This window comes from Robbsia andropogonis (assembly GCF_034047095.1).
Classification (GTDB): Bacteria; Pseudomonadota; Gammaproteobacteria; order Burkholderiales; family Burkholderiaceae; genus Robbsia; species Robbsia andropogonis.
Map to the genome: position 1 here is coordinate 1613899 of NZ_CP139170.1, position 115343 is coordinate 1729241.

At 59.2% G+C, this 115343-nt stretch carries 108 protein-coding genes, 1 tRNA gene and 2 pseudogenes (1 of these 111 running past the window's edge); 56 read left to right on the forward strand and 55 right to left on the reverse strand.

The window, feature by feature from the left end; all coding sequences use genetic code 11:
- The first annotated feature begins 14 nt into the window (after window positions 1–14).
- Window positions 15–821 (forward strand): 3-hydroxybutyrate dehydrogenase, encoded by an 807-nt coding sequence (locus SJQ66_RS20615; protein WP_036007907.1) that lies wholly within the window; start codon window positions 15–17, stop codon window positions 819–821.
- 218 nt (window positions 822–1039) lie between these two features.
- Here the strand turns inward: SJQ66_RS20615 and SJQ66_RS20620 are convergent, their stop codons facing one another.
- Window positions 1040–2239 (reverse strand): amino acid aminotransferase, encoded by a 1200-nt coding sequence (locus SJQ66_RS20620; RefSeq protein WP_024902230.1) that lies wholly within the window; start codon window positions 2237–2239, stop codon window positions 1040–1042.
- A gap of 301 nt (window positions 2240–2540) precedes the next feature.
- Between SJQ66_RS20620 and uvrB the strand changes: the two genes are divergently transcribed.
- The 6 genes from uvrB to opgC all read left to right on the forward strand — a co-directional run bounded on the left by uvrB (window position 2541) and on the right by opgC (window position 10009).
- Window positions 2541–4622 carry an excinuclease ABC subunit UvrB gene (uvrB, locus tag SJQ66_RS20625; protein WP_320535241.1) on the forward strand — a complete coding sequence of 694 codons (2082 nt, stop codon included), beginning with the start codon at window positions 2541–2543 and terminating at the stop codon, window positions 4620–4622.
- Window positions 4623–4953: 331 nt separating this feature from the next.
- The gene (locus tag SJQ66_RS20630) at window positions 4954–5496 is read left to right on the forward strand and encodes an iron transporter (RefSeq protein WP_024902232.1); all 543 of its coding nucleotides are present in this window, start codon (window positions 4954–4956) and stop codon (window positions 5494–5496) included.
- 207 nt (window positions 5497–5703) lie between these two features.
- Window positions 5704–6027, forward strand: coding sequence for a cupredoxin domain-containing protein (locus SJQ66_RS20635; RefSeq protein ID WP_024902233.1), 324 nt, complete (start codon window positions 5704–5706; stop codon window positions 6025–6027).
- A 193-nt stretch (window positions 6028–6220) separates the two neighbouring features.
- Entirely contained in the window at window positions 6221–7057 is an 837-nt protein-coding gene (locus tag SJQ66_RS20640; RefSeq protein ID WP_024902234.1) for an FTR1 family iron permease, read from the forward strand.
- The gene (locus SJQ66_RS20645; protein WP_320535242.1) at window positions 7054–8541 is read left to right on the forward strand and encodes a 4Fe-4S binding protein; all 1488 of its coding nucleotides are present in this window, start codon (window positions 7054–7056) and stop codon (window positions 8539–8541) included. Before SJQ66_RS20640 ends, SJQ66_RS20645 begins: the two co-directional genes overlap by 4 nt.
- A 301-nt stretch (window positions 8542–8842) precedes the next feature.
- A complete protein-coding gene (gene opgC / locus SJQ66_RS20650; protein ID WP_024902236.1) occupies window positions 8843–10009 on the forward strand; it encodes an OpgC domain-containing protein in 1167 nt (388 codons plus the stop codon).
- Window positions 10010–10273: 264 nt separating this feature from the next.
- Here the strand turns inward: opgC and SJQ66_RS29765 are convergent, their stop codons facing one another.
- From SJQ66_RS29765 to SJQ66_RS20695, 9 genes are all read right to left on the reverse strand, one after another.
- The gene (locus SJQ66_RS29765; protein ID WP_390173987.1) at window positions 10274–10540 is read right to left on the reverse strand and encodes a hemin uptake protein HemP; all 267 of its coding nucleotides are present in this window, start codon (window positions 10538–10540) and stop codon (window positions 10274–10276) included.
- Between the two features lie 295 nt (window positions 10541–10835).
- Entirely contained in the window at window positions 10836–11333 is a 498-nt protein-coding gene (locus tag SJQ66_RS20660) for an SRPBCC family protein (RefSeq protein ID WP_024902238.1), read from the reverse strand.
- 222 nt (window positions 11334–11555) lie between these two features.
- Window positions 11556–11978, reverse strand: coding sequence for an ExbD/TolR family protein (locus SJQ66_RS20665; protein ID WP_046152873.1), 423 nt, complete (start codon window positions 11976–11978; stop codon window positions 11556–11558).
- Between the two features lie 78 nt (window positions 11979–12056).
- Complete coding sequence (locus tag SJQ66_RS20670) at window positions 12057–12773, reverse strand: MotA/TolQ/ExbB proton channel family protein (RefSeq protein ID WP_024902240.1); 717 nt, start codon at window positions 12771–12773, stop codon at window positions 12057–12059.
- Between the two features lie 83 nt (window positions 12774–12856).
- Window positions 12857–13576 carry an energy transducer TonB gene (locus SJQ66_RS20675; RefSeq protein WP_052738279.1) on the reverse strand — a complete coding sequence of 240 codons (720 nt, stop codon included), beginning with the start codon at window positions 13574–13576 and terminating at the stop codon, window positions 12857–12859.
- Window positions 13577–13955: 379 nt separating this feature from the next.
- Window positions 13956–14192 (reverse strand): (2Fe-2S)-binding protein, encoded by a 237-nt coding sequence (locus SJQ66_RS20680; protein ID WP_024902242.1) that lies wholly within the window; start codon window positions 14190–14192, stop codon window positions 13956–13958.
- Between the two features lie 98 nt (window positions 14193–14290).
- Window positions 14291–15274, reverse strand: coding sequence for a glutamate racemase (gene murI / locus SJQ66_RS20685; RefSeq protein ID WP_407691554.1), 984 nt, complete (start codon window positions 15272–15274; stop codon window positions 14291–14293).
- 20 nt (window positions 15275–15294) lie between these two features.
- Window positions 15295–15774 carry a bacterioferritin gene (bfr, locus tag SJQ66_RS20690; protein WP_024902244.1) on the reverse strand — a complete coding sequence of 160 codons (480 nt, stop codon included), beginning with the start codon at window positions 15772–15774 and terminating at the stop codon, window positions 15295–15297.
- A gap of 322 nt (window positions 15775–16096) precedes the next feature.
- Complete coding sequence (locus SJQ66_RS20695) at window positions 16097–17620, reverse strand: fumarate hydratase (protein ID WP_253462891.1); 1524 nt, start codon at window positions 17618–17620, stop codon at window positions 16097–16099.
- Between the two features lie 230 nt (window positions 17621–17850).
- On the opposite strand from SJQ66_RS20695, the gene acs reads away from it, so the two are divergent.
- From acs to SJQ66_RS20710, 3 genes are read left to right on the forward strand one after another with little or no spacing between them, the layout of a single operon-like run.
- Window positions 17851–19833 (forward strand): acetate--CoA ligase, encoded by a 1983-nt coding sequence (acs, locus tag SJQ66_RS20700; protein ID WP_253462893.1) that lies wholly within the window; start codon window positions 17851–17853, stop codon window positions 19831–19833.
- Complete coding sequence (locus tag SJQ66_RS20705) at window positions 19790–20275, forward strand: DUF4212 domain-containing protein (protein WP_253556523.1); 486 nt, start codon at window positions 19790–19792, stop codon at window positions 20273–20275. Before acs ends, SJQ66_RS20705 begins: the two co-directional genes overlap by 44 nt.
- Window positions 20275–22449: a VC_2705 family sodium/solute symporter gene (locus SJQ66_RS20710; RefSeq protein WP_024902248.1), complete on the forward strand. Its 2175-nt coding sequence runs from the start codon at window positions 20275–20277 to the stop codon at window positions 22447–22449. Before SJQ66_RS20705 ends, SJQ66_RS20710 begins: the two co-directional genes overlap by 1 nt.
- 35 nt (window positions 22450–22484) lie before the next feature.
- On the opposite strand, the gene SJQ66_RS20715 is transcribed toward SJQ66_RS20710, so the two are convergent.
- The 7 genes from SJQ66_RS20715 to SJQ66_RS20745 form a co-directional block, all read right to left on the reverse strand.
- Complete coding sequence (locus tag SJQ66_RS20715; RefSeq protein WP_253462897.1) at window positions 22485–24257, reverse strand: 3'-5' exonuclease family protein; 1773 nt, start codon at window positions 24255–24257, stop codon at window positions 22485–22487.
- Complete coding sequence (locus SJQ66_RS20720; protein ID WP_024902251.1) at window positions 24254–24766, reverse strand: DUF6232 family protein; 513 nt, start codon at window positions 24764–24766, stop codon at window positions 24254–24256. Before SJQ66_RS20720 ends, SJQ66_RS20715 begins: the two co-directional genes overlap by 4 nt.
- Window positions 24767–24886: 120 nt before the next feature.
- Window positions 24887–26440, reverse strand: a complete 1554-nt coding sequence (locus tag SJQ66_RS20725; protein ID WP_024902252.1) for a Rieske 2Fe-2S domain-containing protein — start codon at window positions 26438–26440, stop codon at window positions 24887–24889.
- A gap of 126 nt (window positions 26441–26566) precedes the next feature.
- Window positions 26567–26998: a hypothetical protein gene (locus tag SJQ66_RS20730; protein ID WP_024902253.1), complete on the reverse strand. Its 432-nt coding sequence runs from the start codon at window positions 26996–26998 to the stop codon at window positions 26567–26569.
- A 67-nt stretch (window positions 26999–27065) separates the two neighbouring features.
- Window positions 27066–27230: a hypothetical protein gene (locus SJQ66_RS20735; RefSeq protein ID WP_157684926.1), complete on the reverse strand. Its 165-nt coding sequence runs from the start codon at window positions 27228–27230 to the stop codon at window positions 27066–27068.
- 91 nt (window positions 27231–27321) lie between these two features.
- Window positions 27322–28380, reverse strand: a complete 1059-nt coding sequence (locus SJQ66_RS20740) for an AI-2E family transporter (RefSeq protein ID WP_024902254.1) — start codon at window positions 28378–28380, stop codon at window positions 27322–27324.
- A gap of 271 nt (window positions 28381–28651) precedes the next feature.
- Complete coding sequence (locus tag SJQ66_RS20745; RefSeq protein WP_046152902.1) at window positions 28652–29332, reverse strand: response regulator transcription factor; 681 nt, start codon at window positions 29330–29332, stop codon at window positions 28652–28654.
- A gap of 344 nt (window positions 29333–29676) precedes the next feature.
- Between SJQ66_RS20745 and SJQ66_RS20750 the strand changes: the two genes are divergently transcribed.
- From SJQ66_RS20750 to SJQ66_RS20775, 6 genes are all read left to right on the forward strand, one after another.
- Window positions 29677–30852 carry an ABC transporter substrate-binding protein gene (locus SJQ66_RS20750; protein WP_081764789.1) on the forward strand — a complete coding sequence of 392 codons (1176 nt, stop codon included), beginning with the start codon at window positions 29677–29679 and terminating at the stop codon, window positions 30850–30852.
- A gap of 6 nt (window positions 30853–30858) precedes the next feature.
- Window positions 30859–31896, forward strand: a complete 1038-nt coding sequence (locus SJQ66_RS20755) for a branched-chain amino acid ABC transporter permease (RefSeq protein ID WP_036007952.1) — start codon at window positions 30859–30861, stop codon at window positions 31894–31896.
- Between the two features lie 11 nt (window positions 31897–31907).
- Window positions 31908–33857, forward strand: a complete 1950-nt coding sequence (locus SJQ66_RS20760) for a branched-chain amino acid ABC transporter ATP-binding protein/permease (protein ID WP_081764794.1) — start codon at window positions 31908–31910, stop codon at window positions 33855–33857.
- A 62-nt stretch (window positions 33858–33919) separates the two neighbouring features.
- Window positions 33920–34711: an ABC transporter ATP-binding protein gene (locus tag SJQ66_RS20765; protein WP_390173988.1), complete on the forward strand. Its 792-nt coding sequence runs from the start codon at window positions 33920–33922 to the stop codon at window positions 34709–34711.
- On the forward strand, window positions 34708–35847 hold the full coding sequence (locus SJQ66_RS20770; RefSeq protein ID WP_024902258.1) for a ketopantoate reductase family protein: 1140 nt from the start codon (window positions 34708–34710) through the stop codon (window positions 35845–35847). Before SJQ66_RS20765 ends, SJQ66_RS20770 begins: the two co-directional genes overlap by 4 nt.
- Window positions 35848–35944: 97 nt before the next feature.
- Window positions 35945–36724 carry a class II aldolase/adducin family protein gene (locus SJQ66_RS20775; protein WP_024902259.1) on the forward strand — a complete coding sequence of 260 codons (780 nt, stop codon included), beginning with the start codon at window positions 35945–35947 and terminating at the stop codon, window positions 36722–36724.
- Window positions 36725–36776: 52 nt separating this feature from the next.
- Here SJQ66_RS20775 and SJQ66_RS20780 read toward each other — a convergent pair whose 3' ends face one another.
- Window positions 36777–38261 carry a PAS domain S-box protein gene (locus SJQ66_RS20780; RefSeq protein WP_024902260.1) on the reverse strand — a complete coding sequence of 495 codons (1485 nt, stop codon included), beginning with the start codon at window positions 38259–38261 and terminating at the stop codon, window positions 36777–36779.
- Between the two features lie 405 nt (window positions 38262–38666).
- On the opposite strand from SJQ66_RS20780, the gene SJQ66_RS20785 reads away from it, so the two are divergent.
- From SJQ66_RS20785 to SJQ66_RS20800, 4 genes are all read left to right on the forward strand, one after another.
- Window positions 38667–39809 (forward strand): acyl-CoA dehydrogenase family protein, encoded by a 1143-nt coding sequence (locus SJQ66_RS20785; protein ID WP_036008006.1) that lies wholly within the window; start codon window positions 38667–38669, stop codon window positions 39807–39809.
- Window positions 39810–39836: 27 nt separating this feature from the next.
- The gene (locus SJQ66_RS20790) at window positions 39837–40202 is read left to right on the forward strand and encodes a hypothetical protein (RefSeq protein ID WP_024902262.1); all 366 of its coding nucleotides are present in this window, start codon (window positions 39837–39839) and stop codon (window positions 40200–40202) included.
- A gap of 9 nt (window positions 40203–40211) precedes the next feature.
- Complete coding sequence (locus tag SJQ66_RS20795; protein WP_046152866.1) at window positions 40212–40967, forward strand: SDR family NAD(P)-dependent oxidoreductase; 756 nt, start codon at window positions 40212–40214, stop codon at window positions 40965–40967.
- Between the two features lie 352 nt (window positions 40968–41319).
- Window positions 41320–41835 (forward strand): flavin reductase, encoded by a 516-nt coding sequence (locus SJQ66_RS20800; RefSeq protein WP_024902264.1) that lies wholly within the window; start codon window positions 41320–41322, stop codon window positions 41833–41835.
- 92 nt (window positions 41836–41927) lie between these two features.
- Here the strand turns inward: SJQ66_RS20800 and SJQ66_RS20805 are convergent, their stop codons facing one another.
- The 5 genes from SJQ66_RS20805 to SJQ66_RS20825 are packed head-to-tail and all read right to left on the reverse strand — an operon-like array spanning window position 41928 to window position 46462.
- Window positions 41928–43064, reverse strand: a complete 1137-nt coding sequence (locus SJQ66_RS20805; protein ID WP_024902265.1) for an amidase — start codon at window positions 43062–43064, stop codon at window positions 41928–41930.
- A 55-nt stretch (window positions 43065–43119) separates the two neighbouring features.
- The gene (locus SJQ66_RS20810) at window positions 43120–43515 is read right to left on the reverse strand and encodes a tautomerase family protein (protein ID WP_024902266.1); all 396 of its coding nucleotides are present in this window, start codon (window positions 43513–43515) and stop codon (window positions 43120–43122) included.
- A 7-nt stretch (window positions 43516–43522) separates the two neighbouring features.
- The gene (locus SJQ66_RS20815) at window positions 43523–44038 is read right to left on the reverse strand and encodes an aromatic-ring-hydroxylating dioxygenase subunit beta (RefSeq protein ID WP_024902267.1); all 516 of its coding nucleotides are present in this window, start codon (window positions 44036–44038) and stop codon (window positions 43523–43525) included.
- Window positions 44038–45381, reverse strand: a complete 1344-nt coding sequence (locus SJQ66_RS20820; protein WP_024902268.1) for an aromatic ring-hydroxylating oxygenase subunit alpha — start codon at window positions 45379–45381, stop codon at window positions 44038–44040. Before SJQ66_RS20820 ends, SJQ66_RS20815 begins: the two co-directional genes overlap by 1 nt.
- 52 nt (window positions 45382–45433) lie before the next feature.
- Window positions 45434–46462, reverse strand: a complete 1029-nt coding sequence (locus SJQ66_RS20825; RefSeq protein WP_081764790.1) for a PDR/VanB family oxidoreductase — start codon at window positions 46460–46462, stop codon at window positions 45434–45436.
- A 222-nt stretch (window positions 46463–46684) separates the two neighbouring features.
- Here SJQ66_RS20825 and SJQ66_RS20830 point away from each other — a divergent pair, with 222 nt between their 5' ends.
- A complete protein-coding gene (locus SJQ66_RS20830) occupies window positions 46685–47674 on the forward strand; it encodes a LysR family transcriptional regulator (RefSeq protein ID WP_320535243.1) in 990 nt (329 codons plus the stop codon).
- A 273-nt stretch (window positions 47675–47947) separates the two neighbouring features.
- Window positions 47948–48724, forward strand: a complete 777-nt coding sequence (locus SJQ66_RS20835) for a class II aldolase/adducin family protein (protein WP_024902271.1) — start codon at window positions 47948–47950, stop codon at window positions 48722–48724.
- 68 nt (window positions 48725–48792) lie between these two features.
- Here the strand turns inward: SJQ66_RS20835 and SJQ66_RS20840 are convergent, their stop codons facing one another.
- Entirely contained in the window at window positions 48793–49734 is a 942-nt protein-coding gene (locus tag SJQ66_RS20840) for a LysR family transcriptional regulator (protein WP_024902272.1), read from the reverse strand.
- 168 nt (window positions 49735–49902) lie between these two features.
- On the opposite strand from SJQ66_RS20840, the gene SJQ66_RS20845 reads away from it, so the two are divergent.
- On the forward strand, window positions 49903–51081 hold the full coding sequence (locus SJQ66_RS20845; protein WP_046152900.1) for an acyl-CoA dehydrogenase family protein: 1179 nt from the start codon (window positions 49903–49905) through the stop codon (window positions 51079–51081).
- A 31-nt stretch (window positions 51082–51112) separates the two neighbouring features.
- On the opposite strand, the gene SJQ66_RS20850 is transcribed toward SJQ66_RS20845, so the two are convergent.
- Window positions 51113–51580, reverse strand: coding sequence for a DUF4188 domain-containing protein (locus tag SJQ66_RS20850; protein ID WP_024902274.1), 468 nt, complete (start codon window positions 51578–51580; stop codon window positions 51113–51115).
- A gap of 292 nt (window positions 51581–51872) precedes the next feature.
- Here SJQ66_RS20850 and SJQ66_RS20855 point away from each other — a divergent pair, with 292 nt between their 5' ends.
- A complete protein-coding gene (locus SJQ66_RS20855) occupies window positions 51873–52565 on the forward strand; it encodes a TetR/AcrR family transcriptional regulator (protein ID WP_024902275.1) in 693 nt (230 codons plus the stop codon).
- A gap of 121 nt (window positions 52566–52686) precedes the next feature.
- Here SJQ66_RS20855 and SJQ66_RS20860 read toward each other — a convergent pair whose 3' ends face one another.
- On the reverse strand, window positions 52687–54033 hold the full coding sequence (locus tag SJQ66_RS20860) for an MFS transporter (RefSeq protein ID WP_024902276.1): 1347 nt from the start codon (window positions 54031–54033) through the stop codon (window positions 52687–52689).
- Window positions 54034–54161: 128 nt separating this feature from the next.
- Window positions 54162–54896: an EthD family reductase gene (locus SJQ66_RS20865; protein ID WP_320535244.1), complete on the reverse strand. Its 735-nt coding sequence runs from the start codon at window positions 54894–54896 to the stop codon at window positions 54162–54164.
- A gap of 250 nt (window positions 54897–55146) precedes the next feature.
- Here SJQ66_RS20865 and SJQ66_RS20870 point away from each other — a divergent pair, with 250 nt between their 5' ends.
- From SJQ66_RS20870 to SJQ66_RS20910, 9 genes are all read left to right on the forward strand, one after another.
- Window positions 55147–56037: an HpcH/HpaI aldolase family protein gene (locus SJQ66_RS20870; RefSeq protein WP_253462913.1), complete on the forward strand. Its 891-nt coding sequence runs from the start codon at window positions 55147–55149 to the stop codon at window positions 56035–56037.
- The gene (locus tag SJQ66_RS20875) at window positions 56034–57575 is read left to right on the forward strand and encodes an FAD-binding oxidoreductase (protein ID WP_024902279.1); all 1542 of its coding nucleotides are present in this window, start codon (window positions 56034–56036) and stop codon (window positions 57573–57575) included. Before SJQ66_RS20870 ends, SJQ66_RS20875 begins: the two co-directional genes overlap by 4 nt.
- Window positions 57569–58588 carry an ABC transporter permease gene (locus tag SJQ66_RS20880; protein WP_036007960.1) on the forward strand — a complete coding sequence of 340 codons (1020 nt, stop codon included), beginning with the start codon at window positions 57569–57571 and terminating at the stop codon, window positions 58586–58588. The genes SJQ66_RS20875 and SJQ66_RS20880 overlap by 7 nt, the downstream gene beginning before the upstream one ends.
- Before the next feature lie 15 nt (window positions 58589–58603).
- The gene (locus SJQ66_RS20885; protein ID WP_320535245.1) at window positions 58604–58915 is read left to right on the forward strand and encodes a hypothetical protein; all 312 of its coding nucleotides are present in this window, start codon (window positions 58604–58606) and stop codon (window positions 58913–58915) included.
- On the forward strand, window positions 58863–59666 hold the full coding sequence (locus SJQ66_RS20890) for an ABC transporter permease (RefSeq protein ID WP_320535246.1): 804 nt from the start codon (window positions 58863–58865) through the stop codon (window positions 59664–59666). Before SJQ66_RS20885 ends, SJQ66_RS20890 begins: the two co-directional genes overlap by 53 nt.
- Window positions 59663–61579, forward strand: coding sequence for a dipeptide ABC transporter ATP-binding protein (locus tag SJQ66_RS20895; RefSeq protein ID WP_024902282.1), 1917 nt, complete (start codon window positions 59663–59665; stop codon window positions 61577–61579). Before SJQ66_RS20890 ends, SJQ66_RS20895 begins: the two co-directional genes overlap by 4 nt.
- Window positions 61580–61658: 79 nt before the next feature.
- On the forward strand, window positions 61659–62381 hold the full coding sequence (locus tag SJQ66_RS20900) for a GntR family transcriptional regulator (RefSeq protein WP_024902283.1): 723 nt from the start codon (window positions 61659–61661) through the stop codon (window positions 62379–62381).
- Between the two features lie 562 nt (window positions 62382–62943).
- Entirely contained in the window at window positions 62944–64089 is a 1146-nt protein-coding gene (locus SJQ66_RS20905; RefSeq protein ID WP_320535247.1) for a porin, read from the forward strand.
- A 118-nt stretch (window positions 64090–64207) separates the two neighbouring features.
- The gene (locus tag SJQ66_RS20910; RefSeq protein ID WP_320535248.1) at window positions 64208–65758 is read left to right on the forward strand and encodes an ABC transporter substrate-binding protein; all 1551 of its coding nucleotides are present in this window, start codon (window positions 64208–64210) and stop codon (window positions 65756–65758) included.
- Between the two features lie 134 nt (window positions 65759–65892).
- Here the strand turns inward: SJQ66_RS20910 and SJQ66_RS20915 are convergent, their stop codons facing one another.
- The 6 genes from SJQ66_RS20915 to SJQ66_RS20940 form a co-directional block, all read right to left on the reverse strand.
- Window positions 65893–67155 (reverse strand): amidase family protein, encoded by a 1263-nt coding sequence (locus SJQ66_RS20915; protein WP_024902287.1) that lies wholly within the window; start codon window positions 67153–67155, stop codon window positions 65893–65895.
- A 187-nt stretch (window positions 67156–67342) separates the two neighbouring features.
- On the reverse strand, window positions 67343–68569 hold the full coding sequence (locus tag SJQ66_RS20920) for a porin (RefSeq protein ID WP_320535249.1): 1227 nt from the start codon (window positions 68567–68569) through the stop codon (window positions 67343–67345).
- 147 nt (window positions 68570–68716) lie between these two features.
- Window positions 68717–69889: a pyridoxal phosphate-dependent aminotransferase gene (locus SJQ66_RS20925; RefSeq protein ID WP_320535250.1), complete on the reverse strand. Its 1173-nt coding sequence runs from the start codon at window positions 69887–69889 to the stop codon at window positions 68717–68719.
- 129 nt (window positions 69890–70018) lie between these two features.
- Complete coding sequence (locus SJQ66_RS20930; RefSeq protein ID WP_320535251.1) at window positions 70019–71245, reverse strand: aminotransferase class V-fold PLP-dependent enzyme; 1227 nt, start codon at window positions 71243–71245, stop codon at window positions 70019–70021.
- A 10-nt stretch (window positions 71246–71255) separates the two neighbouring features.
- On the reverse strand, window positions 71256–72608 hold the full coding sequence (locus SJQ66_RS20935; protein ID WP_320535252.1) for an MFS transporter: 1353 nt from the start codon (window positions 72606–72608) through the stop codon (window positions 71256–71258).
- A 90-nt stretch (window positions 72609–72698) separates the two neighbouring features.
- Complete coding sequence (locus SJQ66_RS20940; protein ID WP_320535253.1) at window positions 72699–74123, reverse strand: M20 family metallopeptidase; 1425 nt, start codon at window positions 74121–74123, stop codon at window positions 72699–72701.
- A gap of 148 nt (window positions 74124–74271) precedes the next feature.
- Here SJQ66_RS20940 and SJQ66_RS20945 point away from each other — a divergent pair, with 148 nt between their 5' ends.
- On the forward strand, window positions 74272–75246 hold the full coding sequence (locus tag SJQ66_RS20945; RefSeq protein WP_320535254.1) for a LysR family transcriptional regulator: 975 nt from the start codon (window positions 74272–74274) through the stop codon (window positions 75244–75246).
- A gap of 3 nt (window positions 75247–75249) precedes the next feature.
- Here SJQ66_RS20945 and SJQ66_RS20950 read toward each other — a convergent pair whose 3' ends face one another.
- The 3 genes from SJQ66_RS20950 to SJQ66_RS20960 form a co-directional block, all read right to left on the reverse strand.
- A complete protein-coding gene (locus SJQ66_RS20950) occupies window positions 75250–76197 on the reverse strand; it encodes a ketopantoate reductase family protein (protein WP_046152860.1) in 948 nt (315 codons plus the stop codon).
- A complete protein-coding gene (locus SJQ66_RS20955) occupies window positions 76194–76781 on the reverse strand; it encodes a nuclear transport factor 2 family protein (RefSeq protein ID WP_036008045.1) in 588 nt (195 codons plus the stop codon). The genes SJQ66_RS20950 and SJQ66_RS20955 overlap by 4 nt, the downstream gene beginning before the upstream one ends.
- 167 nt (window positions 76782–76948) lie before the next feature.
- Window positions 76949–77890: a LysR family transcriptional regulator gene (locus SJQ66_RS20960; protein ID WP_320535255.1), complete on the reverse strand. Its 942-nt coding sequence runs from the start codon at window positions 77888–77890 to the stop codon at window positions 76949–76951.
- Between the two features lie 207 nt (window positions 77891–78097).
- On the opposite strand from SJQ66_RS20960, the gene SJQ66_RS20965 reads away from it, so the two are divergent.
- From SJQ66_RS20965 to SJQ66_RS20990, 6 genes and pseudogenes are all read left to right on the forward strand, one after another.
- The gene (locus SJQ66_RS20965; protein ID WP_046152894.1) at window positions 78098–79675 is read left to right on the forward strand and encodes an ATP-dependent acyl-CoA ligase; all 1578 of its coding nucleotides are present in this window, start codon (window positions 78098–78100) and stop codon (window positions 79673–79675) included.
- A gap of 65 nt (window positions 79676–79740) precedes the next feature.
- A complete protein-coding gene (locus tag SJQ66_RS20970; RefSeq protein ID WP_320535256.1) occupies window positions 79741–80907 on the forward strand; it encodes a thiolase family protein in 1167 nt (388 codons plus the stop codon).
- Window positions 80904–80963: pseudogene (locus SJQ66_RS20975) on the forward strand (hypothetical protein); the annotation flags it as partial. The gene SJQ66_RS20970 and the pseudogene SJQ66_RS20975, both read left to right, overlap by 4 nt.
- A gap of 60 nt (window positions 80964–81023) precedes the next feature.
- Window positions 81024–81305, forward strand: a complete 282-nt coding sequence (locus SJQ66_RS20980; protein WP_051504235.1) for a hypothetical protein — start codon at window positions 81024–81026, stop codon at window positions 81303–81305.
- Window positions 81295–82047 carry an SDR family NAD(P)-dependent oxidoreductase gene (locus SJQ66_RS20985; protein WP_320535257.1) on the forward strand — a complete coding sequence of 251 codons (753 nt, stop codon included), beginning with the start codon at window positions 81295–81297 and terminating at the stop codon, window positions 82045–82047. Before SJQ66_RS20980 ends, SJQ66_RS20985 begins: the two co-directional genes overlap by 11 nt.
- Before the next feature lie 70 nt (window positions 82048–82117).
- Complete coding sequence (locus SJQ66_RS20990; RefSeq protein WP_024902300.1) at window positions 82118–83356, forward strand: dienelactone hydrolase family protein; 1239 nt, start codon at window positions 82118–82120, stop codon at window positions 83354–83356.
- Window positions 83357–83392: 36 nt separating this feature from the next.
- Here the strand turns inward: SJQ66_RS20990 and andR are convergent, their stop codons facing one another.
- Window positions 83393–84382, reverse strand: a complete 990-nt coding sequence (gene andR / locus SJQ66_RS20995) for an anthranilate 1,2-dioxygenase regulatory protein AndR (protein WP_024902301.1) — start codon at window positions 84380–84382, stop codon at window positions 83393–83395.
- A gap of 220 nt (window positions 84383–84602) precedes the next feature.
- Between andR and andAc the strand changes: the two genes are divergently transcribed.
- The 5 genes from andAc to SJQ66_RS21020 all read left to right on the forward strand — a co-directional run bounded on the left by andAc (window position 84603) and on the right by SJQ66_RS21020 (window position 89242).
- Window positions 84603–85880, forward strand: coding sequence for an anthranilate 1,2-dioxygenase large subunit AndAc (gene andAc / locus SJQ66_RS21000; RefSeq protein ID WP_051504252.1), 1278 nt, complete (start codon window positions 84603–84605; stop codon window positions 85878–85880).
- 54 nt (window positions 85881–85934) lie between these two features.
- Window positions 85935–86408, forward strand: coding sequence for an anthranilate 1,2-dioxygenase small subunit AndAd (gene andAd, locus SJQ66_RS21005; RefSeq protein ID WP_096335526.1), 474 nt, complete (start codon window positions 85935–85937; stop codon window positions 86406–86408).
- 8 nt (window positions 86409–86416) lie between these two features.
- Entirely contained in the window at window positions 86417–86740 is a 324-nt protein-coding gene (gene andAb, locus SJQ66_RS21010) for an anthranilate 1,2-dioxygenase ferredoxin subunit AndAb (protein ID WP_024902304.1), read from the forward strand.
- The gene (gene andAa / locus SJQ66_RS21015; RefSeq protein WP_024902305.1) at window positions 86730–87968 is read left to right on the forward strand and encodes an anthranilate 1,2-dioxygenase system ferredoxin--NAD(+) reductase; all 1239 of its coding nucleotides are present in this window, start codon (window positions 86730–86732) and stop codon (window positions 87966–87968) included. The genes andAb and andAa overlap by 11 nt, the downstream gene beginning before the upstream one ends.
- 203 nt (window positions 87969–88171) lie before the next feature.
- A complete protein-coding gene (locus SJQ66_RS21020) occupies window positions 88172–89242 on the forward strand; it encodes an NAD(P)H-dependent flavin oxidoreductase (protein WP_320535258.1) in 1071 nt (356 codons plus the stop codon).
- A 98-nt stretch (window positions 89243–89340) separates the two neighbouring features.
- Here SJQ66_RS21020 and SJQ66_RS21025 read toward each other — a convergent pair whose 3' ends face one another.
- The 6 genes from SJQ66_RS21025 to SJQ66_RS21050 all read right to left on the reverse strand — a co-directional run bounded on the left by SJQ66_RS21025 (window position 89341) and on the right by SJQ66_RS21050 (window position 93854).
- On the reverse strand, window positions 89341–89889 hold the full coding sequence (locus tag SJQ66_RS21025; RefSeq protein WP_024902307.1) for a M48 metallopeptidase family protein: 549 nt from the start codon (window positions 89887–89889) through the stop codon (window positions 89341–89343).
- Window positions 89890–90019: 130 nt separating this feature from the next.
- On the reverse strand, window positions 90020–90820 hold the full coding sequence (locus SJQ66_RS21030) for an amino acid ABC transporter ATP-binding protein (protein ID WP_024902308.1): 801 nt from the start codon (window positions 90818–90820) through the stop codon (window positions 90020–90022).
- The gene (locus SJQ66_RS21035) at window positions 90801–91454 is read right to left on the reverse strand and encodes an amino acid ABC transporter permease (protein ID WP_024902309.1); all 654 of its coding nucleotides are present in this window, start codon (window positions 91452–91454) and stop codon (window positions 90801–90803) included. The genes SJQ66_RS21030 and SJQ66_RS21035 overlap by 20 nt, the downstream gene beginning before the upstream one ends.
- Complete coding sequence (locus tag SJQ66_RS21040; protein WP_024902310.1) at window positions 91451–92149, reverse strand: amino acid ABC transporter permease; 699 nt, start codon at window positions 92147–92149, stop codon at window positions 91451–91453. The genes SJQ66_RS21035 and SJQ66_RS21040 overlap by 4 nt, the downstream gene beginning before the upstream one ends.
- 124 nt (window positions 92150–92273) lie before the next feature.
- Window positions 92274–93071 carry a transporter substrate-binding domain-containing protein gene (locus SJQ66_RS21045; protein ID WP_024902311.1) on the reverse strand — a complete coding sequence of 266 codons (798 nt, stop codon included), beginning with the start codon at window positions 93069–93071 and terminating at the stop codon, window positions 92274–92276.
- Window positions 93072–93500: 429 nt separating this feature from the next.
- The gene (locus SJQ66_RS21050) at window positions 93501–93854 is read right to left on the reverse strand and encodes a hypothetical protein (RefSeq protein WP_157685772.1); all 354 of its coding nucleotides are present in this window, start codon (window positions 93852–93854) and stop codon (window positions 93501–93503) included.
- Between the two features lie 496 nt (window positions 93855–94350).
- Here SJQ66_RS21050 and SJQ66_RS21055 point away from each other — a divergent pair, with 496 nt between their 5' ends.
- From SJQ66_RS21055 to SJQ66_RS21090, 8 genes are all read left to right on the forward strand, one after another.
- Entirely contained in the window at window positions 94351–95430 is a 1080-nt protein-coding gene (locus SJQ66_RS21055; protein ID WP_162199063.1) for a LacI family DNA-binding transcriptional regulator, read from the forward strand.
- A gap of 2 nt (window positions 95431–95432) precedes the next feature.
- A complete protein-coding gene (locus SJQ66_RS21060) occupies window positions 95433–95816 on the forward strand; it encodes a tautomerase family protein (RefSeq protein WP_024902314.1) in 384 nt (127 codons plus the stop codon).
- A gap of 126 nt (window positions 95817–95942) precedes the next feature.
- Complete coding sequence (locus SJQ66_RS21065) at window positions 95943–97085, forward strand: acyl-CoA dehydrogenase family protein (RefSeq protein ID WP_320535259.1); 1143 nt, start codon at window positions 95943–95945, stop codon at window positions 97083–97085.
- A 40-nt stretch (window positions 97086–97125) separates the two neighbouring features.
- Window positions 97126–98721, forward strand: coding sequence for an acyl CoA:acetate/3-ketoacid CoA transferase (locus SJQ66_RS21070; RefSeq protein WP_320535260.1), 1596 nt, complete (start codon window positions 97126–97128; stop codon window positions 98719–98721).
- Between the two features lie 58 nt (window positions 98722–98779).
- Window positions 98780–99250 (forward strand): MaoC family dehydratase, encoded by a 471-nt coding sequence (locus tag SJQ66_RS21075; protein ID WP_024902317.1) that lies wholly within the window; start codon window positions 98780–98782, stop codon window positions 99248–99250.
- A gap of 202 nt (window positions 99251–99452) precedes the next feature.
- Complete coding sequence (locus SJQ66_RS21080) at window positions 99453–100286, forward strand: ABC transporter substrate-binding protein (protein ID WP_320535261.1); 834 nt, start codon at window positions 99453–99455, stop codon at window positions 100284–100286.
- 95 nt (window positions 100287–100381) lie between these two features.
- Entirely contained in the window at window positions 100382–101059 is a 678-nt protein-coding gene (locus SJQ66_RS21085) for an amino acid ABC transporter permease (protein WP_036008058.1), read from the forward strand.
- Between the two features lie 132 nt (window positions 101060–101191).
- Window positions 101192–101281, forward strand: a tRNA-Ser gene (locus SJQ66_RS21090).
- Between the two features lie 118 nt (window positions 101282–101399).
- Here the strand turns inward: SJQ66_RS21090 and SJQ66_RS21095 are convergent.
- Window positions 101400–101888 carry a hypothetical protein gene (locus SJQ66_RS21095; protein WP_320535262.1) on the reverse strand — a complete coding sequence of 163 codons (489 nt, stop codon included), beginning with the start codon at window positions 101886–101888 and terminating at the stop codon, window positions 101400–101402.
- A 166-nt stretch (window positions 101889–102054) separates the two neighbouring features.
- Window positions 102055–102545: pseudogene (locus tag SJQ66_RS21100) on the reverse strand (lysozyme).
- A gap of 71 nt (window positions 102546–102616) precedes the next feature.
- Between SJQ66_RS21100 and SJQ66_RS21105 the strand changes: the two are divergent.
- The 3 genes from SJQ66_RS21105 to SJQ66_RS21115 all read left to right on the forward strand — a co-directional run bounded on the left by SJQ66_RS21105 (window position 102617) and on the right by SJQ66_RS21115 (window position 104224).
- Window positions 102617–102832, forward strand: a complete 216-nt coding sequence (locus SJQ66_RS21105; protein WP_320535264.1) for a hypothetical protein — start codon at window positions 102617–102619, stop codon at window positions 102830–102832.
- A 52-nt stretch (window positions 102833–102884) separates the two neighbouring features.
- Window positions 102885–103127 carry a hypothetical protein gene (locus SJQ66_RS21110; RefSeq protein ID WP_320535265.1) on the forward strand — a complete coding sequence of 81 codons (243 nt, stop codon included), beginning with the start codon at window positions 102885–102887 and terminating at the stop codon, window positions 103125–103127.
- 113 nt (window positions 103128–103240) lie between these two features.
- Window positions 103241–104224 carry a DUF3644 domain-containing protein gene (locus SJQ66_RS21115; protein ID WP_320535356.1) on the forward strand — a complete coding sequence of 328 codons (984 nt, stop codon included), beginning with the start codon at window positions 103241–103243 and terminating at the stop codon, window positions 104222–104224.
- Window positions 104225–104251: 27 nt separating this feature from the next.
- Here the strand turns inward: SJQ66_RS21115 and lysC are convergent, their stop codons facing one another.
- From lysC to SJQ66_RS21165, 10 genes are all read right to left on the reverse strand, one after another.
- Window positions 104252–104494 (reverse strand): Rz1-like lysis system protein LysC, encoded by a 243-nt coding sequence (gene lysC / locus SJQ66_RS21120; RefSeq protein ID WP_320535266.1) that lies wholly within the window; start codon window positions 104492–104494, stop codon window positions 104252–104254.
- Window positions 104478–104801, reverse strand: a complete 324-nt coding sequence (locus tag SJQ66_RS21125; RefSeq protein WP_320535267.1) for a hypothetical protein — start codon at window positions 104799–104801, stop codon at window positions 104478–104480. The genes lysC and SJQ66_RS21125 overlap by 17 nt, the downstream gene beginning before the upstream one ends.
- Window positions 104801–105073 (reverse strand): hypothetical protein, encoded by a 273-nt coding sequence (locus tag SJQ66_RS21130; protein WP_320535268.1) that lies wholly within the window; start codon window positions 105071–105073, stop codon window positions 104801–104803. Before SJQ66_RS21130 ends, SJQ66_RS21125 begins: the two co-directional genes overlap by 1 nt.
- 1383 nt (window positions 105074–106456) lie before the next feature.
- Window positions 106457–109984, reverse strand: a complete 3528-nt coding sequence (locus tag SJQ66_RS21135; protein ID WP_320535269.1) for a TipJ family phage tail tip protein — start codon at window positions 109982–109984, stop codon at window positions 106457–106459.
- Window positions 109985–110551, reverse strand: a complete 567-nt coding sequence (locus SJQ66_RS21140) for a tail assembly protein (protein WP_320535270.1) — start codon at window positions 110549–110551, stop codon at window positions 109985–109987.
- Window positions 110538–111284 (reverse strand): C40 family peptidase, encoded by a 747-nt coding sequence (locus tag SJQ66_RS21145; protein WP_407691566.1) that lies wholly within the window; start codon window positions 111282–111284, stop codon window positions 110538–110540. The genes SJQ66_RS21140 and SJQ66_RS21145 overlap by 14 nt, the downstream gene beginning before the upstream one ends.
- Window positions 111284–111976 (reverse strand): phage minor tail protein L, encoded by a 693-nt coding sequence (locus SJQ66_RS21150; protein ID WP_320535272.1) that lies wholly within the window; start codon window positions 111974–111976, stop codon window positions 111284–111286. The genes SJQ66_RS21145 and SJQ66_RS21150 overlap by 1 nt, the downstream gene beginning before the upstream one ends.
- A 37-nt stretch (window positions 111977–112013) precedes the next feature.
- Window positions 112014–113078: a hypothetical protein gene (locus tag SJQ66_RS21155; RefSeq protein ID WP_320535273.1), complete on the reverse strand. Its 1065-nt coding sequence runs from the start codon at window positions 113076–113078 to the stop codon at window positions 112014–112016.
- Window positions 113075–113416: a phage tail protein gene (locus SJQ66_RS21160; protein WP_320535274.1), complete on the reverse strand. Its 342-nt coding sequence runs from the start codon at window positions 113414–113416 to the stop codon at window positions 113075–113077. The genes SJQ66_RS21155 and SJQ66_RS21160 overlap by 4 nt, the downstream gene beginning before the upstream one ends.
- Before the next feature lie 9 nt (window positions 113417–113425).
- Window positions 113426–115343, reverse strand: the 3' portion of a protein-coding gene (locus SJQ66_RS21165) for a phage tail length tape measure family protein (protein ID WP_320535275.1). The gene runs 968 nt beyond the window's last position; 1918 of the gene's 2886 nt are visible here — the last part of the coding sequence; its start codon lies off the right edge, out of view — the gene reads right to left on this strand; it ends in the stop codon at window positions 113426–113428.

Below are 115343 nucleotides of genomic sequence, written 5' to 3' on the forward strand. Positions count from 1 at the left end.
TCGCGCCGCAGCCCATGCCCGAACGGGAAAGCGGGAATGGCGCGCTGGCCGGCAAGGTCGCCGTGGTGACCGGTGCGGCCAGTGGCATTGGGCGGGCTATTGCGGAAGGGTTGTCGCGCGCCGGCGCGATGGTCGCCGTCGCCGACCTTGATCTGACAAAAGCGACCGAGGCTGCCGCGCAAATCTGTGAGCGCGGGGGCAAGGCGGTGGGGATCGCGATGGACGTGTCCGATGAAGAAGCGGTAGATCGAGGTTTTGATGAGCTTGCGGCAGCGTTCGGGGCGGTGGATATCCTCGTTTCAAACGCTGGCATCCAGATCGTCGATGGGCTCGACACCTTGCCCTATGCGGATTGGAAAAAGGTGCTTGCAATCCATCTGGATGGGGCTTTCCTGACGACCCGCGCCGCGTTGCGCCAAATGTATCGGGCGAACCGGGGGGGAACGGTGATTTATATGGGATCAGCGCATTCGCATCTGGCATCGCCATTGAAGGCGCCGTATGTCACGGCAAAGCACGGGCTGCTGGGGTTGGCGCGCACGCTTGCAAAAGAGGGCGCGAAGCACGGCGTACGGTCACATGTGGTCTGCCCTGGGTTCGTGCGGACGCCTCTGGTGGAAAAGCAGATTCCCGAGCAGGCAAAAGCCCTAGGTATTTCCGAAGAGGCGGTGGTACGGGATGTGATGCTGGCGGGGACCGTCGACGCGACGTTCACTACGTTGGAGGATGTGGCGCAGACGGTGCTGTTCCTTTGCACTTTCCCTAGCGCGGCGCTGACCGGCCAATCGATCATGGTCAGCCACGGCTGGTATATGCAATAAGGCCGGAAAAAAGATTCGCGGCACCACGCGCCGCCGTCTCTAGAGATATCTTTTAGTCGGTGCGTCGTGCATGGATCGGCCACGGTCACCGTCTTTGTCCCGCACCTGCACGTCTTGCACCGGACGTCAGCGTCGCTTCCGGGCACTTCGTACTGCGAATCGCATCTTGATAACCGGAGGGGCGAAGCGCATCCCTACGGTGCAAGACAAAAAATGGCTTACGATACGACCTTCGCGATCGCATTCGCGACGGCGTCGATGTTACGCGTGTTCAGCGCAGCCACACAGATACGTCCGGTAGACACCGCGTAGATGCCGAATTCCTCGCGCAACTGATCGACTTGCGCACTGGTCAGGCCCGAGTATGAGAACATGCCGCGTTGCGCCGCGATGAAGGAGAAATCGCGTGATGTGCCGGAAGCCTTCAGTTTGGCTACCAGCGAGGTGCGCATCGTGCGAATGCGCTCGCGCATGTCGCCCAGCTCCTCTTCCCACTTTGCGCGCAGCGCCGTATTGCTCAGGACCGCCGCGACGATCGCGCTGCCGTGCGTCGGTGGGTTCGAATAGTTGGTACGGATCACGCGCTTCAATTGCGATAACACGCGTTTTGTTTCGTCGGCGTTTTGCGTGACGATGGACAATGCGCCCACGCGTTCGCCGTACAGCGAGAATGATTTCGAGAACGAGCTGGAAATAAAGGCGGAGAGGCCGGCATCGGCAAACAGTCGAACCGAGACGGCATCGGCGTCGATGCCGTCGCCAAATCCTTGATAGGCCATGTCCAGGAACGGCACCAGACCACGCGCCGCGACCACGTCGACGATTTGCTTCCACTGGTCCGGCGTCAGGTCGGCGCCGGTTGGGTTGTGGCAGCAGGCGTGCAGCACGACGATTGTGCCGGCTGGGTAGGATGTGAATGCTTCGATCAGCTTGTCGAATGCCACGCCGCGCGTTTGCGCGTCGTAGTACGGATAGTTGACCACATCGAAACCTGCCCCCTCGAACAGCGCCCGGTGGTTTTCCCAGCTCGGATCGCTGATGGCCACCTTGGCATCGGGATTCAGGCGCTTCAGGAAGTCCGCGCCGATTTTCAGCGCGCCAGTACCGCCGAGTGCCTGGGCCGTGATTACACGGTTTGCGCCGATCAGCGGTGAATCCGCGCCGAACAACAAGGTTTGCACTGCCTGGTCGTAAGCCGCAAGGCCCTCGATCGGCAGGTAGCTACGTGCCGGCGCGGCTTCCAGACGCGCTTTTTCCGCCTCGGCGACGGCGCGCAGCAACGGTACCTTGCCGTCGTCGTTGGTATAGACGCCGATACCCAGATTCGCCTTGGTCGCGCGCGCGTCCGAGGCAAACGCTTCGTTCAGGCCAAGAATGGGGTCGCGGGGCGCGAGTTCGACAGCGGAAAACAACGTCATGGCAGGGTCTCGTGAATCGGACGAAAGGAAAGAAATCTCAGGTTTGCGCATGGGTGGGACAGGCTATCGGAGCGATATCAGCGAATGAGCGCAGTGATAAAGGGCGCGAATAGCAGAGTTCCACAACGCGACACGCATAAAACAAGTGAATTACCGGTTTCGAAAGCTTTTTGTAATGCAATCCAGGATTGAGGATAATCGCGACAAATCCAACGCCTTGGGACCCTCGTGCTCAGGAAGGTCTAAAATAGGATGTTTACTGGGCGATAGTCAGGTCGTCCGGACCCGATATCTTAAGCCAATGACTGAACTGCGGGAAGTCTCGAACGCCTCGGATGTGCTTGATCCGTCGAAATTCATCGAATTTCCGGATTCGCCATATCAGCTCTATCAGCCGTACCCGCCGGCCGGCGATCAGCCGACTGCCATCCAGACCTTGGTCGAGGGCGTGGAGGATGGTCTGTCATATCAGACACTATTGGGGGTCACCGGGTCGGGCAAGACGTTCACCATGGCCAATGTAATTGCCCGGCTAGGGAGACCCGCCATCGTCTTCGCGCCCAACAAGACGTTGGCAGCGCAATTGTATTCGGAGTTCAAGGACTTCTTTCCGCATAACGCTGTCGAGTACTTCGTTTCCTATTACGACTACTATCAACCGGAAGCGTATGTGCCGCAGCGCGACCTGTTCATCGAAAAGGATTCGTCGATCAACGAGCATATCGAGCAGATGCGCTTGTCCGCCACCAAGAGCCTGATGGAGCGACGGGACGTGGTAATCGTCGCAACGGTTTCCGCGATCTACGGTATCGGCAATCCCGGCGAGTACCACAAGATGATCCTGACGCTGCGCTCCGGTGACAAGATCGGGCAGCGCGAGGTGATCGCGCGCCTGATCGCGATGCAGTACAACCGGAACGAAACGGAGTTTGGTCGAGGGACCTTCCGCGTACGGGGCGATACGATCGATATTTTTCCGGCGGAGCACGCGGAACTGGCGGTGCGTGTCGAGTTGTTTGACGACGAGATCGAATCGCTGCAATTGTTTGATCCGCTGACGGGACGGGTTCGCCAGAAAATCCCGCGTTTTACCGTTTATCCGTCGTCGCATTATGTGACGCCGCGAGATACGGTGATGCGCGCTATCGAGACGATCAAGGCGGAGTTACGTGACCGACTGGCGTTTCTTTATCAGGAAGGCAAGCTGGTGGAGGCACAGCGGCTGGAGCAGCGGACGCGTTTCGATCTCGAAATGCTGCAGGAATTGGGCTTTACGAAGGGCATCGAGAACTATTCGCGACACTTCTCCGGCGCCGCGCCGGGCGAACCGCCGCCGACATTGGTCGATTACCTGCCGTCCGATGCGCTGATGTTGCTGGACGAGTCCCACGTGCTGATCGGACAGTTGAACGGGATGTACAACGGCGACCGCGCGCGTAAGGAAAACCTGGTGGACTATGGCTTTCGCTTACCGTCGGCGCTCGATAACCGTCCGCTGAAATTCAGCGAATTCGAGCGCAAGATGCGCCAGGTCGTCTACGTCTCGGCAACGCCGGGCGACTACGAGCAACGTTCGGCTGGTCAGGTGGCGGAGCAGGTGGTGCGTCCCACCGGTCTGGTGGATCCGCTGATCGAGGTTCGACCGGCACGTACGCAAGTGGACGACGTTCTCGGCGAGATTCATCTTCGCGTCAAGGTCAACGAGCGCGTACTCGTGACCGTGCTGACAAAGCGCATGGCCGAGCAGTTGACCGACTTCCTCGCGGAGCACGGCGTCAAGGTTCGGTATCTGCATAGTGATATCGACACTGTCGAGCGCGTGGAAATCATTCGCGACTTACGGCTCGGAACGTTCGACGTGTTGGTCGGCATCAACCTCCTGCGCGAAGGGCTCGACATCCCGGAAGTGTCGCTGGTCGCCATTCTTGATGCGGATAAGGAAGGTTTCCTGCGAGCCGAACGTTCATTGATCCAGACGATAGGCCGCGCTGCGCGGAATGTGAACGGTCAGGCGATTCTCTATGGCGACCGGATCACGGATTCGATGCGACGTGCAATCGACGAGACCGAGCGGCGGCGGGCAAAGCAGATCGCGCATAACGCCACGCACGGGATCGTCCCGGTGGGCGTGAAGAAGCGTATCAAGGACATCATCGATGGTGTCTATGATGCGGACGACGCGAAACAGGAATTGCGTGAGGCGCAGGAACGCGCACGTGTGGAAGATATGAGCGAGAAGCAGCTCGCGAAAGAGATCAAGCGATTGGAAAAGCAAATGGCCGATCACGCGAAGAATCTTGAGTTCGAGAAAGCGGCCCAGACCCGGGACGCGCTGGCGAGCTTGCGGGAAAAGGCGTTTGGCGCGCGAAAAAGCGACCTGTGATGTCATGGGGTCAATGGCGTGGCAAGACGGTTGTCCGTGGTTCGCCTCCTCGTGTATCGAAAATGTCCGCCTGGCCGGCATGATCCCCCTCCGATGAGGCGTGTCACCGGGCACGAAACACATTAATACGACACCTTTTCTCTTAGCCCGGGGTACTACCCTTACAAATTGTTTTTGAGAATAATTCGTATTATTATTCGACTTCGCGAAGACATCAGTAATATGTTTTGCTTCGTTTGTAAAGCAGGCTTTTTGTAATCACCGGCGTGCATGCGCGGCGGGTAATCAACAGCAAGGGACTCTCATGGTGGCAGCACGTTCGACGGGCGGTATGGCAGGGGCATGCGTTTTCGCGGTGGTGACAACAATGGCGGCATGGTCCGTGGCAGCATCCGCTGCGGAATACCCGATTGGTCAGCACAAGATCGAGGGAGGCATGGAAATCGGCGCGGTGTATCTGCAGCCCATCACGATGGAGCCGGCAGGTTTGATGCGTGATGCCGCAAAGTCGGACATTCATCTGGAAGCCGATATCCATGCCGTCAAGGACAACCCGACAGGTTTCGCCGAAGGTGACTGGATGCCGTACCTGCAAGTCAGCTATGAGCTATCGAAAGTGGGTTCGAAAGACGTGATCAAGGGCGACATGATGCCGATGGTCGCGAACGACGGTCCGCATTATGGCGATAACGTCAAGCTGATGGGGCCGGGCAAGTATCACTTGAAGATGGTTATCAAGCCGCCCCTGCAATCAGGGCACATGGGCTTTGGCCGCCACGTCGACAAGGAAACGGGCGTGGGTCCGTGGTTCAAGCCGATTACGCTCGAATACGATTTCCCGTTCGCGGGCGTTGGGAAGAAAGGCGGCTACTGATCTATCGCTGCGTCGGCAATGGATTGTTCGGCGCATGCGATAGGGACAATGTGCCACGCCATCGGAATGGGTAATCTGGTTAAACGATAAGCATTCTGATTTATCATGTCGGTTATTCGGCGTCCGGCCGGCAACAGGGGGGGTCCGGTCCTCGGACGGCCCCTGTGTTGTCGCCTGGGCGTTTTGCTGTCTGATAAAGGGTTGTGTATGAAGAAGGTGGCAATGGCAACGGCGCTGTTGTTGGCGCATTGGGCGCATGCGGCGGATCTGCCGACGTTCCCGCTCGAAATGGAGGACGGCAAGATGACTCCCGCCCGCATCGAGGTGCCGGCAGGTCAACGGATCAAGATCGCCATCAAGAACACCGGCACCAGCGCGGCGGAGTTCGAGAGCGTGCAATTGCGCAAGGAAAAGGTGCTGGCACCGGGCGGCGAGTCGTTCGTCGTCATTGCGCCCTTGTCGCCGGGCGAATACAAATTTTTCGACGATTTTCATCAAGCAACGGGACAAGGCGTCATCGTCGCCAAGTGATGATCGCGGCGTGACCGGCACGGGAGATCTTGATGACTGATCGCACAAGGCAGGCCGTTGCGCGCTTACGCGATGCGCATTGATGGCGGGGCGGCGTGATGCCCGTGTGGTCGCCAGCCCGGTGCCCGGTAGCGTGCCTCCTCGTCTCCAGGGCCGGATTCGCCAGCGTGGTGAGGCAAAAAAAGGGTAGATCATGGGGCAGGTCATATTTGTGGTGTGGCGCGAGAGTGTCGAGGCCTTGCTGGTCGTCGGCATCCTGTACGCGTGGCTGAAGAACGGGGATGCGGCGGCGCGCAGGGGCCTGCCTTATCTGTGGGCCGGCGTGGTGGCCGGGCTGGTCGCGGCCGTGGGATTGGGTGCGGCATTGGTTGGGTTTACCGATTTGTTGTCCGGCTCGGCCCAGGACGTTTTTCAATTGGTGATGGTCCTGGTGGCGTGCGTGCTGATCGTGCAGATGGTGATGTGGATGCGCCATCATGCTCGGACACTGAAGCGCGATATGGAAGCGCAGTTGCAGGAGCGTGCCGATGCCGCGAATTGGTGGGGGGTGGCCATTCTCGTTGCCACCGCCATTGCGCGCGAAGGCAGCGAGACCGCGATTTTCCTGTATGGCCTGGGATTCGGTCAGTCGGGGCATATCGCGCCTTCGATGTACGGCGCCGTGCTGATCGGGCTCGTGCTGGCCTTCATCACGTTTTATATTTTCCAACTGGGCGGCAAGATTTTCTCGTGGCGGCTGTTTTTCCGGGTAACCGAAATCATGTTGCTGTTCCTTGCCGCAGGACTGTTCGAAGCAGGTATCGACAAGTTGATCGACATGGAATATTTGCCGACGATCGTCGACCAGCTGTGGGATAGCAGCCGTATTCTCGACGATAGTTCGACGATTGGCTCACTGGTCGCCACGCTGACGGGCTACCGTGCGCATCCGTCCTTGATGAATCTGCTGGCCTACGCGGTCTTCTGGCTGATCGTCGCGGGATTGATGCGCTTCGCGCGTCGCCAGCCGATGGCGGGAAAAACAGCATGAGTCAGGCTGCGCGCATCGGCCGCCCTCGCGGAATCGCCGGCTGGCCGCATATCGCGGGTGACTGGATGCAGCGTCACGGCCGGGTGATCCGGGGAGTGCAATGGGTTGTCGTGCTGGTGTACGCGGTGCTGATTATCGTGCCAGCTGTCATGCCGTTGCCGCCGGACAGCGCGCGCATGTGGAACAACCTCACCGTATTGTCGGAGTTCGTGTTCTGGGGCATCTGGTGGCCATTTGTGCTGCTGTCGATGGTGATGCTCGGGCGCGTATGGTGTGGCGTGCTATGCCCGGAAGGCACGTTGACGGAATTTGCCAGCAAGTTCGGTGCGGGTTGGGCCATTCCGCGCTGGATGCGCTGGGGCGGCTGGCCCTTCGTTGCATTCGGCATGACGACGGTTTATGGCCAGATGGTCAGCGTCTATCAATATCCGAAGGCCGTGCTGGTCGTGCTAGGCGGTTCCACGGTCGGGGCCATGATCATCGGCGTGCTGTACGGCCGTGAGAAGCGTGTATGGTGCAAATACCTGTGTCCCGTGAATGGTGTTTTCACGCTGCTGGCGCGTCTTGCGCCGTTCCGTTTTCAGGTTAATGAAGAAGCATGGCGCCATTCGTACAAGCACGGTGAGCATGGCCATCGGGTGATCCCCGTCAATTGCGCGCCATTGGTGCCGTTGCGGCAGATCCAGTCCGCCGATTGCCATATGTGCGGCCGATGTAGCGGGCATCGCGATGCCATCAGCCTGGCGACTCGTTCCTCATCCGATGAAGTGGTCGAGCAGGGAGCAAAGCGTGCGTCCGCCTGGGATACGGCGCTGCTGCTGTATGGCATGCTCGGCATCGCGATTGGCGGGTTTCATTGGGCCGTGAGTCCGTTGTTCGTGCAGATCAAGATATCCCTCGCGGGTTGGCTGATCAACCACGACATCATGTGGCCGCTGGCGGATAACGCGCCTTGGTATGTGTTCACGCACTATCCGGACCAGAACGATGTCTTCACCTGGCTGGATGGCGGATTGGTCATCGGCTATATGATGGCGACGGCATTGGTGTACGGTACGGCGTTGCTCGTCGTGATGGCAGCCGGGAATGGCCTGCTTGGCTTGGGCGTTGCAAATAGCAAGGCGGCCATGGCTTCCGCAGTGGCAAGCCGTGCCGTGATGCCGGTTCGGGGCAGTGGCTGGTCGACCCGACGCCTGCATCATTTTGCGCAGGCGCTGATTCCGCAGGCAGGCGCCAGTGTCTTCCTCGGTCTGACCGCAACGACGTTGACGATCCTGCAGCATCATCACGTCGATACGCGGTGGGCTGGCGATGCGCGTGCGGTCCTTCTTGGTCTGGCCAACTTATGGAGCCTTTGGCTGGCGTTTCAGATCGCGCGTCGCTATGCGGCGTCGTGGTATGCACTCGGCGGCGCCATGTTGTCCTTCGCATTGGCCTTGGCAATCGCTGATAGCGCTTGGTGGCTGATGTTCATCCGCTGGTAAGACGGCCGGGACAGCGCGTGCGGACGTGTTGCCGCGCGCATCTGTTGTGCGGCCGCGCCGCTTTCCGGGCAGGGGGCGGCTGCTTATTCGAAATATTCGGTGTTAGTCGTAAATCAGTGTATCAACGGTGTTTTTTTGCCGCGAGAGGGTTTACCATGGCGCCGGTACGTATCATCGACTCCCTTTCGTTCGTAGCGCGGAAGCGCTGACTTCCTCCATGGATCCCGCTTTTCCATGAGGACTGCCGGGGCGCGATGACACGCCGGGCATGCCGGCCTGCTGCGCATCGAGTGAAACACCCGTGAAAGTAAGTCCGTCCCGTTCCGTGCCTGTCGATTTCTATCGTGGCCTGGCGATGTTGATGATTGTCGTCGATCATATCGGCGGCAGCATCCTGTCCCGCGTCACGATGCACCGCTTCGCCTATCCGGATGCCGCCGAGGCCTTTGTGTTTCTTTGCGGATTCGCTTTGACGGGTGCGTGGTGCGGCTGGCGCGAGCGAGCTCCTGAGACGGCCCAGGGGAAGCTGCTGCGCCGCATCTGGCCGATCTATCGTGGCTTCCTGATTTGCGCTGTCGCAATGATGTCGACAACGTTGATCTTGCGTGTGTTCGACGTCTCTGCCCCGAATCTCCCATTCACGGCGGTGGACAGGTTGTTGTCGTCACCATTCTCCTTCCTGCTTGATGTCGCAACCCTGCGCGAGCAACCGTATCTGTCATCGGTGCTGCCGATGTATCTGATCTTTGTAGCGTGTGCGCCGGTGTTGCTGCCTTGCGCGATGCGGCGGCCCTTGCCGACCCTGGCGGCAAGTTTGGTGGTCTGGTGGCTCGCGCCGTCCGCGCTGGTCTGGTTACCGGGCGTAGGGGGCGCCATGGGAAGTGCCGTGGAAAGCGCACGTGTCTGGCCCTTCAACCCGTTTGCGTGGCAGTTGATGTTCGTGTTGGGTGTGCTTGCGCACTCGTTACCGGTCCAGCGTGTCTTTTCGTCCCGCATGGGTTTCTGGTCGGTGGGCGGGGTAGCCATTGCATCGGTCGTCGGCTTTGGCATTTATCGCGTGGGATTTACGCCGGCGTATCTCGATGCGTCGCTGAAACAGAATCTCTCCTGGTTGCGGGTCGTCAATTTCGTTGCCATCGCCTGGGTATGCGCGATGGTGGCGCAGGCAGGTTGGCTTGCACGGCTAGGCAAGGGAATCAATTGGATCGTGGCAGTTGGGCGTCAATCAATGCCTTGTTTTATCGCGGGCGCGGTCATTTCACTCGTGCTTGATTCGGTGCTCTTCGAGGCGACGGAGGGGTTGCTGGACTATCCCGCCGGATTGTTGACCGATGTTGTCGCACTGAGCGCATTGTTCGGATTTGCTTTGTCATGGCGCGCCTTTCAATCTTCGCGTGCCCCATCGCCCATCGTGCCCACCACGGGAAAGGGCCTCGCCCGCATGCCGCGCGGCGAAGCCCTGGAATAAAAAAAAGGTCTGGCTGGCTGCCGATTCGCACGGAAGGGGTCTAGTTCTTACGTGCACCTCTGACGCTGGCGATGACCTTTAACACCTCGTGCGAGGTGGTCCCCACAATACACGGTAAAGTGTTGGGACGGCGGGCGGGGCGAGGGTGTCCGCAGCGCGCTTTTGCCTCTTCGCGACGCCGCACAACCACTCCATACTGCCTTTTACCAAGGCATTGCTGCCTGAGTGTCCGTCCCGACGCGAAATCGGGTTCCTGCTGACGTCTTACTTCGTCAATATCAACTTGCCGTGTCGTGTTGCACGCAGCGTGTACGGCTCGCCGTTATGCATGATCTGTACGGTCTTGTTGCCTTGCAATAGCGCTGCACTCGTGACGGGCCCTGCCGACACAGGGACGTTGGACAGCGATGGTTCAAGTGGCATGACAACCGGTTGCGGCTGCCTGGCCGACCGTGCGACTGGCGCTCTGGCATCCGTGCTCACGCGCTCGGTGACACTTGCTTCTTGTCCCACGCTCGTCACGCGTGGCATCAGACGCTGCATGGGGCGAACCACCGAGACGTTGGTGGCATTTTGACTACCGCCCGCGGACGACAGATCACGGTGACGGAGGTGAAGCGTGCGGCTGCTGCGTGGCAGAGAATTCATAGTGTGCTGGGCTCTGTAAGCGGCGACGATGGGGTTATATTAAATGAGAACCATTCCCATTCGCAAGCGAAATTTGCGTCGCTCAAGTAGTTTTTTGAACGTGTTCCGCAGACCGCTTTCCATGTTGTTCCGAGCGGAAGCACGCATTTCACGCTATGTGCGCAATCGCTGTTGAACGTCAGTGCGTGGGGCCTGTTGGTGCGGTGTCCAAGTCACCGCGCTCCGCCATCTGACGAATCACGCGAATCGTATCGATATCCGATTCCCGATAAGCGGACTTGACGAATTCGCTCGTGCGTTCGGGGTCCGCCTGGTCGCCACTTGCCAATGACGTACGATAAGCAAAGCGGACGAATAATTGCGCTTCGTCGGGCGCCTCGATCGACATCGTCAGGCTGCCTCCGACGTGTTCTGTCGTGGCATCGATCATATATTCGATTGATTCGTACGGACGTAGCGTGACGCGATCCCGCACCGTTGCCGACGGACCATAGACCAGTTCACGCTCCATGACGTTGCCGGCCCGGGACAGGATCGTGCATTTCTCGAGTCCCAACACGAAGCGTTGTGGTTGTTCCGCTCGCAAGACGAGGCCTTGCCATAGCTGACCAAGTGACAGCGTTCCCAACAGGGGATTAAGTGGGTCGTTGATCTGGACCAAATGTTCGTAGTTCACGGTGGACCTCCTGTCTTCCAGCGGGCACGGTGCCGCGAAAGGCGCCGAGCGGCCGATGACGCTTATGCCGATAAAAAAGCACCTATGCGGTGCTGTCCGGCATTGTCGCATGGTCGTAAAGGGGGTGCAGCGGGTTGCGCATTCATGAAAAACGCCCACCGGTACGACAATGGTGGGCGCTACTGACCAGAATGCGGGTGTAATCGGTCTGGCGGGAGGATCTCACTTCCTCGGCGCTGGATCTGTCACGAATCCGATTTTGCTCAAACCGCCATTTTCAGCGGCGGCCATGAATTGCGCGACCCGCTCGTAGCGAACGTTCTTGTCCGCACGCAAGTGCACCTCAGGTTGTGGCGTCTGCTTCGCCGCGGCGTCCACGCGCGTGGCGAGCGATGCGTCGTCAACCGCGCTCTTGTCCCAGAAGATCGTCCCGTCTGCCTTGATCGAGACGTCGATGAAAGCCGGTTTTTGGTTCAGCGGCTGGGTGCTGGCTTGCGGCAAGTCGATCTTGACCGCGTTGTTCATCACGGGGATCGTGACCAGGAAGATGATCAACAGCACCAACATCACGTCGACAAGCGGCGTCATGTTGATCTCGTTCATCAGCCCTTCGTCGCTGTCCCCTTCAAATGGGCCCATGGACATCGCAGTTCTCCGCGTGGTGCGTTACGGTGTGGCGGCACGGTGGCCGCGCACGAATATCGGGATAAATAAAAAACAGCTTTATTGCGCGCGGGTCGCCAGACGCAGCCCTTCGCGGCGTGTCGGGCGTACGCGCGAGCCGGTGACGAAGTACGCATGCAGGCCATGCACGAAACGGTTCAGCTTTGTCACGCTCGCCTTGTTCGAGCGCGTCAATGCGTTATAACCGAGCACCGCCGGAATCGCGACGAACAGACCGAATGCGGTCATGATCAGCGATTCTCCTACCGGGCCGGCAACATGGTCGATCGACGTCTGTCCGCTCGCGCCAATTGCCAGCAGTGCGTGATAAATGCCCCACACGGTGCCGAACAAACCGACAAACGGCGCCGTGCTGCCGATGGACGCGAGCACCGCCAGGCCGGCTTGCATGCGCGCGACGATTTCATCCATCGTGCTCTTCAGGCAACGCGCGACCCAATCACTGGTGCTCATGCCGCCATGTAGTTCTTTGTCGTTCTGCTGGTGATGGTCGACGGCGTCCTTGCCTGTGAGCGCCAGCTGCGCGTACGGATTGTCCGCGCTGCCGCCGATCCGCTTGATGCCATCCTCGAGATCACCCGAATGCCAAAAATCCTGTTCCGCGGTACGCGACAGGCGTGTCAGGCGCCATGCCTGCCAGGACTTGACGATAATGACGGTCCAGGACAGGACTGACATGATCAGCAGCAGCAGGGCGATGCCGCGGGTAACGAAGTCGCCTTGGGCCCATACGTGGGCGATGCCATAGTCTTGCATTACAGTTCCTTCGCGTATGTGTGTATGCGTATGTAGGTCGTTCTTCCCCTGCGGGCGGAATGCGCCGCCGGCAGGGACGGGTGCTAGTCGGACAAACTGAAGCTATAGGGCCGTTCCGTGATCGCTTTCACGGCCGTGCCGCCTTCCATATAGGGGGTGCAGGGGCTGGACAACGCTGCCTGCCGCGCGGCTTCGTCCAGACGGTCATAACCGCTGCTGGTCTTCACGCGAGCACTTTCCACCTTGCCATGCGTATCCACCACGAACTGGATGACCACCGTGCCGGTCTCGCCGCGTCGACTTGACAGGGCCGGGTACTCCGGCCGGGTTCCGGCGCAGGTCAGGTGCCGGACATTCTTTGGCACGTTCGGATCGATCGCCGGCGCGGGTGCTGGTGCTGGTGCGGGAGGCGTGGGCGCGGGCGTCGCCGGCGTGGGGGGCGGCGCGGGCTCCGGTGGCGTGGCGGCAACGGGCGTAGGCGTCGATGTCGGGTGTGGGGTCGGCTTGCGCATGACCGGCTTCGGCGGTGGCGGCTTGACGACCGGCTTTTGCTCCGCCTTGGGTGGTTCCGGCCGTGCGACCGGAACCGGCGCCGGCTCGGGCGCAATCAATGTGGCTGTGACAATGCGAGCGGGCACCTCTTTGATCGGAGGCGGCTTGTTGTTCAGCAGGATGGCCGCAATGATCGCGGCATGCAAGGCCACCACCGCACCCGCGGCAAGGAGCGTCGAATTGCGCTGCGTTGGTAGACCACGCGCCGGAAAACCGTCCGGTCCGTTCGGTGAGGATAAGACGTCGCTCATGCGGCATGGGCTCCACGGAAGAAGCGCGCCAAGTCATGCGCGCGACGAAAAGCAGAGCGATGGATCATGATTCTAAAGAATGGATCAGAAACGACTTCACTTCAACGACATCGCAAAAAATGCAAGGAAGCGCACGATCGGTCAGCTTTTGCTCTGGCAATATTGGAAGCGAATTATCGGATTTCGATGTGTTGTCAGAGCTTCCAGTGACTCCGCGGCAAAAGAGATGACAGCGTGCCATGACAGTTGCGCGACATTATCGCAAATACGCCGCCGTGGCAGGGTATGTTACGGCGATGTGAAGACGGCGCACGCTGTGCGTTGCCGGTGACCAGGACTCACTATCCGGGGACGCCGCCTGCGCCACGCCGGTAACGGATCACGCCGCGATGGTCGCGTAGAACACTACCGGTGCCGCACTGCTGTTCGCTGCGGCGCTCCGTCGGCTACAACCGATTTCCCGGCCTTCCAGCACATCGTGAACCGCTTCTTCACAACGGCCACAGCACGTAGCGACACCATGCTCGAATTGCAGCGCATCAAACGAATTGTTCCCCGCTTCAATCGAAGCACGTAGTTGCCGATCCGAAATGGCCTTGCACACACAAACGATCATAATGGGCCACCGCCCCTTGAAAGCCGTTAATGCGAATTATTATCATTCATTGCAAGCGACTTGGCAAGATGGAAAGCATATCCCTGCCGTCAGGGGTGTTACAAAGATCGAACGGTGGCAGGTGCACTGTGCAGGCTGAGAAAAGGGCGCTCCGCCGCTGTCAGCGGCGAGCGGATATCGACGGCGGCGGCGGATGAAAGATTTTCACCGCATGCCTGACGGGCGAGCCAATCAAGTGTGGTCGTATCGCCGGTGCAACACAGGATCAGCGGGGCGGTAGCGGGCGCGAGGTAGACGCCGTCATCGTCTGAATCGACGTGGGTTGCGGCGCTCGTCACGGCGCCGTGCGACGGTCTGGCACGTAGTCCGTGAGCATCGAGGCGCCGTGCTAATTGCAGGGCGACCGGAGTGCCGTTATCGATGATGTGCAAGCGACCTTCGGTCAACTCGTCGATCAACGGGGTGAGAAAGGGATAATGAGTGCAGCCCAGCGCCAGTGTGTCCGCGCCGGCGTCCAGCATCGGCAGCAGGTAGTCCATAAGCCGGGCGCGGAGCGCGGATGACGCGAGGTCACGTGATTCGATCGCTTCCACCAGGCCATGGCCTGCCGTGCAGATCAGGCGGGCGCCTCCGGCGTGTTCTAGAACCAGGCGCTGGAAGCTAGTGCTGCGAAGCGTGCCGGCCGTCGCGAGCACGCCGGCGACGCCCGATCGGGATGCCGCAACCGCCGGTTTGACACCGGGCTCCACCCCGACCACAGGTATGGGCAGGGCGTCGCGCAACGCGCTGACGGCAATCGTTGTCGCGGTGTTGCATGCAACGACGACGGCTTTCACGCCCTGGGCAAGCAGCCATTCCCCTATCGCTAGCGTCCGGTCGATGACAAACGCCTCGCTCCGGTCGCCATAGGGGTTATATCGAGCGTCCGCACAGTACAGCACCCGCTCGTCCGGCAGGACTTGTCGGATCGCGCGTACGACCGACAACCCCCCCACGCCCGAGTCGAACACGCCAACTGGCGCGGTGGCGTCACCGGTTGCCGGCATCGGGGACGGGCGTGCGCGGTTGATGTCGTGAAGCATGAGGGAGGAGCGATCCCGGTTTATTCGTTGATGCCGCCCATCGCGCTTTGCAGGTAATTCGGCAGCGTCAGCTTGGTCACCAATTCGATCTGCGTTTCGAGCCAGTCTATATGTTCCTCGGTGTCATCGAGGATTTTCTGGAAGATTTCACGAGAGACGTAATCGCGAACAGATTCGCAGTAAGCGATCGATTCCTTGCAAGTCGCCTGGGAAAGGTATTCCAGTTTCAGGTCGTTCGCCAGGATTTCCGGTGTGTCTTCGCCCACGAGCAGTTTGTGCAGATCCTGCAGGTTCGGCAGGCCATCCAGCATGAAAATGCGCTGGATCAACCAGTCCGCATGCTTCATTTCTCCGATCGACTCGTCGTATTCCTTCTTGCCCAACGATTCCAGTCCCCAGTGCTTGTACATCCGGGCGTGCAGGAAATATTGGTTGATCGCGGTCAGTTCGTTCTTGAGCTGCGCATTGAGGTATTCGACGACTTTTGGGTCGCTTTTCATCGGGACTATCCTTTTTAAGCACGCAGCCGGTGAGACAGGTATGGGCAGTGCGATCAGCGGGCGATCGAGAAGCGGCTGGCCCACTCCGGCGTGTATGTCGATCGCATGCTGCCGGCCGCGTTGCGTGATGGCAATTTCGGTATCGCAGGGAATGCGCACACGATAATCGCTCGCGTAAAAAAAGCCAAGCCTTTTACCGCGGGCTTGGCCTATTTTTGGGCTAATTACCGTGAAATCTGCGCTAATTTTGCGAAATATCGGTGTAAATGCGTGGGGAAGCGCTAATCGTACCCATTCTCGTTTGCGCCTCCCGGCACGGCGTTCAGGCCGTGGCGACCGGAATCTTGCCGATCTTCGCCTGCCATTCCTTCGGCCCCGTCTGGTGTACCGAGGTACCTTTCGAATCCACGGCGACGGTCACGGGCATGTCTTCCACCTCGAATTCATAGATGGCCTCCATGCCGAGGTCCTCGAACGCCACGACCCGCGCCTTGCGAATCGCCTTCGACACGAGGTAGGCAGCGCCACCGACCGCCATCAGGTAGGCGGCTTTGTTTTCGCGAATTGCCTCGATCGCGACCGGGCCGCGCTCCGCCTTGCCAATCATCGAGATAAGACCGGTTTGCTTCAGCATCAGATCGGTGAACTTGTCCATCCGGGTCGCGGTGGTCGGCCCTGCCGGACCCACGGCCTCGTCACGCACCGGGTCGACCGGGCCGACGTAGTAAATGACCTTGTTCGTGAAATCCACCGGCAGCGTCTCGCCTTTGGCCAGCATGTCGGCAATGCGCTTGTGCGCGGCGTCACGGCCGGTCAGCATCTTGCCCGACAGCAGCAGCGTCTGGCCGGGCGTCCATGCGGCCACTTGTTCCGGGGTCAACGTATCCAGATCCACGCGCTGGCTGGTCTTCGTATCCGGCGTCCACTGTACCTGCGGCCAGGCGTCGAGTGGTGGCGGTGTCAGTTCGGCTGGCCCGCTGCCGTCCAGGACGAAGTGCGCATGGCGGGTGGCGGCGCAGTTCGGAATGATCGCGACCGGCTTCGATGCCGCATGCGTCGGGGCCGCCAGGATCTTGATATCGAGCACCGTTGCCAGGCCACCGAGGCCTTGCGCGCCGATTCCCAGTGCATTGACCTTCTCGTAGAGCTCGACACGTAGTTCCTCGATCCAGTCCCGCGGACCGCGGGCGATGATGTCCTGGATGTCGATCGACTCCATCAGCGACTCTTTTGCCATCAACATCGCTTTTTCGGCGGTGCCGCCGATGCCGATGCCGAGCATGCCTGGCGGGCACCAGCCGGCGCCCATCGTCGGAACCGTCTTCAGCACCCAGTCGACAATCGAGTCGGACGGATTCAGCATCGCCATCTTGCTCTTGTTTTCCGAGCCGCCGCCCTTGGCCGCCACCTGGATGTCGACCTTGTCGCCGGGCACGATCTCATAGTGAATCACGGCCGGCGTATTGTCGGTGGTGTTCTTGCGGGCGCCTTCCGGCGGGCTGACGATCGATGCGCGCAGGACGTTGTCGGGGTGGGTGTAGCCCCGGCGGACGCCTTCATTGATCATGTCCGTCACGCTCATCGTCGCGCCGTCCCAGCGCACATCCATGCCCACCTTGACGAAGATGGTGACGATACCGGTGTCCTGGCAGATGGGGCGCTTGCCTTCCGCACACATCCGGCTGTTTGTCAGGATCTGCGCGATGGCGTCTTTCGCGGCCGGACTTGCCTCGCGTTCGTAGGCGCGGCCGAGGGCTTCGATATAGTCCAGCGGATGGTAGTAGCTGATGTATTGCAACGAATCCGCGACGCTTTGGATCAGGTCTTCCTGCTTGATGACGGTCATGTTCGTATCGTGGGAATGGGAAAACAGGCAAATGGGGGGAATAAATATCGTGATTTTTGGGCCGTATTGTACCCGTTGTGCCGCAGCGGTGCGGCATGTCGCCGCACTGCCGATTGGGAGACCTGTCCGCATACGCGGCGTTGTCCCTTCTGTACCCGCGCCATGCGGCGTAAGATTGGGGTAAGAGGCAGCACTTATAGTATTGGGACTAACAAAAAAGGAGACAGGCCATGACGGCGATCGAGTCAGTCATGCACGAACATCGTGTATTCCCGCCCGCGCCGGAGGTGTCCCGGAACGCCGCGATTGCGGGCATGGAGGCCTATCGCGCCCTGGTGGCCGAGGCGGCGCGGGATTATGAAGGCTTCTGGGCGCGTCTCGCGCGTGAGGGCCTGACCTGGCGTACGCCTTTCTCGCAGGTGTTGGACGAGACCCAGGCGCCTTTTTATCGCTGGTTCGCCGACGGCACGATGAATGCATCGTACAACTGTCTCGATCGTCACATCGAGGCGGGGCAGGGTGAGCGGGCCGCGCTTATCTTCGAGGCCGACGACGGGGCAGTGCGCACGGTCAGCTACCGCGCACTGCGTGATGACGTCTGCCGGCTTGCCAATGCATTGAAGGCGCGCGGCGTGCGCAAGGGCGACCGTGTGGTCATCTACATGCCGATGTCCGTGGAAGGCGTGGTGGCGATGCAGGCGTGCGCGCGCATTGGCGCGACGCATTCGGTGGTCTTCGGCGGGTTTTCGTCAAAGTCGTTGAACGAGCGGATCGTCGATGCGGCGGCAGTAGCCGTGATCACCGCCGACGAGCAGGTTCGAGGGGGCCGCACGTTGCCGTTGAAGGCGATTGTCGACGAAGCGCTGGCCGCGGGCGGTACCGACGCGGTGAAGTCCGTGATAGTCTACCAGCGCACCGGCGGCGAGGTTGCCTGGGATGACGGACGCGATCTGTGGCTGCATGACCTGATGGCCGCCGAGTCGATCGAATGCGAGCCGGAATGGGTAGATGCCGAGCATCCGCTGTTCATCTTGTACACGTCCGGCTCGACCGGCAAGCCCAAGGGGGTGCAGCACAGCACGGCGGGTTATCTGCTGTGGGCATTGCAGACCATGCGCTGGTCGTTCGATATCAAGCCATCGGACGTCTATTGGTGTACCGCCGATATCGGCTGGATCACCGGTCACAGCTACATCTGCTACGGGCCGACGGCGGCGGGTGCGACGCAACTGATCTTCGAAGGGGTGCCGACGTATCCCGATGCGGCGCGTTTCTGGCGCATGATCGAGGCGCACAAGGTCAGCGTGTTCTACACCGCTCCTACCGCGATCCGCTCGCTGATCAAGTATGCCGACGCGGACAAGGCCGTACATCCGGGGCAATTCGACCTGTCGTCGCTGCGGATACTCGGCACCGTGGGCGAGCCGATCAATCCGGAAGCGTGGATGTGGTACTACGAGCAGGTGGGCGGTGCCCGTTGCCCCGTGGTCGATACGTTCTGGCAGACCGAAACGGGCGGGCACGTGATCGCGCCGATGCCGGGTGCGACGCCACTGGTGCCGGGCTCCTGTACGTTGCCGCTGCCCGGCATCGCCGCCGCGGTGGTCGACGAGACGGGGCAGGACGTAGCGGACGGGCAAGGCGGGATTCTCGTCATCAAGCGGCCCTGGCCCGCGATGCTGCGTACGGTATGGGGCGATCCTGAACGGTTCAAGAAAAGCTATTTTCCCGAGGAACTCGGCGGAAAGCTGTACCTTGCCGGCGACGGGGCGGTGCGCAACAAGGAGACCGGTTACTTCACGATCATGGGCCGGATCGACGACGTGCTGAATGTGTCCGGGCATCGGATGGGTACCATGGAGATCGAATCCGCGTTGGTGGCGCATCCGCTGGTTGCCGAGGCGGCGGTCGTGGGGCGGCCCGACGATACGACCGGTGAGGCAATTGTCTCGTTCGTCGTGTTGAAGGGCGCGCGTCCGGTGGGCGATGACGCGAAAGCGGTCGCTAATGAACTGCGTGCCTGGGTGGGCAAGCAGATCGGGCCGATCGCGAAGCCGAAGGACATCCGCTTTGGCGACAACCTGCCGAAGACGCGCTCCGGCAAGATCATGCGTCGCCTGCTGCGGGGCCTGGCGAAAGGAGAGACGGCGCCACAGGATACGTCGACGCTTGAAAACCCCGCCATCCTGGAGCAGCTCGGGGAGTCGGTCTGACGTGGCATCGCGCGGCGAGGCACGTGCCGCCCAGGCCGCACGGCGACACTGGCGGGTATCGCTGGCGGCAACATGCACGGTGTTGCTGCTAAGTGCGGCGGTCTCGTTCGTGCCGCCGATGCTGGCGTATCGACGGCATCCGGTCTGGCCGGATGTGACGCTGGCGGGCACGCCCTGGCCTTATTTCATTGGCGCGCAGGGGGCCGTGCTCGCCTTCGTGCTGTTGGTGACCGCCTATACGATTGTCATGGGACGGGCCGATCGCAGATATCGCGCCGCAATGCAGGCGATCGCCGAGGGCAACGACGGCCCGGGTGAGGTCCATGCCGACGGTCATGGCGATCCCGCCCGCGACGACCATGTGCGTGGCACGATCCACCGCAGGCGTCATCCGCGGTTGACCGGCAAGGAGCGCGATATCGATCGCGGACCGGAGGCGTGATGACGCGCGAGATCGTCCTCGCGTTGCGCTACGCCGCTTTCACCGTCGGCTTGTTTATTTTCACCGCCGTGCTCTACGCAATGGAGCGCCGATATGGTGGTGGCGCCTGGATCGCCTACCTGTTCCTGTTCATGACGCTGGCGGTCTATGCGGTGATCGGGATGTTGTCGCGAACATCGCATTCCCATGAGTACTATCTGGCCGGGCAACGCGTGCCTGCCGTGTTCAACGGCATGGCCACCGCGGCCGACTGGTTGTCCGCCGCTTCCTTTATCGGACTGGCGGGTTCGCTGTTCGCCACCGGGTATCAAGGGCTGGCCTACATCGTCGGATGGACCGGCGGCTTCTGTCTCGTCGCCGTCTTGCTCGCACCTTACGTGCGCAAAATGGCGCGCTATACGATCCCGGATTTCCTGGCGACGCGCTATGACAGCGGTGCGGTGCGCGTGATCGCCGTGGTGGCGACGATGCTTTGTTCGTTTGTCTATCTGGTCGCGCAGATTCAAGGTGTTGGACTGATCGCCGCGCATTTCATCGGCGTGGACGTCAGTGTCGGCATCGCCTTTGGCCTGGCGGGCATTCTCGTCTGTTCTTTTCTAGGCGGGATGCGGGCCGTGACCTGGACGCAGGTTGCGCAGTACCTGATTCTTATCGTCGCGATGTTGGTGACGGTCTCGCTGATTGGCCATCGGGCAGGGCTTGGGTGGTTGCCGCAATGGCATTATGGCGAGGCGTACCAACGGGTGGCGGCACTCGAAGCGGACCTGCGCGATGGACGGGGTACCGGTGCAGGTGAACCGCGCGCGCGTGCCGCATATCGGCAGGCAGCCGCGGCGTTGCAGCAGGAAATCGATGCATTACCGGCAAGCTGGACGGCGCAGAAGGCGGCACGTGTAGCGGCACTGACGGCGGCGCGTGAGCGCAATGCGTCGCTGCGGGAGATTGGTCAACTGCAGCGGTTTCTGGATGCGCTGCCCGCCAGTCCAGAGCAGGCGCTGCAGGTTTGGACGCGCGAGCGTGATGCCTTGCTGCGTCAGGCACAACCGCCGTCATCGACGTGGCTGGCCGTCCCCGCGCCATCCCCATCTTCAGCGGCGATGTCAGGCGACCAACAAGTGCGCGGACAGCATGGCGAGGTCATCGCCGTCGACGCCGCCATGCGGGATGTCGATTCGGGTGACAGCACGATGGACACGGCGGATATCACACAAGGCGATGCGAATGCGGGCCGCGCCAATGCGATCAATTTCATTGCATTGGTGATGTCGCTGACCTTGGGCACGGCCAGCCTGCCGCACATCCTGACGCGCTATATCACTGCGCCCGATGTCGGATCGGCACGTCGCGCGGTGGGCTGGACCTTGTTCTTTATAAGCCTGTTTTATCTCAGCGTGCCGGTCCTGGCGATCCTGGTAAAACTGGCCCTCATGGAAAACCTGCCGGGGCGCTCGCTCGCGCATCTTCCCGATTGGATCGTGCAATGGCAACAGGCCACCCCGCCCACGCAGCCGCTGGTGCGCATCGATGATCTGCTGCATGACGGCTTGTTGCATTGGGCCGGACTCGCGATGCAGCCTGACATGGTCGTGCTTGCCGCACCGGAGATCGCGGGGCTGCCGTACGTGATCACGGGACTGATTGCCGCGGGTGCGTTGGCCGCGGCGCTGTCGACCGCGGACGGATTGCTGCTGACCATCGCAAACGTCCTGTCACACGATGTGTATTTCAAACTGCTGGCATCGCGGACGAGCGCGCATAGGCGCGTGATGTTGTCGAAATTCCTGTTGCTCGCGGTCGCATTGGCCGCCGCATGGTTGGCGTCGGTCAATGGCGGCAACATTCTTTTTATCGTCGGTGCGGCGTTCTCGCTGGCGGCGTCGGGTCTCTTTCCCGCTCTGGTGTTGGGGGTCTTCTGGGAGCGGATGACTCGGCGGGGTGCGGTGGCGGCGATGGTCGCGGGCCTGATTGTGTGCGTGTACTACCTATGCCGGGCGCATCCTGGATTCGCGCATGCCATGTATCTGACGCCCGACACCTGGTTTGGCGTGGCGGCAGGAAGCGCCGGCGTGTTCGGGGTGCCGATAGGATTCGCCGTCGGCATCGCGGCAAGCTTGTTCGACACGCCCCCGAGCGAGGTAATGCGCAAGCGCGTGCGCTGGATGCGTTTGCCATGAGCGGGCCTGGCTGCGGAACACCTGATCCGGTGCAGTTACTCTGTCTCGAAGCCGATCGCCATCTGGGTGTCGGGGACGGCGCGCCGTGCGCGGGCGCGATTGACGGGGTCCCGTGATGGCGGCACACGCTTGGGCGGGCGGTCGACCAGGGGCGCGCGCTGGTCGCGTTGCGCCGGATCGGCGCGATTGGGATGTTCGCCGCTGTCCCGCCTCGATGCCACCGCCCCTGGCGGTTCCAGTGTGAGCGGTGCGGCGATCGGCAACGGCAGGATATCGAGATTCGGTTGTTTCAGCGCGCGGCGCAGGATGGCGTAGGTCTCGTGATCGAAGATCGGTGGAGGTGCGCCCTCGACGATGCGGCGCAATGCCCGCGGCTCGTCGGTGCTGCCCAGGTAGCACCAGTTGTCCACGACGTGCCATTGCGTGAAGCCGCTATGGTGCCGCTCGGCGAACGCGATGGCGCCGTCGTGCGGCCAGCGTGCGATCGACAGCGGGGACAACGCCTCCCGCACGCGTAGGGCGTGCTCCCTTGACGACTCTTCGCCAATGCAGGTGCCGCGGCATCGGTGCATGTGGTACCCGGTGCAGGGGCTGCCTGGTTTGCTGCTTTCCAAGCCCAGCGTGACCATGCAGAGCGCGTATTCATCGGCGATCTTGCGCAGGCGGTTTTCCGCGCGGGCGCGTGAATCGAACATGCCATACAGGTCGTCGGTATGACCGAAGTCACGCTCTCGCAGCGTGGTCAGCCGCGGCACCGGCATCGTGTCCGGGAAGTGCCAACTGCACAATCCGGCACGCCGCCGCGGTACCCGGTTATAAGGCGGTGCATGTCTCCTTATCAGTTGCGCTTCGAGCAACTGCGCGCCGATATCGCCGGCGCAAAGACGATGTTCGATGCGCGCGACGTCGCGGGCGAGTCGCGCGTCGGGGCTTTCCTCCGCGGATGCTGGTTGCGCCGATGTGACGAGCCCGGTGCCCGACGCGGGTGCCATGGCGGATGCCGGTTTGCCTTTGGCACGCGGTGCGCCGCAGAAATGCTGGCCGACACGCTGCCGCAAATCGGCGGCACGGCCAATGAATAGAGGCTGCCGCGCCGGCGACTTGCCGTGCAAAAGATAGACGCCCGGCAAGGAGGGCACCGCGTCGAGCGCGTCCGCATCCAGTCCGGACGGGAACGTGGCACGGCGCGTCAGGGCCTTGATGGCTTTATCGATGACGTCCGGCGCAAGCTGCTGATGAATCCGCTGCCAGAACTGCCATAGCAAGTCCGCATCGGCGAGTGCCCGGTGCCGGCCTTTGGGCGTCAGTTGGAAGCGTTCGATCAGTGCGTCGAGCCCATGCTTGCGCAGTGCTGGATAGAGCGCGCGCGACAAGCGCACCGTGCATAATGTATCGGCGCGGAACGTCAGGCCGACGCGCCGGAAAGACTGTTTCAGAAAGCCGAAATCAAAGCCGGCGTTATGCGCGACGAAGAGCTTGCCCTCCAGGCGCGAGAGCAAACCAGGCGCCAATGCGGCAAACACCGGCTGGCCGCGCACCATGTCGTCGGAAATGCCCGTCAATTGCTGGATGAAAGGCGGGATCGGTCGTTCCGGATCGACCATCGCACTCCACTCCTGGATGCCGTCGGCGCCTACTTCCAATACCCCGATCTCGGTGATGCGATCGGTCAGGGGGTCTGAACCAGTGGTTTCCAGGTCGACAAAGACGAGCGGGCGGCTCAACGCGGCGAACGGGTCATGCCCATCGCGGGTCGGCGGCCGCGCGTTCGTCGACGCAAGTGCGTGCGTGGTGGGTTCCGGTGTCATTCCTGCGTCGGGGTCGGCGCGACGGTAGGGGTTTGCGCTCTGTGGGCGATGGCGTGTTCAATCGCCACTTTCACGCGTTCGGTGAACGCGAGATCACCGGACGCGAACACGTCCTCTTCCGTCCCGGTATCCCGAGACAGAAACAAACGATGACGCAGGTTTTGAAAGCGGTACGTCAGATAGCTGACAACCACCAGCATTACCGCCATGACGCTGGCTGGCGCGTTACCATACAACGTGGCGTAGACCCCGAAGGCAATGCCCGCGATCAGGATGGGGATGGCAAAGCGCACATGACGGCGATCGACGACCAGGCGTACGGATGTCGCGCCAGTCAGCACCGCTGGCGTGCCGTAAGCAACGATGCGCGTGGCGCTGACGCTGACGTCGTTTTCTTGAAAAAAAGGCGGCGCGGTATCGAGAGCGGCACGGCCGCGGGGACCCGAAGCCGGCGCCGCATGACGGGGTGCCGGCGCGCTGGGCGAGCCGGACGCTGCGGATTCAGACATAGAGTGTGCAATCACAAATACAAGGAACCCCCGAAGCATAGCAATATCCAAGTGAGGATGGTGCCCAAAAGTTCCACTGTGATTGACATGACCCCTTATTTGAACGGACCCCACGCGTCCTTAGGCGGCGGGAGCCTGGATTGACGTGGGGGGCACTGTCGCGACCGGGTTTGCCGCTATCCGTTCAGTGGCATCGCGTGTTGCAAGCGCGCCGCCACCGTCTGGCGTGGTAGCCGGCAACGGCACGGGTGCGCCACGGCGCCGCAACAGATCGCGCAGCGCAACGATGACCGGAAAATACTCGTTGTTCATGTCGCCGCCTTGCTTGTCGTACGCTGCCTGCTCGGCCTCGACGATCCAGCGGTCTTCCGTGAAGATCCGGTCCGTAAACCAGACCAGCAGTGGCCAGGCGATGTCGAGCAGGAAGCCCGGACGCGGGCGCTTGATCGATAACAAACCAAACGTGCGGTTGACTTTCTGCGCCGCGTCCACTGGCACGTAGTTGATCCACAGGTCCATTACCTTGGTGCCGTCCGCCTTGTGGATGCAGAGCGTCTGGTAGGGATATTGGGTGCGGATGGTCATGACATCCTTGTGCTGGTCGGCCGCACCCTTTGCTTTCGCCTCCGCGGGCGCCGCTGCGTCATTGGCGGCTGGCTTGCCAGCGCCCTGATCGGTCTTGCGCCTTTCGCCGAACACCAGCGCTTCGCCGATCGGTTGCTTGCCACCCACGCGGGCGAAGGTGTAGTCGACCTCGACCCAATCGGTTCCGGCACGGCGATCGACGACGCGCGCACGCATCTGCCCCATCTGCTTGCGATGCAGGAACTGATGGTTCATGTCCATCAGGTTCTCGTGCATGAAGGAATAGTGGCAGCGCACCGTTTCGCCGAATCGACGCGTCTTGTAGGCCGGGTCGGAGCCATGCGCAAGTGCTGCTTCCAGCTCGGCGAAACGGGCTTCCGCTTCGGCGCTGACAGGGACCGATGCAGGTTCGGTGGCCGTGTGACCACGGGTTCCTTTGCCCGGCGTCATGCGGTTTGCCGGATTCACGGCGCCGTCTTCCTCCCATGGCGCCGCAGTGGGTGTCTCAACGGCTCCGCCAGCACGCATGTCACGAAGCGGAATCGCGACGGTGGACGCGCCGGCGCGCGGCGATGCGCCGGAAGCGGCGGGGCATGTCTCGGGCGTGGCACCTGACTGCGACATCGTTGCGGAAACGGTGTCGGCGCAGTAGACCAGGACTAGGCCCGCCAACTCGCGACACGGATAGGCACGTACCCCATTGGGCCGACGCTCGCGACCGAGATAGGGAATGTCGACGCAGTGCCCCCCGTTGTCATACGTCCAGCCGTGATAGCCGCATTTCAGCGTGTCGCCTTCGACGACACCCGCATGGAGCGGCACCTGGCGATGGGCGCAGCGGTCGAACAGTGCATGCACGACGCCGCTCTGACCCCGGAACAGGACGATCGGCACGCCGCCGAAATGCACGCCGATGGCTTTACCGGGCTTGACTTCTCTTGACCATGCCAATGGATACCATTGATTGGGGTCGATCGCCACGCGGCGCAGGTCACGGGGATGGTCTAGGCTGCCGGTGCTATCGATGAAATCCGATTCGGGGATTTCGGCGACAGCGGATGATGCCAGGGGGCGCGACGGTACGATCATGGACGCGAGGCTCCGAACGACGGGGACACAAGAGGCGCGGCATTGCCGCCTCCAGGGCCTTCAGTCTAGCGGAGTCCGGCGATCGTTGCCGGAATGGCATGCGGATTCCCGGCCACCTCTGCTCGATCAGCGGGCGCTGAGCGGGATCGGCGGGGTGTTCAGCAAGCGTTGGGACAGGCGTTCCGCCTGTTCGCGGTCGGGCGCCATATGGACATCGGTGCCGAATGCTTTCTCGAGCTGCGGGGTATCGATTCGCATCATCACCCGGCGTGACGGATCCGCCTCGATGACGATCACGGCCCGGCAGCACGCGCCAAATGCTTCGTGAAACACCTTGTACCACTTCAGCGGTCCGCCCAGGCGGGTCTTCCGCTCGCCGGGCATGTCCGTCACGAACAGCACGAACGGCGTGTCCATGTCGAGCAAGGCAGCCGTATCGTCGTGCCAGCGTTGCGGGTCAACGCTCGAAAGGTGTGGCCAGTCGACCGTGACGTGCGGGAAGGACTGCACGTTGTAACAAACCAGATTGGGGCAGGCAAGCGGGGCAAAAGACTGCATCTGACGATCCTTTCGGTCTCGTCCGGTTTGCGCGTCTCTTCAACGTCTGGGAGCGCTGTCGAGTCTGTCAACTCTCCGGGAATGCCGGATCGACATGGCGGGGCAGTGGATTCAGGCGATGCTGCGGCGCAAACGTGCCGAGGAGGGCGGAAACAGGTTCCGAGGGCGGCGTATGTCCCTCGGGTTTCCCCTTATCTCGGACCGGACCACGCCGCAAGGATGCAGTTTTCATAAAGAAAGTGCTACTCTGCGCGGAACAATGATCTTTTGCAGCGTGCGTTAAACAAATATCTTGACGCGCACACCCTTTTGTGATTGCCTTGTCAATAATCCTGCGCGTGGTTCTGCTGTGCGAACAGCGTCCAACTGGCAATGAAAAGCGCGGCGATCAACGGGCCGATAACGAAACCGTTGATGCCGAACAGCGCCATGCCGCCCAAGGTGGAAATCAGCACGACCCAGTCCGGCAGCTTCGTGTCCTTGCCGACCAGCAGCGGTCGCAATAGATTATCCGCCAGACCGATCACGAACACGCAGAACAGCAGCAGGATGATCCCCTTCCATAAATGCCCGGTGGCGAACAGCAGGATGGCGGCGGGCCCCCAGACGAGTGCCGCGCCGATTGCAGGCAACAACGACAGAAAGGCCATCAGCACGCCCCATAGCAGCGAGCCTTCGATGCCGAGGATAAGGAAGATGACGCCGCCCAGGCCGCCTTGAACGAGCGCGACGACGATGTTGCCCTTGACGGTGGCCCGCACAACGGTCGTGAATTTCTGGAGCAGATGGGTTTTGTGTGATTCGTCGAAGGGCAGCGCGTGGCGGATCATCCGGCCAATCTGCCTGCCGTCGCGCAACAGGAAAAACACCAGATACAGCATCACACCAAAACTGATCACGAACTGAAACGTATTTTGTCCAACGCTGAGCGCTTGCGCCGCAAGAAACTGGCTGATCTGCGCCGCGCCCGCCGTGAGCTTGGCCTGCAGATCGCCGAAATCGATCAGCCCGTAGCGCGCCAGCAAGTGCTGCACGGATTCGGGCAGTGCCGCGATGATTTGCTGGAAATAGGAACCAATATTCAACTGGCCCTGCTGAATCCGCTGGTAGATCGATGCGACTTCCTGAATCAACGTGACGGTGACCAATGCGAGCGGCAGGATCACCAGCAAAAGGATGAACGCCAGCGTCACCAGGGCGGCAAGGTTTTGCCGATGGTTGAACTTCATCAGGAGCCAGCGTTGAACGGGCTGGAACATCAATGCAAGGATGGCGCCCCAGAACACCGCGCTGAAAAATGGCCATAGCACGAAACCAAGGCCCAGGGTAACGATGGCCAACAGGATGTGAAACGACTTCTCATAGATCCGGCGGTTATTCATGTAATGCTGCCTGCTGGGTTAGACGGTCTGCCAAAGCGGGGGACGATGGGCAGCTTGCCTGACGCCATTTCCTATTCCACTTGTTGCAAACAGCTTACACGAGCGGCGGCGCAATTGCGCGCTTGGCAAAGCCGGCAGCGCAATATTACGGTGCGGTTTGAGGAAAAAATGAAACCTTGTGGCGTGCAATCTGCTCCACATGCTATCTATTTGCTTGTGCAAGTAATGAGCGCGATTGCCGGGTGTTCGAGATGCCGGGTATTCTGGCGGGTCAACGGCGGGCGACGCGGTTGCCGAGCGGCAGGGCGCGACTGGCATCCTCAAAATCGAGCGGATCAATGATGGTGGCAATTTCGCGGATCACGGCGGCGAGCGACGTCGTGCCGAATTTCGATTTGATATTGGCGCGATAAACGTCGACCGTTTTCGCGCTGATGCCCATTTCGGCGGCAATCCGCTTGCTTGCCTTGCCATCTACGAGGCCGTTCAACACCTGCTGCTCCCGCGGCGTCAACTGTGCATGGCGGCGGCGCAGCGTTTCACTGCGCCGACTGCGTTGTCGCAGCGCGGTCGCCATCTTCAGCGCACGCTGCACACGTTCGATCATTTCCTGCGAGTTATAAGGCTTTTCGACAAAGTCGATGGCACCATTCTGCAATGCCCGCACCGACATCGGAATATCGCCATGGCCGGTAACGAACACGGTCGGCATGACGATGTCCGCGTTGCGCAGCGCCTCCTGCAAATCAAAACCACTCATCTCTGGCATGCGGACATCCAGTACCAGGCATGCGGCACGGTCTCGATCGAATTGTTCAAGGAAGGCGCGGGCACCGGCAAAGCCGATCGATTCGATATGCACCGAGCCAAGTAACCAGGCCAGTGAGGCGCGCATATCGTCGTCGTCGTCGACGATATAGACCACTGGCGCAGCGGAGTCGGTCGACGGCATGCCGCGTCCGGGCAATGCGCCATGTGCCGAGCGGTTGTCATGCATGGTGGCGTACGCGTGGAGGAAAGAAGGCACCCGACGAGCGGGCACTGCGCTATGGCGTAGCGGCTGTTTCCAGGAAACCGCTGCGTATACGAAGGAACGATATCACGCGGCGCGCGTGAAAAAAAAGTTCCGGCCCGTATTTCAAAGTGTTGAACGCTCGCGGTGTCGATTTGTGTGTTGCCGTGCGCCTGGAACTAAAGGTTTCTTTAGGCGAGAGCAGGATTTTAAGAATTACTACCAAAAAAAAGCCCCTCTAGACTCCCTGCATGCCGCCTATTCTTGAAAGGATCGTTCTCGCCATGGTTCGCACGCTCGCCGCCGCAAAGTTGACTTCGTTGGCATCGCTCGTCTCGCTGGCTGCCGTGCTCGGAAGCATGGCGCTTCCCGCGGTGGCGCAGGTAAAGGTAGGCGTGATCACGTCATCCACCGGTCCAACGGCACTGGTCGGCATACCGCAGCGCAATACCGTGGCGTTGTTGCCGGCAAAGATCGGTGAGCTGACGGTCAGCTATATCTCGCTGGATGATGGCAGTGATCCGACTGCGTCGGTGACCGATTTCAAGAAACTGTTATCCGAGGACAAGGTGGACGCGATCATCGGCCCGACCGGATCGCCGAATGCGATGGGCGTGATCCAGTTCGCCGCCGAATCGGGCACGCCGATGTTCGCTCCGGTGGGGACGGCCGCCGTGGTGCTGCCGATGACGCCGCAGAAGAAATGGGTCTACAAAACCACGCAAAACGACGACCTGGTGGCAAAAGCACTGGTGGATCACATGGCGGCGACACAGGTCAGGACCGTCGGTTTCATCGGATTGAATGATCCGTTTGGCGAGAACTGGTACAAGGTTTTCTCAAGCCTGGCGCAAGCGCATGGCATCAAGGTGGTGGATAACGAGCGCTATCAACGTGCCGACAACTCCGTCACGGGTCAAGCGCTGAAGTTGGTTGCCGCAAAGCCGGACGCGATCCTGATCGCCGCACCGGGCGGCGCGAGCGTACTGCCGGAAACCACGCTTGTCGATCTGGGCTACAAAGGCAAGTTCTATCAGACACACGGTGCCGCGCTCGACGCCTTCCTGAAACTGGGCGGCCGCAAGGTCGAAAGCACGATCCTCGCGGCCAGCCCGATGCTTGTCCTCGATGAAATTCCCGATAGCAATCCGTCGAAAGCCGTCGCGCAGCGTTACATCGATGACTACAAAAAGCGCTATGGCCAGACCCCGGCGACGTTCGGCGCGAACGTCTATGACGCGGGCCTGTTGTTGCAGCGTGTCGTGCCGATCGCGGTAAAGGCCGGGGCGCCTGGAACGCCTGCGTTTCGCAAGGCGCTGCGTGATGCGCTGGAGAACGTTCGTGATCTGGTGGGCACACAGGGTGTGTACAACATGACAGCGGATGACCACAGCGGTTTCGACCGCCGTGGCGTCGTGATGATCACCGTCAAGAATGGCAAGTGGACGTTGCTGAAGTAAAGGCTCATGAACGCACAAATCCTGATGATCCTCGGGCAGGACGGGCTGACAAACGGTGCGATCTATGCGTTGTTGGCCGTGTCGATCCTGTTGGTGTTCAGCGTGACGCGGGTGCTGTTCATCCCGCAAGGCGAATTCGTCGTATACGGCGGATTGTCGATGGCGGCAATGCAGAACGGCAGGCCGTTGCATGTGGTCTGGCTGCTCGTCGTGTTGTCCGTATTGTCCGTGGCGGCGGATGTCATCGCACGTCGTCGGCATCGGGGGGTGTGGGCGCTGCGTCCAGCGGAAGCAGGGCAACTGGCGTATCCCGTCATCCTCGCCGGCATGCTCGCGGTGTTGCCGCTGGCGGCCTTGCCGACCTGGGTCCAGGCGATGCTCGCGCTGGCCGTCATCACACCCATGGCGCCGCCGATGTATCGGCTCTTCTATCAACCGGTGGCCGATGCGTCCGTGTTGACGTTGATGATCGTGTCGATCGCACTGCATCTCGTGCTGGTCGGCCTTGCCTTGCTACTGTTCGGTCCCGACGGTTCGCGGACCTCGACCTTCGTCGATCTGCCGTTGTCGTTGGATGGTATCAACCTCGACAGCCAGGCATTGCTGGTCATGGTATTGGCCGGCTTGCTGATGGTGGCCATTCACCAACTGTTCGAGCACACCTTGTACGGCAAGGCGCTGCGTGCGGTGGCGTTCAATCGCATCGGCGCCCGATTGATGGGCATTTCGCCGGTCTTCGCGGGAAAAGCCGCATTTTTTCTCGCGGCGGTGATCGGTGTGGTGTCCGGCGTGGTGATCGCTCCGTTGACAACGCTGTACTTCGACTCCGGCTTTCTTATCAGCCTGAAGGGTTTCGTCGGATCGATCATCGGTGGTCTGGTCAGTTATCCGGTTGCGGCGGCCGGCGCGGTGGTGGTCGGATTGATCGAGGCATTCGCCTCGTTCTGGGCGAGCCCGTATAAAGAGATCATCGTGTTCACGCTGATCATCCCGGTATTGCTGTGGCGTTCGCGCAAACACGCGCCGCTCGAGGAGGAACATTGATGGCGCGCGTCATGCCCTCTACGACGCCGGTCGCATCGCGAAAGAATGCACGCTTGCGGAGTGGCTGTATCGTACTTGTGGCCGTGGCGCTGCTTGCCGCCCCGCAATGGTTGCCGGCGTTCTACGTCACCTTGCTCAACTACATCGCCTTGTATGCGCTCGTGACCGTCGGCGTCATCTTGTTGACGGGCGTTGCCGGTTTGACCAGCTACGGGCAGGCGGCTTTCGTCGGCATTGGCGCCTACACGACCGCGGTATTCACGACGCAGGCCGACGCGATGCCGGCCTGGCTCGCGTGGGTCGGCGTGTCTCCCTGGCTGACGTTATGCGCCGGCTGGATCCTGACGATCGTCGTGGCGTGGATAGTCGGTCGAGCAACCTTGCGCCTGTCGGGGCACTTTTTGCCGCTGGGCACGATTGCGTGGGGATTGAGCCTGTATTTCTGTTTTGGTGCCTTGCCGATGCTGGGTGGTAATAGCGGTATCGCCAACATCCCGCCGATTCATATCGGTGCGATGAGCCTGACGGACGGCCGCCATATCTACTACCTTATCTGGCTATTTCTTGGCGTCGGCATGTGGGCCGTGCGTAATCTGTTGCAGTCGCGAGAGGGCAGGGCGATTCGGGCGCTGAAGGGAGGCGTGGTGATGGCAGAAGCCATGGGCGTGGACACCCAGCGCGCGAAGATGACGGCGTTCCTGATTGCGGCAATGCTTGCCAGTGCGTCCGGCTGGCTATATGCGCATATGCAGCAGTTCGTCAATCCGGTGCCGTTCAGTATTCACGCGAGTATCGACTATGTCTTCATGGCCGTGGTCGGCGGCACGGGACAAGTCTGGGGCGCCTTGCTGGGCGCTGGCGTCATTACGTTGCTGAAGGATGTGTTGCAGGATGTCATGCCGCGTCTGCTCGGACAGAACCAAAACGTCGAGACGATCGTTTTCGGCCTCGGCATGATATGGATCCTTCATCACGCGCGTGATGGCGCGTTGGAGGCGAGCGGCCGCTTGCACCGTTGGATACTGGCGCGCGTCCGCCAACGTATCGACGTTGCTGCCAGTCGTGCAGGCGCGCAGGGGCACGATGCCATCAAGGCACGGGAAGCCGCGGAGACGGCACGCGCCGACGCCCTGAACCGCATGCGTCACGCTGCCTTCGCCGAGGCGTTGCCCATGCCACGCAAGCCGTTGCCGCAACGAGGTGAAACGGTATTGGTGGCCGCCGAGGTAACGCGCCGCTTCGGTGGACTGGTTGCAAACGATGCGATGAGTCTGAGTGTTCATGCCGGTGAAATTCTGGCATTGATCGGACCGAACGGCGCCGGCAAGAGCACGATGTTCAATCAGCTTTCCGGTGTTGATACGCCAACCAGTGGTGAGGTGTTGTTCCGTGGCGAACAGGTGGCGGGCCGGGGCGCGCGACATATTGCGCGACGTGGCATGAGTCGGACGTTCCAGCATGTGCGCTTGCTGCCGAAGATGACAGTGCTTGAAAACGTGGCGTTGGGCGCGCATCGACGCGGCGAAGCGGGTATCGCGCGTGCCGTGCTACGCCTAGATCGGGAAGAGGAGAGACGGTTGTTTGCGGAAGCGGCGCAGCAACTGACGCGCGTGGGATTAGGTCCCTACCTGTTCGAGGAAGCCGGTACGCTTGCGTTGGGGCAGCAGCGCCTGCTGGAGATAGCACGGGCGTTGGCTTCGGATCCTTGTTTGTTGCTGTTGGATGAGCCGGCCGCCGGTTTGCGCTATCACGAGAAACAGGAACTGGCGACGTTGTTGACCAGCTTGCGAGCTGAGGGATTGGCGATTCTGCTCGTCGAGCACGACATGGCATTCGTCATGAACCTGGTGGATCGAGTGATCGTCATGGAGTTCGGCAAGAAAATCGCGGAGGGCATGCCGGCTGCGATCCAGGATGACCCTGTCGTACAGCGTGCCTATCTCGGGGAGGGTGAAGCGTGAACGCACCCATGCGACAAGCGCAAGTGGACAGGATGGCGGCATCCAACCGCGATGACGCGGCGATGTTGCAGGCGGACGGCCTGAGCGTCAGCTATGGCAAGGTCCGCGCGGTGGAAGACGTCTCGTTGACGGTCGGGCGCGGGCGGATCGTGACGGTCATCGGACCGAACGGCGCGGGCAAGACGACGTTGCTATCGGCGCTGATGGGCCTATTGCCTTCCCAGGGTGGCATCCGGTTCGCGGGGCAGCGGTATGCGCATCCCGACGTGCAGGAGATGGTCAGCGCCGGGATGAATCTGGTGCCGGAAAAGCGCGAACTGTTCTTGGAAATGTCGGTCGAGGACAATCTCGTGCTGGGTGCGTTTCATCGACGTCGGCATCGCGATCACCTTCAGGACTTGGAAGCGGTCTATGGGCTCTTCCCGCGCTTGCGTGAGCGGCGTAAGCAACTGACGGGCACGCTGTCCGGTGGCGAGCGCCAGATGGTCGCCATCGGCCGTGCGCTGATGGGGCGGCCCGCGCTGCTGATGCTTGATGAGCCAAGCCTGGGACTGGCGCCGCTCATCGTCAAGGAGATCTTCCGTATCGTGCAAACGTTGCGTGAGCGTGGTGTATCCATTCTCCTGGTGGAGCAGAACGCGCGCGCCGCGCTGCGGATTGCTGATTATGCGTACGTACTCGAGATGGGGCGCGTGACGGTGGCCGGCCCGGCCGCGGATGTCGCCGCGGACCCGCGCGTGACGGCGATCTATCTCGGAAAAGCCGGCGGAGAGGGGCAGACGTGCCATCCGCAACCCGGTGCCGTCGTTGCGCCGGGGCAGACGGCGCGGGTCGAGCAAGTGGGTCGCATATGACACGGGATACGCCTCTCGATAACGCGAAGCGGGCGCGTCGCGCATTACGTATCACGGTAGTGGGCGCCGGCGCCATCGGTGGCACCTTGGCCGTACGTCTTGCTTGTGCGGGACACATGGTCAGCGTGTTGACACGCGGTGCGACGCTCAAGGCGCTTCATGAAGGACCCGCTTCTCTGAGCGATCTCGATGGCATGCACCAGGCCCGTCTCGCCGCCTACGACAGCGCGCCGCATGTCGAAGACGGTGCCGCCGTGATGCGGGAAGCGAGCGCCGCGGCGATCGGTCCGCAAGACTTGGTGATCACGGCGGTGAAGGCGCACGCGTTGCCCGGGGTGGCATCGATGGTGCCGCCGCTATTAGGAAAGGGTACGCGGGTCATGCCCCTCGTCAACGGTGTGCCGTGGTGGTATTTCCAGGGAATGGGCACGCACGGCGCTGACGCCGCCACGGTACACACCACCAAGCCGCACGCGATGATCGCGCGTCCGATTGCCGCGTTGGACCCCGAAGGTCTGCTGGCACGGTGTATTGCGCCAGAGCGCATTGTCGGCGCCGTTGTTTATATGACCGGCCATACGCCCTCGGCGGGCGTTTATGTCGCGAATAATCCGCATCGGCTGATTATCGGTGGCATCGGAGAGACGGATGACGTTGGCCATGATGGCGATGCCAGTACCGAGATGTCCTTGTTCTGCATCGCGGCGGGGTTCAATGACGCCGGGATCGTCACGCATCGCAGTGCGAATATCCGCGCAGACATATGGGCCAAGCTCGCGGGTAACTTGACGTCGAATCCGCTATCGGTGCTGACAGGCGCAACCTTGGAACAGATCTATGGCGAGCCTGATCTGTTGCTGACGGTGCGGCCTATGTTGCAGGAAATCCGAGCGCTCAGTAAGGCGCTTTCGGTTTCCCTACCGTTCGAAGACGATGCGTTCCTGGCGCGTTGCCGGGGCATGGGGGCGGTAAAAACCTCGATGTTGCAAGACGCGGAACGTGGCAGACCATTGGAGATGGGCGCGATTGGTGACGCGGTGCTTGAGCTGGCCACGCGTGCCGATGTCGCGATGCCAGTGACAACCTCGGTACTTGGCCTCGTGCGCCGCCACGTGTCCAGCGCGCCGCGCCCCTGACCGTATTCGGCCGGGACATGCAGGGGCGTTTGCTATTGCTTCCGCGCGAATGCCGCCAGCCGCTTCACAAGATGCAACCAGTAAAGGCGAGACTTTCATGAACGACATTGCCCCCCCCTTGGCCGCGGAATCCGCTCCGCGCCCGGCGCATATCGATGCAAACGAATGGGCGTTACGAGAGCAATTGACGCACTTTTATCACCTCGTCGATTACCTCGGTTGGACGGAACTGATCTTCAACCACATCTCCGTTCGGGTGCCGGGCACGGACGGTCATTATCTGGTCAATCCATTTGGACTCAACTACAGCGAGGTCACGCCAGGAAACCTGCTGAAGGTCGACCTGGACGGCAAGCTGGTCGAGCCATCAGACTATCCGGCCAATCCGGCGGGGTTCGCATTGCATAGCGCTATTCATGGTGCGCGCGAAGATGTGCATTGTATTGTGCATACGCACACCACGCCGGTGTCCGCAATCGCGTTGAAGCAAGGTGGTTTTCGTCACGACGATTTTTACGGCGCGCAGTTGTTCGGTCGTGTTGCGTACCATGCATTCGAAGGCATCACGCTGTTTGCAGAAGAAAAAGAGCGGATGCTGGCGAGCCTGGGGCCCAGGCATGTGCTGGTACTACGCAATCATGGTGTTGCAGTGTGTGAGAAAGACATTCCTGGCACGTTCATGTTGCTTTGGACCGTACAGCGTGCCGCCGAGATTCAGTGCCAGGCGGGCGCGCTGCCGGGCCCGGATGTGGCCCTGGATGATCTGGTCAAGACGCGATGCGCCGACCTCGCGGCGCAGTTGATTCAGAACGACCGCTTCGCCATCCTATTGTTCGATGCCACGGTGCGAAAGATGAAGGCCGGACGCACACGCTGATGTAACGCATTTCATGTCGCGGTTGCGTCTCATGCGTCCGTGCGGACCGATATCACGCGCCATGTTTCAGCGGTAAAGAAAAGCCGAACGTCGTACCATTCGGGGCGTGCGGCTCCGCCCATACGTCACCGTCGTGCCGGGCAATGATGTTCTTGCACACGGACAGGCCCAGGCCGTTGCCGGACGGTTTTGTCGTGAAAAAGCCGTCGAAGATCCGGCTCTGCACATTCGGCCCCAGCCCGGTACCGAGGTCCGAGACGGTCAGTTGAGCCCGATCGCCCACGCGCGTGGTCTGGAGTGTCACCACCCGCTGCTTTTGTTTCAGTTCACGCATCACTTCCATCGCATTGAACGCGAAATTCAGGATAACCTGACCGACCAATACTTTCTCGCACCGTACCAGCAGGGGGTGTTCATCGAGACGTGTTTCAATACGGACGCCTTCCTCGCGCGCGCGCAGGCGCAGGAAGTAGTAGACATCATTGACAACAGCGTTCAGGTCGATGTCTTCCACCACCTGTTCGAGCTTGACGACGTAGTCCCGCACGCTTTTGATGATGCTTGTGGCGCGCTCCATTTGCTTCATGGCATTCTGCATGCCCCAGATCACGTCCGGGGCAGGGGTCGTGCCGGCTTGCAAGCGCAGCATGCCACCTTCAATGAAATTACGCGCCGATGCCAGTGGTTGACTTAATTCATGGGACAACGTCATCGCCATTTCTCCCATGGCGTTATAACGTGCCATGTATTCGAGAGCGCGTTCGTTCAGCCTTGCTGCCTCCTGTTCGGCAACCTGGCTTGTGACATCCCGAAAGTGCAGCAGGATACCGCTCCATTCTTCATCGAGCGCCACATAACGACAGGTGGCGTCATGCCAGCGTACACTGCCGTCGCGAACCACGGCACGATAGCGGAAGGTCGGCGGTGTCTTGCCTTCCGCGGCTTGCGCCAGGCGTCTCGTCAAAAGCAGCGAATCGTCGGCCGCGCCGAGTGAAAAAAAGTTCGTCGGTTCGGGGTCGTCGTCCCGTAGACCGAGCAACGGTCGCGCGGATTCGCTGAGATAGCGGATCGTGCCGTCGGCATCCACCACGGCAATGCCTTCCGTGAGGTCCTGCATGAATTCCTTCAGTCGCGTTTCCAGTCGTCGCAAGTCCTGCTTGATGCGCTCTTCGGCTGCAATGTCCCTGAACTGCACCATCACGACATCGCGGTCGTGCAGCGTTACGCGGGTCGCGACTGCTTCCGAGAAGATTTCCGTGCCGTCTTTCGCGCGATAGGGCCATTGCACGATGCATTCCCCTTTTTGCACCGCATCCTCGAGCCACTGGCGGCCTACCTCGCGCCGATATTTCTCTTCGTTACGCGTCATATCTGGTGCTTTCAGCGGCAACAGTTCTTCCACGGTGAAGCCCAGCGCCGTGCAGGCGGCGGCGTTCGCCCAGAGGATGTCCTTGCTCTGGGCGTCGTGCAGCAGAATGCACGTTTTCAGGGACTGCAGCATCGCCAGGCGATCGCTGTCTTGCAGGGCGAATGTCATCGTTTTCCGAGGGGTGCGAGACGGCACGGGCAGGTCTCGCGCACGCGTGGCTTAACCTGATTTATCTCCAAATCATAGCGCGAAATGACGTGATTTTTGTTGGGGCCGAGGGATGTTCGAGCGTGATTCCGGGTTGCGTGCGATGTTCCATTCACGAGTATTAGGGAAATCTTTAGTTGGACCGCTCGCTTTCTTTAACGCACGCTGCACAGTCCCAATTGCCGCGCATTTATGGTATTTCTACACTCGACGTCATCACCTTGCGTCGTTGTCATCACGTCGCGACACGATATTGCCGTTTTTTCGATACGAGGTTTTAGAATGACATCCGATACGACGCGCCATGCGGCCACCCTGTCTGACGTGAGGAGTGTTTGTGATGCCGTCGATTTGTCGATTCCCGTGATGACGCAGGGTCTGGGGGCGGGCCCGACCGATACGCCGTTATCGCTCGATAGCGTATGCGAGCACATCGTTGCACGCCGCGACGAATTCACGCGACTGTCACATGTGCCGCGTGACGTGATCGATTTATTCAAGCGCGCGCATCTCTATCGTGCCGCCACGCCAAGGCGTTTTGGCGGTACGCCGATGCCGCCGGCGCAGTTTCTTCGGATGATTCAACGCATTGCCGAGGCCGATGGTTCGGCGGGCTGGGTGGCAAGCTTCGGATCGGCAAATGTCTATCTTGCGGCGCTGCCTTTGGAAACGCAGGCGATCCTGTATGCATCGGGGCCGGATCAGGCGTTTGCCGGAGGGTTGTTTCCCGTGCAACCGGCGACCGTGACGCCCGGTGGCTATCGCGTCAACGGCCGCTGGCGCTTCGCAAGCGGTTGCAAGGGCGCCGACTGGCTTGGCGTCGGGATTGGCGGTGCCCCGGGCACAAAGCCACGAATGGCCATCCTGCCGCCATCGCACGTCGAGATCGTCGAGAACTGGGATGTCGTGGGCATGCAGGGGACCGGTAGCCATGACTTATGCGTGCGCGACAGGTTCGTGCCCGAGGAATGGACGTTCGTGCGTGGCGGGCAGACCCAGGTGGATGAACCGCTTTACCGTTATCCGACGATCGCGTATGCCGCGCAGGTGCTGGCGGTGGTGAATCTTGGCCTGGCCCGGGCAGCGCTGGATACGGTGAATCAGATGTCGGGTGCCCGCAAGACCAACACCGGCGCGCCGCAACTTGCCGACCGCGCCTATTTCAAGATCGGCGTAAGCAAGGCGGAGGCGCGCTTGCGTAGTGTTCAGGCCTTTTTCTACGAGACCACGGAAGCGGTGTGGGACGATATCGCGCGAGGGAATCACCCCACGCCCGACCAGGTCAGCCAATTGCGCTTGACCGCGGCGGAGGCCGCGTTTGCGGGCGCTGATGTGGTACAGAGCGCGTATCGGCTGGGCGGCATTGCGGCAATCTATTCATCGCATCGCCTCCAGCAATTGATGCGTGATGCAATGGTGGTGACCCAGCATGCGTTTCTTGGCGAAGGGATTTACGAAGGCGCTGGTGCGGTCTATGTGGGCGCTACCCCGTTCCCGGGTTATATCTAAACACGTTTCTCAAAGGATCGACCTGTCATGAGTGAAACCGTAACGCCGCTGCGCGTCCTTTTCTGCTGCAGCGTGACACAGAATTTTTTCGATTTGCCGCGCGATCAGATCAGCACGGTCTGGCGGGCGTATGGCCAGATGTTGAAGTCGGTCGAGCAGATGGAAGGGGTATCCGTACTCGGTATCATGGATGATGACCGTCTGGTCGTAGGGAACGGCGATGCGAATAACTGGACGTTCTACATCATGGCCGACGTCAAGGATTTCGAGACCGTGACGGCGGTGTGCAATTTGTACCGCACGACACACGTTGGTGAGCATAACCTCTGGCGGTACGGCAAGATCGAGGCGCGCGTCGGCCGCGCGCTGACCGTCCCGGCGGATGCGCAATAGGAGGCGCGGATGAGGCACACGGAAGCGTCACGCGTCGTTCTGGTCACTGGTGGTGCACGCGGTCTTGGCGAAGTCATTGCGCGTGCCTTTCATCGCGCCGGCTATCGCGTCGCCATCGGCGACATCGCGGTGGACGAGGCAATCAAGGTAGCCGCCGAATTGAGTGCGGACGGGAGCACTGCGTTTGCGCTACCGCTGGACGTCACGTCGAAGGCCGCATTTGAATCGGCGCGCGATGCGATGCTGTCGCGCTGGAACCGGATCGACGTGTTGGTCAACAACGCCAGTACGACACAAGTCGTTCCGGTGATGGAAATCACTGCCGAGCAATTTGATCTGGTAATGAATGTGAACCTGCGTAGCGTGTTGTTTGGCTGCCAGGTGTTCGGCACCTATTTCGGAGTGAACAAGGTTGGCCGGATCGTCAACATAGCCTCGCTCGCCGGACAAAACGGCGGGTCCGCGACCGGCGCCCATTATGCCGCGGCGAAGGGTGGGGTGTTGACCTTGACGAAGGTGTTCGCGCGTGACCTGGGACCGTTGGGCGTGACGGTTAACGCGGTCTCCCCCGGCCCGCTGGATCTGCCGATCGTGCACCAGAGTGTACCGCCGGAACGACTGCGGCAGGTCATTGCGAACATCCCCGCCGGCCGTTTGGGAGCGCCGGAATATATCGCGGAGGCGGTGATCATGCTCGCCGCGGAAAACGCGTATTTCGCGACAGGCGCGTGCTGGGATATAAACGGCGGTTTGTACATGCGATGACGGGCGACGACCGCAATCGCGTTTTATGTGGCTTTCCCGCTGCGCCTCCCGCCCGCGGGCCGTGCGCCAGCGGCAGTCGGCATCGGAGGCCCGTGACGGATGAGGCATGCGGGCCTGCCTTCATCGGCAACCCGCATGAAGGCGGTGTGACGCGCCCCGTTGCGGGTACGGACATCATCAGCGAAATGTCATTGGCATGAAGTGGTGAAGGCAGCGGCGCGACATTGGCTCGCAAGAGAATGAGCCGGGTGACTTTACGTCATGAATGTCGCTTGTTTGACCTTCTGCATAACGAACCGTATTGTGATGGTGGGTTGCCGGTGCGGCGACGTCGAGAATATCGGGAGGAATCATGGTCGATACGGAAGCCATCCGGCTGCAATTCCGGGACGCGATGGCGTCATTGCCGGCCGGTGTCAATGTGATCACCAGCGATGGCGAAGCAGGACTATGCGGCATCACCGCGAGTGCGGTCTGCTCCGTGACCGATACGCCACCCACCTTGCTGCTGTGCATCAACCAGCAGGCGCGGGCACATGATGTACTTGCGAAGAACGGCCGCCTCGCAGTCAATATGCTGTCAGGGACATGCCAGGGTACGGCAATGGTGTTCGCCGGCGCGCAAGGTGGATCGATCGAGGAGCGTTTTGCAACGTGTGACTGGCGGATGGGTGACACCGGCGTACCGGTATTGTCCAGCGCCGTGGCAGCGCTGGAAGGCGTGATCGAAGAATGCAAGCAGGTGGGTACCCACTCGGTGTTTTTCGTGCGAATCGAACGCATCACATTGCAACCGGACCGCGATGGGCTCGTCTATTTCGCGCGGGCATTTCATTCGCTGGCGCGCGTGGCGGCGCACACCCCATGATGTGCATGGCGGGCGTCGCCACGATGCAAAAAGAGACAGGGTGCGACATGCACGCTGTCTCTCTCTCTATCAACCGTGTGGGAATGTGCCGTTCACGGCGTTTTCAATGCTGACTCGAATACGCGAGCGACCGCGCAGACCATCTCGTCGGCGCCATGTCGACCGATGATCTGTAATCCTCCCTTGATGGTCAGACCGGGCAATGGCACCGGCAGACTCAGCGCGGGATGGCCGCTGAGATTGAAGGGGCGAATCAGTGCTGAGACATTGATTACCGATACACCGGCCAACGCCTGCGCCACCGTGATCGGCAGTTCCGGCATGGTCGGCATGACGAGTACGTCTGCCTGATCTAGGATCGCATCCACGGCCTGGGTAAAGCGACTACGGACTGCTTCGGCGCGGGCAATGGCGTCTTCCGTGGTTTTTTTGGCGTTATCGAGACGCGCTTCCAGATCGGCTTGCAGCAGACCACGGTTCGTCAAGTGACCAAAGGCCTGCGCCGTTTCCGTGTTGATGATCGTCAGGCCCGCATCGAATGCGTCCGGCATATCCGGCAGCATGACCGACAGCGTGTCCAGCCCGGTCGCGGCGATCGCGTTCGCCACGCCTTGGGCGATTGTCGGGTTACAAGGCGGTTGCAAGACGGCGAGGCGATATCGACCGTCGGCGCGCTGTGTGCTCTCCATGTCGAAATCGTCGGTCAGCGCTTGCATCACACGCTCGATGATGTCCATGTCGCGTGCGAACGGACCGACGCAGTCGAGTGTCGTATAGTCCGGCGCCACGCCCACGCGACTGACGCGTCCAAACGTGGGTTTCAGGCCGATGACGCCGCAGCAGGCGGCCGGACCACGTATGGACCCACCGGTATCGGTGCCGAGCGATGCATTGGCCAGCCCCGCGCCCACGGCAGCGGCGCTGCCGCTCGATGAACCGCCCGGTACGCGCGCAGGGTCCTGCGGATTCGTGGCTGTTCCGGTGAAGGCATTGATGCCAGTCATGCCAAAGGCGAGTTCGTGCATGTTCGCCTTCCCGGTGATCGTCCAGCCACGGTCGAGCAGCCGGGTGACAACGTCGGCGTGTCGCGTGGCGGGCGCGACCTCGGCCAATGCGCGGCTGCCGGCCACGGTGCGCATGCCCGCGATGTCGATCGTGTCCTTGACGACGATCGACAGGCCGTTCGGTGCCGCCGGCGCCAGCGTGAAGGTGGAAACAAGTTCATTCATGTCATCGCTCCGCGAAAGGGCGCACGGGCGCCCGGGATGCAGTACGTCCTATGCGTCATCGACCCAGCGACCGCGCGGTCTGGCCCGCCAATCCGAAATCGGTATTCGGGATGTCCTTGATGAAGATGCGGCTCGGCTCACGGGTGGCGCCGAGCACGGTGACGCAGGCGCGATCGATCTGCGCGATCAAGGCGGCCTTTTGCGCCGCCGTACGACCGGCGATCAATAAGGCGAAGACAATGGGCGATGGCGCTTCGGCGCGCGACGCGGCGGCGGGGACCGCGTTGCCTGCCGCACCGTGATCGATTGCCGCATAATCTTCAATCATGATGCGCACGGATTCGATTGGTACCGTCAGCGCTTCTACGGTGGCGTGGCTCAGGGCCGCGATCAGCGCGGCTTTCTGCGAGGCGTCATGACCCTGCGCAAGGTGAATCTGCAATGTCGGCATCGTTGGTTCAGAGCAGGAAACCGATGGCGTTCAGTGCTTCTTCCGAGTCGACCAGGCGAATCACCTTGTCGACGATTCTCGCGTCACCGGGTGCCACACCCAGGGCGATGCGATGTGTCAGGTCGGCCGCGAACATCGTCGTCACACCGCGCTTGCAGGCCGCGACAATCTGCGCCGAGCGCACTTCGATAATGTTGTCGGCGTCGGGCTCGCCGCCCTTCGTGAAGCGGGACACCGAACGTACGGTACGCGCCGCGTCGCTTGCCGAAGAGGAGAAGCCACACGTCATTCGCTCCACGCGCAGGCCGCGCATGACGTGGTCGTCGTAGACGTAGTTCAACGTGCTGGCGAAGTCCGTGGTCTGCTGGTCGATCGGCACCGTGTAATGGCCGGTTTCGGTCCACAGCGTAAGCCAGGCATGGTAGTCCTTCTTGTCCAGCAGTTCGGCTTCGCGCCAGATCAATTCAATCGCACTGGCAAAAGCGGCGGAGGTCGCGGTTATCGTCATGTCATTGTTGTTCATTACGCTTTCTCCGTGCCGCCCGAACGCGCTGCCGCCGCGGCTTCACCATCTTCCATCATCTTGCGCCACATCTTGTACGCCTCTCTCATGCCCGTCTCGTCGGTGGAGTGCGCGGTGGTTTCGCCATTGTCCGACCGGGCTTCGCGATTCAGGCCGCGATTAACGAGAATCGGCACGTCGGGGCCGGCATGGGCACCGCGCTGCACCCGTTCCCACGCTTCGGCGTCGTCCGGGCTGCCGAAGCCGAACGGGCCTTGAAAGTGTTCGTGAATGCGCAGGCGCTCCTGGTTTGCCTCGTCCGGTCCGCCATCCATGCCCAGCGCGACGTGACGAATTTCCGTTTCCTCGGCCGAGAGGGGACGGAGCACACGAAAGAACGCCATCGATAACGCCAGATTCGGGAACAGGTTCAGGTTGAATCCCACGCCGAGCAGTGACCGCACGATGCGTCGTACTGCTTCCGGCGAATGCCTGCCGGACAGCTTCTCGATCAGCGGCGTGAAGCGTTCCGGCAGCGGCGCGCCATCGTCCTTGTCAAGGTCCACCAGGTTCGGCATCAATACGGCCAGGCTATGACCATTACCGAGGCCACGGCAGAATGCCCCGTCGTCGGTCATGAAGCTGGTGACGATCTTCTCGGTTTCCGCATCGATCGACTTCAACCATGACTTATGTACCACGGGGAAGTGATAAAGGTCCGTCGTGTTCTCCAATTGGATTTTCCAATTGCCCTTGAACTTGAACTTGTGCTCGCCGTTTGCCTTCACCGGATAGCCCGCGCCTTGTTTCATGAACAGGTCGATCCACGGTTTTGCGCCGCCGAGGAAATCTTCCAGCGGTTCGATGTCTTCGTTGAAGCTTGCAAAGATCAGTCCGGCATACATGCCCACCCGCAAGCTGACCAGTGGCAGTTCGCTTTTCTCTATCACTCCTTCATAGCCATCGCCGTATGGCAGTGCGCGCAGGGCACCATCGAGGCCATAGCTCCAACTGTGGTAGGGGCAGGTAAAACCTTTTGCGTTGCCTTTGTGTTGTTCGCAGACCGTGGCCGCACGGTGGCGGCAACGATTCTGCAAGACGCGCACTTGACCAGTCTTGTCACGTACGACAATCACGGGTTGACGGCCGATGGTCGTCGTCCGGAAATCCCCGACGTTCGGGATTTCGCTTTCATGCGCTACCCAGATCCAGGTCTTGTAGAAGATGTGCTCGAGCTCAGCTTCGAACAGCGCCGGATCGTGATACATCGACGGGGCGATCCGGTCGGTGCCGGCGCGAGCGTGCATGGCACCGCGATCCTTCAGCGCCGTGCAATCAATGATGTGAAGGGACGAATCGCTCATTATTCAACTCTCGGAAAAAAGGCCCCGCAGTGGGGGGCTACGGGGGCAAACCTTAAATGTCCAACGTGATCACGGCGCTCTTCGCCCGTGATACACAACAACAAATCGTCTTGTTCGCCGCGCGTTCCGCTTTACTCAGGCAGTGATCGCGATGATCCGGTTCGCCATCGACGACGTCGACGATGCAGGTGCCGCAAATGCCTTCCCCACAGGACGTGTCGATTTCGATGCCGATGCCGGCCAGGGCATCGACGATCGTTGTCCCGGCGCTTACCGTCACCCGTTGTCCGCTATTTGCCAGAACGACGTCGAAAGCGCCGGGTGCGGGGGTATCCGCGACCATTGGTGCGGGCTCGGCGCTGAAGCGTTCGAGATGCAGGTTATCCGCCGGGTGCGTGCGTTCGCCCACCACCATGACGTGATCCATGAATGCACCAGGGCCGCAGGTGTAGGCGTGTGCATCCGAACCACATCTCTGGAAAATCTTCGCCAATTCGTCGTCGAGTGCCTCGGGCGCCACGCCTGCATGCATCACGACGTGCCTGGCGAACGGTTCGGACGTCAGCAGCGGTACAAACGCCGCTTGCGCCGTGGAGCGCACGAAGTAATGCAGCGTAAAGGTGGAATCGGGCAGTGCCAACAAGTGATACGCCATGCTGAGCAATGGCGTGATGCCGATGCCGGCCGCGATCAACACATGCTCGCGTGCGCCATCGCTGAGCCGGAACAGGTTGCGCGGAACGCTGACGTCGATTTTGCTGCCAACGGTGAGTCGTTCATGAATGGCACGCGAGCCGCCGCGAGAATGCGCCTCCCGCTTGACCGCGAAGCACAGCGTTTGCCGATTGGCAGGCTGGCCGCAGAGCGAATATTGGCGTACTGGTGCGTCCGGCAGGATGACGTCGACATGCGCGCCGGCTTCATAGGCATCGAACGGCGTCCCGTCTACCCGGCTGATGTGGAACACCCGGATGTCGTCGGTTTCGTCGATCACCTGATCAACGCGTACCGCGATGCGTGCAGGCACGTTCGCCGTCGCGGACGGGGAACGAAGAACGGGGGACAGGCTGGGGGACGTCATGGTGTGCTTCCTTCGCTGTATCGCGAAACGGCTTGAGGACCTAGGTTAGGAAGGTTTGACAAATCCGTCAAATCTATAAAAAATGGATAGGTAAATAAATTCAATTTATTTGATGCCCCCAATACGCCGTCCCATAAACCCAATACGCCGTCCCATAAATAGACGAGACATGCCGGACTGTCGGACCCCGGCCTATGTTGCACCCACCCACCGGATGCCGCCATGAATGCTATTGACCACGTCGATTTGAACCTGCTGCGCGTCTTCCAGGCGATCATCGAGGAGGGCAGCTTGACGCGGGCGGGCCAGCGCCTGGGGCTGTCGCAGCCCGCCGTCAGTTATTCCCTTGGCCGTCTCAGAACGTTGTTCGACGATCCGTTATTTATCCGGACGCGTTCGAGCATGCAGCCCACCCCGACCGCGCTGGAGGTGTCGGCAATCGTGTCGCGGGCCCTGGAGACGGTGCGCGAGGCATTCCGCTATGCCGAGCGCTTTGATCCGGTGACGAGCAGCCGGACGTTTCGGCTTTCGCTATCCGATGCCGGTGAATTGGGATATCTGCCACGCGTATGTGAGGTGCTGCAGGAACGGGCGCCGCGTGTATCGATCCAGGTGGTGCCCACGCCCATCGCGTTGATCGGCGAGCGCTTGCGCAGCAGCCGGCTGGATTGTGCGATTGGTCACCTGCCGGAATTGCTGATGCAGACCGAGAGTGCGGTATTGTTCGAGGAAGACTACGTTTGCATGTGTCGCGCAAAACGGACGGGCGGCAGTACGGTCACAAAAGGGCGCATCGCCGCGACGGCATTGGCGACGTCGCATTCGGACGGTAAGTCGACGGGCAGCATCGGCATCATGCCACTCGCGGACTATCTGCGCGCATCGCATGTGCGCGTCAACTCGCTGGAACATAGCCATATGGGTATCGATGATGCCTTGCGTGCCCGTCGGGTGACGCGCAATGTGGCGTTGGATCTCTCCCATTTTGCGTCGCTGCCTGCGGTGCTCGCGGTCACGGATCATCTCGCCACCATTCCGAGGCGGCTGGCGCAAATTTTCCAGCGCAGTGGCGCATTTGATATCTTCGATTTGCCCGTGCCGTTGCCGGCGGTGCAGGTGACCCTGCATTGGCACGCCCATTTCGCCGCCGACGACGGTAACACGTGGTTCCGGGAGTTAATCACCGAAGTGGTCGGGCCGGCAATCGTGTGACAGTACAGGATGCCGCATACACTGGAAGCCCGTATATACGGGTTGCCGCACCGGTATGAGCCGGAGGGCGATCGCACCGCGCAACGGGCAGATACGCCGGCCGCGATAGTGCAAGCCGGCTGGAACGCACGGCAAATATCAAGGCTACTTATAGGGCGTGGGATATTTGATCGATTTGTTCTTCGCGGCTGATGGTCCTACGCTGCATGGCAATGGCGTATCATCACGCCCGCATTAACTGAATTCAGAATGTATTTATAGGAGTGACCCCCGATGCAACGCGATCAAAACACCGCCATCTCCCCGCCGATCAATTGCAGCGCCGAGGAGTGGGAGGCAAGGTTGCGGCTTGCCGCCACGTATCGGGTGTTTTTCATGATCGGTTGGCACGAGCTGATTTTCAACCACATCACGCTGCGGGTACCGGGTGAGCGAGATCAGTTGTTGATCAATCCGTTCGGCCTGGCCTATGATGAAATCACCGCGTCAAACCTGGTCAAGATCGATCTGAAGGGGAATATCCTCAGCGACAGTGCGTATCCGGTCAATCCTGCTGGCCTGACGATCCACAGTGCTGTGCACGAAGCCGTGCCCGACGCGCATTGCGTGATGCACATTCATACGACGGAGAGCGTGGCCGTGGCGTGCATGGAGGAGGGGCTGGTCGATCACAACATCTATTCGTCGCAGTTGCACGACAAGATTGCGTATCACACGTTCGAAGGCACGACGGTACATGACGGCGAGAAGTCGCGGATGATCGCCTCGATGGGAAACAAGAACCTGATGATCCTGCGCAACCATGGGCTGTTGTCGCATGGTGTGACGTTGGGTCACGCATTCGTGCTGATCTGGACGCTGAATCGCGCCTGTGAAATTCAGGTTGCGACGCATTCGATGCGTGGCAACATCATCCCGGTGCATCACGACATCAGTGCGCAATCGACGAAGGATGCGCTTCAGTACGATCCGCGTTTCCGTGGCGGTGACCAAGTGCTCGACGCGCTAATACGTCGTCTGGATCGCATCGATACGAGCTATCGACAGTAACTGCCGATATTGTGGGGGCCGTTCTTGGCCTCATGTCGTTGGACGCGCGCTCTTGTCGCGCGACAGGTTCACGCGGCCGCCGGCGTGAGCAACGTCGTGATCTGGTCGTACAGCCACGTGATCCCGGTGTCGCGTTCGAAGCGTTCGTGGCGATACAGTTGGACGTCGATACTCGGTAGGGTAAAAGGGAGGGTAAGCAGTCGAAACTCGCCGCCATGATTGAAGCGCTCAGCGATGCTACGGGGGAAGATCACGGCCAGATCGGTATTGCGGATCACTTCCGGCGCCACCGTGAAATGTGGCAGCCGCACGACGAAGTTGCGGTCAAGGCCGTGCTCGCTGAGCATCCGTTCGGCTAGGTAGTGTCCCGTGGTGTTACTGCTGGCATAGAGATAATGCAAGCGGTTCAAGACATCGACGCTGGGCGTGTCTTCTCGCACGGGATGATCGCGGCGCACCAGGCAGACGGAATCGTCGTTGAACAATACCCTTCGTCGGCATTCCTCATGCAGTCCGGGCAAATATCCGAGGGCGATATCGATCTCACCCGCGCGCATGGCCATTCCGAGCGCCTCCACCGACAACTGGGTAACATCAAGACGCACGCCAGGTGCCTCTTTTTCCAGAAGCGCGAGCAGTGCTGGCAGTAGGTAGTAAGCGGACATGTCCGACATCGACAGTCGGAATGTTCGCTGGACCCGTTGTGGATCGAAGTCACCGTGCTCCTGGAGGGCGCGATCGATTAATGAGAAGGCAGCCTCTACCGGATCGTGCAGGCGCTTGGCCGCCGTGGTGGGCACCATCGCATGCGCGGCACCGGAGGGTGCGCGAACGAACAAGGGATCATCGAACAGCGTGCGGAGGCGACGCAAGGCGTGACTGACCGCGGATTGCGTCAAACCGAGCCGTTCGCCAGCAAGCGTCAAATTACCCGTATCCCAAATTGTCAGAAATACCCGCAGCAGATTCAAATCCGGTATCTCGTGAAATGAGGGATGATTCATTTTCATGGTTTTCATTATTGGTGTGAATTTGACGCATGCGCCGCCAAATTCTATCGTTATTCCGTAGTAACCGCCACGGTGCCGGAACCCGATCTCGATGCGATTTCTCCGCCGTGTTTTGACCTTACTTTGAGCGAGCAGACGACGATGACCGCACGTGACGGATATCAAGCGATGGCGCAGGGCGATGGTGCGCATCCGGGCGATGTGATTGCAACGTTGGGCGCATTGCCGCTGACGGATCTGTTGGAGATGGTTCGCGCGCGCCGGGACGAATTCGACGAGCGAGGCCATGTGACGCGCGATATGGTTCTGCAGATGAAGCGCGCAGGTATCTATCGCGCCAGCACGCCGCAACGGTTCGGCGGCGATGCCAGGGCACCGGCGGAGTTCCTCCGTATTCTGGAGAAGATCGCGATCGTCGACGGATCGACGGCGTGGGTCGCCGCGTTCGGTTCCGCCAACGTCTATCTGGCGGCGTTGCCGTTGGACACGCAGGAAGCGATCTATCGCACCGGACCGGACCAGGTCTTCGCCGGCGGCTTATATCCGTTGCAACCGGCGGAGCGTGTCGAGGGTGGCTGGCAAGTCAGTGGGCAATGGCACTTCGCCAGTGGCTGCAAGGGCGCGGACTGGCACGGTGTGGGCATTGGCGGGACCGCGGCGAGCGGGGGCGGCGCGGCGGCCGGGAAGCCGTTGACCGCGGTGTTTCGCGCGGGGACGCTGGAGATCGTCGATAACTGGGATGTGTTTGGCATGGAAGGCACCGGCAGCCATGATCTGAAAGCAACGGGTCAGTTCGTTGCCGACCCCTGGACGTTCACACGCGGGACCTCCGCGCTGATCGATGAGCCGCTGTATCGCTATCCGGCGGTGTCGTATCAGGCGCAAGTGCATGCGGCCTGCAACGTGGGGATTGCTCGCGCGGCGCTCGACAAGATCATCGAGATGTCCGGTGGCACGAAGACGACCACGGGTGCGCCGCGTCTGGCGGATCGCGCCTATTATCGCAGCGCGCTGGCCAAGGCTGAAGCACAATGGCATGGCGCGCGCGCGTTCTTCTACGATGCTGCCGAATCCGCATGGGAAACGATTCTGGCAGGCGATCCAGTATCGCAGGAACAGGCCAATCTGCTGCGATTAAGCGCGGTCCACGCAGCGCGTACCTGCGCCGATATCGTGCAGGAAGCGCATCGCCTGGGTGGCATCGCCGCGATTTATCGCAAGCATCCGCTGCAAAAAATGGTACGCGACGCGATGGTGGTGACGCAACACGCCTTCCTCAACGAAGCGGTGTATGACGGTGCCGGGTCACTGTTCGTTGGCATCCCGCCAAACATGCCTTATCCGTAAGCATGGCATCGCGGGCGACGCGCGGTATGCCTCAGTCGCCGCGCAGGCGACCTGCCGCCGATTGTCTGCCGCCTGTCGCTGGTTGCAGGACGCCAACCTTTCCGAGGCCAAACGGCGGCATGTTGACGTAGATATTCTCATGTCGACCTGGCGACACCATATAGGTTTCATGCCAGATGCCGACTGATCCGTCCGTTCCAATCGCCTTGTTGAAGGCCTGCCAGGCGGGTAAATGGGCGGCTTTGCGATCTTTGGCATAGGCCAGCAGTTGCTCCCTCGAACGCCAGTATTGCACCATGATCGTGGTGCGGCCCAACCACATCTCCGCGTGCAGGAAACCCAACTCGGGTTGACGCGAGAGCTCTTTGATCATCCGCGGCATGGCTGCCGTGACCGGTAGCCATTTGTGTACTTTAAGAGGCGCATTGATGCGCATGCCAATTAAAAACACCACAAAATCGCCCTCGAATCGGGCTGTGACGCGCGCTTTATTCATCATGGCGACCTGACCTCTGAAAAGAGTATTGCGTACCCCCTTGTGTGCGCGCTGGACAGTATTCGTGCAAGCCGGCGAGGGTAGTGACGCTGTAATGTTGGTGACTTGCGCCCTTTGGGGATATACCGCCAGAAATTCCGACAATGGACGTAAGGCGAGAAAGCTGCCATGCGTGGCAGATCCTATGGAATAGGCATTTGGCGATCTATGTTGACAGTGACAATATTAAGATTAGATAGGCTTTTGTGGCGCGTCAAGCTAAAATTGACGATGTCAATATGTAAGGTGGAGAAGCGTGAACAAACCGACACAGGGGATGATCGCCACCAAGCGACGCGGATCAACCGAACGTCGTGAACGTCCTTATCACCATGGAGCGTTGCGCGAAGCGCTGCTGGAGGCCGCCGAGCGAATACTCGCAAGGGACGGCATCGACCAACTGACGTTGCGCGCGGCGGCGCGCGAAGCCGGCGCCTCTCATGCAGCACCAAAGAATCACTTCGAGAATGTTGCAGGACTGCTAAGCGAATTGGCGGCTGTCGGATTCCGACGATTCGAGCGACGTCTTCTCGATGCGGTGCAGGTTGCGGAGACGGTGGAAGAAAAACTGGCGGCACTGGGGCGAGCGTATGTCGCGTTTGCGATCGATCATCCCGGGCTGTTTGTTCTGATGTTCCGTAGCGAACGCCTCGATTTGCAGAGGCCAAGCCTGAGTGCGGCGATGACCGCGGCATCGTCGGTGCTTCGTGATGCGGTGGATGCACACCCCACGGTCGATGGCACTTTGCCGATAGATCGGGCAGCACGACTGGTTACCGCATGGTCACTTGCTCACGGGTTCGCGATGCTGAAAATCGATGGCCGGCTAGACGTCATCACCGAGAGCCTGCCCGACCGTGGGGAGGCGATGATGTTGCTCGATACGATCCTTGCAGCGGGGGGCGGACGCTTGTCAAACGCACCCGTCGGCAACGGCAAAGCGCGTTAAGCGGCAAGACGTTTCCATGCGCATGTGCCGTGGACCGCGGGTACCATGTGGTGCTATCAACAGGGTCGATGTCATGTCCGCAGCCAACCGAGCGCGTGAGAAATGCGTCGCGTATGCGATATCAACCACGCTGCAACGCTGCAACGGCGGTGGCTTCTTCGTCGCTTGCCTTTCGTGGCGGAACGATTGACGTCGCGATGCCGGCGCAGACCGCGGCCGCGGCGAAAATATAGAAGTTCCATGCAACGTTGATTTCCTGGCGCAGGATAAAACCTCCGACCAGCGGGCCCGCCATCGCGCCAAAGCGACCGACGCCGGCCGCCCAACCCGTGGCGGTTCCTCGCGCATGGGGCGCGTAGTAATTCGCGATCAGCCCGAGCTGTACCATTGCAACGCCGCCGGTACCTAGGCCGGCAAGGGCTATCAGGCAATACGTCACGATCATCCCGCTTTTCATCGATAGCGCGATGAGGCAGGCAGCGCCGAATGTATAGGTCAGCAGGACGGATTTGCGTGGCCCGAACCGGTCGGCGTATCGGCCAATCAGGATGCCGCCGATTCCCGAGCCCAGCATGAACGTCGCCAGGAACGCCAGGCTTGACCCCAAGTTATAGCCCATCTGACGCATGATCTGGGGCAACCAGGTGCCGATCCCATAGAGATTCAGAACGGCGGCAATTTGCGCAATCCAGAAAGACGTGGTGGCGAAGAAGTTGCCTGACAGAAATATCTCGCGGAACAAGCGGCCAATCGTTGGTTTGTCGGCTTCCGCATGGTTAGATGCCACCAGCGACTCCAACGACAGTCCGTGATGCCTGGCGATCTCACGCGCCTCGGTCACGCGGCCGCGCGAGATCAGATGGAGCGGCGATTCCGGCAGCAAGCGCAACAACACCGGCAAGTACAACAGTGGCAGGCCGCCTACTGCGATGACGAAGCGCCATGTGTACTTTTCCATGAAAAACAGCGCCACGAGCGCCGACAGCAAAGCACCGACGAAATAGCCTGAATACATCAAGGCAAAATTGAAGTTCTTGCGTTCAGGGGACGAGAATTCGACGGTCAAGGCGGCGCTGACCGAGATGACACCACCAAGGCCGAGCCCCCCAACGCCGCGCGCCAGTGTGAAGAATAACGGGCTCGGCGCCAGCGCGGACACCACCATCGACAGTGAGAACAGCGTAACGCAGCCGATCAACAATGGCTTGCGTCCGGCGAAGTCGCCGATGACGCTGATCAGATAGCAGCCGATCAACGTACCGAATAACGCCGCGCTACTCATTGCGCCAATTTCGGCCGGCCCCAATTGCCACGGACCATAATGCATCAACGCCGGAACGATGGCACCCATTACGGCGGAATCATAACCTTCGGTCACGATCACGCCGAAACAGAGGGCAACGACGAGATTCCATTTTCCGCCAGAGCAGGTCACCGAGCTCGACATACTGTTATTTGCATGTGCCATCTGTCTGCCCTTTGCATCTTTATTGCAGGAATGAACGACAATAGAGGGCTGAAAAGGCAGGGTCAAATGGTTCACAAAAATACCGGCATTGAAGGGGATTCATGGCGCGCTGCAGCAGCATCTAAAAATCACGCGCTGTAGACACGCCCCACACTGTGCATCGGGAAGTGGTGATTTGCGCCTTGATAGGGCGGAAATTCTTTGAAGTCGGCTCGCATCTGATGACGCACCGGCGAGGCCAGCGCCGCATCGAGCGCCGCTGGTGAATCGAAGACAACCTTGTTTCGCTGCATCGGCGTGACAAAGGCCACGTCCAAGGTATTGCAACTGTCCATGCGAGAGTAGATCTCGATCTCGCGGATACCTGGGAAGCGGGCCATGATCGGCGGATGGCTGTCGATGTAATGCCGCAGCCAGGCGTTCATATCGTCGGCTGGTCCCTCATAGCTGACCATATAAGTGCATTGTGCCGGTGCACCGGGGGCCGTGTTGCCGGTTGCCGGTTCGGGTACGCCATAACGCCGGACGGCCATCGTCTGCTGGACCCATGCATGTCCATCGAGACCGAATGTGCCTGCTCGCTTCAGTATGGTCGCAATCGGACCACCGTCGCGACATGCCGCTTCCAGGCGGTCGAGGTCATCGAAATACCATTGCAGTGTGCATGCAGGGGGTATCTCGTTGTGAAGATAAGGATCATTCGCGCCGCCTTGCACCGGCGTGTGCACAATCAGTTTCAGCAAACCCGGCACGCCGCCGGATATTTCCGAAACCGCGCGATGCAACGCCGTGGCATCCATGACAGTGGTCGCGCCGTTGGAATCGTTACTTGGTCGCGCCTCCAGGAACAAGCAGCATTGCATTGCCTTCTCCGTGATCAGTGAAATAACGAGAGTGATGTTAAACGGAATTCAGAATGTTTTCCATGTCGGGGGTATTGTCTTGCGTGCGTTCGATCCGCTAAAAACGCAGGGAAAGACTTGACGCTGGATTTTGATGCGAATAATCTGAATTCAGAATGTATATTTCAAATGGATGGCACTGTGCTTAGGCCAACCTGTTCGCGCTTGCACGCGGCATGCGGTGAGGCATGGTCAATACAGGAAGTTGTCGATGCACAGCGATGTGATGCGGCCTCCGATGTCGCTTCAACAGTTGTTTGATCTGATGCCCGCCGGCGGGACCGTTTTGTCGGCAGGCGGCACGGCGGGGGCAGGCGCCGCGCTTACCCCGTTGATGCGCCCGATCTCATGCGCCTGGTTCATGCTCGGTAGTGCCGCCATGGTGGAAATCGGATTGACCGCACATCCGGATTGCATCGTTCTCGATCGTCAGCACGGGCTATGGGAGCGGACGGCGCTGGAGGCGGCCGTCGGTATCGCGCGCCATCGCGTGCCCGTGGTCGTCCGCGTCGCGGACTATACGCCGGGGGCGATTTCGGAGGCACTGGATGCGGGCGCGTGTTCGGTGCTGGTGCCAATGGTCGAGACCATCGAACAGGCCGAGGCCGCAGTCCGTGCATCGCGGTATCCGCCGGTCGGCACGCGCTCGGCAGGCGGTGTGCGACCGCTGCTGGGGGGCACGCGGATGATGCGTGACGATGGCGTGTGGTCTTCGGTGGGAGCAATGATCGAAACCCGGTACGGTGTCGAGAATGTCGAGGCCATTGCCGCGGTGTCGGGGCTCGGCTATCTCTTTATCGGTACCGGCGATCTGGCGATGTCGCATGGCGACTATCGCGATCTCGATCAGGGTGATCGGCCGGAACTGCAGTCGCGCGTTGAAGCGGATTGCCTGCGGGTGCTTCGCGCCGCCCATGCCCATGGCAAGCCATGCGGTATTTTTACGACACGCCTCGATGATGCTGTGGCCAAATGGCGTGCGGGTTTCGACTGGGTCGTCGCGTGCAGTGATATCGATGCCGCGCGCAAGGGCATGTCCCAGGCGTGCGCGGCGATGCAGGATGCGCGCGACGCCACAGACGCCGCTGGAGCGTTGCGATGACGCATGTTGACAAGACCACGGTGGCGGTTTTTCCCGGTGCAGGACGTGAACGGTTGGATGGTGCGTCAACCCCGTTGGATGCCGCGATGCAGGCGCATGCCGGTACCGCGGCTTTTTCCGACATATTGATCAACGCTTTCGGCGTGGATGAAGTGACGTCGGGCAGTGCGCTCGGAAGCCGACGTTTTCGGGATTGGAGCGATACGCACGGTGTCGCGCCCATCGCGGTATTAAGGCCTCGCTCGGTGGACAGCTTGTCCAGGATGTTGGCGTTTTGCCATGCACATGATCAGAAAGTAGTGACGCAGGGGGGGTTAAGCGGCCTGGCGGGTGGGGCGAATATCCTGGGCGGTGAAGTGGCGCTGAGCCTCGAGCGGATGCAAGCCATCGAGGAAATAGATACGGTATCCGCCACGATTCAGGTACAGGCTGGCGCGATCTTGCAACGTGTCCAGGAGGCGGCGGAGGCGGCCGGCATGTTGATGCCGCTTGATCTTGGCGCGCGTGGCAGTTGCACGATAGGCGGCAACCTCGCGACCAACGCCGGTGGAAACCGTGTCATTAAATACGGCATGGCGCGCGAAAGCGTGCTGGGTCTGGAGGCCGTGTTCGCCGATGGCACCATCGTCTCCGATCTGCACAAGATGGTGAAGAACAACAGCGGCTACGACTTGAAGCAGCTGCTGATCGGCAGTGAAGGTACGCTGGCCGTCATTACGCGCGCCGTGCTACGGCTTGCACCGCGTCCGCGTGCGATTGCCACTGCCTGGTGCGGCTTGCCGAGCTTCGCGGCGGTGACCACTTTGCTGGCGCGCGCACGGTCGCACCTGAGCGGCGGCGTATCCGCCTTTGAAGTCATGTGGCCGAGCTATTACGATTTTGTCACGACGCGGGTATCGGGCCTCAAGGCGCCGTTGCACGGCGCACATGCGTTTCACGTGCTGTTGGAAAGCGAGGGCACGGACCCAGAGCGTCATGCGGAGGATGTCGAGGTCTTGCTTGCCGCATTGATGGACGAGGGCGTCATCGAGGACGCGGTGTTGGCGGCGTCGACATCGGACGCCGTGGCGTTATGGCGCGTACGGGACGCGACCGCGGAATTTCCGGTGCTGATGCCCGGTCTCATCGGCTTCGATATCAGTTTTCCCATCGTGGATCTGGAAGCAGTGGCGGCGGAATGCGCGGCGGCATTGCAGATGCGCTGGCCAGACATCACGACGCTGTTCTACGGCCATCTTGGCGACGGCAACCTGCATGTGATCGCGCATCATCCGGCGCCACCGCCCGGATTGGAGCAGGCGGTGGATGCCATGGTCTACGACATCACGCGTCGTTGGCGCGGGGCCGTGTCCGCGGAGCACGGGATCGGGAGGAAGAAGCGCGGCTATCTCGGCCATACACGGGATGCGGGCGCCATGGCCGCGATGCTCGCCATCAAGCGCGCCATCGATCCGCGCAATATATTAAACCCCGGCAAGGTCATCGCGCTGCCGGAAAGCGGTACATCCGCGGCAACATCGGGAGGTGCTTCATGCTGACGCTCGTCACCTCGGTGTTGTCACGCCGCTTGATGTCCGCCATTCCGACGTTGATCGCGCTGGCACTGATCGTCTTCGTCGTGCTGCGCCTGATTCCGGCCGATCCCCTTGGGATGATGCTGCCGCCAAACGCAACGCCGGCCGACGCCGCGGCGCTACGCCACCAATTGGGGCTCGATCAACCCATCCCGAATCAATTCGGTATCTGGCTTTGGCGCGCCGTCCACGGCGACATGGGGTCGTCCATTTCGTTCCAGCAGCCGGTCAGCACCCTGATCAGCGCGACGCTGCCGGCCACGTTGGAGCTCTGTTTGACGGCGCTCTTGGTATCGCTGCTTATCAGTATTCCGGGTGGGGTCCTGGCGTACTCGGTGACCGGTGGCCGGGGAGAGGCCCCGGTCAGCGTCGGTGTGGTGGTAATGCAGTCCGTGCCGTCGTTCCTGTGGGCATTGTTGTTGATCGCGCTGCTCGGCGTATATCTGCCGATCCTGCCGTTTTCGGGGCGACTGGGAGATGGTTTGCCAATGCCCCACACAACGGGCTTTCTACTGATTGATTTCCTGTTGCAGGCCAATCCGCGTGCATGGTGGAGTGCGGCTCAGCATCTCGTATTGCCATCGCTGTCGCTGGCTTTCGGTTTCGCGCCCTTGGTGATTCGCGTCTTGCGATCAAGCTTGCTGGATCAGCGTAACGAATCGTATGTCGGGGTCTTGCGGCTGCGCGGCGTCAGCGAGCAACGCATCTTATGGGGCCATATGTTGAAGAACGCGGCGCTGCCTGCATTGACGATGATCGGTGTTCAGTTTGGTTTTCTGTTCGGCGGTGCGTTGCTGGTGGAGATGATCTTCGGCTTTCCGGGAATCGGCAACCTGATGATCCAAGCGGTTCGAGCGAACGATCTACCGCTGATCCAAGGTATCGCGATGGTGTTCTGCGTGCTGATGCTGGTGATCAACGCGGTGGTCGACGCGCTTTACCTGATGATGAATCCGCGTCTACGCAAGCGCGCCTGAGTGTCCGAGATCTCGATGAACAGTACCCCTCTGCGTCCCAATCCGACCATGCAAGAAGGCCCTACCCCGGTTGCGCACACGCCGTCTGCGCTGAAGTCGACGCAGCCGTCGTCGATCCCCCCCCGACGCTGTCGGTGCCGACGTCGACAGCGCACCGTCCGGGAAGGGCGTACCGGCACCGACCGGACGGGTCGAGGGGCCGCGAGCCTCGGAACGCAAGCACGCGTGGCTGCATCGGATACGTGGCTTCAACCTGTGGATTGGTGGCGCCATCGTGCTGTTCGTCGTGGTCTGCGCGATTTTCGCGCCGTTGATCGCGCCACATGATCCGCTCGACCAGGATCTGTTGCACATGCTGACGCCGCCAGCATGGACCGCGGACGGCGACGCGGCGTTTCCGCTTGGCACCGACAGCCTGGGCCGCGATGTGCTCTCCCGGCTTCTCTACGGTGCCCGCGTGGCGTTGATGGTGGCCATCGTCGCATCCATCGGCGCGGCGCTGGTCGGCAGCACCCTCGCCATCCTGGCAGGCTATTTTGGCGGCAAGGTGGATCGTGTGATCAGTTATCTGGTGGATCTCTGGATGTCTTTTCCGCCGGTCGTGCTGTCGCTCGTGCTGATGGTCAGCCTGGGCGTTGGCATCCAGAACGTCATTTTGTCGATCGTGCTCGTGGACTGGACGCGTTTTTGCCGCGTCGTGCGTGCCGAAGTCATGGTTGTACGGCAACGCGATTACGTGCTGGCGGCGCAGTTACTGAACTTCACGCATATGCGCATCATGCTGCGCGAGATCCTGCCGGCTGCGTTGCCGTTGATCATTACCTTGATGTCGCTCCAAATGGGTGTGGCGATCACCGTGGAGGCCTTGCTCAGCTTTATCGGCTTGAGCGTGCCCGCCAATGTGACGGCATGGGGCGTGATGATCGCCGATGCACGTATCTCGATGCATGAGCAGATGAGCGGTCTCGTATTTCCCGTGCTGGCGATCGTGATAACGGTGCTCGGATGTAATCTGCTGGGCGACGGGCTGCGTGTCGCGTTGGACCCGCGCATGCGCGGACGCGGAGAGGAAGCATGACGATGCCTGTAACGCCTGACGCGGTATTGGATCTGCGGGAGGTCAGCCTTACCGCGCGGTTGGGTGGCACTCCGGTGGCCGCCTTGCGCAAGTTAACGCTGCAGATTGCGCCGGGACGTGTCCTGGGGATCGTCGGTGAATCCGGCGCGGGGAAAAGCATGCTCGCCCGGTTGATCTCCGGCTTGCTGCCGCCACGCTTCGATGTGACCGAGGGCACGATGCACTTCGCGGGGCGGGACATGCTGGCAATGCGTCCGCGTGAGCGCCGCGCGTTGCTGGGACGCCAAATCGCGTTTGTTCCGCAAGAGCCGTTGACCGCGCTCGATCCCTTGCTGACGATTGGTGATACGTTTGCCGAGCACCTGGCGCATATCGGCGTGCCGTCGGCGCAGCGCCGGCAGATGGCCCGGGACGCGTTGGCCGCCGTCGAATTGCCCGTCCCGGAGCAGATGCTCAAGCGCTATCCGCATCAGTTGTCGGGTGGCCAATGTCAACGTGTGCTGATCGCCATGGCGTTTGCCAGCAATCCCGCGCTGCTAATCGCCGATGAACCGACCACCGCTCTGGATGTGATCACGCAGACACGGGTGATGCGCCTGCTTGCCACGCAGCAACGCGAGCACGGCACGGCCGTATTGTTGATCACCCATGATCTCCGCCTTGCCGCGCACGTCTGCGACGATGTTGCCGTGATGTACGCCGGCGACCTCGTCGAGGTGGGCCCGGCGCGCGATGTCCTCGACAATCCACGTCACCCCTATACGCGTGCGCTGAAATACGCGACACCGGACCTGAACGGCCCGCGCCGGCGGCTACCAGTGTTGCCGAAGCAGATGCCGGGGCTGTCCGCGCTTGCGGGCATCACGGGTTGCCGTTTTGCATCGCGCTGTGGAGTGGGGGACGCGGCATGCAGTGAAGAGCGCGTCCTGCGCGTGGCGTCGAATGGGCATCGCGTGTCTTGCAGTGAAGCGTGTGAGTTCACGCCGGACGGGGCACTGGCGGTGGTGCCGTTGTCGGTGCCAGCCGTGCAGACCGGGGTCATGCCGGTGGCGGAGCTGTGCGAGGCGGCGCTGACCTATCGCACGCGGACTGGTTTGATCGGACGCACGGTCACCCAATTCGATGCGGTGAAGCCGCTGTCGTTGAAAATCCATCCGGGCGAATTCGTCGGCATTGTCGGTGAAAGCGGCAGTGGGAAGACCTCGGTCGCGCGCCTGTTGATGGGAATCGAGCAACCGACGAGCGGCCGCGTATTCATCGGTGGCCAGGATATGACGCATGGCACCGCGCAGACCATCCGGAAAGCACGGGAGCAGGTGCAGATCATTTTCCAGGATCCGCAATCGGCGTTGAACCCGCGACGACGAGTGGATGCGCTGTTGACGCAGGCCCTGGAGGCCGCGGGCCTGCCCAGGCAGGAAGCGGCGCAGCGCACGGCGAACGCGATGCGGGTGCATCGGGACGTTGGTTTGCCTGCGGATACGTTATATCGTTTTCCCTCGCAGTTGTCCGGGGGGCAGAAGCAGCGGGTCAATATCGGTCGGGCGCTCTGTGCTGCGCCACAACTGATCGTGGCCGACGAAATTGTCTCGGGGCTCGACGTCTCGGTGCAGGCCCAGATACTGAATCTCCTGCTGGCATTGGGGCGTGAACGCGGTATCGCCTTGCTGTTGATATCGCACGATCTCGCTGTCGTGCGGTATCTGTGCAGTCGCGTGCTGGTGATGCGGCGCGGGGAAGTCGTCGAGGAAGGGCCGACCGAGACTGTATTCACCGCGCCGCGGCACCCCTATACGAAGGCGTTGGTCGCGGCGGTTCCCAGTGACCGCCCTGACGCGAAGTGGCCACCGGAGGAAGACGAAGTGGATGGCATGGCCGCGATGCAGGGAACGGCTGAGGTGGTGGCTGCCTGACGGTATGCGCTGCGGGTAGTGCGAAGTGCGGGTGCGGACATGGCTATAATCGTCGGTCAGGTTCACTGAGGAGAGCAACATGGCAGGCGCCGACACGGCGAACGTCAAGCAACCGAAGCGCTCGGCGCTGCGGCAGACCACGTTAATGGAAACGGTGTACCAGGAAATCTTGCGACGCTTGCAACGTGGCCAGATCAGCCCGGACGACCGTGTGCTGGACTACGAGATCGCGAAGGAATTCGACTGCACCCGCATGCCGGTACGGCAGGCGTTATTGCGCCTTGTCAACGAAGGTTATCTGGTAGGCTCCACGCGGGGTTTCATGACACCGGTGCTCAGCGCCGAGGATGTGCGTGAGATATTCGAAGTGCGGCGTTTGCTCGAACCAAGTGCCGTCGCCTCGACGATTCCGGTCTTGCACGATGTGCAACGCGCCGGATTGGCCACTGCGTGTCGCGATGCGCGACGCGCTTATGAACGTGCCGATGTCGCGTTGATGTCCGAAGCGAATGTCGCGTTTCGCGGCATCTGGCTGGAGGGTGTAACGAATTCGCGACTGAAAAGCACCATCCTGCGATGGTCCGATCATTCTCAGCAAGTGCGGCGGGTGACGATGCAGAAGCCCGGTACGATGAAGCTGATCGCCGATGGGCTGCAAGCCATCCTGAAGGCATTCAACGATAGGGATACGGTGCAAGCGCGCGCCGCGGTACTGGCTTTTATCGACGATGCGGAACGCCAATATTTCCTCACTACCGAGGAAAATGATGCCGCGCGCAATGCGCAGGCACTGTTGCGTTAAACGGTTACACCATTTTCCCTTCTGTCTAGACGACGCTAGCGAGCCGAGCCGAGCCGGCTAGGCTCGGGTCCCGCGAGTTGCCCCGTGTAAAGAAACGTGTCCCGGAGCGCATTCGAGATGGCGTTCAAGAAAAAAAAACAAGGGAATACTGAATTTCTTTAGTCGAATAAGACGTTGTTTTTTAGATGCGAGGACAAGGCGGCTCACATCCACGATGCCATAAGCCAGCATGGTGAGAGGCTTTCATTGCGTATGAACGCAACCCGTCAAGATTGGTTTTAGCAAGAATTCATACTGTTTTTATAGTGAATTTCATGTAATGGAGGAGATTGCCCGCACGGGCGTCGACATCTTTCTCTTATCGATTACCCGTAAATGCCTAAACAATTTGATGTACTACTTGACGCCCTAATTTTCGACAAATAATCTGAATTCAGAATGTTTTATGAGCCTGCTCTGGCGATGAATATTCTGGCGCCGCGGACGACGCCCCCACGGAACGATGCTGCATTTCATCAATAAAGACTGTCGCGCGACGCGACCGACCATAACGGGAAAAACAGTGAAGACGCCCCTGATCAACATGCCCCGCCTGCACGCTTTTGCCCTGGCTTCCGTCACCTTGGTGGGTGCGGGCGCCGTGCATGCACAAAGCAATGTCACGCTTTACGGCATCATCGATAACGGCTTGACGTACTCCAGCAACCAGGGCGGTCATTCCGCATGGCAGATGCAAAGCGGTATTTCGCAGGGTAGCCGCTGGGGCATGATGGGCACCGAGGATCTGGGTGGCGGCATGGCGGCTATCTTCCGTCTGGAAAATGGCTTCAATGTTGATACCGGCGCGCTTGGGCAAGGTTCGCGGATGTTTGGCCGGGCGGCGTATGTAGGCTTGGCCAGCAAGCAATACGGTACATTGACGTTGGGTCGGCAGAATGAATTCATGGGCGATTACGTCGGCGCGTACGGTGGAAACGGCAACTGGGGCATTCTGATACCGCATGCGGGCGACCTCGACAACACGGGTATCGACTTCCGTGTAAACAATGCCGTGCGCTACGTCTCGCCGGTCATTGCCGGATTTACGTTTGCAGGGTTGTATAGCTTCGGCAACGTGGCGGGTGCGATGGGTACGAATGCGGTCGAGTCGTTCGGCATCAAATACGGCAATGGCCCGCTGAGCGTGGCAGCCGCGTACACGGCGATCGACCATCCGGCAACGGCCGTAAGCGAGGGAGTATGGACGTCCGCGAATCCGATCGACGGCAATTACGGCATTGCCGCCAAACACTATCGCTCGACGGGTATCTCGGCGCAATATGTCTTCGGTCAAGCCAAGGTGGCCGCGGTCTACACGAACACGCGATTTTCCTCGTTGGACCCCACGCTGGGTGCGCGCATCAGCGGTTCCGTTACCTTCAATATCGGCGAACTGCTCGCCGCATACAACGTAACGCCCCCACTGCAACTGGGTGCGGCCTATAGCTATACGCAAGGCAGCGTCTCGCAGACCGGCGCGACGCCCAAGTATCACATCCTGGGCGGCATCGCGGATTACTTCCTGTCCAAGCGTACAGACGTCTATCTGCAATCGACGTGGATGCATGCCGCGGGCGATGCGACCGTTGCGGCGTTGGCACCGGTGGAAGCCGCGTCGAGCAGCGTCAATCAGGTCATCGTGCGCGTGGGCCTGCGCACGAAGTTCTGATCGACGCCTGACATCTTGCGCGCGCGTGAGGCATCCGAGGTGAAGCATACCGGGGTGCACGTCCGCGTTTTCTTCATCCACATAGTGCACTGATTGTGTTTGATCAGCGGGAGAATTGATGGAAAAGTTTGACATTGATGCACGTCGTCGCAGTCTGCTTCTCGCGACGCTGGCGAGCGGCGTCATGTTGCCGCTGGATTTTGCCCGAGCACAGCAACCGTCGGCTGGCGACGTCTTGAATATCGCCTATATTTCCGACGTGCCGGGATGGGACCCCACGGCGGTGACGGTGCCGCAGGCGCAGTCCATTTACACGACCGTATTTGATTCGCCACTGCGCTATTCGCCGAAGTTGGTGTTGCAGCCGCGCCAGATCAAGTCCTGGAAATGGCAGGACAAGAACGCGCAGCGACTGGAAGTGGAACTGCGTGACGACATCCTGTTTCACGACGGTTCGAAACTGACCACGGCCGATCTCAAATACAGCCTGCACGATCGTCCGGCTCAGGATAAGAAATTGGCGGTTGGCGGAATGTTCAACACGTTGCAGGACGTGGAAATCATTTCCTCCACGCGGGCGGTGATGGTGTACAACCGTCCAACGCCCACGGCTCCCATTTATTTTGCTTTTCTGGCCGGCTATATCATTCCGAAGGCCTATATCGAAAAGGTCGGGGCGGAAGCTTTCCAGGCGAAGCCGGTAGGCGCGGGTCCCTATCGAGTCGTCGGCTATGAACGCGGTTCACGAATCGTGCTGGAAGCCTTCGATAGGTATTGGGGCGGCGCGCCGGCCATCAAGAATGTAACGATTCAGATCACACCGGACCCGACGGCGCGTGTTGCGGCAATCGAGTCGGGCCGCGCGAGCGTGGCGGTGCAGATCCCGTTGCGTGAAACGATGCGACTGTCGAAGATGCCAGGCATTAAGACGAAGATCTATCCGTATAGCGAAATCTATATGCTGCGGATGCCAAACTATGTCAAACCCTTCGACGATATCAACGTACGGCAGGCAATGCATTACGCCATCGATACACAAGCGTTATCGAAGGCATTCTACGGCGGAGTGGCACGTCCTGTGTCGGTCGTCGCCGTGCCGGGTTCACCGGCCGACGTGCCTGGTTTTACGTTTCCTTACGATCCGAAGAAAGCCATCGAGGTGCTGGCGAAGTCCGGGTATGGTCCGAGCAAGCCCGTCAAGGTTCCGTTCCTGACGACCAACGGAACGTTCCCGAGTGACTACGACGTGGCGCGTGCGATTGTCGGTATGTGGCAGAAAGTGGGCATCGAAGCAGAGCTTACGCAGACGACGATGGCGCAGGTCATCGGGCAGATTCAGGCGACGAAAATGCCTGGCGTGCTGCTCTACAGCTGGGCGAATGCAACCGGAGATCCCGAAAACTATACGGGTCGCCTGCTCGATCCACGACTACGGTTCTCGGCGTGGAAAGATCCGGCGCTTGGACCGCGGATAGATGCGCTGATGACCGAAACCGACGAAGCAAAGCGGATGCAGGGATATCGCGACCTGAACAAGCAATCTTCAGAAGAGACATGGGTTGTTCCGCTGCTGCAGGCTGTCACCACTATCGCGTATCGGTCGAACGTCGAGGTAACCGTGTTCGACAGCGGTTATATCCTGCCGGTTGAATATAAGCGAAAGGGGTAGTCGCTATGATCGTACGGCGCATTTCAAGTGCACCGTGCGATGCGTGGCGACGGTGCAGGAACCAGGGGCGAGACATGGCGTGCGAGTGGCGATATTGCACAGGCGTTGCAGATAAATGCCGGCCTGTTCCTTGATCAACCGGCCCGGGCGGTGAGCCAACCGGGCACGGATATATGATCTGCAAGCGTGCGGTACGCGGTGAAAGCGTGGTTCCCCGTCGCGCGTGCCGGGTTCCGATTGGTCCACTGCGCCGCGGGATGGCGGGCAAACATGTCGTCGAACCAGCGCGCCGCCCCACATAGCCGAGCATCGTCACCATGTCGACCGATCAACTGCAATGCGTGGGGCCGGCCATCCGCCATGTCGAAAGGCAACGGCAGGGTCACCGCGGGATGGCCGCTGAGGTTAAAGACGCGGGTTAGCCTATCAATACCGATGTTACCGTCTCGGGCCGGTAGGGTTGGAAGGGCCAACACGTCGACATGCGTCAAGGCCTCGTCAACGGCAAGGCGGAAAGTGCGCGCCTGATGCAGCGCTTCGGATATGTCGACGAGCGTTGGAGTATCGATGCTGTCTTCATTGGCCCGACCCGCGAATTGGGCGATCAAACGGGCAGCCGCGGCCGCTTCCGCGATGCCGCACAAACGCACCGTGCGATTACGGGCCGGCGCCCCGGTGTACGTATCGAAATGCGGTTCGGGATGCGTGGACTGTGCCTGCAAAGCGTGGCGTCGGCAGGCGTCGATCAACAGGTCCTGCACCTTCGACCAATCTTTTGCGCCCAGATAGCCATTGTCTCTGGCGCTAGGCGCGCCGCCGCGCTGATCATCGCTGGCGAGCCATGCAACCCGTATCGGCTCACTGGGATGCATGGCTTGCGTTTCGTCAAATCGGTCATCCAAGGCGGCCGCCAGGTCGACCAGCGCCTGCATATCAGGCGCGAGCGCGCCGACGCAATACATCGGCAGGCCGACGTGCGATGCATACGTGGGTTTGAACCCGAAGATACCATGTAGCGCCGCGCCGACCCGTAGCCCACCGGTGAAATCCGCCGCCAACGCGCCCCGGACCCAGGCATTCGAGACCGCTGCCGCCGCGCCGAAGCCGGCATGCCCGACGCGGGTGTCCGCATGCCAGCCATTGTCCAGTACGCGTCTAACCGCCGGTGCATGCCTGTGCACACGATGACAGACACGAACAATGCGACGTGTGGCGATGTCGGTCGTCTCGTCGCGTGCCGCTTGATTTGGCCTCTTGGTAACACCGTTTCCGGCCATGCTGGAGATTGCATCCACGGCTCGCACCGTCTTTAAGCCAGCGACCGGGATCGTGTCTTCAATCGCGAGTGAGGGACCGTCGAGATCTCCTAACGCAAGAGGGCGAATGAATGCATTCATGGCGTCTTTGACTCTTCTGTATTGGGCGCGGTGGGGAGACGGCGCCGTGCAGTAGCACGTAAGAAGAGTGTCCGACGGGCGATAAAATCCGTCAAATCAATCGCAAAACAGTCGCATCATCAATCAGGTTGATGAGTAGCGATGTATGCGGGTTGGCGAGTACGCTTGTTGCCCGCCAACCGTTTTCTTAGAATTTCACGCGCAGCCCCGCTTCGAGAAACGCCTGCCGATTCGAACTGGACGCGCTCAACGCCGCGATGTTGGCTTTGGCGGATTGTCCGGTCGAGTCGGTACCGTTAGCAATTTGATACGATGCCAGCAGGTAGACGTCGGTCCGCTTGGATAGGAAATAGTCATACGACAATGACAGCGTATGGTAGTTTGAGCTGCCGACGGTGCCAACGCCGCTGCCATGGGTCAGGCTGTAGACGGCGCCGATAACGATATCGGGGCGCAGCATGTAGTCGAGGTTGATTTCGCCCGTATTGAAGGTGGCGGTCCCGTGCAAATGTAGCGGATTCGCCCCGGCACTGCTGTCGCCCAGTCCCTGAAACTGGACGTTCGAATAGTTGACGCCGATGATCAGTTTGCCGATCGTGTAATTCACCACTGCCCCGATGTCTTGATAAGTATGCGCTGACGCATAGCCGCTGTACACAGGATACGCGGTCATGTTGTTCGTCGTGGCGCCGTTGACATTTGTTGGCGTATTGGTAAAGAACGACTGGTTCGGATCGCGTACGTTCAAGTAGGCCGCACCGAGTTCGATAGGCCCTTGCTTATAGTTCGCGCCCACGGACCAAATCTGGTTACGCGTGAAATCACCGGCCTGATTACCCATTCCATACAGGGCGTTGCCGCTCAAACCATAGTACGTTTGCGACTGGTATTTGATGGCATTGTTGACGCGCTTGACGTTGTTGAAGTTGTCCAGGTCGCCCATATGCGCGGTGTTGCCGCCGCCGGTTTTCATCGAGGTGATCAGCGCGCCCACGCTATCCACCACCGAGTCGTATTGCCGTCCCAGTGTGATCGTCCCATATTGTGCGGACGACAGTCCGACGTAAGCGGTACGCCCGAACTCCAGTCCGCCTTGACCCGCGGTGCCGTTGCCCAGATTCAATCCATTTTCAAGGCGAAATACGGCCTTCAGGCCGTTACCAAGATCTTCGTCCCCGCGGAAACCCCATCGCGAGCCTTGCTTGACACCACTGGTCCCACCAATCAGCCGGCCACCTGCGTTGTTATTGGTATATTGGATGCCGTAATCCAGAATACCGTAGATCTGGACATTGCTTTGGGCATGTGCGGCCATGGTCATGCCGAGCGAGGTGGCGACCGACGCGGCGAGCGTCATCGCATATTTCTTCCGTAGCGGGCGGATGCGGCGAGAAGGAGCAAAGCGGAGCGTCATTTTTTTGGTCTCTTTGTGGAAGTGATTCGGAATGCGAAGTGACGAAACAAAGAGGCCTTCTGCTTTTCTGGCGAATGCCGTGGCCTCTGGTACGGCATATCGCGGAACCGCACCGTTCCTACCGGAGCGGCGCGACGTGCGACGTTTTTACCGCATTAACTGCGTGAAAAATGCATGCAGTCGTTCCATGGCGGTATGCAGGACCGCTTCCGTGCTGGCCGTGAAGCAGATACGCAGGAAGCCTTCACCCGCGGGCCCGTAGAAACTCCCCGCTTCCACGACCACATGTGCTTCGTCCAATAACCTGTCCGCGAGTGTCTGCGAATCCAGGCCGGTCGCACGGATGTCAGGAAACGCGTACATCGTGCCGTGTGGCACGGCGCAGCGCACACCGGGCATCGCGTTCAGCGCCTTGACAACGAGGTCGCGCTTGATCCGATCCGCCGCCACCATGTCTTCCACCAGTGCTTTGGGGCCCGTGATCGCGGCCAATGCGCCATGCTGGATAAAGGTGTTGACATGCGTGACATCGCTCGCTGTGATTTTCATCAAGGCGCCTATCGCTTCCTTCGGTGCACACAGATAGCCAATACGCCAGCCGTCCATCGCATAGCCTTTTGTAAAAGCGAATGTCGAAATGGTGCGCTCGGCCATGCCCGGCAACGCGCCGATGCTGACATGGGGTACCTCGCCATAAATATTGTCTTCGTAGACTTCGTCTGCAAGAATGACCAGATCATGCCGGATCGCGACGTCGGCAAGGGCCTGCAGTTCGTCGCGCGTGTGAACGCGTCCGGTCGGATTCGACGGATTCACCAGCACGATCACCCGCGTGCGTGGCGTGATGGCCGCTTCGATTGCCGGAATGTCAAAGGCGAAGTCGCGGTCCTTGTCAAGATCGACGATCACCGGTATCCCCCCGGCCATTTCAATCTTGCCGATATGTTGAGGATAGTAAGGTGCGAGCAGGATTACTTCGTCGCCGGCATCAAGCAAGGCAAAGAAAGCAGCGAATGAGGCGTGGGTCAGACCATTCGTCACCAGTACGGAATCGGCTTCAACTTCGAGCCCATTGCGTGTGCGTAGCTTGTGCGCCAACGCTTCGCGAAGCGCCGGCACGCCTTGCAGGTCGGTGTAATGAACCTCTCCCCGGAGTAGTGCATCGATGGTTGCCTGCTTGATCGGCTGCGGGGTATCGGCAATCGGTTTACCGAGTTCCAAATGGATCAGGTCGAGATCATTGCCAAAGCGCTTTGTCGCCTTGTCGTACATGCCGTAGTTTTTTTTCGACGTCTGGGTGATGCGTGTCGCGAATTTCATGGTGCTATTCCTGGTGTTACGTAAAAAGAGCGGCGGGACGGCGTTGATGGCCGACCCGGCGGTCCCCGCAGCACGCAGGCGAGGCCGATCGTCCTCGGCGCATTTGAATGGTGACCGGCCCGCATTGCCTTATCCTCCGCGCTTGGCTTGATGCAGCGCCGCTGCCAGCCTATCGATCCCGGCTGGCGTTGTGCGGGCGCCAGGAGACAGGCGCAGCGTGCAGCCACGCGCATCCGCCGCGACTTGATGCGAGGCGAGCGTTTGCACCGCCGCCGCGGCTTGCGCGGGTGTTGGAAGCGCGAGCATGATGCTGCCGCCACGTCCGGCCGGATCACGTGGCGTCAACACGGGTAGGTCACAGGTATCGGCGATATCGAGGATCGCATCACCGAGCGCTAAGTTGTGTCGTCGTAGTACATCTACACCTTGCGACAGCACCCAATCGAAGCCGGGACGCGAAGCGATGTAGGGCAGCACGGAAGGCGTTCCTGTATCGAAGCGCCGCGCGTCAGGTGCGAATGTGAATCGCGATAGATCCCAGTTGAATGGATCGGGCTGACTGAACCACCCACGCAGCCCTGGCACGCGCCCCGATGCAAACAGGCGTGGACCGGCATAGGCGAATGCCGCACCGGGCACGCCGCACAGCCATTTCAGCGTGGATCCGCAAACAATATCGACCGGATAGGCTTGCAGATCAAAGGGCAGGATGCCCGCACCTTGGGTGATATCCACCGCGACCACGGTACCGCGCTTTTGCGCGTGCGCGCACAGTCGTGCAAGGTCGACGCGTTTCGATGTCAGGGAAGACACCCAGGTAACAACCGCCAGTGCGACATCGTCGTCCCAGGCGGCGAGGTAATCGTCGTCACTGACATAGGTCGGGCCGCCAGGAGCACTTTGCGGCGCGGCGACCGTGCGTAATGTGAAGCCATGTCTATCAGACAGGCCACGCAGCAGGAAATGCAGGCTTGGAAAGCAATCCGCGGCGATCAGCACGACGCGGTTTCGCAGCAGCGAAGGCCCGTGTGTGTTGTCCGCGAGCGTATCAATGCAGCGCGCCAGCGCCTCGGTCACGTTGGGTGCCGGGAACAGACTGTCCACGGGCGCATTGATCAGCGTTGCCCAGTTCCGCAGCAGTTGTGATCTTGCTTCCAGTGCAAACTGCCAACCTTCTTCTTGCGGCGCGCACCATGCTTGCGTGAACGCTTTCAGTGCGCGATCGATGGCCTGTTGCTGACCAGGGAAACGGCCGGCGGAATGGTAGAGGCACCAGCCGCTGTCGCGATTTTCGATGCCAGAGTCCGGCAAGTTGCAAGACGGCGGCGTGGGGGCTGGGGGGGGCGCGATCATCATCGTCGATGCTTCAGATCTGATGCGCGATACGCTTGCTGTAGATGCCGACACAAATCAGGCTCAGCACCGCGCATCCCATAAGATAGTAGCTAGGTGACGCCGGATCGCCGGTCTTTGCAATCAGTATCGTGACTAGCCAGGGCGTGAAACCGCCGAATACCATCACGCCGATGTTATAGCCGAAGCCGAGACCGGTGCTGCGTACCGAAGCTGGAAACAACGATGACAGTACTGCGGCGAGAGGGCCGAAATACACCGCTTTTATAAGGCCGGCGATGATCATGATCGTCATCAAGACGCCGAACGTTGGCGCCATCAGCAGCCATTTGAAGCAGGGGTAGATCGTCAGCAGCGTGCCGAGGGCGGCAATCGTCATGATGCGGCCACGCCCGAATTTATCCGCGCAATGCCCCATCAGCGGGGTCAGTACCATCAGGATCACACCGGTTACCACCGTTGCGGCAAAGCCAGTGGATGCAGGTAAATGTAATTGCTTTACCGCATACGTCGGCATGTAAAGGATCATCAGATAGCTGGCGGCCGTCGATACGGACAGGATGCCGGCGGCCAGGAACAGGCGACCCTTGTAGTGGGTGAAGAGTTCTTTCAGCGGTGCCGCCGCAGGAGCGAGCGCCTGACCATGGGCATCCGTCGGCAAGGTGTCGTCGACGAAGCGGCGGATGTACAGCCCGACCGGAGCGATCAGCAGGCCGAACACGAAAGGTATGCGCCAACCCCATTGATCGATCTGTGCGTGCGACAGCTGAGTGCTGAGTAGCAATCCGAATGACGATGCCAACACGGTGCTCATGCCCTGGCTTGAAAACTGCCAGCTTGCAAGAAACGCTTTGCGTTCAGACTTCTGCTCGACCATCAAGGCCGTGCCGCTACCGAATTCACCGCCGGTGGAAAAAGCGATCAGGAAGCGGGCCAGCATCAACCCCAGCGGCGCGGCCAGACCGATGTCCGCGTACGTAGGAATGATCGCGCAGATCAATGTGCCCACGGTCGTCAGGGACAGGGCAAGCAGCAATGCCGACTTGCGGCCTTTCCGGTCCGCATAATGACCCAGGATCAAGGCTCCCAACGGTCGGAACAGATAGGAGGCACCGAATGTCCCAAAAGTCAGCAACAGCGAGACAGTGGGGTTTGATGCCGGAAAAAACAATTTCGCGATCGTGACGGCAAAGAAGCCGTAGGCCGCGAAGTCGAACCATTCGAGTGCATTGCCGATGCTGCTGGCGACGATCAGTCGTCGCAATTTCGCGCGCTTTTGCGCATCCTGCGTTGGTGTGTCATTCGCGGCGCTCGAGGCGATCGCACCACTGGCGTCGACCGGCGAAGTGACTGCGTCTTGTCTCATTATCGTGTCCATGAATAGAGATCGTTCCAAACTCGCGCCGCGGCGTGGGCAATATACGGCGGGCTGTGAAGACGGCTTGCGCCGAATCGGTCAGGCTTGCGGATTCTGGCCGTGCGGGGCTCGCGCCGATTTCGGCGTGTCGCCAGCCGCATCGCCGATATCCCAGAATAGACCGGCCATCATTTGCAGTGCTTCACGTACCACACTGCCGAGCAGATGTTCATCGGGCGCGTGCTGCCGGCAATTTGGATAGGAGTGTGGAATCCAGATCGTGGGCAGCCCGAGCGTATCGGCGAAGCATTCATTTGGAATGGTGCCGCCGAGGTTAGGCAGCACCGTGACAGGTTTGCCTGTCGTCTCCGACAGCGAGGCTGTCGTAAAGCTGACCCATGCGTCGTCCGGGTCGAGGCGCGTGGCGCCACCGGACGCTTCGATCGTCACGGTGATTTGCGGGAAACCTTCACGGGCAAGATGCGCCTCGATCAGCGTTTTGGCCCGATGCCAGTCGGTGCCTACGACAAAACGTAATTGACATACCGCTTCTGCATGTCGTGGAATCGCGCTAACCGGCTGCACGGTATTGCCGGACTGCATTGCGAGAATTTCAAGGGTGTTCCAGGCAAAGATACGTTCCGCCGGACTCAGTCCCGGTTCACCCCAGCCTTCGGACAAGGGCGGATCGCCTTCGTCGGCACCCACGCGCAAATCCTGGACAAGTTCACGCACGCGCGGTGGAATAGGCGGTGGCAGCAGTCCGTTGATGCGGATGCGACCCTGTCCATCTACGAGACTTGCCAGCGCGTTGCTGAGTACGATCGCCGGATTGGCGAGCACGCCGCCCCAGTTACCCGAGTGTCGCGCACCGAAGTCATTCCCCACGCTCAGGCGGAAATGTAATGCGCCGCGCGAACCGAGAAAGACGGTGGGGGCCGTGGAAAGCTGACGCGGACCGTCAGAAGCAATCAATACGTCAGCGCGCAGTTTGTCCTGATATTGCTCGCAGAGTGCGGCCAGCCCGGGCGATCCAACTTCCTCACCCATTTCCAGGATGATCTTGACGTTGAAGCCGAGGCTGCCCCGAGCTGCGAGCACCGCATCGAGCGCGGCGAGATTGATGGAATGTTGCCCTTTGTTGTCGGCAGTGCCGCGACCGTACCAACGATCACCATCGACTGTGATCGACCACGGCGTCAAGCCGTCGCGCCAATTCGCGGCATCGCCGCCAACCACATCGCCGTGCCCGTACAGCAGCACGGTGGTCAACGCGGGATCTTCGATGCGCGCGGCCAACAAGAACGGAGGGGCACCTGCTACAGGATTGTCGACTAACTCATGCGTGAAGCCGAGGTCGCGCAACGTGGCGCCCATCTCGTCACGCAGATAGGCGACGAGATGCGGCGCGGCGTCCGGGCGCTGGCTTTCGGTCGGCATGGCAACACGGCGTTGCAAAATGTCGAGGAACGCGCCGCTGTCATAGTGGGTGCGGGCGAGATCGATAGCGGTTTGACGTGACATGGCGATAAGGCAAGAAGTCGATGATGCGGTATGCGGCGTAGGCTGCGATAAGCGCCGTAAGGTAAAGCGTGGCGCATTCGGAACAGTCGGTAACAAGGATAGTAGTCAACCGAAATAGTTTTGGAATTCGCAATCAAACAAGGTAACCTTGAAAAAAACGCAAACCTCTGAGGGTGAACCACCGATGCGTGCATTGCTGGAGCCGTCGTTGTACTACTTCTCCGTTGTTGCTCAGTGTGGCTCGCTGACGGCATCGACGGAAAAGCTCGGCATGACGGTTTCCGCCGTGAGCCGACATATTGCCAAATTGGAGGGCGACCTCGGCGTGCCGTTGTTTGAGCGTCACGCGCGCGGGATGAAGCTGTCACACGCCGGTGAGATGTTGTATCGGCATGCCCGTCGCTCGATTGCCGATGCCGAGGCATTGGAACAGGATATCCGCCGTGACACGGCGCAACAGGAGCGCCGTATCCGCATCGCTTGCACCGAAGGATTCGCGTTTGATTTCTTGCCGAATTCCTTGAGCCGGTTTCGCAATGCTTATCCGGAATGCAGCGTCCTGATGGACGTCGTCCCGTCCCATGTTGCCACGCAAAAACTTCTCAGTGGCGAAGCGCAGATCGCGTTGACGTTTAGCATGAAGCCGGAACCCGGTATTCGGGTACGGTGGACGATGTCGGCCCCGGTGATGGCGTTAATGCGGACGCGGCACCCGCTCGCGACGCGGCGGTCGGTGCGGATCGCGGACCTGTTGCCTTATCCCATTCTGGTGCAGCAGCGCGTTACGACGAATCAGCAACTGTTCGACATCGCGTGCAATGTCGAAGGCGTCGATATTGTCCCGGCCGTGACAAGCCAGTACGCCGCCGCGCTTTACCAGTTTGTCAAAACGATGGATGGCGCGGTCATGCCGTCGGGCTATGTGTCGGTCGCGAATCGAATGGCGCAGGACGACCTGATCGCGATCCGATTTGATAATCCGCTACTGCAGCAACGGCGTTTGCAAGTGCAAACCCTTGCTGGGCGTACGCTGTCGGGCATGGCCTCCGCTTGTCTCGAATGGTTGATTTCGGATTTGCGGCAAGCCGATGTCGTTGGGGACGGCGAGGCGTCCATAACGTAATACTCAGGATTGCGCGCGGTGCTCGTAGGTGCGTAGGTGCAGCATCACCAGATCCAGCAGGAGCGGTGCGCATCGGGCGGTGGGCGGTGTATGGGCATCCCGCGCACGGATCAAGGCGCCGATGAGATGATCCGCTTCCACGCGCGCCCCGCGTTCCAGATCCTTCATCATCGACGCGGTGACAGGCGAGGTATCGCTGGTCACCACCGAACGGATACGCGCTGCGGTTTGCGTGCCTAGCGGATACCCTGCATGGGCCGCGATAGCCGCGCATTCATCGAACAAGGCGTTCGCGAAAGCCGTGCCACCGACGGAGTTGATCGTACCGATTGCGCCGCGCATCAGGCAGGTCATGCCGGCAGCGGTGGCAATCTGGATCCATTTTTCCCACATTTGCGCCATGATCCGCGGGCTGGCGATCGCGTCGCAGAGGGCGCCTTCGAAGCAGGCTTGCAATCGTAATACCCGTTCCGACAACGTGCCGTCGCGTTCACCAAAGTAAAGCTGATGCGTGTCGTTCAAATGCTGCACCCGGCCTGCGTCGTCAAGCGCGGCGGAAATTAGGCAGAAGCCGCCGAGGACGTTCTTCGGATCGAAACGGGATGACAGACGATCCAGGTGCGTCATGCCATTCAGCAAGGGGACGATCATGGTGTGCGGGCCAACGGCCGGCGCAAACGCATCCATCGTGTCATCGAGATCATAGGCCTTGCAGCCGACCAGGATGGCATCGTAATGCGTAGGTGTTGCGAGCAATGCTTCACGACGCGTCACCTGCGGCGCGGCGATGACGGTGTTGCCAAACGTGGGGCTCTGTATGACCAGGCCGCCTTCGGCGATCTGTTGCGCGCGACGCGGACGTAACAAGAAGGTGACATCCTGGCCCACCGCCGCAAGGCGGGCACCGAAATAGCCGCCGAGCGCGCCGGCACCAATGATGAGGATTTTCACGGTTTCATCAATATTGATTGGGAGGGGTAATCAGACGCCCATGTAGGCGACAGGGGGGCGACAAAGACATTTTCTGTACGGGTTCGCGTGATCCGCCAATGGCCGTCTGTTTCTTTGCGGAATAGATTGTTCAGTCGCGACGACCGCAGCAGCGCCTTGCCGTCCGAGAATAACCACGGTTGCATATGCACCCATTGACCGTCCGCGGTCAGTCCATCCGCGTGAACGTGGATTTGTTCCGATGTCAGGTAATGGCAATTGAGGATCAGCGCCGGATCTTTTTTCTGCCCCCAGAACGCCTCGAAATGCGAACGGATTGCCGCTTTGCCAACCGCTCGCCCGAATTGGTTGTCATAATACTCGCCCACGCCTTCCCAAACCGCATCTTCTGTATACAGTTGCAAGATGAGGTCGATGCGCGCCATATCGTTCTCGACAGCGTATTCAGGGAGCGGCGTGTCGCACAAGAACATATACCGGGCCTGAATTTTCCGAATGTCGGATTCGGCTTCCAGGGCTTCCACACGGCGGACGAGCGCAGCGTAATCCGCTGCTCCGGCGACGCTTGCTTGCGGGGCTGACATAACGTTCCTCACGATGGCTGATTCGGCATGGCTCGACGCGCTCACGATAGGGGGCACTCGCGCCAGCGTCAAATCCATCAAAATTGCCGCGGCCATCAATGAGGCTGATGATCGGTGGTCGTCGGAGTTTCCGGTATAGGCTATCTCCCAAAATCTGCATAGCGGCATCATTTTCGTGCGCTGCTGGCGAAAAGGCGGGCGTGTGTCAGCGTGTCGATCAACAGTGTCCGGAACCACTGATGCCCGATATCGTGTTCATATACTTCATGCCAGTGCACCGTCGATTCAAATTTTGGAAGCACCACCGGTAGTGAAAAAATCGCGAACTGGCCGGTGGCGTTGAACACGTTCGCGACGCCGCGCGGTATGGTGACCATCCAATCGGTCCGTAACAGGATTTGCGGAATGACGGTGAAGTGTTGCACGCGCATGGCGATTCGTCGATGCAGGTCACGCTCGCGCAGGGCCTCGTCGATTGCGAGGTGGCTGCTATCGGTCGACGACACCGCAACATGCTGCAATTCGAGGAACTGGTTGCGAGACAAGGTGCGCGCCGGGAGACCCGCGCGTTTGCGTGTCATGCAGGCCCATTCCTCGTTGAAGAGTGCGGCGTGGCGGGTCACGCGTCTTAATGCCGTCAGGTTGCCAATGGCGAAGTCGAGTTGCCCGAGGCGTAGCCTGCTTTCTATTTCGGCGAGCGGAACCGGGTCGGCGGCGAGGCGAACATGCGGTGCGGCTTGCTGCAGGGCTTCACATACCGGTGGCAGGAATACTTGCTCACCCACATCGGACAGCGTGAGCCGGAATTCGCGCGTACTGGTAAGCGGGTCGAAGGGCTCAGCATCTCGTAATGTTTCGCCAATCGCAGCCATTGCGCGGCCCAGGGGAAGTGCAAGCCTCTCGGCCGCGGGCGTCGGCATCATGCCATCGGTCGTGCGTACGAACAAAGGGTCTTCGAACAAAGCGCGCAATCGCCCCAACGCATAACTGACGGCAGGCTGTGTCAGTCCCAGACGCTGTCCAGCGCGTGTCAGGCTCCGCTCGTCGAGAATCATATGGAACACGCGCAACAGGTTCAGATCGACCCGCTGGAAATCAGTGGGGTTCATGGGCTGGATATTTAAGATGAATTTGACCGATATTGATCTCGACTCTAGACTCGGTCAATACCTTCATCACCGGAGTCCGGAAGTATGCAGATCCCAGCGCCATCGTCGCTGTCAGCACGTGCGTCTCAGCGGAACGATTTGGTCGGCACGACGCACGCTGCGGAAACCTTCACAGGCGATGCTCAACCAACGTGCCGTAACGCGTCGATGCGCACAGTGCCAGCGCTGTTGGCGGCTCGGTGTGCGCGTGGTGCAGAGGGTGCGCTATTTTCGGATCGGACCGATACCTGGTCCGCATCGATGCTGCGCGAAGCGGTCGCGAGACGTGCAGGCGCGCTGCAGGCGCACGGTGTTACCCGTGGTGACCGAGTTGCCGTGCTGTGTTCGAATCGGTTCGAATTTCTTGAAATCGTCCTGGCTTGCGGCTGGTTGGGCGCCGTGGCGGTACCGATCAATACTGCATCGCGTGGCGCGCAGTTGCAGCATATTCTCGGCAATTCGGGCGCGCGCTTGCTGGTTACCGAATCTAGCCTGGTGTCCGCCGTGCATATGCTAGGTGAGGGTGCTTGCTCATTGCGGTCGATTTGGCTTATCGACGACGCGGTCAATGAACCGCTCGGTGGCGCAAAGGTGTTCTCCATCGAGACCATTCCGATGCCGGCGGCAACCGATCCGATATGCCCAGCGACGTTGGCGGACGGTGACCTCTTCGTAATTCTCTATACGTCCGGCACATCGGGGTTGTCGAAGGGCGTGATGTGTTCGCACGCACAATTTTATTGGTGGGGTACGCATACCGGTGGTGATCTGGCATTGCGTTCTGGCGATGTGCTTTATACGTGCTTGCCTTTGTTTCACACGAATGCGCTGAATGCTTTTTTTCAGGCCTTGCTGTTCGATGCGACGCTTATCGTCGATAAGCGTTTCTCCGCGAGTCGCTTTTACGACGCGCTGATCGAAACGCGTGCAACCGTCACCTATGTTCTAGGCGCGATGGTGCCGATCCTATTGCGGCTGCCCGAGGCATCACGGGAGCGGGAGCATCGGGTAAGGGTGGCATTGGCGCCCGGCGTGCCGGCGCAATTCCACGCAATATTCACGGGCCGTACGGGTATAGGTCTAATTGATATCTATGGCTCGACGGAGACCAACGCGGTTATCGGTGGTGCGCTGGCGACGCAGCGCGCCGGCTACATGGGGCGGCTGGCGGACGCATTCGAAGCGCAGGTAGTCGATGCATGCGACGAACCCGTTGCCGATGGCGAGGCCGGAGAATTAGTTTTGCGTGCGAAGCAGCCCTTTGCTTTCGCGAGCGGGTATTTCGGGATGCCGGAAAAAACCGTGGAAGCGTGGCGCAACTTGTGGTTCCATACCGGTGACCGGGTCGTGCGAGAGTCTGACGGTTATTTCCGGTTTGTTGATCGCTTGAAAGATGCGATTCGTCGCCGGGGTGAAAATATCTCTTCGTTCGAAGTAGAACAGGTGTTGCTCAGTCATCCCGCGATCGCATTGGTCGCTGTCTTTGCCGTGCAATCGGAGCTCGCGGAAGACGAGGTGATGGCCGCTGTCGTGCTGCGCGAGCATGCTGCACTCAAGCCGCTGGAGCTGGTCCAGTATTGCGAGCCGCGCATGCCGTATTTCGCAGTGCCGCGCTTTATCGCGTTTATGGACGAATTGCCGAAGACGGAAAATGGCAAGATACAGAAGTACAAGCTGCGTGAGCGCGGGGTGACCGCGACAACATGGGATGTGGAAACGTCCGGGTACCGTATCAAGCGCACCTGACGGAAACGCGGCTTACACTTTTATCGAAATGAAGGCGATGATGGCAGGTATCGTGGAGCGAATGCATGCACCCCTGTGATTTCGATGGAGCGCGAATCGCCGCAGCGGTTGAAGTACCCTATCGGCGCAAGCGTGACGACATGACAACGGCAGCACTGCTGGCGGCTGCATTTTCCATGGCCCTTTCGCAGTCCGGTTTCAGCGCAGACGATGTGGACGGCCTTGGCGTATCTTCGTTTACGTTGGCGCCCGATCACGCAATCGACATGACATGGCGTCTTGGCATTCGTACTCGATGGAACATGGATGACTGCAACGGTGGCGCCAGCGGTATCAATCTGCTGCAGCACGCGATGCGCGCTGTGCAGCATGGCGATGCAAACGTGATCGTATTGTTGTCGGGCGATACCTTTTCACCCGCCGACTTCAAGCGTTTGGTCGAGCATTACAACGTTACGACACGGGATTACCTGCGACCGTTGGAAAATGGTGGCCCGAATAGTCTATTCGCGATGTTGACGCAGCGTCACGCGCGATTGCATGGGCTGGCGCGTGAGGACTACGGTCGCATTTGTATCGCGCAGCGCGAGTGGGCGATTCTTAATCCGGATGCCGTGTACCGAATGCCGTTGGTGATGGACGACTACCTGAGCGCGCCAATGGTCGCGGACCCGTTATGCCGTTTCGATTGCGTGCCCGTGGTCAGTGGTGCGAACGCGATCGTCGTTGCGCGAGCGGATCTTGTGAAATCCGGCACGGCCGTCAAGGTCCAAGCGCTCCAATGCAGCTACAACGCGGATCATCAAGGCGGCGACGGCTTGCTTACCGGATTGGCAACACTGTCCAGCGATTTGTGGCGTCAGGCACGGATCACGCCCGAGCAGATCGATCTCGTCTCGGTGTATGACGACTATCCGGTGATGGCACTGATCCAACTCACGGACCTTGGCTTTGCCCCCGATGGTGACGTGCGGTCCTTGCTTGACAAGGTTACGTCGCACGCATTGCCGGTGAACACCTCGGGAGGCCAGTTGTCGGTGGGGCAGGCGGGCGCGGCCGGTGGCATGCATGGCCTTGTTGAAGCGATCAAGCAATTACAGGGAAGCGCCAGTGCGCGGCAAGTGCGCAACGCGCAATACGCGGTGGTCAGCGGCTATGGCATGGTGGGCTATCGCTACGCGATGTGCGCCAATGCTGTAGTGTTGGCACGTGCTAAGGGATCGATGGAATGACATTGCACGTATATTCTTGCACTGCCTGCGGCCATGCGCTTTTCCCTGCGCGCATATTTTGCCCAGCGTGTGGGAGCGGTTCGTGGCGCGTTCTCGGGTGCGCGGGCGGACGGATTATGGAAAGTACCGTGGTGCGGATGCGAGCAGGCGTGTCCGCAGGTGACAAGGAAGCGGGGGACGTGCATCTTGCCAGCGTCGAAACGGATCACGGCCCCATTGTGATCGCGATGCTTGAACCTGCAGACTGGCCGGATCGAATCGCGCCGAATGGTGCCGCCGTGTTGCTGACGATGGACGCCGCGCAGCGTATTCATGCCAGCCGTGCCATCGCCATTGATGCAAAGGAAAGTGACGTGCGATCGAGAACAGGTCAACCAGGGGGTCAAAATGCGGATTGAAGGCAGTGTGGCGTTTGTAACCGGTGCGAATCGCGGCCTTGGGGTTGGCTTCGTGGATGCGCTGGTCGCGGGTGGTGCGAGAAAGGTCTATGCAGCAGCGCGCGATCTGGCGTCGCTACCCGCACCCTGGCGGGAAGATCGGCGTATCGTGCCGGTGCTACTGGACATTACGGTGCCCGCGCAAGTGAATGCCGCCACCATGTTGGCGACAGACGTCACGTTGCTGATCAATAACGCCGGTATCAATCGCTTGCAACCGGCCTTGGCTCAAGACGACCTCGCGGCCGCGCGCGCCGAGATGGAAGTCAATTATTTCGGGACACTGCAACTCACGCGCGGTTTTGCGCCAATCTTGACACAGGTGGCCAAGCAGACGAGTGGGACGGAAACAGGCGCGGCAATCATCAATATTCTGTCTATTTTGGCGCGTGTGACCTTGCCGTCAATGACGTCACTCTGCGCCGCGAAAGCGGCGGCACTCAGGATGACGGAAGGCGTACGTGCCGAACTTGGTCCGAGAGGCGTGCAGGTCATGGCTGTGCTGCCGGGAGCGATAGACACCGATATGAGTCGAGATTTCCCGCCGCCGAAGCTGGCGGTGAGCGAAGTGGTCAAGGCCGTGTTCGATGCGCTCACGAACCACGTTGACGAAGTCTACGTCGGTGAGATGGCGCGGTATGTCGCGGCGCAGCTTGCGCATGAACGGGTCGCGGTGCAGCAGCAGTTCGCCAACTTCGGTTGACTGCTTTTTGGTCTATCCTGTGGAGCGCGGTGATACGCCGCGTTTGTACTTATTAACGACGGAGCTTTTTGTGAGCGGCGAAACCATTCAGATCGCGTCGGCCGACGGCCAAACCTTTTCGGCGTATCTCGCCATGCCCGAGCAAGGTTCCGGACCGGGGCTGGTATTGATTCAGGAAATCTTCGGCATCAACGGTTTCATGAAAGACATGGCCGATCGTTATGCGGAAGAAGGGTATGTCGTGATGGTGCCCGATCTGTTTTGGCGTATGAAGCCAGGGGTCGTGCTCGGTTATGACGAAGCTGATTTCGCGCGGGCGCTCGGGTACCTTGAAAAGCTCGACGTGCAGAAAGCCGTGGAGGATATCGCGGCGACGCTTGCCGCATTACGCGCCCATCCGCGTCAGGCCGGCAAGGTTGGTGCGATTGGTTATTGCATGGGTGGGCGGCTGGCGCTGCTAACGGCGGTCCGTACCGATGTCGACTGCGCGGTGAGCTATTACGGCGTTGGACTGGAGGCGCATCTCGACGAGATGGACGCCATCCGTTGCCCGATGTTATTTCACTTCGCGGGTGACGATGCCTTCTGTGGGCCGGATGTCCGTGACGCGATCGTGCAGCGCTTTGCAGACAATCCGCGGATCGCGCATCATGTCTATCCTGACTGCAATCACGCATTCGCGACACCGGACCGGTCGCACTTCAACAAGCCTGCCGCCGAAATGGCCTATTCGCGCACGCTGGCATTGCTTCGCACCACGTTGGGTCCGATCTTCGATCTGAACCATCTATGGGAGCAGCATTGCTATTACGAATTCGCCACGCGTGATGTAGACGCGATCATGCCGACGATGGTGGCCGAGCCTTACGTCAATCATATTCCGACAATGACGGGTGGTGTCGGGCATGACCAGTTGAAGCGCTTCTATAAATACCATTTCGTCAATGCAAATCCCGAGGACACGCGCCTGATTCCGCTGTCGCGAACCATCGGGGCGGATCGCATTGTCGATGAATTTGTTTTCTGTGCAACGCATGATCGAGAGATCGACTGGCTGTTGCCAGGGTTGGCACCCACGGGCAAGTATTTCGAGGTACCAATGCTCGCGGTAGTCTGCTTCCGTGGTGACAAGCTCTATAACGAGCACATCTATTGGGATCAGGCGTCGGTGTTGGTGCAGATCGGGGTATTGAACCCCGCGGGACTGCCCATCGCGGGCATCCAGGCAGCCAGGAAATTGGTGGACGAAACATTGCCATCGAACACGATGATGCCGAACTGGGCGTCGAGTGAAAGCAAGCCGGTCTGATCGGTACGCGGTCCGGGGAGTCGCCTATGGGCTTACTCAGCGCCGCCGCAGCGTTTCCGAGGGAGATTCGCCGAACGTCTTCGCATACGCAAGTGAGAAGCGCCCAAGATGAAAGAAACCGCACTCGAGCGCGATATCGGAAACGCGAACATCCTGTTCGGCACGCAATAACGTCTCACGAGCCCGTGACATCCGGATATCCCGAACAAACTGCATCGGTGTGATGCCCCGAAAATGTTGAAAACCTTCGCGTAATGTTCGCGGGGGCACACCGGCGGCGTCGGCGATGTCCTGTAATTGCAATGCGTCCGCACTGCGCGCGCGAATGAAGTCCTCGGCGCGACGAACGAAAGCAGGCGCGATGCCTGTGGATCGCGAGGGTAGCGCGGCGGAGACGCCTGAGATTCCATCGTACGGCGAGAGGGGGCCAACTGCCTGAGACAACAACTCAAGCAGCAAATGCTCCATATGCGTGGCAATGCCGGGACTGTTGCGTGCGCTTTCGAGCAAGGCGGTGGAACCGGTCAAGGCGCGAAGTTGTTCCATCCATCCGCGCAGATGAGGGCCGCCTACGGGCAGCCGCGGGGCAATATGAAGCGGTTCGTCACCGAGCACGGATACGAATGCTTGCGCGTCGATCCGCAACACGAATTGTTCGCAGTTATCGGATAACTGCGCGTCGAAGGAGTGCCCCGGGCGGCAGAGGATGCCGTTGTCCTGATCCACGCGCAAGGTGGTGTCGCGCGTGCGGGCCAGCGCCTGCCCGGAAAGGCAGAACATCAGCAGGTAATAGCCATCGACGGACTCCACGTCGACATGCATGTCCGACCCGAAAGCAATAGTGCCCAGCCCGAGGCGGCCCACTTTCACGAAATCCATGTGCGAGGTGCCCTCCGCGTGGCCGGTGGGGCGTAGCGCATGCGGTTGCATCACGCGGGAAATGGACTCCCGTGTTTCGTCGAGGTCCGACGATTCGAACAGACGGTACTTGCGCAGCGCGTCAGGATGGAAAAAGGAAAGCGGCATGATCATCTGACCCCGTTATCGAGGACGAAGCCAATAATTCAGTAACAGTCTATCCCGGAACGCAGGCACCTGGGAAACCTGCCGAAATTGGATAAGGCCGGTATTCGCGCGTTTTTTATGGATAGACCCGTAATTGTGGCGCTCCAAAAATCTGTCTACACGCCCTGTAATGCGCAAGCGCCCCACAAAATGGAGAAAGATGATGGAAACAACAGTCGCAATGCCCCTGAGCCGCCAGGCTCCGCATGAGCCTGGCGACGCACCGCGAGAGGCCGACGCGGTGGTTTTTCCGCATGATGATGGATCGCGCGTTCCGTATAAAGTATTTAGTTCGCAGGCGGTGTATGACCGTGAGCAGGAGCGTATCTTCCGCGGCCCGACGTGGAATTTTCTTGCGCTGGAGGCCGAAATCCCGCACGCCGGCGACTTCAAGAGTACGTTTGTCGGTGATACCCCGGTGGTGGTGACACGCGGCGAAGACGGTTCGCTGTCCGCTTGGGTGAACCGCTGCGCGCACCGCGGTGCCTCGGTGTGCCGGAAGGCGCGGGGCAATGCCACGTCGCACACCTGCGTATACCATCAGTGGAGCTTCGACAACAGCGGTAACTTGCTCGGCGTGCCGTTCCGTCGTGGGCAGAAGGGCATGACCGGCATGCCCGCGGATTTCGATCCAAAGCAACATAGTTTGCGTCAATTGCGGGTGGACAGTTATCGCGGACTTGTCTTCGCCACGTTCAGCGACACAGTAGGCTCGCTCCCCGAGTACCTGGGTGCGGAGATGCGTCCATGGATCGATCGGATCTTCCATAAACCCATTGAATATCTTGGTTGCACGCGGCAGTTCTCGAAATCGAACTGGAAGCTGTATTTCGAGAACGTCAAGGATCCGTATCACGCCAGCATGCTGCACCTGTTTCATACCACGTTCAATATCTTCCGCGTCGGCATGAAGGCGCGTTCGATTCCTGACGCCACGCACGGATTGCACAGCATCATCACCGTGACCAAGACCGGAGAAGATACATCCGCCGCGTACAAGCAGCAGAATATCCGTTCGATGGATGACGGCTTTGTCCTGGAAGATGACTCCATTCTCGGCCTTATCTCAGAATATGAGGAAGACACGACGAACCATATCCAGCCGATCTTCCCGCAATTGGTGGTTCAGCAAATCCACAATACGTTGGTCGCGCGGCAACTGCTGCCAAAAGGGCCGAACAGTTTCGAGTTGATCTTCCATTTCTTTGGCTACACCGACGACACGCCGGAAATGCGAGAGCTGCGCCTCAAGCAGGCGAATCTTGTCGGGCCAGCGGGCTATATCTCGATGGAAGACACCGAGGCGACCGAATTGGTGCAACGCGGCACCGTCCGCGACGCGGATGCGACATCTGTCATCGAGATGTCGCGCGGTAATCCAGACCAACAGGATACGGTGATAACGGAAAGCCTGATCCGGAAGTTCTGGGTGGGGTATCAGAAACTGATGGGCTATTGAGCGAAACCCGTAGCGGACTGGCAATCGCGGCCGCCAATGCACAAGAGGAATACGATGGATCGAACAACGTTGTGGCTTTCGCTGCAAATGCTGCAGGACGAATATATCAGCAACCTAGACAATGACCGGCTCGAAGCGTGGCCGGCGATGTTTACCGAGGATTGCCTGTACGAGATCGTGCCGAAGGAAAATGCGGACATGGGTCTGCCGGTTGGCATCATCTACTGCACGAACCAGAGGATGTTGCGCGATCGCGTGGTGTCGCTGCGGAACGCGAATATCTTCGAGGAACACACGTATCGCCATATGACGTCGGGGATGATCATCCTATCCGAACGCGACGGCGAGATTGAAACCGAAAGCAATTATGTCGTGGTGCAGACGCGCGCTAACGGTGAATCGAACGTCTATCAGGCCGGGAAGTATTTCGATACCGTGGTACATACCGACGCGGGTCTGCGCTATCGGCGCAAGCGGGTCATCTATGACACCTCGCGTGTGCAGACCCTGCTTGCAACGCCGATCTGAGAAAAAGGATGGACGCTATGGAAACGAACTGGCAGCCCATTGGCGCACTCGATGATTTCACCGAAGGCGAGCCCACCGCCGTTTTTGCCGGGGATAGGCAGATCGCGGTTTTCCGTCTGGGGGATGAAGTATTTGCACTCAACGACTTGTGCTCACATGGCCATGCGCGGCTTTCAGAGGGATTCGTGGAAGACGGCTGCGTGGAATGTCCGTTGCACCAAGGACTGATCGATATCCGGACCGGTGCACCACGCTGCGCACCGATCACCGAACCGGTTCGCGTATTTCCGATACGCATTGTCGCATCGCGGGTAGAAGTCCATGTCGGTTAAATCCATCGTCGTCGCCGGGGCGGGCCATGCTGCCCGCCGTGCGGCGGAAGCGTTGCGGGAGCGTGATGCGGAGGTGCGAATCACGCTGGTTGGTGCCGAGGAGGCGTTGCCATACGATCGGCCGGTGTTATCGAAAGAAGCGTTGACCAGCGCCGATGGTGCGCGGCGCGCGTTCATTCGCGATGCCGCGTGGTATGACGCACAACGGATCACGCTGCAGCTCGGCACACGGGTAACGGCGATTGATCGGTCACGGCGTGTCGTGACCACGGACCGAGGTGGGGCGTTGCCCTATGATGCGCTCCTGCTGGCGACAGGATCACGCGTCCGGCCTTTCCCGGGGCCGGTCGATACGGACGTGCCGCTGCATTACGTGCGGACTGTGGCCGATGCACAGGCATTGCGCGCGGTATTACAACCGGGCACGCGCGTGGCGGTGCTTGGCGGAGGTTTCATCGGACTCGAAGTCGCTGCGTCTGCGCGTGCACTCGGTTGCACGGTCACGCTGTTTGAGGCCGCGCCGCGTTTGTTGCAGCGATCGATGCCGTCGACGGTAGGGGCGTACCTTCTCGCGCTGCATCGCGGACGTGGTGTTGACGTCCGGTTGGGCGCGCGTATGACGGCACTTCGTCGTTCGGATGAGGGGGCGATTGCGGTGGACGCGGGTGCGGACAGCATCACGGCGGATGTCGTGGTGGTGGGAATTGGCGTCTTGCCCAACGTGGAACTCGCGGCGGCGGCGGGGTTGCGCGTGGATAATGGCATCGTGGTGGATGCGCAATGCCGGACCGAAGACCCCCACATTTTTGCCGCGGGGGAAGTAACGTCGCACTTCAATCCATTGCTGGGCCGGCATCTTCGTGTTGAATCCTGGCAGGTTGCGGAAAATCAGCCCGTTGTCGCGGCCGCAAATATGCTCGGCGCCGATGACCGCTATGCTGAAATACCTTGGCTCTGGTCGGATCAATACACCTGCAATGTGCAGACACTGGGCATATTCGCGTCCCCGGATATGGCTGATGCATCGGAGCGACTGGTGCTACGCGGTGATCCGGCGAACGATGTCTTCTCGCTGTTTTCCCTCGATGGGGGGCAACGACTGCAGGCCGCGGTTACCGTCAATGCGGGGCGGGATATGGCAGTCTGCCGACGTTTGCTCACGGCGGGGAAGTCGTTGGACCCTGCCGCACTGCAGGACGGCGCCGTGACATTGCGATCCTTGCTGTAATTCCGGGCGCGGCAGTAGGGGTGTCGTCGAGCGCTGTGGTCGGCGCTTGACGCGCTCCCGCATTGGCGTTTCGGCTGCCAAGACCATGCGAACACGCCTGCACCCGAGTCACGGGAATAGCGAAATATCGGTAGATCCTGATCTTCGAGCGCGTTTGTTATATTCTTATCGCGAAGAATCAAACACGAAACTTGGAGTAATCAATGACTACGCCGGAAACGGTGGCGGCGCTTTTTGGCGTGCGCTTCCCAATCATCCAGGCACCGATGGCCGGCATCAGCACGCCAAGTCTCGCCGCCGCCGTGTCGAATGCGGGAGGACTGGGATCCCTGGGATTGGGCGCCAATACCGTTGCCCAAATCGCGGAGCAGATTCGGAAGACACAGGCGCTGACCACCAAGCCGTTCAATGTCAATCTGTTCTGCCACGTGGCGGCTCGTGCCGACGCAACGCGCGAAGCGGCCTGGCTACAGCATCTTGCGCCCGAATTCCGGAAGTTCGACGCGACACCGCCACCGTCGCTTCGAAATATTTATGCGACGGCCCTCGGCCATGACGCGTTGCTTGAAACGTTGTTACAGACCCACCCGAAAGTGGTGAGCTTCCACTTTGGACTACCTGATGCGCATTGGATCGACGCACTCCGAAAGGCGGGCAGCGTGACGATGGGCTGCGCCACGAATCTTGAAGAGGCGCAGCAGATCGAGGAAGCGGGCCTGGATGCGATCGTGGCGCAAGGTATCGAGGCGGGCGGTCACCGTGGCGTCTTCGACCCCGCGCATGATAATGAGATAGGGACATTGGCTTTGGTGCGTGTTCTCGCGAGCCGGTCTCGTCTTCCCGTGATAGCAGCGGGTGGCATCATGGACGGGGAGGGCATCGCCGCGGCGATGCAACTGGGTGCCGCAGGCGTGCAAATGGGTACGGCATTCATCCTGTGCCCGGAGTCATCGGCATCGGAGGCATATCGGGATGAACTGAAGAGCGAAAAGGCCGCGCATACCGCGATCACCGCCGCCATTTCGGGGCGGCCGGCACGCGGTATTGTCAATCGCTTTCATGCAATGGGCGCTTCCGGTGCACCAGCGTTGCCGGATTACCCCATCGCGTACGATGCCGGCAAGGCCCTGCATCAAGCAGCCAGCGAGCGCGGCGATCACAGTTACGCAGCGCATTGGGCCGGTCAAGCGGCTCCTCTTGCGCGGACGCTCCCGGCAGAAGAGCTGATGGCGGTATTGGTCAAGGAATGGCAACAGGCGCAAACACGAGGGTGAGGCGGCGCGTTACTGGAGCATTCGGCGTGCCGTACCGTAAGCAGCATGACAGGGAGTAGGAGTTTCGGAATGCCATGCAACTTAGACGGCACCGTTCCTCAAGCGATCAATCGCAACTGTTTCGCCGTCAGATGAATACGCAAATCGAGTTCGATCTGGTGGTAGTCAGGCTCCATGAACTCGCAAAGGCGATAGAACGCCTTATCGTGCTCTGGTTCCTTGAGATGCGCCACCTCGTGCACGACAATCATGCGCAGGAATGCGAGCGGCGTATCGCGAAATAGCGAGGCAATGCGAATTTCCTTCTTCGCCTTGAGCTTGCCACCCTGGACTCGCGAGATGGCGGTATGCAACCCGAGCGCATGCCGGACGACATCGAGCTTGTTATCGTATAGCACCTTGTCGACTGGCGGGGCGGAACGCAGGAATTGCTGTTTGACGTCAGCGCAAAAGGCATACAATGCCTTGTCCGATTGCACGGCATGCCGCGATCCGCTTTCCTTAATGCACGTGTCATCAGTTGCCGGCAGAACGTAATCGGGATAACGCCCTTGCAGATAGCGGGCAACACGGCCTTCGTCTATCAACGTGCGAACTTGCTGTTGCAACGCCGGAGGATAGTGATTCAGGTAGGGCAAGCGGACCAGGGCGGCATCCAACGCGTCGCCCGTAGGGCCCGATGTTGCCGCGCCGCCCGTGCCAGCCATTCTGATGGCGCGGTTGACAGGAAGCGCAAGGGCGCCGCGGTGCGTGTCGGCGGTCACACCGGCGCCTTCATCAAGCCGACTGCGGCAAGCCGGCAGCGTCTAATGACGTTGCCGGCGCGCCATCCGCCGCACCACCGGAAAGGCCCGCCGTCATGCCGATGAACTGCCGCAACTCCGGTGTCTTCGGGTTCGTGAACAATTCTTCCGGCGGCCCGACCTCATGCACCTTCCCTTGATGCATGAACACCACGCGATCGCACACTTCCCGCGCGAAACGCATTTCGTGCGTGACCATCAGCAGCGTCATGCCTTCGTCGGCCAGTTGCCGAACGACGGCCAGCACTTCCTGCACCAGCTCCGGGTCCAGCGCTGACGTGATCTCGTCGCAGAGCAGCGCCTGCGGCGCCATGCACAGGGCGCGGGCGATGGCCACGCGTTGCTGCTGCCCGCCTGACAACTGATCTGGATAGGCATCGAACTTCGCACCGAGGCCGACACGCTCTAGCTGCGCCGTTGCGGCCTTGCGCGCCTCCGCTTCGCTGGTCTTCTTGACCACCATCGGCGAGATCATGACGTTACGGCCCACGGTCAGATGGGGGAACAGATTGAACTGTTGGAAGATCATACCGATCTTCAAGCGCAACCGCCGCAATTCCGCATCGCCTTGACCGACGTAAGCGCCCGCAACGTTGATATTGCCCTCGTCGATCGTCTCCAATCCATTGATGCAACGCAGCAGCGTGCTTTTTCCCGAGCCGCTCTTGCCAATGATCGCGATGACCTCGCCTTTGTCGACGCTCAACGTGATGCCCTTGAGCACCTCGTTATCGCCGAAGCGCTTTTTGACGCCGTCAATGGTGATGAGGGGCATGGAACTTCTTCTCCAGGAAACGGCTGTAGAGCGATAACGGCCAGCACAGCGCAAAATACAGGGCGGCAACGATGCCGTAGGTTTCAAAAGGTTGGAACGTCGCGTTCGTGATCATCGTACCGGCCTTCGTTACTTCGACGAAACCAATGATCGATGTCACCGCGGTGCCTTTTACGATCTGCACGCAGAAGCCGACGGTAGGCGCGATGGCGATCCGCAGTGCCTGCGGCAGGATAACGTAGCGCATCTGTTGCAGCCGCGTCATTGCCAGACTGGCGGATGCCTCCCACTGTCCCTTCGCGATCGACTCGACGGTGCCGCGCCATATTTCCGACAGGAAGGCACTGGACCACAACGTCAGGCCGATACCCGCGGCAAGCCAGGCCGGTACATCCAGCCCGAACAGCGCAAGGCCGAAGAAGATCATGAAGAGCTGCATCAGCAGCGGGGTACCCTGGAAGAGTTCGATATAGCCACGCGCGAACCAGTTTGCCGTTCGCACGCGCGAAATCCGCAACCACAGCAGAATCAGACCGACCACTCCGCCCATGATAAAGGCAACCACGGATAACAATGCCGTCCAACGCAATGCCATCAGTAACGCACGGATGATATCCCACAATGTAAAGCTCATGCGCGGCCTCCCGGGAAAGGCACAGAACGGGGACGTCGATTGACAACGTAACGATCCCCGATATAGCGCAGAATCTGACGCAGGACGATGGCGAGAACCAGGTAGATTACGGTTGTAATTGCATAGGATTCGAATGAGCGGAAGTTGCGTCCCTGAATGAAATTCGCCGCGAAGGACAATTCCGTAACGGCAATCGTCGAACACACTGCCGACCCAAGCATCACGATGACCAATTGGCTCGACAGCGCAGGCCACATCTTCTGCAATGCAGGCTGCAGGATAATGTAGCGGAACGCCTGCCCACGCGACATCGCCAGGCTGGCGGCGGCTTCGCGTTGGCCACGGGGAATGGCTGCGATGCCTGCCCGGATGATTTCCGTATTGTAGGCACCCAGATTGATCACCATCGCTAGGATTGCCGCTTCCATCTCGTTGATGCGAATGCCGCGGGCCGGCAAGCCGAAGAAAATGAAGAAAAGCTGGATCAAGAACGGCGTATTACGGATTACCTCGACGTACAGTCCCACGATGGGACGCAGCCAGGTTGGACCGTCCGTACGCACCCACGCACAGAATATTGCAACCAGCATGCCGAGAATTCCGCCGGCGACGGTCAGCTCGATCGTGACCTCAATGCCTGTGACGAGCACAGGCGTGTAGTCGAAGACCGCGCCGAAATCGAATTGGTAAGCCATCTTGAAAATACGAAAGCGTGGGTTCCAGAACAACGGGATGCTGCCCTGAAGCGATGATGGCGCAGTGACATGTCATGGCAGCGCCGTCATGGGAAGATCTCCGACGGCGTCGGGCTGACGTATTTTATTGGAATGTGGTCGCCATTGTTTGCGGCAGCGGCGTATGCAGCCATTTTTCGACGATCTTATTCAGCGATCCGTCCTTTTTGGCTGCCGTCAGGGCGTCATTGACTGCGGAGAGTAGTGCCGGTTCGCCCTTGTTCAGGCCGACGTAGCACCCAGACTCATGGATGACATACTTCAAGACCGGCGGGTGGGGGGGATGCTTTTCAGCGATCGCATTGGCAACGAAGTCGCCGGTCCCCACAACCTGTACCTGCCCCGACATATAGGCCGCGATCATGCCGTTGTTGTCGTCATACCGCTTGATTGTTGCCGATGGCGGCAGGGTCTGGGTCAATTGCAGATCTTCGAACGTGCTGCGGGCAACGCCCACTGTTTTGCCCGCCAGATCTTCCGGTCCGGTGACCTTGATTTCCTTCCACCCGAACACGCTGTTCGCGAACGGCGAGTAGGCTTGCGAGAAGTCAATCACTTTCTCACGTTCAGCGTTTTTGCCAAGCGTCGAGATGACTAGGTCCGCCTTGTGTGTCTGGAGATAGGCAATTCTATTCGCGCTACTGACCGGCACGAGTTCAAGCTTGACATGCATGGCCTTGGCAATCAGTCCGGCGGTGTCGATGTCCAAACCATGAAGGCTCATATCCCCTCCTACGGAGCCGAACGGTGCGAAGTCTTGCGGTACCGCGATGCGTAGCGTGCCACGCTGTTTGATGTCGGACAGCGCGTCGGCGTGCGCGGCCGTGGCGCCGATGAGCGAAATGCTGATGCACAGCGAGGTCAGGATCGAGCGGTATTTCATTGTCATGGAACTCTTGCTGGGTGACCGCATGGGGCGGTCGAGTAACGGGCGCCGGCGGCACGATGCCACGGCGCCCACCGCATGCGTGGCGATGACAAGGCTGGCAAGGCTCGGGGCGGCGATCCCGTTGTCGCCGGTCCCCGAATACCGCTGCACAGGTTGCCAACGTCGGGCATGAATCGCTGCTTGGCACGTGCAGACGCTCGCATTCTTGCAGATGCCAAATTAGGTGGCAATCGGCGTGAACGGCAATTCAGCGTGTTGGGTGTCGTTTGTACCACGCGCTGCCATTTGCCGTATCTCGAAAAACCATTGTTCGGAACGCAACAAGGCCGCATGACGCATGCGGCCTTACGGTGCTGAAAGATGGTAGGCGCGCCACGGCCGCAGCCGGTTTCACCGGGATGCGGCGGGTCCCGACCATGTCCCTCAAGGCATGAGGTGACCCGGGACAATGCGCCGCAGGAACTGTTCGCTGCGTTCTAGTGCACTGTCAGGAATGGTTGAAGCGTTCTGATTGGCGGATATTTCTTCCAGAATGCGCTTAAGAATCATGGCAAATTCTGGATCATGCTGCAGGCGTGCCACAGTTGCCTGGGCAATAGGTGTCAGTGCCGATAACTGCGCGGTATGCGTATCGATCGCCTGTGTGTGCGCATTGATGGAAGTGTTATGCGACGTAAAGCTGCTGACCAACGTTTTCTGTATTTGCAGCAACGCCTTAGTGAGTTCCTCAACTTGTCGTCTCAGCTCATCGATTGCCTGCTGCGTCTCGCTATCCATGCTCATCGGTCTCTATCTCGTGCCGGGTTGTGAATGGGGACGGGCTGCGGACTCGCGCCACGCACTGCCTATGTGCAACGGCACGGGCAATAGTTCAATTCTCACACAGATTCTTCTTCCGTTTCAGTAACGGATTGCAAGCATGGCACGGGGCGTTAGCGGGCTATAAGGTGCCGATGCACATCGACCGTTTGCCGGAAATACCCGCCACTTCGTCGCGTTCGAGGTCTCCTTGCAAGCAAACGGTTACGCATTCTTACATGCGTCTGCCGTCCTGGCCAGGATGGCAAGCGCTATTGCCTGTCAAGTAAAGGACTCAGGCCTCGTGCCATGTGTCATGTCAAAAACACACTATAACGTACGCCAATACCTGACCTTCATTTGGTAATGGTCAGCTTATTGACTGGTCATTTTTCGCTTCCTACCATCCGATCAACGTAATCGATTACGTGATTTTTCCCGACTTTTACTTTCCTTCATGCCCAAGGACGCGGATATGAAAGCCGTCACATTGCGCGACGTTGCCGAAGTTGCCCATGTCTCCGTGGCCACGGCGTCGCGAGTGCTGGCCGGGAAGGGGCTGGCGGGCCCCGCCACGCAAGCGCGCATTCGTGAGGCGGCGTCACGGTTGGGTTACCGTCCCAATAAGTTTGCGCAAGGTTTGAAGACCCGGCATGCGCAGTTGATCGGCGTTGTCATTCATAACCTTGAGAATGCGTCCTTCCGTCGTATCGCTGCCGTTGTGCAAGGCCGGATGCGTGAAAAAGGCTATCAAGTAATGCTTTGCATTACTGGTGATGACGCCCAGCAAGAGCGTGACGCCATATCTGCATTGACCGACTACAACGTCAGCGGCGTGGTTGTGGTGCCAACCGGGCAGAACAGCGAGGTGTTCGTCCAATTGGAACGCAGTGGTGTGCCGGTTCTCTGCGTTGTGCGTCGCGATCCATCGGCATTGCTCGAATCCGTGTTGAGCGCCGATGTCGACGGGGCCTATGACGCAACGCGTTACCTTTTGCAGATGGGGCATCGCCGGATTGGTCTGGTCGTCGGGCGGCGTGGGACGACATCGGGGGACGAGCGCCGGGCCGGTTATCTCCGGGCGCTTGACGAAGCGTTCGTGCCGTTCGATCCGGCGCTGATCATCGATGGCCCTTATTTGCCGCAGACCGGGACGAACGCCGCGATGGCGCTACTCGACCGACCGGATCCGCCGACAGCTATCTTCGTGGCGAATCACGAATCCGCACTTGGTGTCATGCGTGTTGTGTCCGAGCGCGGTCTACGCGTTCCGGAAGATATCTCTTTATTGTGCGCCGAGGATTCGCCATGGTTCGAATGGGGCCGCCCGACCCTGAGCGTGGTCGACAGCGGCCCGGAGGCGCTGGCGAACCTGGCGGCGGATAGGATTTTGCAGCGGATCGATGGCGCCGCGAACGGGGCAAGGGAATACCGCGTCGGCCAGCGTTTGATGCTGCGTGGCTCATGCCGAGCCCCAGCAGAGCCTTTATGCGCGACTGACGATACGGTGGATCCTCTCGTCTTTCAGGGCAATCTTTCCGTGGAATCCAAGTGACCATGCCGTATCTCGAAATTATTTCGCCGTTGCTGCCGGCCGAGACGAAACAACGTATTTCCCGGAGCGTCACGGAAGCGGTGGTTGCCGCGTTCGATGTGAAGGCCGTTACTGTGACGGTGTTCTTCCAGCCGCTTGAAAGTAGTGATTACGCGCACGCCGGCAAGCTGGGGTATGAAGATGGCCGTCCGGTACGCGTCCTGATCAAAGTGCACGCATATCGGCGGGATGTCGACGCTCGCCGACGCGCGGCCGCCCATATTACCGCCGGCTTCAATGACGCTTGTGCGCCGATGGTGACCGACACCGCCGTGTATTTCTTCGATCGTGATCTGGATGAAGTCGCACATGACGGCATGCTGGCTAGCGATCACCGAGTCGCGTGAACCGCCAGGACAGCATCCATTTCGTTTTGACGCAGTAGAGAAACCCGGAAACGTTCCGCCGCGCGCGCAGTGCATGTTGTCATTCGACGACGTGTCTGACGCAAGACCCTGTATTGATACACTGCCATGATGCAACTCTATACTGAAGACCAGACCGCCATCCGCGACACCGTGCGCCGCTTTGCGGAACAGGAAGTCTTGCCGCGCGCGAAGAAGATCGATCGCGAGGATTACTTCGATCGCGAACTGTACAAAGGCATGGCGGATCTTGGCTTGTACGGCACCTCGCTGGCTGAATCCGCGGGTGGCTCTGGACTCGACACTATTGCGGTATGTATCGCGATGGAAGAGTTGGCACGTTGCTCCGGTGCAATCGGCAATACCTTCGCGATTCCAGTGGAGGCGGCGCTGTTTCTGCATCACCATGGCAACGCGACACAAAAAGCACTTATTCCGAAAATTCTCGACGGCAGCGCTGTTTTTGCAACGGCCGTCTCGGAACCTGATCATGGCTCCGATGTCGCCAGCATCACGACCACGGCGCGTCGTACTGAAAGCGGCTGGGTGCTCAATGGTGTAAAGGCTTGGGTGACGTTGGGTGGCGTATGTGACTACACGATGGTGTTCGCACGAACGGGTGATGCGCCGGGCCACAAGTCGATCAGTTGTTTCCTGGTCGACATGTCCCTGCCTGGCATATCGCGGGGCAAGAACGAGGAACTGCTCGGGATGCACGGTCTAGAAGACTGCCAGTTGGTGTTCGAGAACGTGAGGCTGGCGGAAGAGTCGATGGTTGGCACTGAGAACCAGGCGTTCAAGATGGCGATGGGCAATTTCAATTTCAGCCGTTTGCTGATGTCGTCGATGGCGCTCGGCTTGGCGCAGGGGGCAATGGAAGATGCGCTGGCCTATGCCCGTCAGCGCAAGCAGTTCGGCAGTTCGATTCTGTCGTTTCAGGCAGTGCAATTCATGATTGCGGACATGTCGACGGAAATCGATGCGTCGCGTCTGTTGATCCATCATGCATCGCGTCTGCACGACGCCGGGCGGTCGATTGCAAAAGAAGCCGCGCAAGCGAAGCTGTTCACCACCGACATGGCGATGCGCAACGTATCGAATGCGCTGCAAATCCATGGCGGCAACGGTTATTCATGCGAATACCGAATCGAACGTATCTTCCGCGACGTGCGCCTGGCACAAATCTACGAAGGCACGAACCAGATCCAGCGCATGATCATTTCACGCCAGGTAGACAAGGAACTCGCATAAACGGCGACCGACAGACGATCACGACGAGACCACAGCGATCATGATTTCATGCATCACGGCAGCCGAAGCAGCTGCGTTGATCAAAGACGACGATTTCGTCATGTTGGGAGGCAATGGCGGCTCCGGGGTGCCCGAGGCCGTGCTGATGGCACTTGAATCGCGGTTCCTGGAGGGCGCGACGCCGCGCAACCTGACATTGTTTCATATCACCGGGGTGGGAGCGCTGACCGAGAAGGGTATCTGTCGCCTCGCGCATCCTGGCATGGTCGGACGCGTGATTGGTGGCAACTTCGGATTGCAACTCCCGTTCATGAAACTGATTCTGGACGAGGCCATTGAAGCGTATAACCTGCCGCAGGGGGTGATGACACAACTTTGCCGCGCGATGGCGGGCAAGCATCCGGGCATCGTCTCGCACGTGGGGCTGGAAACCTACATGGATCCGTTGCAGGAAGGCGGTCGAATGAACAAGCGCACCACGGAGCCGATGGTGGAGCGTATCCAATTGAAGGGCCGCGACTATCTTTTCTATCATGCACCCGGCGTGCCCACGGTGGCGTTGATCCGTGGCACCTCCGCCGACGAGGACGGCTACGTCAGCATGGAGCACGAGGCAACATCGCGCGAAGATCTGTCGATCGCGCAGGCGGTGCATAACGCGGGCGGCATCGTGATCTGCCAGGTAAAGCGTTTGGTGAAGCGGGCAAGCTTGCGCCCGCATATGGTCAAGATTCCCGGTTTTTTGATCGATCATTTCGTCGTCGAACCGGATCAGATGCAGACTTACACAACGCATTATGATCCGGCCCGGTCTGGCGAAACCCGTTTGCCGGCGTCGCAGATCGCGCCGGACCCGTTGACGATCAAACGCGTCATTGCGCGTCGTGCCGCATTCGAACTGCATCCGCGCGACGTCGTGAACCTCGGCGTCGGCGTCTCGGCGATGATCCCGAATGTCGCGGCGGAAGAGGGTATCGACGAACTGATCACGCTCACCGTCGAGGCCGGCGTCATCGGTGGTGTGCCCGGTCATGGCCGGGAATTCGGGACGGCGGTCAATCCGCGGGCGATTCTGGATCAAGGCTATCAATTCGATTTCTACGACGGGGGCGGACTGACCTGTGCTTTCCTGTCGTTTGCCCAAGTCGATCCTAACGGTAATGTCAACGTTACACGCTTTGGTGAACGCTACGACGGTGCGGGCGGCTTTATCAACATCACGCAGAATTCGCAGCGTCTTGTTTTCAGCGGCACGCTGACCGGCGGCAGTCTTGACATCGTTGCCGGTGGCGGCAAGCTCGACATTCGGCGTGATGGCCGTTTCAAGAAATTCGTGCCAATGGTCGATCAGATTAGCTTTTCCGGTGCCCTGGCTCGCCGTCGTGGTCAACGCGTGTCATTCGTGACCGAGCGCGCAGTGTTTGAACTCGAAGCGGATGGTCTGGTCTTAACCGAGATCGCGCCTGGTGTGCGTTTGCAAGAAGACGTACTTGACCATATCGGATTTTCGATGCGGGTCAGCACGACGTTGAAGATGATGGATGCGCGCTTGTTCAAGTCTGGCGCGATGGGCATTGGAGAGGCGTTCCGCGCGCTGCCACGCAGACAGATTCCGGTGCCCACGCACGCGGGTTAGCGCGTTGCTGCAAACAGGTAAAGATCTTATCAGTGGACCTGGAGAAAGAGATAAGGCGATGACGAAAACCGACATTCCCGCAAGTGACTTGTACTATGAAGACGTTCCAGTGGGGCAGACGATCAGCACGGCGCCGCATGAGATCACCACTACGGACATTGCGGCGTTCTGTACGCTGACCCGTGATCATCATCCTCTGCATACGGACGCGGCATTTGCGCAAAGCAAGGGGTTCAACGGTGTGATCGCCCACGGCCTCTACGGATTGGCTTTGATGGAAGGTTTGAAGACCGAGTTGAAGCTGTACGACAACAGTTCGATTGCGTCGCTAGGCTGGCAGGACGTGAAGTTCGTAAAGCCTGTTATTGCGGGCGATACCGTCCACGTACGTTTCACCTTCACTGACAAGCGTCCGACTTCCAAGCCGGGGCGCGGCATCGTCAACGAGTCGCTGGAATTGATCAATCAGCGTAGCGAGGTTGTGATCTCCGCAACGCACACTTCGTTGCTGTCCTGCCGCGACCAGTGAGGATTTCGCTTCGGCCGACTGTGGGCCGTGGTGTTCGGGCGGGCGGAATATGACAATGTAGTAGGCCAAACTTTATTGTATCAAGCATTATCCGAGCATTTTTAGCAAGCAAGCTGGGCGCAATTTCAATACGGTGTCAGGCCCCAGGGAAATGTAGGGGTAGGCGCTGGGGACTCTCACCACACGTAGAAGGGAAGCAAACATGAAAGTCAGCAAGTTGTTGGGTTCCATGCTGCTGGGACTGGCTTTGCCGTTCGTCGCGCATGCGCAAAGCTGTGTGCCGAAATTCGCCTCGGATCATCTGGTCAAGGCTGGCGAGTTGCAGATGTCGATCAATCCCACATTGCCACCCCAGCAGTATGTGAATGACAAGGGTGAGCTGGAAGGACTGAACGTTGAATTGGGTAACGCGATAGCGAAATCGCTTTGCTTGAAGCCGACCTATCTGCGGATGGATATGCCACCGATGATCCCGGCGCTGAAGACCGGCCGTTTCGATGCAATCGATACCGGCTTGTTCTGGACCGAGGAGCGTTCGAAGATGTTCTATATGGTGCCATACGCGCAACAGGCGATCAGTATCTATACGCTACCGGGCAGCAAGCTGGTCATTCATGGTTTCGATGATCTTGCGGAGCGTAAAGTGGGGGTTGAAATTGGTACGTATCAGGAACGCAAGGCCCGGGGTATCAGCGACGACATGGTGAAACGTGGCTTGCAGCCGATTCAGTTCCTGACTTTCGAGACGGTGACGGACACGTCACAGGCGTTGCTGGCCGGTCAGGTCGAGGCGGGGCTGAATATCGATGAAACGGCGCGATCGCTGGAAGATCGCAAGCTGGTCAAGGTCTGGGTAAGGGGGCAGCAGGGCACGGATATCACATTTGCCTTTCGCGACAAGGTCGTCGCGCAGGCAGCGGCCGATGCGATCACGAAGCTGAAGGCGGACGGTACTTATGACAAGTTGTTTGCGAAGTTCCGCATGACGCCATTGAAAGAAACCACGTTCTCGATCCGCGGTACGGGGCCGAACTAAGCAAGCATATCGGGCGATTGGTCATTGCGATTGAATGAGTGCGCGCTGGCGATAAGCGCACGGGTGGTAACGATCTAGGCAACACGGGAGCCGAGATGAGTCTGTTCAATGTGCCGGATTTTCTCGGCTATCTGGTCAATGTTTTTTTGATGGAGGGCGCGTTAATCACCCTCGCGCTGACAATCGCCACGGCCGTCGGAGGCATGATTGTCGGCATGGGGGTCGCCCTGCTGCGCATGTCGTCCAATCCGGTGCTGCGCGGTCCTGCGGCCTTTTATATTTGGGTCATGCGTGGTACGCCGCTACTGGTGCAATTGGTGATTGTCTTTACCGGATTGCCGCAGTTCGGAATTCGCTTGAACGTGCTGGAATCGTCGCTTTTCGCCTTGATCCTAAATGAAGCGGCGTACCTGGCCGAGATCATTCGTGCCGGTTTTCTCAGCGTACCGCAAGGGCAGCGCGAAGCCGCTGATGCGCTGGGCTTGCCCCGGTGGGTCAAGTTGTGGAAAGTGACGTTTCCCCAGGCGTTCCGCTTGATGATTCCGTCGCTTGGTAACTCGGTGAACGGCCTGTTGAAAGCGACGTCGCTCACGTCGGTGATCTCCATGGAAGAGTTGATGCGTCGCAGCCAGATGCTCATGCAGGCGAAGTTCGAGGTGTTGGAGGTATTTTGTGCAGCGGCTATCTACTATTTGCTGATGACCACGGCATGGGGCTTTTTTCAGCAGTGGTTGGAAAAGCGCTATAGCGCTGGGTTTGGGACCCGAAAGTAGGCGTGCCCGGTATGGGTTGATGCCCGTATTGATTCTTCCAGGGGGACGCGAAACGCCGATGAGACGTGGCTTGCCAAGTACTTCGGAAAAAACTCCCCATTCCTCAAAAGCTTCGCTATAATAGCGGGCTCCGGAGAGATGGATGAGCGGTTTAAGTCGCACGCCTGGAAAGCGTGTATAGGGTAAAACCTATCCGGGGTTCGAATCCCCGTCTCTCCGCCAGATATTTGGGTAAATAGTTGATTTATAAGAAACTATTTGGCTGATGCAAAAACAACCCCCAGTTCAACCCCTAATTAGGGAATTGACTGGGGGTTGTTTCTATTGGTGCGGGAGATTGTTAGTGTGCGCCTAGCAATCGCTCTTTTAGCAAAGCAAAAAAGGTCTGCTGTGAGAAGACGCTCAAGCCAGACTCATTTCCGCTACGAAGACACCACATGTTTTCAGGCTGGCCGCTGCTCAACATAAAAAGTGTGAGTTCGGGACGATTGCGAGCCGCGCTCTTGGGGAAGCTGATCGTAAGACCCCCGGTTGAGCCGAAATAGTAGAGCGCCCCCGGCTCAAACACAACCCGATGGGCATCGAGCGCAATAACGATCTTCTTATAGTTGACTTGGCGCGGCGGCCTCAGCGTTTCATCCCGGACGGAGATATCGTCAACGCTCACAGTCGCGCCGGGCGTTGTCGCTAACCACTCTGCGAGTTGTACAGATAGCGTTTCAATTGCCGCCCGAAATCGGGCGATCATTTCAGTTTGCTGCTGCTGATCTGATTTCTCGTTGTCACGTTTTTCTTGCCACATTCTCAGAAAGTCATCCTTCGCGCTCATAGAGTCGCTCCTATCGTTGTCATGTTGACAGCAATGTACTCTGTCTTGCTACGCTTATGCAAGCTAACGCACTAAATATAGTGGATGTCGGGCCTTTGAATATCTAGATGTGGTGGTTTCGAAAATGCCGGTCTGCGTAAATTTTCCTTTGGGTGCAAACTCAATCTTAGCTAAGGCACGCCCGACGTTCTGCTTGCCGCCGCGTCTGCAGCCCGGGTACAACGACCAGGTGTCCCTTCACTGTGGCCTTATCCCACGCTAGCAAAGCGTTGCACGCCCCGGCCCGGTCACCGGCCAGGAGCTTTCGCCGTATGGTGCTCCCGTTGAAATTTCCGGTCCCAGATTGAATATGAAATCGACGTAGGCGGTCCGCTCACCCTCGCTGAGAGGCACGGACACCGACCGGGCCAGGGCGACCTGTGCGGCCCTGTAGTCCTGCCCAATCAAGTAATCGCAGACTGCATCCGTGTACCGCTGGCCGAGTACGAGCGGCTTGCCATCGGGCCCGGTTCGGGCGTGGCCGTCGCAAACCGTAGGTAATCCGACCGGATCGTGGTAGACGACATTGGAGCGTCCTTCAAAGCCGGCCGTGAACAGCAGGCCAGCAATAGCAGACGCCCCGACGATATTTTTAATCGTCGAAGTGTTGATTCCCATTTTTTTTTTCTTGTAGTTTTATGAGCAGGAGTAGCTTGCAATGCTGTATATCCGTACAGTAATATGGGCGAATGAAAGCAGATATCGAACAAGCCGATGAGTTCTACGCCGAGCGAATGGCAATCATTGAGTTTGATGGCTGTATGCCCCGTCACGAGGCTGAACACTGGGCATCAGTGGCGACGTATCGCTGGTGTTGGAGAACGGGTCATCCGTGGCCGAAAGACCCGAGTTTCCGTGTGCGTGCCGGATATTTTGCGAATGGGGAGATCGACGTCTTGGGTTGACGCGCTGTACCATCACAGAAAATTTCTGTGAGATAAGACAATGCGCGTTTTCATGGTCCTGGCTGCCCTAGTGGTTGGCGGTTGTGCCTCCGGTGATGACTACAGTCTTCAATCCGCGTTGAATAAAAGTTATGCGGATGTGGATGCCACCGTGGCAGCGCGGCAAGCGTACATATCGTCCTCTCGGGAATCGGCCCGTCTTTCAGTCGAGCAGTACAAGCAGGACCCAAGCACGAATAACCTGATGAATGCAGGCGATGCATTAGGCGATTATCAAAGTGCAAAATTCCGATAGCGGGCGGGTATTCAACGAATTTAATGCGGTAAGCATTGCGTATTTGCTTTGATGAGACCTTGCGCTTAAACTTCTCGAACATTACTTTAGTGCCTTCGGGAACTGGCGTGGAAATGGTGAAAATAAAACGTAATAGGGGAGTTTGGTCAGTATCGGCCGAGCTAGTCAAAAAATCGAGAGAGGCCGCCTTGTCGGCAGTGCAGATTTTCAATAGCCCCTCGATTACATTTAAATCAGAGACATTCATAGTTCTAATGGTAATCGCATGGACGTACATGCTTCATGCGTATTACCGCAAAAAAAGTGTGGAATACCGCTATTACAAAGTCGTCGGAGCCCGACGGACCTACGTCCGGACGCCGCAGGGGGCGTACCGGTATTGGGATTTAACGGAATGCCTTAAAGCTCCAGACTGCCCGGTGGACAAAAGCGTCGTAACAAATTTGACGTTTCTTATTGGTCTTCGCCACGAAATAGAGCATCAGATGACAACTCGGCTTGACGATCAACTGAGCGCGCGGTTTCAGGCATGTTGCCTTAATTACAACGATACTTTAAAGCGCGAGTTCGGCAACGAAAACGGGATTGATCGTTACCTAGCGTTCAGTCTACAGTTTTCCTCTTTGGATACTGAGCAGGTGAAAACCTTGGGAGAGGCGGCGGGGCTTCCGACGCACATCAAGGCATATATAAACGCGTTTGATTCCAGTATCTCCGAAGAAATTTTCAACGACCCTCGGTACGCGTACCGTGTTCTTTTCGTCCCGAAGAACGTTAATAAGAGGGGTCAGGCTGATAAGGTCATTGAGTTTATAAAATCCGACAGTGATCTGGCTAAAGGAGTTAACCAGCAATACGCGATTATTAAGGAAACCGAAAAGAATAAATTTCTACCCAAGCAAGTCGTGGATAAGATGAAAGCAAAGGGCTACGAGAACTTTAGCATGCACGATCACACGAAATTATGGAAAGAGATGGGCGGAAAAAATCCAGAAAAAGGCTATGGAACTTCTGTCGCTGGGCACTGGTATTGGTACGAGTCGTGGCTTCAGCATGTAGAAGAACATTGCCAGCACCAGCTACGTATTCCAGAATAGCAACGCTATCGGACTGCGAGCAGTCGCTTACTTGGTAGCTTTGACGCCGGTTGCCCAGGCTCGTAGCGCTGCCTTGTCTGCGTTGCACAGGTCAAGCTTGCCGCGCTCATTGATGACCGCTTGGGCGAGGTCAGCGACGGTGTTTCCTCCTGGTCGTGCGGCGTGTGCACAGTTTTCCATTAAGTCATCCGGCGGTGTCGATACGCGGTAGGTCGAGCAGCCGGCCAACACGACCGCCACCACAGCGGCGATCTTACTTGCACGCATCATTTTTCTCCTCACCATAAATCGCCTGCCATATGGCATCAGGGACGACTTCCGAAGCGACGGATGGGCTCGCAGCTACAGCGGTTGCCAAGCGGGCCGTTGCAGCGTCCTGTGTGGTTTTTGCGACTGCCTGGCCCGCCGCTTGGGTCTTATAGGCATTCTTGGTGGCTGTGACATCCGCTACCGCTTGGTCCCTTTCCCGCGTGATCTCCGCCACCTTTTGATGCGACGAATACCAGCCAAGGCCGAGACCTATTGCGATAGCGGTGAGTAGTGCTCCCGCCAGGATTTCCTCTAGGAGCCTTCGCATCAATCCTCCTTCGCCACCGCCGGCTGTTTGCCCAGTTCCTTCCACATCGACCAATCTTTATTGACCAGTCCTCGCTTGAGGGCCACGGCTGTCCGCCACACGCGCGGCAGTGCCGACCAGATATAGAACGCGGTCAAGACCAACGTCCCAATAGAAACGATGGTGCTCAGGGGGAACGAGGAGAACCCGTACGCTGTGCCGGCAACCGTCGTTACTACCTTTCCGCCAGTCGCGCCGGTAGCGGCCTCCCTGGCCGAATCAAACAATCCCATTTTATTTATCCTTATGCGGCCGTTGCAGCCGGGGTAGCTGTACCGTCTGCGGTACTGGACGCGGTTGGCGTTGTCGTTGTGGATGCCGTAGAGCCGGCGATAGTTCCACCGCTGAAGGCAGTCAAGTCCACCGTAGCGTCCGGAGCAACCAGCAGCGATTCAACGAATGCCAGCGGGTCCGAACCTGAAGGCGGCATAGATTTAATCATTGCTTGCTGAGAGAAGACCGACGCCTTTCCGGCCGTGTAGGTGTCTGCGCTCACGTATGACGCGACTTGAGCGACTGTGCGCTTATTGAGGTAGTCCAGCATCACCGAGGTGACGACTTGGTACGCAGTGTTAGCGCCGCTGGCCGGAGTCGTGTAGTTCGAATTAATCGGCATCGTATTCACATGTTGGTTACGTCTAGGACTAGATACGCGTAGGCGTTACAGGGCGTTGTGTCGATAACAACACTGCCGCTACTGTCATAGAACGAATTAATTGTTTGAGCTTGGTACGAAACATTCGTCCCTGAAATGGAGAATGCCGCTCCGTTGAAGAAGCCCATCTGGGGGTAGGGTGGGGCTGGGGCTACAACGGACTTTGCCCAGTTATGCCGAAGCGCCGATTGCACTACAGCAGGAGTGCCGGAGTATGAGTAGGTAACGCCGCTATCTAGCGCGGCTGAACCCTGGGCCTCCGCACCGGAATACGCACCGACGATGCGCATATATGCGAACCGGCTATCAAATACGACCGATCCTGATGCATTACGTACCAGTAGACCGTAAGGGTCCGTCGGGCTAAGCAGGGCAGGGTCATCAAAAACCCAATAGGAGACGGTAACGCCTGCCGCGCTACAGAAGTAGGTGTATGTTGCTGTTCCGTTTGATACGACGGTGGACACGAGGCATACATACCCACTAGACGGACGGACCGCTATAACGGGCGTGCTTCCAGTCGATACCGATATAGTTGCTGTATACCAGCTATTATTCGTAGGACTGCCTCCAGAAACAACGGAACCCTTTGCGCGTAGCCCTAGATTCTTATAAGTGCTGTCTATCTGCACGTACCCCGACCCGTTTATCACCACAAGGCCATAGTCGGAAATTTAATACACTCCGTAAATGACTAGGACGGACCTAGTCGGATATGAGGAACTGGCCGGAGACCATTGGATTACTGATCCGCTTCCGACAACGTTAGGCGGTAGAGTGGACTGTGATGCAGTTGGCACCGAATCAATGACGGCAAACCACACCGTCCCAGCAACGCCGACAGACAAACTACCCGAGCCAGTGCCCGTATTGAAAGACCCGATTTGTCTAGTGATTCGATCGCTTACCGAGAGCGTTACATTGTTGTTTGCGTCCCTTATCTCCAGGCCATACACAGACATTAACTAATCCTCCCCAACGTCACACGAGCAACGTTGTTAGGATCTAATGTACGAATGCTTGCCCCGTTGATAACTAGCCGGCCACCGCCGCCGTCCGATGCGTTCATTTCGAACACACCGGCCTTGCTGATCTGCCACCCGGTAGAGCCTGCGACATAATTATCACTTTGAATGTATGCCCCGATCATTGCGTTGGTGATATACCCATTGCCGATCATTGCAGTAGCTAGGACAACCTGACCGTTCTGAACAATGAACGGAGCGGTAATGCCTGTGCCGGTAGTTGAGTTGATAACGGCAAATCGGTCGGCTGATACAAGCACCTGCGATTGAATGACTCCGGTACTGTTGTCGATTCCTACACCGATCCCCGCGACGTACGTAAGACCCCCAGAGGTCACTTGCGTTTTTATGGTGTAGGAAGCAGATAATGCACCGTTCAAGTCTGCGTATGATGTGGAGACGGTCTGAACCGCCGCCGAGTTGTCTGCGACTTGTGCCTGAACTGTCGTTATCTGTTGGGCTTGGGCAGAATCTCCGGTAGCTCTAGCATCGGACTCCGAAGTAATTTGAGCCTGTAAAGTCGCGTTGTTCTGAGTGACGCTTGCCGATACACCATCAATCCGTGTGCCCAAGGCTAGATCAGCCTCGGCTCGCGCAGATTGCTCCGAGTACACGCCCGCATAGACTTCTTCCGCTCCCGCGTAGTCATCCATACTCCCAGCCATTTCCGGAATTACTACTGAGGCCGATACGGCGTCGATGCGCTGGCCGAGGGCTGTATCACCGTCTACCCGTGCCGATTGTTCCGAAGTGATCAGGGCGTTATTAGCGTTGACTGCTGCGCCGACGCTATCTATGCGCTCACTCAGCGCGCTATCCGCGTCCTGTCGTGACGATTGCTCCGACGAAATAGCGACGCCGCGCGCCTGTACTTCAGCAGCTAGTGCCTCTTGCGCATCCGAAACGCTTTGCTTGATGTTCGGAACGTCGCCAATAGTGGCCTGGAGGTCCTGTGAAAGCTGGGTCTGACCGATCAAACCAGCTAAGTAACTTGCGATCACTGTACCGTCTGCGGTGCTTTGGCCCTGGACGCCCACGCCATCCGGATACCACGGACCAACATTGCCTGATGTGTCCACCAGACGTGCCCAAAAGAATAGACGAGATCCCGACGCAAGGTTAAGAAGCTGGGCCGAGTTCGTCGGATAGCTGTACATGCCTAACTGCGAGGCACTGTCGAAGCCTGACGTCTTGCTGTAGTACAGTTCCGTGTAAGCTGTGTCATCAGCACCGGACGGAAAAGACCAGCCAATATCAATTGCCAGGACTTGGTCCGTGGTTGCTGTGAGGGCCGCGACGCTGGGAGGTTCGCCTGTTTTGCCGGCGAGCGTCGTTAGGACGGAATAGCCATAGGGTGAGGCAATACCGATACCATTGACAGCGCGGACGCGGGCAAGGTACTGACCAGTGTAGATACCTTGTACGTCGATTGATGTACCGCCTGTCGTCCCCGCTGTTACCCAGTCGCCGCTCCCGCGACGCCACTGCACCGTATAAGCGACAGCATTCTTAGGAGCCTGCCAGGCAATTGTCATATTCGTCTTGGCAATGCCTTGATCCACGATGACGTACTGGCTAACCGTAATGCCGGTAGGCGCGGCTTGAACGTTCACGGTGCTATCGCTGACAGGCCGCAAGTCGAAGGCCGCACCGTCATCAACTACCGCGTACTTAGACGGCTCGTGCTGGGTGGCGGTAATCTCAAAGGTGATGCCGCCCTGATCCTTTACCGACGAGACCCGGAATAGTTGTGATTGGACCGTAGCGCTTTCGACCAACCATACCGCACCGCTCACCGGAAGAACCGAGTAGGGCGATACCGTCGTGAAGGTTTGGCCGTCGATAGCCTGGATCGTCTGCGTCTCCGCCTTTCCCGATGGCAGCATCAGCGTAAGCGTGTCGCCTACTGTGGCCTCCGGCATGGCCCGATCCACCGTTATCTGCGTGATGGACGTTACCGAACGGATACGACCAGCCATACGCCGACCGGCACGGCCCGCGTCGGCTATCTCGATAATCTGCCCCGGCATTGCTACAGTGCCATCCAGGCCAGTGGAAAACGTGACGGTGTTTGTCTCGTATCGTGACGTGATGAGTGTCCACTGGCCGACGCGCTGGGCCTGTGACCGACTGGTGCATCCAAAGGCTATTGTCTCGGCCTTGTTGATTCCGTAGCGCGCGACGCCGTCCGCGTCTTCTACGTACTCGACCGCCTGTTGATAGGCATTGTCGGGATCGTTCCATGTGACCAAGGCTACGGTGTAACGAGTCTTTAGCGACGAACCTACGTACTTAAACTTTCCATCAACGACGTTGGCTTGCGTGTAAATATAGGCAGGATCGAAAGGCATATCCGCCGTAGCGGTGACGGACGAGTTAGCCCAGTACGCCATCCCTCGGAACACGCTTGCTAGGTCCTGTAGTACCTTGTAAGCGTCGGCCCGCGTCTGGATATAGCAATTGCAGCGAAACCTGGGCTCAGTGCCGCCCGCACCGTCCGAAACAAAAACATCGCAGTACTGAGCAATTGAGTAAAGCGAATATCGATCGACCATAGACGCGTCGATCCAGCGGCCCAAGCCGTATACCGAGTTGAGAACGAGATCATAGAAAATCCAAGCCGGGTTATCGGTCCAGCCGGTGATAAACGTACCGTCCCAAGTGCCGGCATACGTTCGTGTGTCGGGGTCATAATTTGAGGGGTACTTGATCAAAAGGCCCTTCCAGTCGTACGATCGAGTGGGGACTGTGGAAAACTCTGTCGCGTCCACCGCAAACGCGACCAAGGCGCTCATGGGGTAGCGCAGCTTGGCGTCTACTAGTTCCGCATAGCTGACGATGTTCGTCGTATCTTGAATGAATGATGTGGTTGCATCCGCCGTCGTGCGAACTACGCGGATCGTGTAATGTGATACTGCGCCCTTCAAATCAATACGATGTGAACGCGTGTATGTGCTGGACGCCTTGCCATCGAATGCCGTATCGATCACAGCAGAGAACGCACCATCATCTACCGATAGCTGGACCTGATAGGCGACTCGGTAGCCGTTTATATCGCCTGATTTTTGATCCTGCTGGGAAAGCGCGTTGACGCTAAGCGTTACCCGGAGAGCGTCCAGCGCGAGGTTAGTGACCGTATGCACCCAAGGCGTCACAGCCTTAAGTTCAACGCCTACAGTTACCTCACTCGCGGACGTGTCAAAACCTGATATGTAGTCTTGATCGATCGTTCCTACGCGGTAGTCTTCAGAGGCAACATTAAAGTTATACGACCCGTCCGCGTTTTGTAGCGGCGTATCGTTCAAATAGGTTGATGCACCGATAGTCCCATTGGCAGGACCGTAGCACGGCCCTTCAGATATGAGGTCTAGGATTTGCGCATTTGCGGTGCTGCTAAGAGTGTCAGACGCTTCCGTGGCGGTGCTGCTGGAACCGCCCTTGCTGCCCGCTACGATTCTCGTCATTTACGTGTCCGTGGCTAAAATTGATTCGCTAAGAACGGTCGAGCCCACCCGCATACGACCGTACAGCAGAGGCACGGGGCCACCCTGTGATGTGTTGTTCTCCGCACCCGAGAAGTAATACGAAGTCTTCGACGTGCCGGTGTTGGACGACGGCTGACGAGTAAGCATCTGCGCGATACCGCCGAGGGCCATACTTGCGCCCATAGCCATCATGGATGGGCCGTACGCATTGCCGAAGTAAGTTGAGACCGCGCCGACCACGAACAGAGCCGCACCCGCAATCGTCTGCCAGAGCCCCGCTTTACGCCCGTGAGCTACGGGAGCAATCCGAACATCCGAGCCACCAGACGGGTAGGCCAGGGTGTCCTCTGGGATGTTCAGCTTATCTACGAATATCGAATACCGAACGCCACGATCCTTTGCCGTCATCAGTTCCCGCTCAAAGCCGGGGACCATACGCACAAGTGCGCGGATGGCGTCGGCTGGACTAGAGATAACGAACCGATGGACTCGGCCGAACTTCGCACCGAGATACCCATACAGCCGGATAACGCTAGGCTTTTCCATTAGGTACCTCGTTATGACGTAGGATGTGCGTGACGTAGTCGCGATAGCGCGGAAGGGATTCCCGCCCGGAGAGCCGGCCGTACATATGGTGCAAGATGGTGTCTTCGCCTATGTAGACCGCAGCATGATTCGGTACGTTATTCTTGCTGCGGATCTTCATGAGCAGTACGTCGCCGGGTTGCGGTTCGGTACTCAAGGAAAGGGCGGTAAAGCCTGCCTTGGGGAAGCCCTGCGTGTAGAGGTCAGACTTTCCGTCGTCCCACCAGGGACCACTACGCGGGAAGTCGGGCAAGGCAATTTCGTACTTGGCTTTGTAGTACCGCCGTACCAGCCCATAGCAGTCGTTGACGCCGTGGGAGAATTGGCATCCGATAAGCGGTGCCTCATACCCACTCGGCCCGAACTCGTGCCAGGCATCGATGTCTACGGAGCCGTCTGCCTGGTGGCCCAGACTGACGATTACCCAGAGTGGAATCTGGAGCCCCTCGCAAACCACGAGGTCCGCATCGGAAGGGCGTGGATTGCCGCCTGGGTGGGAATGGACAAGGGCCTGAATATCGCCCTGGTCCTCCGCTGCCGCGTACTGCTGTTCGGAGATTGTGAAGTCTTCCAGAGGCGTCGGGCTGGCGTTATCGCAACGGATGTATTCTCCGTTCACGACGAGACCGCAACTTTCTCTCGGATACTCATCTAATGCATGCTTTGCGATCTGCTGTCGCAATTCGTCGGTAATCATAGAGTCGAGGTTAGACCCGCTGACGGAAAGCCCCCATACGGTAATGGTGCGTTATCACCGAACCGACATTTACAGCCGGACAAGCGCTTAGAACACGCATCAGCGCTGGGGTCTGTCGTCGCGGTATTGTTTTTGTCGAAGTACGTAAGCCCTGCCCAGCCGCAGATAGTCCCTCTGTAATCCCATTGGCAGAGATTCGCGACTACCTGACGATTCGGAAGCTGACGGCCGGCGAAATCGAGCGGCGATGACAGGGTGAATTCCACACTGATGTCGTCCTCGTTCGTCTTTTGCTCTATCTGCCATTGCTCGACCGGCATCTCAGCGGTAGGGTCAGCAGTAGGGTTAAGGGCTGGGAAGTTCTCGGAATCGAGGTATTTGACGAGGGTACGGCGGCGGTAAAATTTTGCGCCGACCATATCGCCCAGGGCCATGCAGAGGACCGAAATAGAGCGGTCTACATTGCCCACCGTGACAGTTGGGGTGGGCTGGCTTTCGTCGCCAGTTCGCTCAAACCCCTCAGACTGTACGGGCCAGGGGTTGTATTGATTTCCTTGCCAGTAAATAGGGCCCGATTGCAGATGAGGATGGAATCTCAGAATATCGCCACCAAGTTCCGTACAATCTAATTCGTAGACTTCTACCTTTGCGCCAGGCTCTTGCTGTTGTATGTCGGCTAGTATTGTCATAACGGTTTCGGGCGACCGTAGAGCATGAGGTAGGTCATCATCGCTTTATCCCGTATAGGGAGAAGCGGCCTGTCATCTTGACGCCGGTCCCATTCAGATAGAGTTGAATTTTTGAGATGGCACCGGTTGATCCAAAGTAGAAACCGTGCCCCTGTCCACTCACTAGAGACCCACCATCAGTAACTTGGTTGTATTCGAACGAAATTTTCTTGAAGAGTGATGTCGCTTTCATATTCCGTAGGATTATGGAACCGTCTCCCGAGGACGCTTTGGATACCGAAGTTCCTGATGCGATCGAATAAATCGTCATAAACAGGAAATAAGGATTTGCCAAAAAGCATTGGCCGTTATCAGATACAACCCCTGATGCCGAAGGTTGCGACATATAACGATAAAGCGACGTATATGACGATGACGAGTCGTATCCAGATTGACCGGAAATGCCGAACTGAACAAGAAGACCCTGATTAGATACGTCGCTTTGAACGCCTGAAAATTCGATTTCGTAATCATCAAATTCTGTAGACGATAAATCAAAACCGACTGCGCTGACGCCCGAACCTACTGCGAATGTCTGAGAAGAAAGCAAAGTGCGACCCTGAGCTAACGCGGTTCGCCCCGCTTGGATGGTTGCATCCGATCCGGCATCGACGGGTGTCTTCAGGTTGCCACCGTCCCATGGCGAATACCCTGCATAAATCGGTCGCTGAGTGAAAGTCGCTGTTCCCGCGACTGCTAAAGTAGCCGCAGACAGTTTCCCAGTAGTTGATACATCCCCGGCGAAGGACGCGCCCGACAGCTTTGCGTACGGCGTTAAATCAAGATTACCTGTGTCGTACGCCGTCTTGCCTGCGTAGGTTGGTCGCTGCGCAAACGAAGCCTCTCCTGTCACATTGAGTCCACCGCTCGCTGTCACCTTCTTCGTTGCCGTAAATGCGCCCTCGGTGCTGACGTCGCCCGTGAAGTCTGCCCCGGAAATATCCGCTTTCCCAGTATTTAGGGCTTGAATATTCTGATTTACCTTGGTAAAGCCTATGCGTACTGTGTCGCCTTGTGAGCCGTCCGAGGCAGCGCCAAAGACGACGTCTGTTACTGTAGTCATGGGCTAAATGCCTCGTTGAATGTGACGGTGAGCGTGTAGGTGTCCCCTCCGTTCGCCTGGATATTAGGTTTAACGCACCGGAAAAGTCCGGCAGTAGTCCTAAGAGGAGGAGTCCAATAAAAGGATGTCGCGCCTTGCGTGTCGTCTAGGAATGTCTTTATAGCTCTGATCGTGTCACCACTTCCCACGAACGTAAGTGGCCACGAATCGGCAGCGTTATTGATGCCATCTGGAATTACCTGACTGTAGCCGTCTCCGAACTGTGCGGATAAGACGGAGTAGTTTGTATCGCCTGATGCGTCTAATGAGGGTGTCCAGGTGAATGTCTGGGTAGTCATTTACCCTCCTTAGATTTGGTTGTGACGAATCCGGTACGCGTATCCGCCTTGGCCGTTCATCTTTTGGTTAAGTCGCTTATCAATCAAGTTTTGAAACATCGGAGCCAGGGCCGCGACATCTTGCTCAGTTAGACCGCCACCGCTGTTGCCTTGTTGTAAGTTCAACTGTAGCGACGTGGTGTGCGTCACCGACCCGGAGGACGCTGTAGGTGCGATGCTACCTACTGCGCCTCCCGTAGCGAACCGACCTACGCCACCGTAGTTAATGGCGTCAAGCAAGTTCTTATGCTGAGACGCGGCCTTAGCATTGATGACGTATTCGCCATTGGAGAGCATCGCCGGGATACTATCGCTCGTGCTGGTGCCTGGGCCTGTCACGTTGCCTCCGGTCGCCAAGTGGAAACCGTATGTATTAGATCCAACAGAAGACGACGCGCCGCTGCTACCGCCTGCGACGGCTCCTACGACTGTGGACGCGATGCCGAAAAGTGCGGATGTCCCGCTACTCCCGCTGCCCGCGCCTAAGAAGGCTTGTAGGGCGCTCATTTCGGACCACTTCAGTAGGATTTTTGTTAGATCCTGGAGAATGCTGGCCGTGAATGAAGAAAAGCTGAATTTGCCTGTTGTGAGGGCAGTTTCTAATGCAGAGGTAGCAGTATCCCAAGTGGACCGGTATGCCTGCCCCACGGCCTCCGCAGACGTCGTCCCATCGCCCAAAATATCTCGGTTTGCTAGCTTAACCTGGGCTGTATAGCTGTTGCGTACCGCAAGTTCATTGTCTAAATGCTGCTGAAGTAACGCGGTCTCCTGGTTGTACGCAGACTGCGCCGCAGTAACCTCTGCATCGTATTCCGTAGAGTCAATTTGATGCTTGGAGTACTTATCGCGTAGCGACGCTAGGTCTTGCTGGTTTTGTTCGTATAATCTTAGGCTTTCCTGATACGTCTTATTATCGGTAGGGGAAAGGTAACGGGATTTATCTTCTTGTTGGTAGCCCCTTTGTTGTTTAACTACACGGTCTGTTTGGTCGTCCTGGTACTTCTTGATATCGGCAGCGCGTTTTGCTGCATTGGTCGCTAGGGCTGACGTTAAATCGTCATCCACCTTCTTGCGCTGTACCACCAGCTTTTCATACTCAGCCTGTGCGGTCTCTGCTGCTGCCTTTTCCTTTTTACGTTTAGCAATGTCTATCTGAGTAGCAGCGTTCTTGATTTCCTGATCAAGTGCTGATGCTTGGATATCATGCAATCTACGGAAATACTCGTCAGCGTCGATTAGGTTCGCGTCGCGCAAACCCTTCAGTACTGCGGCTGACCGTTTTTCCTCCGCTTCTGTAAGCTGGTTCTCTCCACGGAGTCGTGCCAGTACTGCATTATTCCCATTGTCACTAGTGGTCTTCTTTGCGTACTGGCTACGTATCTGAGCGAGGTTTTCCTGGTGCCGCTTTTCCACCTGTTCGCGTTCGGTACCACTCGCGTCTAGGTCTTTTATGGCCTTTTGATAAGCCACATTCTCAGCTTGTATTTCCTGGTCACGCTGACGTGTCGGACTTGCGTATTTTGTACTGTCAAGATACGTGTTAGCAGCTACGACACCGTCACCCTTGCGTGCTATATCTGCTTGTGCGGCTGCTGCTGCCTTCTGTGCGGCGGTAGTTTTCTGGAGGGCTGCTACATCGTCGTTAGCCTGCTTAAGCTTGTCACGATAACCGAAGGCATCCGAGTTCCCGTTTTTATCAAGCTGGGCCACAGCGATCTTTAAGCCCGCCTGGCGTTTTAGCGCATCGTTGAGTTTTTCTGCATCGGTGGCCTGGACCCCCGCGTGTGCAAGATCGTTTCCCATATCGGTGGCGAGCTTGCTTAGGCCCCGCCACAACTTACCGATATAACCTATATTTGCTTCCGCGTTTGTTTTGAATCGATCGTGT

Bases quoted from the DNA above. Each gene is read 5' to 3' on its own strand.
- SJQ66_RS21085 (WP_036008058.1), top strand. From the start codon at position 100,382: ATGAGTCTGTTCAATGTGCCGGATTTTCTCGGCTATCTGGTCAATGTT.
- SJQ66_RS20900 (WP_024902283.1), top strand. From the start codon at position 61,659: ATGGCAGGCGCCGACACGGCGAACGTCAAGCAACCGAAGCGCTCGGCG.
- murI (WP_407691554.1), bottom strand. From the start codon at position 15,274: ATGCTTCACGACATCAACCGCGCACGCCCGTCCCCGATGCCGGCAACC.
- bfr (WP_024902244.1), bottom strand. From the start codon at position 15,774: ATGAAAAGCGACCCAAAAGTCGTCGAATACCTCAATGCGCAGCTCAAG.
- SJQ66_RS20970 (WP_320535256.1), top strand. From the start codon at position 79,741: ATGCACCCCTGTGATTTCGATGGAGCGCGAATCGCCGCAGCGGTTGAA.
- SJQ66_RS20615 (WP_036007907.1), top strand. From the start codon at position 15: ATGCCCGAACGGGAAAGCGGGAATGGCGCGCTGGCCGGCAAGGTCGCC.
- SJQ66_RS20765 (WP_390173988.1), top strand. From the start codon at position 33,920: ATGTTGCAGGCGGACGGCCTGAGCGTCAGCTATGGCAAGGTCCGCGCG.
- SJQ66_RS21110 (WP_320535265.1), top strand. From the start codon at position 102,885: ATGGTCCTGGCTGCCCTAGTGGTTGGCGGTTGTGCCTCCGGTGATGAC.
- SJQ66_RS20720 (WP_024902251.1), bottom strand. From the start codon at position 24,766: ATGTCTGAATCCGCAGCGTCCGGCTCGCCCAGCGCGCCGGCACCCCGT.
- SJQ66_RS20965 (WP_046152894.1), top strand. From the start codon at position 78,098: ATGCGCACAGTGCCAGCGCTGTTGGCGGCTCGGTGTGCGCGTGGTGCA.
- SJQ66_RS20895 (WP_024902282.1), top strand. From the start codon at position 59,663: ATGACGATGCCTGTAACGCCTGACGCGGTATTGGATCTGCGGGAGGTC.
- SJQ66_RS21095 (WP_320535262.1), bottom strand. From the start codon at position 101,888: ATGAGCGCGAAGGATGACTTTCTGAGAATGTGGCAAGAAAAACGTGAC.
- SJQ66_RS20930 (WP_320535251.1), bottom strand. From the start codon at position 71,245: ATGATGATCGCGCCCCCCCCAGCCCCCACGCCGCCGTCTTGCAACTTG.
- SJQ66_RS20780 (WP_024902260.1), bottom strand. From the start codon at position 38,261: ATGACATTCGCCCTGCAAGACAGCGATCGCCTGGCGATGCTGCAGTCC.
- SJQ66_RS20820 (WP_024902268.1), bottom strand. From the start codon at position 45,381: ATGAGCGATTCGTCCCTTCACATCATTGATTGCACGGCGCTGAAGGAT.
- andR (WP_024902301.1), bottom strand. From the start codon at position 84,382: ATGCCGCTTTCCTTTTTCCATCCTGACGCGCTGCGCAAGTACCGTCTG.
- SJQ66_RS20985 (WP_320535257.1), top strand. From the start codon at position 81,295: ATGCGGATTGAAGGCAGTGTGGCGTTTGTAACCGGTGCGAATCGCGGC.
- acs (WP_253462893.1), top strand. From the start codon at position 17,851: ATGACGGCGATCGAGTCAGTCATGCACGAACATCGTGTATTCCCGCCC.
- SJQ66_RS21155 (WP_320535273.1), bottom strand. From the start codon at position 113,078: ATGACTACAGTAACAGACGTCGTCTTTGGCGCTGCCTCGGACGGCTCA.
- SJQ66_RS20635 (WP_024902233.1), top strand. From the start codon at position 5,704: ATGAAGAAGGTGGCAATGGCAACGGCGCTGTTGTTGGCGCATTGGGCG.
- SJQ66_RS21080 (WP_320535261.1), top strand. From the start codon at position 99,453: ATGAAAGTCAGCAAGTTGTTGGGTTCCATGCTGCTGGGACTGGCTTTG.
- andAc (WP_051504252.1), top strand. From the start codon at position 84,603: ATGCCCCTGAGCCGCCAGGCTCCGCATGAGCCTGGCGACGCACCGCGA.
- SJQ66_RS21040 (WP_024902310.1), bottom strand. From the start codon at position 92,149: ATGGCTTACCAATTCGATTTCGGCGCGGTCTTCGACTACACGCCTGTG.
- SJQ66_RS20640 (WP_024902234.1), top strand. From the start codon at position 6,221: ATGGGGCAGGTCATATTTGTGGTGTGGCGCGAGAGTGTCGAGGCCTTG.
- SJQ66_RS20620 (WP_024902230.1), bottom strand. From the start codon at position 2,239: ATGACGTTGTTTTCCGCTGTCGAACTCGCGCCCCGCGACCCCATTCTT.
- SJQ66_RS20810 (WP_024902266.1), bottom strand. From the start codon at position 43,515: ATGCCGACATTGCAGATTCACCTTGCGCAGGGTCATGACGCCTCGCAG.
- SJQ66_RS20665 (WP_046152873.1), bottom strand. From the start codon at position 11,978: ATGTCCATGGGCCCATTTGAAGGGGACAGCGACGAAGGGCTGATGAAC.
- SJQ66_RS20730 (WP_024902253.1), bottom strand. From the start codon at position 26,998: ATGCAGTCTTTTGCCCCGCTTGCCTGCCCCAATCTGGTTTGTTACAAC.
- SJQ66_RS20845 (WP_046152900.1), top strand. From the start codon at position 49,903: ATGGCGCAGGGCGATGGTGCGCATCCGGGCGATGTGATTGCAACGTTG.
- SJQ66_RS20960 (WP_320535255.1), bottom strand. From the start codon at position 77,890: ATGAACCCCACTGATTTCCAGCGGGTCGATCTGAACCTGTTGCGCGTG.
- SJQ66_RS20915 (WP_024902287.1), bottom strand. From the start codon at position 67,155: ATGAATGCATTCATTCGCCCTCTTGCGTTAGGAGATCTCGACGGTCCC.
- SJQ66_RS20850 (WP_024902274.1), bottom strand. From the start codon at position 51,580: ATGATGAATAAAGCGCGCGTCACAGCCCGATTCGAGGGCGATTTTGTG.
- SJQ66_RS20920 (WP_320535249.1), bottom strand. From the start codon at position 68,569: ATGACGCTCCGCTTTGCTCCTTCTCGCCGCATCCGCCCGCTACGGAAG.
- SJQ66_RS20955 (WP_036008045.1), bottom strand. From the start codon at position 76,781: ATGTCAGCCCCGCAAGCAAGCGTCGCCGGAGCAGCGGATTACGCTGCG.
- SJQ66_RS20870 (WP_253462913.1), top strand. From the start codon at position 55,147: ATGCACAGCGATGTGATGCGGCCTCCGATGTCGCTTCAACAGTTGTTT.
- SJQ66_RS21070 (WP_320535260.1), top strand. From the start codon at position 97,126: ATGATTTCATGCATCACGGCAGCCGAAGCAGCTGCGTTGATCAAAGAC.
- SJQ66_RS21150 (WP_320535272.1), bottom strand. From the start codon at position 111,976: ATGACAATACTAGCCGACATACAACAGCAAGAGCCTGGCGCAAAGGTA.
- SJQ66_RS20785 (WP_036008006.1), top strand. From the start codon at position 38,667: ATGACGCAGGGTCTGGGGGCGGGCCCGACCGATACGCCGTTATCGCTC.
- SJQ66_RS20740 (WP_024902254.1), bottom strand. From the start codon at position 28,380: ATGAATAACCGCCGGATCTATGAGAAGTCGTTTCACATCCTGTTGGCC.
- andAb (WP_024902304.1), top strand. From the start codon at position 86,417: ATGGACGCTATGGAAACGAACTGGCAGCCCATTGGCGCACTCGATGAT.
- SJQ66_RS20630 (WP_024902232.1), top strand. From the start codon at position 4,954: ATGGCAGGGGCATGCGTTTTCGCGGTGGTGACAACAATGGCGGCATGG.
- SJQ66_RS20755 (WP_036007952.1), top strand. From the start codon at position 30,859: ATGAACGCACAAATCCTGATGATCCTCGGGCAGGACGGGCTGACAAAC.
- SJQ66_RS20885 (WP_320535245.1), top strand. From the start codon at position 58,604: ATGAACAGTACCCCTCTGCGTCCCAATCCGACCATGCAAGAAGGCCCT.
- SJQ66_RS21105 (WP_320535264.1), top strand. From the start codon at position 102,617: ATGAAAGCAGATATCGAACAAGCCGATGAGTTCTACGCCGAGCGAATG.
- SJQ66_RS20830 (WP_320535243.1), top strand. From the start codon at position 46,685: ATGAATGCTATTGACCACGTCGATTTGAACCTGCTGCGCGTCTTCCAG.
- SJQ66_RS21035 (WP_024902309.1), bottom strand. From the start codon at position 91,454: ATGAGCTTTACATTGTGGGATATCATCCGTGCGTTACTGATGGCATTG.
- SJQ66_RS20940 (WP_320535253.1), bottom strand. From the start codon at position 74,123: ATGTCACGTCAAACCGCTATCGATCTCGCCCGCACCCACTATGACAGC.
- SJQ66_RS21055 (WP_162199063.1), top strand. From the start codon at position 94,351: ATGAAAGCCGTCACATTGCGCGACGTTGCCGAAGTTGCCCATGTCTCC.
- SJQ66_RS20775 (WP_024902259.1), top strand. From the start codon at position 35,945: ATGAACGACATTGCCCCCCCCTTGGCCGCGGAATCCGCTCCGCGCCCG.
- SJQ66_RS20790 (WP_024902262.1), top strand. From the start codon at position 39,837: ATGAGTGAAACCGTAACGCCGCTGCGCGTCCTTTTCTGCTGCAGCGTG.
- SJQ66_RS20670 (WP_024902240.1), bottom strand. From the start codon at position 12,773: ATGCAAGACTATGGCATCGCCCACGTATGGGCCCAAGGCGACTTCGTT.
- SJQ66_RS20735 (WP_157684926.1), bottom strand. From the start codon at position 27,230: ATGAAAACTGCATCCTTGCGGCGTGGTCCGGTCCGAGATAAGGGGAAA.
- SJQ66_RS20770 (WP_024902258.1), top strand. From the start codon at position 34,708: ATGACACGGGATACGCCTCTCGATAACGCGAAGCGGGCGCGTCGCGCA.
- SJQ66_RS21030 (WP_024902308.1), bottom strand. From the start codon at position 90,820: ATGCCCCTCATCACCATTGACGGCGTCAAAAAGCGCTTCGGCGATAAC.
- SJQ66_RS20880 (WP_036007960.1), top strand. From the start codon at position 57,569: ATGCTGACGCTCGTCACCTCGGTGTTGTCACGCCGCTTGATGTCCGCC.
- SJQ66_RS20805 (WP_024902265.1), bottom strand. From the start codon at position 43,064: ATGAATGAACTTGTTTCCACCTTCACGCTGGCGCCGGCGGCACCGAAC.
- SJQ66_RS20745 (WP_046152902.1), bottom strand. From the start codon at position 29,332: ATGCCGTCGACCGACTCCGCTGCGCCAGTGGTCTATATCGTCGACGAC.
- SJQ66_RS20680 (WP_024902242.1), bottom strand. From the start codon at position 14,192: ATGATCGTTTGTGTGTGCAAGGCCATTTCGGATCGGCAACTACGTGCT.
- SJQ66_RS20925 (WP_320535250.1), bottom strand. From the start codon at position 69,889: ATGAAATTCGCGACACGCATCACCCAGACGTCGAAAAAAAACTACGGC.
- SJQ66_RS20800 (WP_024902264.1), top strand. From the start codon at position 41,320: ATGGTCGATACGGAAGCCATCCGGCTGCAATTCCGGGACGCGATGGCG.
- SJQ66_RS21065 (WP_320535259.1), top strand. From the start codon at position 95,943: ATGATGCAACTCTATACTGAAGACCAGACCGCCATCCGCGACACCGTG.
- SJQ66_RS21160 (WP_320535274.1), bottom strand. From the start codon at position 113,416: ATGACTACCCAGACATTCACCTGGACACCCTCATTAGACGCATCAGGC.
- SJQ66_RS20815 (WP_024902267.1), bottom strand. From the start codon at position 44,038: ATGAACAACAATGACATGACGATAACCGCGACCTCCGCCGCTTTTGCC.
- SJQ66_RS20865 (WP_320535244.1), bottom strand. From the start codon at position 54,896: ATGCAATGCTGCTTGTTCCTGGAGGCGCGACCAAGTAACGATTCCAAC.
- SJQ66_RS20710 (WP_024902248.1), top strand. From the start codon at position 20,275: ATGACGCGCGAGATCGTCCTCGCGTTGCGCTACGCCGCTTTCACCGTC.
- SJQ66_RS21060 (WP_024902314.1), top strand. From the start codon at position 95,433: ATGCCGTATCTCGAAATTATTTCGCCGTTGCTGCCGGCCGAGACGAAA.
- SJQ66_RS20835 (WP_024902271.1), top strand. From the start codon at position 47,948: ATGCAACGCGATCAAAACACCGCCATCTCCCCGCCGATCAATTGCAGC.
- andAa (WP_024902305.1), top strand. From the start codon at position 86,730: ATGTCGGTTAAATCCATCGTCGTCGCCGGGGCGGGCCATGCTGCCCGC.
- SJQ66_RS21075 (WP_024902317.1), top strand. From the start codon at position 98,780: ATGACGAAAACCGACATTCCCGCAAGTGACTTGTACTATGAAGACGTT.
- uvrB (WP_320535241.1), top strand. From the start codon at position 2,541: ATGACTGAACTGCGGGAAGTCTCGAACGCCTCGGATGTGCTTGATCCG.
- lysC (WP_320535266.1), bottom strand. From the start codon at position 104,494: ATGATGCGTGCAAGTAAGATCGCCGCTGTGGTGGCGGTCGTGTTGGCC.
- SJQ66_RS21020 (WP_320535258.1), top strand. From the start codon at position 88,172: ATGACTACGCCGGAAACGGTGGCGGCGCTTTTTGGCGTGCGCTTCCCA.
- SJQ66_RS20860 (WP_024902276.1), bottom strand. From the start codon at position 54,033: ATGGCACATGCAAATAACAGTATGTCGAGCTCGGTGACCTGCTCTGGC.
- SJQ66_RS20760 (WP_081764794.1), top strand. From the start codon at position 31,908: ATGCCCTCTACGACGCCGGTCGCATCGCGAAAGAATGCACGCTTGCGG.
- SJQ66_RS21130 (WP_320535268.1), bottom strand. From the start codon at position 105,073: ATGGGATTGTTTGATTCGGCCAGGGAGGCCGCTACCGGCGCGACTGGC.
- SJQ66_RS21050 (WP_157685772.1), bottom strand. From the start codon at position 93,854: ATGGATAGCGAGACGCAGCAGGCAATCGATGAGCTGAGACGACAAGTT.
- SJQ66_RS20935 (WP_320535252.1), bottom strand. From the start codon at position 72,608: ATGAGACAAGACGCAGTCACTTCGCCGGTCGACGCCAGTGGTGCGATC.
- SJQ66_RS21115 (WP_320535356.1), top strand. From the start codon at position 103,241: ATGGTGAAAATAAAACGTAATAGGGGAGTTTGGTCAGTATCGGCCGAG.
- SJQ66_RS20825 (WP_081764790.1), bottom strand. From the start codon at position 46,462: ATGACGTCCCCCAGCCTGTCCCCCGTTCTTCGTTCCCCGTCCGCGACG.
- SJQ66_RS21125 (WP_320535267.1), bottom strand. From the start codon at position 104,801: ATGCGAAGGCTCCTAGAGGAAATCCTGGCGGGAGCACTACTCACCGCT.
- SJQ66_RS20645 (WP_320535242.1), top strand. From the start codon at position 7,054: ATGAGTCAGGCTGCGCGCATCGGCCGCCCTCGCGGAATCGCCGGCTGG.
- SJQ66_RS29765 (WP_390173987.1), bottom strand. From the start codon at position 10,540: ATGCCACGCGTGACGAGCGTGGGACAAGAAGCAAGTGTCACCGAGCGC.
- SJQ66_RS20695 (WP_253462891.1), bottom strand. From the start codon at position 17,620: ATGACCGTCATCAAGCAGGAAGACCTGATCCAAAGCGTCGCGGATTCG.
- andAd (WP_096335526.1), top strand. From the start codon at position 85,935: ATGGATCGAACAACGTTGTGGCTTTCGCTGCAAATGCTGCAGGACGAA.
- SJQ66_RS20875 (WP_024902279.1), top strand. From the start codon at position 56,034: ATGACGCATGTTGACAAGACCACGGTGGCGGTTTTTCCCGGTGCAGGA.
- SJQ66_RS20725 (WP_024902252.1), bottom strand. From the start codon at position 26,440: ATGATCGTACCGTCGCGCCCCCTGGCATCATCCGCTGTCGCCGAAATC.
- SJQ66_RS21135 (WP_320535269.1), bottom strand. From the start codon at position 109,984: ATGACGAGAATCGTAGCGGGCAGCAAGGGCGGTTCCAGCAGCACCGCC.
- SJQ66_RS20750 (WP_081764789.1), top strand. From the start codon at position 29,677: ATGGTTCGCACGCTCGCCGCCGCAAAGTTGACTTCGTTGGCATCGCTC.
- SJQ66_RS21140 (WP_320535270.1), bottom strand. From the start codon at position 110,551: ATGGAAAAGCCTAGCGTTATCCGGCTGTATGGGTATCTCGGTGCGAAG.
- SJQ66_RS20795 (WP_046152866.1), top strand. From the start codon at position 40,212: ATGAGGCACACGGAAGCGTCACGCGTCGTTCTGGTCACTGGTGGTGCA.
- SJQ66_RS20910 (WP_320535248.1), top strand. From the start codon at position 64,208: ATGGAAAAGTTTGACATTGATGCACGTCGTCGCAGTCTGCTTCTCGCG.
- SJQ66_RS20980 (WP_051504235.1), top strand. From the start codon at position 81,024: ATGGAAAGTACCGTGGTGCGGATGCGAGCAGGCGTGTCCGCAGGTGAC.
- SJQ66_RS20840 (WP_024902272.1), bottom strand. From the start codon at position 49,734: ATGAAAATGAATCATCCCTCATTTCACGAGATACCGGATTTGAATCTG.
- SJQ66_RS20675 (WP_052738279.1), bottom strand. From the start codon at position 13,576: ATGAGCGACGTCTTATCCTCACCGAACGGACCGGACGGTTTTCCGGCG.
- SJQ66_RS21045 (WP_024902311.1), bottom strand. From the start codon at position 93,071: ATGAAATACCGCTCGATCCTGACCTCGCTGTGCATCAGCATTTCGCTC.
- SJQ66_RS20715 (WP_253462897.1), bottom strand. From the start codon at position 24,257: ATGACACCGGAACCCACCACGCACGCACTTGCGTCGACGAACGCGCGG.